The sequence below is a fragment of the Sediminivirga luteola genome, assembly GCF_014639315.1.
GTDB classification, from domain to species: Bacteria; Actinomycetota; Actinomycetes; order Actinomycetales; family Brevibacteriaceae; genus Sediminivirga; species Sediminivirga luteola.
This window is the reverse complement of record NZ_BMFY01000001.1, coordinates 284,545-398,058: the sequence shown is the minus strand read 5'-3', so window position 1 is coordinate 398,058 and position 113,514 is coordinate 284,545. Positions and strand designations below refer to the sequence as shown.

General features: G+C 70.5%; 106 protein-coding genes, 2 tRNA genes, 1 pseudogene and 1 riboswitch (2 of these 110 cut by a window edge). Of the genes and pseudogenes, 50 read left to right on the top strand and 59 right to left on the bottom strand.

All coding sequences use genetic code 11. The annotated features are described in order from the left end of the window. A protein-coding gene (locus IEW13_RS01830; RefSeq protein WP_188549198.1) for an AraC family transcriptional regulator crosses the window boundary here: on the bottom strand, positions 1-273 show its start. 528 nt of this gene lie to the left of the window's left edge; 273 of the gene's 801 nt are visible here — the first part of the coding sequence; it begins with the start codon at positions 271-273; its stop codon lies off the left edge, out of view. Between the two features lie 75 nt (positions 274-348). Here IEW13_RS01830 and IEW13_RS01825 point away from each other — a divergent pair, with 75 nt between their 5' ends. From IEW13_RS01825 to IEW13_RS01800, 6 genes are all read left to right on the top strand, one after another. Beyond that, positions 349-840, top strand: coding sequence for a VOC family protein (locus IEW13_RS01825; RefSeq protein ID WP_188549197.1), 492 nt, complete (start codon positions 349-351; stop codon positions 838-840). 107 nt (positions 841-947) lie between these two features. Further along, entirely contained in the window at positions 948-1,325 is a 378-nt protein-coding gene (locus tag IEW13_RS01820; protein WP_188549196.1) for a nuclear transport factor 2 family protein, read from the top strand. A gap of 123 nt (positions 1,326-1,448) precedes the next feature. Continuing rightward, the gene (locus IEW13_RS01815) at positions 1,449-3,200 is read left to right on the top strand and encodes a bifunctional 3'-5' exonuclease/DNA polymerase (RefSeq protein WP_373283528.1); all 1,752 of its coding nucleotides are present in this window, start codon (positions 1,449-1,451) and stop codon (positions 3,198-3,200) included. 318 nt (positions 3,201-3,518) lie between these two features. After that, positions 3,519-4,754 carry an MFS transporter gene (locus IEW13_RS01810; RefSeq protein ID WP_188549194.1) on the top strand — a complete coding sequence of 412 codons (1,236 nt, stop codon included), beginning with the start codon at positions 3,519-3,521 and terminating at the stop codon, positions 4,752-4,754. A gap of 1 nt (position 4,755) precedes the next feature. Beyond that, entirely contained in the window at positions 4,756-5,529 is a 774-nt protein-coding gene (locus tag IEW13_RS01805) for a MerR family transcriptional regulator (protein WP_188549193.1), read from the top strand. A 269-nt stretch (positions 5,530-5,798) separates the two neighbouring features. Further along, positions 5,799-6,455 carry a hypothetical protein gene (locus IEW13_RS01800; protein WP_188549192.1) on the top strand — a complete coding sequence of 219 codons (657 nt, stop codon included), beginning with the start codon at positions 5,799-5,801 and terminating at the stop codon, positions 6,453-6,455. A gap of 258 nt (positions 6,456-6,713) precedes the next feature. On the opposite strand, the gene IEW13_RS01795 is transcribed toward IEW13_RS01800, so the two are convergent. Then, positions 6,714-7,508, bottom strand: coding sequence for an NAD(P)H-dependent oxidoreductase (locus IEW13_RS01795; RefSeq protein WP_188549191.1), 795 nt, complete (start codon positions 7,506-7,508; stop codon positions 6,714-6,716). A 91-nt stretch (positions 7,509-7,599) separates the two neighbouring features. On the opposite strand from IEW13_RS01795, the gene IEW13_RS01790 reads away from it, so the two are divergent. Both IEW13_RS01790 and IEW13_RS01785 read left to right on the top strand, forming a co-directional pair. Then, entirely contained in the window at positions 7,600-8,556 is a 957-nt protein-coding gene (locus IEW13_RS01790; protein WP_188549190.1) for an AraC family transcriptional regulator, read from the top strand. Positions 8,557-9,070: 514 nt separating this feature from the next. Continuing rightward, a complete protein-coding gene (locus tag IEW13_RS01785) occupies positions 9,071-9,511 on the top strand; it encodes a VOC family protein (RefSeq protein ID WP_188549189.1) in 441 nt (146 codons plus the stop codon). A gap of 139 nt (positions 9,512-9,650) precedes the next feature. On the opposite strand, the gene IEW13_RS01780 is transcribed toward IEW13_RS01785, so the two are convergent. Both IEW13_RS01780 and hisD read right to left on the bottom strand, forming a co-directional pair. Then, the gene (locus IEW13_RS01780; protein WP_188549188.1) at positions 9,651-10,967 is read right to left on the bottom strand and encodes a GntP family permease; all 1,317 of its coding nucleotides are present in this window, start codon (positions 10,965-10,967) and stop codon (positions 9,651-9,653) included. 209 nt (positions 10,968-11,176) lie between these two features. After that, positions 11,177-12,502, bottom strand: a complete 1,326-nt coding sequence (hisD, locus tag IEW13_RS01775) for a histidinol dehydrogenase (RefSeq protein WP_188549187.1) — start codon at positions 12,500-12,502, stop codon at positions 11,177-11,179. A gap of 211 nt (positions 12,503-12,713) precedes the next feature. On the opposite strand from hisD, the gene IEW13_RS01770 reads away from it, so the two are divergent. Next, positions 12,714-13,709 carry a LacI family DNA-binding transcriptional regulator gene (locus tag IEW13_RS01770; protein WP_188549186.1) on the top strand — a complete coding sequence of 332 codons (996 nt, stop codon included), beginning with the start codon at positions 12,714-12,716 and terminating at the stop codon, positions 13,707-13,709. A gap of 18 nt (positions 13,710-13,727) precedes the next feature. Here the strand turns inward: IEW13_RS01770 and IEW13_RS01765 are convergent, their stop codons facing one another. The 6 genes from IEW13_RS01765 to IEW13_RS01740 form a co-directional block, all read right to left on the bottom strand. Then, complete coding sequence (locus IEW13_RS01765) at positions 13,728-14,435, bottom strand: IclR family transcriptional regulator (protein ID WP_188549185.1); 708 nt, start codon at positions 14,433-14,435, stop codon at positions 13,728-13,730. After that, positions 14,432-15,607 (bottom strand): CaiB/BaiF CoA transferase family protein, encoded by a 1,176-nt coding sequence (locus tag IEW13_RS01760; RefSeq protein ID WP_229744858.1) that lies wholly within the window; start codon positions 15,605-15,607, stop codon positions 14,432-14,434. The genes IEW13_RS01765 and IEW13_RS01760 overlap by 4 nt, the downstream gene beginning before the upstream one ends. Positions 15,608-15,623: 16 nt before the next feature. Next, entirely contained in the window at positions 15,624-16,904 is a 1,281-nt protein-coding gene (locus tag IEW13_RS01755) for a TRAP transporter large permease (RefSeq protein ID WP_188549184.1), read from the bottom strand. Next, positions 16,901-17,419 (bottom strand): TRAP transporter small permease, encoded by a 519-nt coding sequence (locus IEW13_RS01750; RefSeq protein WP_188549183.1) that lies wholly within the window; start codon positions 17,417-17,419, stop codon positions 16,901-16,903. Before IEW13_RS01750 ends, IEW13_RS01755 begins: the two co-directional genes overlap by 4 nt. Further along, entirely contained in the window at positions 17,419-18,534 is a 1,116-nt protein-coding gene (locus IEW13_RS01745; protein ID WP_229744857.1) for a TRAP transporter substrate-binding protein, read from the bottom strand. The genes IEW13_RS01750 and IEW13_RS01745 overlap by 1 nt, the downstream gene beginning before the upstream one ends. Before the next feature lie 133 nt (positions 18,535-18,667). Beyond that, complete coding sequence (locus tag IEW13_RS01740; protein ID WP_188549182.1) at positions 18,668-19,390, bottom strand: FadR/GntR family transcriptional regulator; 723 nt, start codon at positions 19,388-19,390, stop codon at positions 18,668-18,670. Positions 19,391-19,526: 136 nt separating this feature from the next. Between IEW13_RS01740 and IEW13_RS01735 the strand changes: the two genes are divergently transcribed. Beyond that, positions 19,527-20,693, top strand: a complete 1,167-nt coding sequence (locus IEW13_RS01735; protein WP_188549181.1) for an acyl-CoA dehydrogenase family protein — start codon at positions 19,527-19,529, stop codon at positions 20,691-20,693. A gap of 117 nt (positions 20,694-20,810) precedes the next feature. On the opposite strand, the gene IEW13_RS01730 is transcribed toward IEW13_RS01735, so the two are convergent. Beyond that, the gene (locus IEW13_RS01730) at positions 20,811-24,536 is read right to left on the bottom strand and encodes a phosphodiester glycosidase family protein (protein ID WP_188549180.1); all 3,726 of its coding nucleotides are present in this window, start codon (positions 24,534-24,536) and stop codon (positions 20,811-20,813) included. A gap of 550 nt (positions 24,537-25,086) precedes the next feature. Here IEW13_RS01730 and IEW13_RS01725 point away from each other — a divergent pair. The 4 genes from IEW13_RS01725 to IEW13_RS01710 all read left to right on the top strand — a co-directional run bounded on the left by IEW13_RS01725 (position 25,087) and on the right by IEW13_RS01710 (position 29,929). Beyond that, on the top strand, positions 25,087-26,547 hold the full coding sequence (locus IEW13_RS01725; RefSeq protein WP_188549179.1) for an NAD-dependent succinate-semialdehyde dehydrogenase: 1,461 nt from the start codon (positions 25,087-25,089) through the stop codon (positions 26,545-26,547). Between the two features lie 73 nt (positions 26,548-26,620). Next, entirely contained in the window at positions 26,621-27,097 is a 477-nt protein-coding gene (locus tag IEW13_RS01720) for an SRPBCC family protein (RefSeq protein ID WP_188549178.1), read from the top strand. A gap of 147 nt (positions 27,098-27,244) precedes the next feature. Then, positions 27,245-28,633, top strand: a complete 1,389-nt coding sequence (locus IEW13_RS01715) for a cystathionine beta-synthase (RefSeq protein ID WP_188549232.1) — start codon at positions 27,245-27,247, stop codon at positions 28,631-28,633. 150 nt (positions 28,634-28,783) lie between these two features. Next, positions 28,784-29,929, top strand: coding sequence for a cystathionine gamma-synthase (locus IEW13_RS01710; RefSeq protein WP_188549177.1), 1,146 nt, complete (start codon positions 28,784-28,786; stop codon positions 29,927-29,929). A 40-nt stretch (positions 29,930-29,969) separates the two neighbouring features. On the opposite strand, the gene IEW13_RS01705 is transcribed toward IEW13_RS01710, so the two are convergent. The 3 genes from IEW13_RS01705 to IEW13_RS01695 form a co-directional block, all read right to left on the bottom strand. Beyond that, positions 29,970-31,709 carry a serine hydrolase domain-containing protein gene (locus tag IEW13_RS01705; RefSeq protein WP_188549176.1) on the bottom strand — a complete coding sequence of 580 codons (1,740 nt, stop codon included), beginning with the start codon at positions 31,707-31,709 and terminating at the stop codon, positions 29,970-29,972. Positions 31,710-31,825: 116 nt separating this feature from the next. Then, positions 31,826-33,661, bottom strand: a complete 1,836-nt coding sequence (locus IEW13_RS17630; RefSeq protein ID WP_188549175.1) for a hypothetical protein — start codon at positions 33,659-33,661, stop codon at positions 31,826-31,828. A 258-nt stretch (positions 33,662-33,919) separates the two neighbouring features. Further along, the gene (locus IEW13_RS01695) at positions 33,920-35,053 is read right to left on the bottom strand and encodes a 3-hydroxyacyl-CoA dehydrogenase family protein (RefSeq protein ID WP_188549174.1); all 1,134 of its coding nucleotides are present in this window, start codon (positions 35,051-35,053) and stop codon (positions 33,920-33,922) included. Between the two features lie 267 nt (positions 35,054-35,320). Here IEW13_RS01695 and dctP point away from each other — a divergent pair, with 267 nt between their 5' ends. Genes dctP through kce form a run of 6 tightly spaced genes read left to right on the top strand, consistent with a single transcriptional unit; the run spans position 35,321 to position 41,273 of the window. Next, positions 35,321-36,397 (top strand): TRAP transporter substrate-binding protein DctP, encoded by a 1,077-nt coding sequence (gene dctP, locus IEW13_RS01690; RefSeq protein ID WP_229744854.1) that lies wholly within the window; start codon positions 35,321-35,323, stop codon positions 36,395-36,397. Continuing rightward, on the top strand, positions 36,390-36,980 hold the full coding sequence (locus IEW13_RS01685; protein WP_188549173.1) for a TRAP transporter small permease: 591 nt from the start codon (positions 36,390-36,392) through the stop codon (positions 36,978-36,980). The genes dctP and IEW13_RS01685 overlap by 8 nt, the downstream gene beginning before the upstream one ends. Then, positions 36,977-38,257: a TRAP transporter large permease gene (locus IEW13_RS01680; protein WP_188549172.1), complete on the top strand. Its 1,281-nt coding sequence runs from the start codon at positions 36,977-36,979 to the stop codon at positions 38,255-38,257. The genes IEW13_RS01685 and IEW13_RS01680 overlap by 4 nt, the downstream gene beginning before the upstream one ends. 2 nt (positions 38,258-38,259) lie before the next feature. Further along, positions 38,260-39,519 (top strand): LacI family DNA-binding transcriptional regulator, encoded by a 1,260-nt coding sequence (locus IEW13_RS01675; protein ID WP_229744853.1) that lies wholly within the window; start codon positions 38,260-38,262, stop codon positions 39,517-39,519. Continuing rightward, positions 39,516-40,319 carry an SDR family oxidoreductase gene (locus IEW13_RS01670; protein WP_188549171.1) on the top strand — a complete coding sequence of 268 codons (804 nt, stop codon included), beginning with the start codon at positions 39,516-39,518 and terminating at the stop codon, positions 40,317-40,319. The genes IEW13_RS01675 and IEW13_RS01670 overlap by 4 nt, the downstream gene beginning before the upstream one ends. Positions 40,320-40,346: 27 nt before the next feature. Beyond that, on the top strand, positions 40,347-41,273 hold the full coding sequence (kce, locus tag IEW13_RS01665) for a 3,5-dioxohexanoate:acetyl-CoA acetone transferase (RefSeq protein ID WP_188549170.1): 927 nt from the start codon (positions 40,347-40,349) through the stop codon (positions 41,271-41,273). A gap of 19 nt (positions 41,274-41,292) precedes the next feature. Here the strand turns inward: kce and IEW13_RS01660 are convergent, their stop codons facing one another. From IEW13_RS01660 to galU, 5 genes are read right to left on the bottom strand one after another with little or no spacing between them, the layout of a single operon-like run. Then, positions 41,293-41,934 (bottom strand): GNAT family N-acetyltransferase, encoded by a 642-nt coding sequence (locus IEW13_RS01660; RefSeq protein ID WP_188549169.1) that lies wholly within the window; start codon positions 41,932-41,934, stop codon positions 41,293-41,295. Next, positions 41,931-42,656: a MogA/MoaB family molybdenum cofactor biosynthesis protein gene (locus IEW13_RS01655; protein WP_188549168.1), complete on the bottom strand. Its 726-nt coding sequence runs from the start codon at positions 42,654-42,656 to the stop codon at positions 41,931-41,933. The genes IEW13_RS01660 and IEW13_RS01655 overlap by 4 nt, the downstream gene beginning before the upstream one ends. Next, entirely contained in the window at positions 42,643-43,245 is a 603-nt protein-coding gene (gene moaC, locus IEW13_RS01650) for a cyclic pyranopterin monophosphate synthase MoaC (protein ID WP_188549167.1), read from the bottom strand. Before moaC ends, IEW13_RS01655 begins: the two co-directional genes overlap by 14 nt. Further along, positions 43,242-44,582: a molybdopterin molybdotransferase MoeA gene (locus IEW13_RS01645; protein WP_188549166.1), complete on the bottom strand. Its 1,341-nt coding sequence runs from the start codon at positions 44,580-44,582 to the stop codon at positions 43,242-43,244. Before IEW13_RS01645 ends, moaC begins: the two co-directional genes overlap by 4 nt. 36 nt (positions 44,583-44,618) lie before the next feature. After that, positions 44,619-45,521, bottom strand: a complete 903-nt coding sequence (gene galU, locus IEW13_RS01640) for a UTP--glucose-1-phosphate uridylyltransferase GalU (RefSeq protein ID WP_188549165.1) — start codon at positions 45,519-45,521, stop codon at positions 44,619-44,621. Between the two features lie 37 nt (positions 45,522-45,558). Between galU and IEW13_RS01635 the strand changes: the two genes are divergently transcribed. Further along, a complete protein-coding gene (locus IEW13_RS01635) occupies positions 45,559-46,329 on the top strand; it encodes a 5-formyltetrahydrofolate cyclo-ligase (protein ID WP_188549164.1) in 771 nt (256 codons plus the stop codon). A gap of 238 nt (positions 46,330-46,567) precedes the next feature. Beyond that, positions 46,568-46,708, top strand: a pseudogene (locus IEW13_RS17725) (FmdB family zinc ribbon protein); the annotation flags it as partial. 14 nt (positions 46,709-46,722) lie between these two features. Here the strand turns inward: IEW13_RS17725 and IEW13_RS17720 are convergent. Beyond that, positions 46,723-46,986, bottom strand: coding sequence for a hypothetical protein (locus IEW13_RS17720; protein WP_308420787.1), 264 nt, complete (start codon positions 46,984-46,986; stop codon positions 46,723-46,725). Between the two features lie 223 nt (positions 46,987-47,209). On the opposite strand from IEW13_RS17720, the gene IEW13_RS01625 reads away from it, so the two are divergent. Both IEW13_RS01625 and mscL read left to right on the top strand, forming a co-directional pair. Further along, positions 47,210-47,896 (top strand): SAF domain-containing protein, encoded by a 687-nt coding sequence (locus IEW13_RS01625; RefSeq protein WP_188549162.1) that lies wholly within the window; start codon positions 47,210-47,212, stop codon positions 47,894-47,896. A 67-nt stretch (positions 47,897-47,963) separates the two neighbouring features. Beyond that, positions 47,964-48,434, top strand: a complete 471-nt coding sequence (gene mscL, locus IEW13_RS01620; protein WP_188549161.1) for a large conductance mechanosensitive channel protein MscL — start codon at positions 47,964-47,966, stop codon at positions 48,432-48,434. Positions 48,435-48,679: 245 nt separating this feature from the next. Here mscL and IEW13_RS01615 read toward each other — a convergent pair whose 3' ends face one another. Further along, positions 48,680-48,916, bottom strand: coding sequence for a hypothetical protein (locus IEW13_RS01615; protein ID WP_188549160.1), 237 nt, complete (start codon positions 48,914-48,916; stop codon positions 48,680-48,682). After that, on the bottom strand, positions 48,900-53,102 hold the full coding sequence (locus tag IEW13_RS01610) for a PDDEXK-like endonuclease domain-containing protein (RefSeq protein WP_188549159.1): 4,203 nt from the start codon (positions 53,100-53,102) through the stop codon (positions 48,900-48,902). The genes IEW13_RS01615 and IEW13_RS01610 overlap by 17 nt, the downstream gene beginning before the upstream one ends. Positions 53,103-53,382: 280 nt before the next feature. Between IEW13_RS01610 and IEW13_RS01605 the strand changes: the two genes are divergently transcribed. Together IEW13_RS01605 and IEW13_RS01600 are read left to right on the top strand one after the other, a co-directional pair. Further along, entirely contained in the window at positions 53,383-53,718 is a 336-nt protein-coding gene (locus IEW13_RS01605; protein WP_188549158.1) for an ArsR/SmtB family transcription factor, read from the top strand. Then, positions 53,711-54,199, top strand: a complete 489-nt coding sequence (locus IEW13_RS01600; protein WP_188549157.1) for an SRPBCC domain-containing protein — start codon at positions 53,711-53,713, stop codon at positions 54,197-54,199. The genes IEW13_RS01605 and IEW13_RS01600 overlap by 8 nt, the downstream gene beginning before the upstream one ends. A 107-nt stretch (positions 54,200-54,306) precedes the next feature. Here IEW13_RS01600 and IEW13_RS01595 read toward each other — a convergent pair whose 3' ends face one another. The 5 genes from IEW13_RS01595 to IEW13_RS01575 are packed head-to-tail and all read right to left on the bottom strand — an operon-like array spanning position 54,307 to position 59,427. Then, the gene (locus IEW13_RS01595; RefSeq protein WP_188549156.1) at positions 54,307-55,341 is read right to left on the bottom strand and encodes a ketopantoate reductase family protein; all 1,035 of its coding nucleotides are present in this window, start codon (positions 55,339-55,341) and stop codon (positions 54,307-54,309) included. Beyond that, complete coding sequence (locus IEW13_RS01590) at positions 55,342-56,136, bottom strand: SDR family NAD(P)-dependent oxidoreductase (protein ID WP_188549155.1); 795 nt, start codon at positions 56,134-56,136, stop codon at positions 55,342-55,344. It lies immediately after the preceding gene. After that, positions 56,133-57,431, bottom strand: a complete 1,299-nt coding sequence (locus IEW13_RS01585; protein ID WP_188549154.1) for an MFS transporter — start codon at positions 57,429-57,431, stop codon at positions 56,133-56,135. Before IEW13_RS01585 ends, IEW13_RS01590 begins: the two co-directional genes overlap by 4 nt. A gap of 11 nt (positions 57,432-57,442) precedes the next feature. Beyond that, on the bottom strand, positions 57,443-58,360 hold the full coding sequence (locus IEW13_RS01580) for a polysaccharide deacetylase family protein (RefSeq protein WP_229744852.1): 918 nt from the start codon (positions 58,358-58,360) through the stop codon (positions 57,443-57,445). Between the two features lie 2 nt (positions 58,361-58,362). Continuing rightward, positions 58,363-59,427 (bottom strand): Lrp/AsnC family transcriptional regulator, encoded by a 1,065-nt coding sequence (locus IEW13_RS01575; RefSeq protein ID WP_188549152.1) that lies wholly within the window; start codon positions 59,425-59,427, stop codon positions 58,363-58,365. A gap of 399 nt (positions 59,428-59,826) precedes the next feature. Between IEW13_RS01575 and IEW13_RS01570 the strand changes: the two genes are divergently transcribed. Further along, positions 59,827-59,899: transfer RNA gene (locus IEW13_RS01570), tRNA-Arg, on the top strand. A gap of 14 nt (positions 59,900-59,913) precedes the next feature. On the opposite strand, the gene IEW13_RS01565 is transcribed toward IEW13_RS01570, so the two are convergent. Next, positions 59,914-60,510, bottom strand: coding sequence for a hypothetical protein (locus IEW13_RS01565; RefSeq protein WP_188549151.1), 597 nt, complete (start codon positions 60,508-60,510; stop codon positions 59,914-59,916). A 116-nt stretch (positions 60,511-60,626) separates the two neighbouring features. Here IEW13_RS01565 and IEW13_RS01560 point away from each other — a divergent pair. The 5 genes from IEW13_RS01560 to IEW13_RS01540 all read left to right on the top strand — a co-directional run bounded on the left by IEW13_RS01560 (position 60,627) and on the right by IEW13_RS01540 (position 63,585). After that, a tRNA-Arg gene (locus IEW13_RS01560) sits at positions 60,627-60,699 on the top strand. Between the two features lie 46 nt (positions 60,700-60,745). Beyond that, on the top strand, positions 60,746-61,372 hold the full coding sequence (locus tag IEW13_RS01555) for an alpha/beta fold hydrolase (protein WP_188549150.1): 627 nt from the start codon (positions 60,746-60,748) through the stop codon (positions 61,370-61,372). A gap of 139 nt (positions 61,373-61,511) precedes the next feature. Further along, on the top strand, positions 61,512-62,270 hold the full coding sequence (locus IEW13_RS01550; protein WP_188549149.1) for a DeoR/GlpR family DNA-binding transcription regulator: 759 nt from the start codon (positions 61,512-61,514) through the stop codon (positions 62,268-62,270). Continuing rightward, the gene (locus IEW13_RS01545) at positions 62,267-62,407 is read left to right on the top strand and encodes a hypothetical protein (RefSeq protein ID WP_188549148.1); all 141 of its coding nucleotides are present in this window, start codon (positions 62,267-62,269) and stop codon (positions 62,405-62,407) included. The genes IEW13_RS01550 and IEW13_RS01545 overlap by 4 nt, the downstream gene beginning before the upstream one ends. Beyond that, a complete protein-coding gene (locus IEW13_RS01540) occupies positions 62,407-63,585 on the top strand; it encodes an MFS transporter (RefSeq protein WP_188549147.1) in 1,179 nt (392 codons plus the stop codon). Before IEW13_RS01545 ends, IEW13_RS01540 begins: the two co-directional genes overlap by 1 nt. A gap of 151 nt (positions 63,586-63,736) precedes the next feature. Here IEW13_RS01540 and IEW13_RS01535 read toward each other — a convergent pair whose 3' ends face one another. Together IEW13_RS01535 and IEW13_RS01530 are read right to left on the bottom strand one after the other, a co-directional pair. Further along, positions 63,737-64,381: a DNA-3-methyladenine glycosylase gene (locus IEW13_RS01535; RefSeq protein ID WP_188549146.1), complete on the bottom strand. Its 645-nt coding sequence runs from the start codon at positions 64,379-64,381 to the stop codon at positions 63,737-63,739. 4 nt (positions 64,382-64,385) lie between these two features. Next, positions 64,386-65,417, bottom strand: coding sequence for a universal stress protein (locus IEW13_RS01530; protein ID WP_188549145.1), 1,032 nt, complete (start codon positions 65,415-65,417; stop codon positions 64,386-64,388). Between the two features lie 219 nt (positions 65,418-65,636). Between IEW13_RS01530 and IEW13_RS01525 the strand changes: the two genes are divergently transcribed. Beyond that, positions 65,637-65,909 carry a GlsB/YeaQ/YmgE family stress response membrane protein gene (locus IEW13_RS01525; RefSeq protein WP_188549144.1) on the top strand — a complete coding sequence of 91 codons (273 nt, stop codon included), beginning with the start codon at positions 65,637-65,639 and terminating at the stop codon, positions 65,907-65,909. Positions 65,910-66,120: 211 nt separating this feature from the next. Here IEW13_RS01525 and IEW13_RS01520 read toward each other — a convergent pair whose 3' ends face one another. From IEW13_RS01520 to pdxH, 5 genes are all read right to left on the bottom strand, one after another. Next, entirely contained in the window at positions 66,121-66,621 is a 501-nt protein-coding gene (locus IEW13_RS01520; RefSeq protein WP_188549143.1) for an HNH endonuclease, read from the bottom strand. Between the two features lie 355 nt (positions 66,622-66,976). Continuing rightward, a complete protein-coding gene (locus tag IEW13_RS17280) occupies positions 66,977-67,621 on the bottom strand; it encodes a C40 family peptidase (protein ID WP_229744851.1) in 645 nt (214 codons plus the stop codon). 75 nt (positions 67,622-67,696) lie between these two features. Next, positions 67,697-68,464, bottom strand: coding sequence for a C40 family peptidase (locus tag IEW13_RS01510; protein ID WP_229744850.1), 768 nt, complete (start codon positions 68,462-68,464; stop codon positions 67,697-67,699). 17 nt (positions 68,465-68,481) lie between these two features. Next, positions 68,482-68,653: riboswitch (cyclic di-AMP (ydaO/yuaA leader) on the bottom strand. Positions 68,654-68,817: 164 nt separating this feature from the next. Beyond that, the gene (locus IEW13_RS01505; RefSeq protein WP_188549141.1) at positions 68,818-69,522 is read right to left on the bottom strand and encodes a metal-dependent transcriptional regulator; all 705 of its coding nucleotides are present in this window, start codon (positions 69,520-69,522) and stop codon (positions 68,818-68,820) included. A 140-nt stretch (positions 69,523-69,662) separates the two neighbouring features. Next, complete coding sequence (gene pdxH, locus IEW13_RS01500; protein ID WP_188549140.1) at positions 69,663-70,337, bottom strand: pyridoxamine 5'-phosphate oxidase; 675 nt, start codon at positions 70,335-70,337, stop codon at positions 69,663-69,665. Between the two features lie 120 nt (positions 70,338-70,457). Between pdxH and serC the strand changes: the two genes are divergently transcribed. Further along, a complete protein-coding gene (gene serC / locus IEW13_RS01495; RefSeq protein WP_188549139.1) occupies positions 70,458-71,585 on the top strand; it encodes a phosphoserine transaminase in 1,128 nt (375 codons plus the stop codon). A gap of 39 nt (positions 71,586-71,624) precedes the next feature. Here serC and IEW13_RS01490 read toward each other — a convergent pair whose 3' ends face one another. From IEW13_RS01490 to IEW13_RS01475, 4 genes are all read right to left on the bottom strand, one after another. Further along, positions 71,625-72,128: a DUF456 domain-containing protein gene (locus IEW13_RS01490; protein ID WP_188549138.1), complete on the bottom strand. Its 504-nt coding sequence runs from the start codon at positions 72,126-72,128 to the stop codon at positions 71,625-71,627. A gap of 57 nt (positions 72,129-72,185) precedes the next feature. Continuing rightward, positions 72,186-72,959, bottom strand: a complete 774-nt coding sequence (locus tag IEW13_RS01485; RefSeq protein WP_188549235.1) for a DUF3027 domain-containing protein — start codon at positions 72,957-72,959, stop codon at positions 72,186-72,188. A 16-nt stretch (positions 72,960-72,975) separates the two neighbouring features. Further along, positions 72,976-73,356 carry a cold-shock protein gene (locus IEW13_RS01480; RefSeq protein WP_188549137.1) on the bottom strand — a complete coding sequence of 127 codons (381 nt, stop codon included), beginning with the start codon at positions 73,354-73,356 and terminating at the stop codon, positions 72,976-72,978. Positions 73,357-73,502: 146 nt separating this feature from the next. After that, positions 73,503-73,808, bottom strand: a complete 306-nt coding sequence (locus IEW13_RS01475; protein ID WP_188549136.1) for a hypothetical protein — start codon at positions 73,806-73,808, stop codon at positions 73,503-73,505. 87 nt (positions 73,809-73,895) lie between these two features. On the opposite strand from IEW13_RS01475, the gene IEW13_RS01470 reads away from it, so the two are divergent. Beyond that, positions 73,896-75,941 (top strand): helicase-associated domain-containing protein, encoded by a 2,046-nt coding sequence (locus IEW13_RS01470; RefSeq protein WP_188549135.1) that lies wholly within the window; start codon positions 73,896-73,898, stop codon positions 75,939-75,941. 194 nt (positions 75,942-76,135) lie between these two features. Here IEW13_RS01470 and IEW13_RS01465 read toward each other — a convergent pair whose 3' ends face one another. The 5 genes from IEW13_RS01465 to IEW13_RS01445 all read right to left on the bottom strand — a co-directional run bounded on the left by IEW13_RS01465 (position 76,136) and on the right by IEW13_RS01445 (position 82,353). Then, entirely contained in the window at positions 76,136-77,098 is a 963-nt protein-coding gene (locus IEW13_RS01465) for a PfkB family carbohydrate kinase (protein WP_188549134.1), read from the bottom strand. Beyond that, positions 77,095-78,522 carry a purine-cytosine permease family protein gene (locus IEW13_RS01460; protein ID WP_188549133.1) on the bottom strand — a complete coding sequence of 476 codons (1,428 nt, stop codon included), beginning with the start codon at positions 78,520-78,522 and terminating at the stop codon, positions 77,095-77,097. The genes IEW13_RS01465 and IEW13_RS01460 overlap by 4 nt, the downstream gene beginning before the upstream one ends. A 95-nt stretch (positions 78,523-78,617) precedes the next feature. Beyond that, the gene (locus tag IEW13_RS01455; RefSeq protein WP_188549132.1) at positions 78,618-79,622 is read right to left on the bottom strand and encodes an ADP-ribosylglycohydrolase family protein; all 1,005 of its coding nucleotides are present in this window, start codon (positions 79,620-79,622) and stop codon (positions 78,618-78,620) included. Next, on the bottom strand, positions 79,619-80,353 hold the full coding sequence (locus IEW13_RS01450) for a GntR family transcriptional regulator (protein ID WP_188549131.1): 735 nt from the start codon (positions 80,351-80,353) through the stop codon (positions 79,619-79,621). The genes IEW13_RS01455 and IEW13_RS01450 overlap by 4 nt, the downstream gene beginning before the upstream one ends. Before the next feature lie 344 nt (positions 80,354-80,697). Next, entirely contained in the window at positions 80,698-82,353 is a 1,656-nt protein-coding gene (locus IEW13_RS01445; RefSeq protein WP_229744849.1) for a DNA repair helicase XPB, read from the bottom strand. A 179-nt stretch (positions 82,354-82,532) separates the two neighbouring features. Here IEW13_RS01445 and IEW13_RS01440 point away from each other — a divergent pair, with 179 nt between their 5' ends. The 11 genes from IEW13_RS01440 to IEW13_RS01390 all read left to right on the top strand — a co-directional run bounded on the left by IEW13_RS01440 (position 82,533) and on the right by IEW13_RS01390 (position 92,650). Next, positions 82,533-83,282, top strand: coding sequence for a response regulator transcription factor (locus IEW13_RS01440; RefSeq protein ID WP_188549129.1), 750 nt, complete (start codon positions 82,533-82,535; stop codon positions 83,280-83,282). 63 nt (positions 83,283-83,345) lie between these two features. After that, positions 83,346-85,061 (top strand): sensor histidine kinase, encoded by a 1,716-nt coding sequence (locus tag IEW13_RS01435; RefSeq protein WP_229744848.1) that lies wholly within the window; start codon positions 83,346-83,348, stop codon positions 85,059-85,061. A gap of 1,172 nt (positions 85,062-86,233) precedes the next feature. Continuing rightward, positions 86,234-87,310 (top strand): S1C family serine protease, encoded by a 1,077-nt coding sequence (locus IEW13_RS01430; RefSeq protein ID WP_188549128.1) that lies wholly within the window; start codon positions 86,234-86,236, stop codon positions 87,308-87,310. Between the two features lie 186 nt (positions 87,311-87,496). Beyond that, on the top strand, positions 87,497-87,868 hold the full coding sequence (locus IEW13_RS01425; RefSeq protein WP_188549127.1) for an iron chaperone: 372 nt from the start codon (positions 87,497-87,499) through the stop codon (positions 87,866-87,868). Between the two features lie 268 nt (positions 87,869-88,136). Beyond that, positions 88,137-88,427 (top strand): WXG100 family type VII secretion target, encoded by a 291-nt coding sequence (locus IEW13_RS01420; protein ID WP_188549126.1) that lies wholly within the window; start codon positions 88,137-88,139, stop codon positions 88,425-88,427. Positions 88,428-88,658: 231 nt separating this feature from the next. Beyond that, positions 88,659-89,411, top strand: a complete 753-nt coding sequence (locus IEW13_RS01415) for a PspA/IM30 family protein (protein WP_188549125.1) — start codon at positions 88,659-88,661, stop codon at positions 89,409-89,411. After that, positions 89,408-89,689: a PspA-associated protein PspAA gene (gene pspAA / locus IEW13_RS01410; protein WP_188549124.1), complete on the top strand. Its 282-nt coding sequence runs from the start codon at positions 89,408-89,410 to the stop codon at positions 89,687-89,689. Before IEW13_RS01415 ends, pspAA begins: the two co-directional genes overlap by 4 nt. A gap of 19 nt (positions 89,690-89,708) precedes the next feature. Next, complete coding sequence (gene htpX / locus IEW13_RS01405; protein ID WP_188549123.1) at positions 89,709-90,620, top strand: zinc metalloprotease HtpX; 912 nt, start codon at positions 89,709-89,711, stop codon at positions 90,618-90,620. Between the two features lie 18 nt (positions 90,621-90,638). Next, positions 90,639-91,241, top strand: a complete 603-nt coding sequence (gene pspAB, locus IEW13_RS01400) for a PspA-associated protein PspAB (RefSeq protein ID WP_188549122.1) — start codon at positions 90,639-90,641, stop codon at positions 91,239-91,241. Between the two features lie 9 nt (positions 91,242-91,250). After that, positions 91,251-92,381: a GTP 3',8-cyclase MoaA gene (moaA, locus tag IEW13_RS01395; RefSeq protein ID WP_188549121.1), complete on the top strand. Its 1,131-nt coding sequence runs from the start codon at positions 91,251-91,253 to the stop codon at positions 92,379-92,381. A gap of 2 nt (positions 92,382-92,383) precedes the next feature. Further along, complete coding sequence (locus IEW13_RS01390) at positions 92,384-92,650, top strand: MoaD/ThiS family protein (RefSeq protein ID WP_188549120.1); 267 nt, start codon at positions 92,384-92,386, stop codon at positions 92,648-92,650. A gap of 95 nt (positions 92,651-92,745) precedes the next feature. Here IEW13_RS01390 and IEW13_RS01385 read toward each other — a convergent pair whose 3' ends face one another. The 4 genes from IEW13_RS01385 to IEW13_RS01370 form a co-directional block, all read right to left on the bottom strand. Then, complete coding sequence (locus tag IEW13_RS01385; RefSeq protein WP_188549119.1) at positions 92,746-93,579, bottom strand: DUF6885 family protein; 834 nt, start codon at positions 93,577-93,579, stop codon at positions 92,746-92,748. Positions 93,580-93,585: 6 nt separating this feature from the next. Continuing rightward, entirely contained in the window at positions 93,586-95,001 is a 1,416-nt protein-coding gene (locus IEW13_RS01380; RefSeq protein WP_188549118.1) for a type I glutamate--ammonia ligase, read from the bottom strand. 134 nt (positions 95,002-95,135) lie between these two features. After that, positions 95,136-95,615 carry a molybdenum cofactor biosynthesis protein MoaE gene (locus tag IEW13_RS01375; protein ID WP_188549117.1) on the bottom strand — a complete coding sequence of 160 codons (480 nt, stop codon included), beginning with the start codon at positions 95,613-95,615 and terminating at the stop codon, positions 95,136-95,138. Between the two features lie 113 nt (positions 95,616-95,728). Next, positions 95,729-96,547 (bottom strand): hypothetical protein, encoded by an 819-nt coding sequence (locus IEW13_RS01370; RefSeq protein WP_188549116.1) that lies wholly within the window; start codon positions 96,545-96,547, stop codon positions 95,729-95,731. A gap of 237 nt (positions 96,548-96,784) precedes the next feature. On the opposite strand from IEW13_RS01370, the gene IEW13_RS01365 reads away from it, so the two are divergent. Further along, positions 96,785-97,534 carry a sulfite exporter TauE/SafE family protein gene (locus tag IEW13_RS01365; protein ID WP_188549115.1) on the top strand — a complete coding sequence of 250 codons (750 nt, stop codon included), beginning with the start codon at positions 96,785-96,787 and terminating at the stop codon, positions 97,532-97,534. A gap of 258 nt (positions 97,535-97,792) precedes the next feature. On the opposite strand, the gene groL is transcribed toward IEW13_RS01365, so the two are convergent. The 5 genes from groL to mmsB form a co-directional block, all read right to left on the bottom strand. Next, entirely contained in the window at positions 97,793-99,421 is a 1,629-nt protein-coding gene (gene groL, locus IEW13_RS01360) for a chaperonin GroEL (RefSeq protein ID WP_188549114.1), read from the bottom strand. Between the two features lie 336 nt (positions 99,422-99,757). Beyond that, positions 99,758-100,390 carry a LytR C-terminal domain-containing protein gene (locus tag IEW13_RS01355; protein ID WP_188549113.1) on the bottom strand — a complete coding sequence of 211 codons (633 nt, stop codon included), beginning with the start codon at positions 100,388-100,390 and terminating at the stop codon, positions 99,758-99,760. An 11-nt stretch (positions 100,391-100,401) separates the two neighbouring features. Beyond that, positions 100,402-100,704: a DUF3263 domain-containing protein gene (locus tag IEW13_RS01350; protein ID WP_188549112.1), complete on the bottom strand. Its 303-nt coding sequence runs from the start codon at positions 100,702-100,704 to the stop codon at positions 100,402-100,404. A gap of 454 nt (positions 100,705-101,158) precedes the next feature. After that, positions 101,159-102,631, bottom strand: a complete 1,473-nt coding sequence (locus IEW13_RS01345; RefSeq protein WP_188549111.1) for an aldehyde dehydrogenase family protein — start codon at positions 102,629-102,631, stop codon at positions 101,159-101,161. Between the two features lie 259 nt (positions 102,632-102,890). Further along, complete coding sequence (gene mmsB / locus IEW13_RS01340) at positions 102,891-103,787, bottom strand: 3-hydroxyisobutyrate dehydrogenase (protein ID WP_188549110.1); 897 nt, start codon at positions 103,785-103,787, stop codon at positions 102,891-102,893. A 182-nt stretch (positions 103,788-103,969) separates the two neighbouring features. Between mmsB and IEW13_RS01335 the strand changes: the two genes are divergently transcribed. Further along, positions 103,970-104,695, top strand: coding sequence for a uracil-DNA glycosylase (locus tag IEW13_RS01335; protein ID WP_188549109.1), 726 nt, complete (start codon positions 103,970-103,972; stop codon positions 104,693-104,695). On the opposite strand, the gene IEW13_RS01330 is transcribed toward IEW13_RS01335, so the two are convergent. Together IEW13_RS01330 and IEW13_RS01325 are read right to left on the bottom strand one after the other, a co-directional pair. Beyond that, entirely contained in the window at positions 104,642-106,312 is a 1,671-nt protein-coding gene (locus IEW13_RS01330; protein WP_188549108.1) for a threonine/serine exporter family protein, read from the bottom strand. The genes IEW13_RS01335 and IEW13_RS01330 overlap by 54 nt on opposite strands. A gap of 21 nt (positions 106,313-106,333) precedes the next feature. Further along, complete coding sequence (locus IEW13_RS01325) at positions 106,334-107,596, bottom strand: amidohydrolase (protein WP_188549107.1); 1,263 nt, start codon at positions 107,594-107,596, stop codon at positions 106,334-106,336. Positions 107,597-107,735: 139 nt separating this feature from the next. Between IEW13_RS01325 and IEW13_RS01320 the strand changes: the two genes are divergently transcribed. Then, the gene (locus tag IEW13_RS01320) at positions 107,736-108,623 is read left to right on the top strand and encodes an SGNH/GDSL hydrolase family protein (RefSeq protein WP_188549106.1); all 888 of its coding nucleotides are present in this window, start codon (positions 107,736-107,738) and stop codon (positions 108,621-108,623) included. Here IEW13_RS01320 and IEW13_RS01315 read toward each other — a convergent pair. Then, complete coding sequence (locus IEW13_RS01315; RefSeq protein WP_188549105.1) at positions 108,581-109,270, bottom strand: metal-dependent transcriptional regulator; 690 nt, start codon at positions 109,268-109,270, stop codon at positions 108,581-108,583. The two genes, IEW13_RS01320 and IEW13_RS01315, sit on opposite strands and share 43 nt — an antisense overlap. Before the next feature lie 124 nt (positions 109,271-109,394). Here IEW13_RS01315 and IEW13_RS01310 point away from each other — a divergent pair, with 124 nt between their 5' ends. Then, positions 109,395-110,342: a sugar-binding transcriptional regulator gene (locus IEW13_RS01310; protein ID WP_188549104.1), complete on the top strand. Its 948-nt coding sequence runs from the start codon at positions 109,395-109,397 to the stop codon at positions 110,340-110,342. Positions 110,343-110,690: 348 nt separating this feature from the next. On the opposite strand, the gene IEW13_RS01305 is transcribed toward IEW13_RS01310, so the two are convergent. The 3 genes in view from IEW13_RS01305 to IEW13_RS01295 are tightly spaced (at most 1 nt apart) and all read right to left on the bottom strand, a layout consistent with a single transcriptional unit that may run on beyond the window. Continuing rightward, complete coding sequence (locus IEW13_RS01305; RefSeq protein WP_188549103.1) at positions 110,691-112,022, bottom strand: dihydrolipoamide acetyltransferase family protein; 1,332 nt, start codon at positions 112,020-112,022, stop codon at positions 110,691-110,693. Position 112,023: 1 nt separating this feature from the next. Further along, positions 112,024-113,007, bottom strand: coding sequence for an alpha-ketoacid dehydrogenase subunit beta (locus IEW13_RS01300; RefSeq protein WP_188549102.1), 984 nt, complete (start codon positions 113,005-113,007; stop codon positions 112,024-112,026). Further along, positions 113,004-113,514: the 3' portion of a thiamine pyrophosphate-dependent dehydrogenase E1 component subunit alpha gene (locus tag IEW13_RS01295; protein ID WP_188549101.1), read on the bottom strand. The gene runs 476 nt beyond the window's last position; only the last 511 of its 987 coding nucleotides appear in the window; its start codon lies off the right edge, out of view; its stop codon occupies positions 113,004-113,006. Before IEW13_RS01295 ends, IEW13_RS01300 begins: the two co-directional genes overlap by 4 nt.

Here is a 113,514-nt window from a genome sequence, read left to right as displayed (position 1 = left end):
CGCTCCCACCGCCCAGCCTTTCCCGGTCAGATCACGGTGGGACGCGCGCGTCGTCGGCCCCGAGATTCCGGTCACGGTGTCCTCGACAACGAGATTGCACGCTGGGAACCCGATCAAGTGCTGGCGTGAGGTGCGTCCGGGCTCGATGTCCCACTCGGGAATCCAGAACCAGCGCACGAACACCGCGAGATCGCCGGTGGCAGGCTCACGGTGGAAGGTCGGGAGGCTGGCCGGGTACAGCACCCCGCGTGACGTTGCCGGATTCGCGGTCACCTTGCCCACTCTACCGAGCGGAGATGGCGCGAATCTTCAAGCGCAGGCGGTTTCGATGGCCGTACGTTTGGGCGTATGACAACAGCAGCGCACGGTGAACACACCGACCACGGCACGCCCAGGGGTGCCAGCAGCATCACGCCGTTCCTCGCGATCCCGAACGCCCGTGAAGCGATCAGCTTCTACCGAGACGTGTTCGGCGCTCGCGTGGTCGACGTGACCGAGATGGGTGGCATCGTGGTTCATGCCGTCCTCGACTTCGGGCACGGGCTCCTCCAGATCGGCGAACCCGTTCCCGACTATCACCTCGTCGCCCCTCCGGCCAGGGAGGACGACTGCTACTCGCTCGGCCTGTACGTCTCCGATGTCGATGCGGTCGTTGCCTCAGCCGAAGCCGCCGGAGCAATCATCCGCGAGCCGATCGCCGATTTCGTTTCTGGTGACCGTTACGCAAGTATCCGAGACCCCTTCGGCATTCGCTGGTCGGTCATGACCCGGGTGGAGGACATCTCAGAGGACGAGAGCGCACGCCGCGTCGCCGAATGGGCGGCCGCTCAAGAGGCATAGGTCATAGTGCGGTCCGGACATGGCTGCCGCCCACACCACCCTGCGACACATCGACCGCTGTGACGTCACTCTCCCGGTCGCAGAGCCGGCAAGCCGAAAGGGATCCCATGGAGATCAAGCTCCCCACCGACTGCGGCAACGCGCCCCGCGTGGGCATCGTCGGAGATTTCGCGGTGAACTGGGCCAGGGGAGATACCGCGGCCGTCTCCGAGCGGCTTGCCGACGACGCGGCCTGGACAGTCGTAGGAGGCGAGACCCGCATCGGCCCTGATGCTGCCCAAGAGGTCGGCCCACCGTTCTCGCCCGAGCGCCTGGAGGTCGTCTCGGTCGTCACCCACGGCCGGCTCGCGTCCTGCGACGGCTACCTGGAGGCAGGAGGAAGACGGCTCGACTTCAGCCACGCGATCCGTTTCACCAGCACCTCGAAGACCGCGAAGATCGCCGAGCTGAGAAGCTACTGCATCGAGTTAGAAAGCGACGATTAGGACAAGCGCCACGATAGTGCCGAGTAACACGGGCGCAGCACCAGGCAGGTGGCCCATTTCCACGGCTCCGGCTGACACCAGGCCCAGCCAGCCGTCGCCGGAAGTTCGGGCTAGCGTTGTCACGTGAGTGCGAATTCCGATCCTCCGGCCCGCTGGTGCGTGCTTGGTCATACCGCCGCCAGACGTGTCGCTGCGGTCATGCTGAACGCACTCGGCGACACCATCGACAGGATCGAACTGGACGCCGATGCGCTCCCGGAGTTCGTGTCGGCACAGGAATCGGCAGTGAGCCCCAGATGGGTGTGGAGCGACGCCCCTTCCTGGTACCCGCCGCTCCTGGCCGCCGGAGTCAGAGTCGACCGCTGCCACGACCTGCGCCTGTGCCACGCGATCCTGTGTCGCGCAGAGCTGGTGGCTGATCGCGCGGCGCTCGTCGAGGCTTCCCACTGGGATGCCGCGCCGGGCACTGCGGAGCCGAAAGCACCCGGCACATCGGCACTGTTCGAGATCGAGAACGCCGCCGGGCACATGACGGCCGAGGTGCCGCACGATGTCGATGAGGCGCTACGGGAGTTCGGACGTCAACGCGCCGCGGTCACAGCCAGCGCCAGCTCCGGCCGCCTGCAACTGCTGCTCGCGGCCGAGTCAGCCGGTGCTCTCGCCGCGGTCGAAATGGGTACAGCGGGAGTGCCGTGGGACGAAGAGGAACACAGCCGGATACTGACGGAAACCCTCGGCCCGAAACCGGCCCCCGGGCAGAAGCCCGCGAGAATGGCGGAACTCGCCCATGAGGTGCGTCGTGCGTTGAACGAACACGACACAAGCCTCGACTCACCCCCGAAACTGCTGCGGTCGCTGCGCCGGGCGGGTATCAACGTGCAATCGACGTCGCGCTGGGAGCTCGAAGATCAGGAGCACCCCGTGATCGAGCCGCTGCTGCAATACAAGCGGCTGGCGAGACTTCACTCAGCCAACGGCTGGGCCTGGCTCACCGAATGGGTGAACGACGGCAGGTACCACCCCGTGTACGTCCCCGGTGGAGTCGTCACCGGCCGGTGGGCATCGAGCGGCGGGGGCGCCCTGCAATTGCCTCGCGTGCTCCGGCCCGCGTTGCGCGCCGACCCCGGATGGCTGCTCGTCTCCGCCGATGTGGCTCAGCTGGAGCCCCGCGTGCTGGCAGCGATGGCCGGCGATACGGCGATGGCGGCGGCCGGACGCGGTAAGGACCTGTATTCGGGCATCGTGCAAAGGGGCATCGTCGCGACCCGGCAGGAGGCGAAGATCGCCGTGCTCGGCGCGCTCTACGGATCGACCACGGGGGACAGCGGTCGTCTCGTACCGCAGCTGCGACGCATCTTCCCCGCCGCGATGGCGGTCGTCGACCGGGCCGCGAGCACAGGCGAGCGGGGAGGCATCGTCTCCACCTGGCTGGGCCGCTCGTCGCCGCCGCCGGGTCCCGAGTGGCATCGCGCGCAGGACCGCGCGAGCCAGCCCGGTGCGGGCGACGCGGAAGAACGCCGCGCTCGCAGCTCGGCCAGAAGCTTCGGCCGGTTCACGCGCAACTTCGTCGTGCAGGGAACCGCCGCCGAATGGGCGCTGGCCTGGATCGCGGAGCTGCGGCTCCGCCTGGCCCGCATGGCTCCCGTCCTGGATACCCCGCCCGCTCGCGCATCCGGCCCCGCATTCGAGCGGCGCCCGCACCTGGTCTTCTTCCTGCACGACGAAGTCATCGTGCACGCTCCGGCCGAACATGCTGAGGAAGCCGCTGAAGCGGTGCGGGCATCTGCCGTCTCCGCCGGAAAGCTGCTCTTCGGGGATGCACCCGTCGACTTTCCACTCGATGTGCGGATCGCCGAACGCGCGGTCAAGGGGTAGGACTAGCGGCCGCCGATCCGCTCGGCCGGTTCAGGCCCCCGCCACGCCCGCACCACCCGCGCCGGACACAGCGCCGCTTCCTGCTTGGCAGCTCGGCTACCGGCAGAAGAGCTGCCAGGCTTCAATGAGAAAAGCAGAAGGCAAGAAGAACGAATACGCGACTTCGTCGGCAGCCCGCGGGGCCGAGAACCTTCGGCAGCGGACGCGCCGGAGCTGAGATGGCTCAGCGCGCGGAACATCGCCTTCGATCTTCATGCGCCATCCAGCACCGGTGCTCGGATTGACTCCGTCGTTACGTCATAGTTCTCAATGGAGGCTATGCGTAGAGTCGTCGTCTTTTATCTCGCCTCCATCACGCTGGCCGTGCTGGGCCAGTCAATTGCCGCGATCGCGCTGCCGCTGATCGTACTGACCACCACCGGCAGCGTCCTGGGCACCGGAGCGGTCGCGGCAGCCACCGCCATCCCGGGGCTGCTGGCTGGACTATTCATGGGAGTGGTGCTGGACCGGATCAACCGGCGCACCGCCTCGATCATGTGCGATCTGATCTCCGCCGCCTCGATCGCCGCCTTGCCGATCATCGACCTCATCACCGGATTGAACATCGGCTGGTTCATGCTGTTCGGCGCGTTGTCCACGCTCGGAGACGGACCCGGCATCACCGCGCGGGAAACCATCCTCCCGGCGATCGTCCGGCACGGAGGCGTCTCCGCCGAGCGACTCATGGGCCTGCGCGAGACCATGACCACGATCGCGCTGCTGATCGGCCCTGCCGCAGCAGGGACGCTGATGGGGTTCTTCGAGGGGACCACCGTGCTGTGGATCACCGCCGGAACGTCACTGGCCGCGGCGATGATGACGCTGATGCTTCCAGCCGTGGTGGGCCGTTCCGCGCTTGCAGAGACCGAAACCACCAAGCTGGCAGGCACCGGATGGTCGCAACTCAAGGACGGGTGGAGGGTGCTGCTGAAGAGCCGCTTCCTGGTCGGGATGACTCTGCTGATGCTGGTGTCGCTGATCACCGTCGCCTCACTGCAGGGGCTGCTCCTGCCGGTGTACTTCACCGCAGAGGGCTCCCCCGAGCTGCTCGGATTCGTCCTCACTTCCCTGGCAGCGGGTTCCCTGCTCGGTGGCCTGGTCTACACCGTGGCCGGCCGCAGAGGCCGCCGGCGCCTATGGTTCACGCTCGGCATCTGCGGCAACGCGCTGGGCTTCGCCATCGCGGCGACGCTGGCGGAGATCTGGGTGGTCTTCCTCGGCGCTTTCGTCCTGGGATTCTTCAACGCTCTGTTCGGCGCGCTGATCTCGGTGCTGAACATCGAACGCATCCCGGAGGACATGCGAGGGAGGATCCTGGGAACCCAGAACGCCCTGATCCCCGCAGCTGCCCCCGCTGGCATCGCCGGGGCCGCCGTGATGGTGGAGTTCATGAGCCTGGAGACCGCCGCGCTGATCTTCCTGGGACTGTGGGTGGTCTTCGTGGCCTACGGTCTGTCCGCCTCAGCGTTCCGTAACCTGGAGAAGTCCCCGCCCGAGGCGGCTGAGGAGGCATGAGATGCGCAGCGCCGAGATCGCTCGTCTGGCCGGCGTCACCGTGCGCACCCTGCGCCACTACCACCAGGTCGGACTGCTCGCTGAACCGCCACGGACGTCCAACGGCTACCGCGACTACGCCATCCAAGACCTGGTCCGGCTGCTGCGCATCAGACAGCTGGCTGCGCTCGGCGTGCCTCTGGAGCAGATGCCCGCAATGCTCGACGGTGACGAGCGCGAAGAACAGAATGCGGCGCAGCTGCTGGAAGAACTGGACCGGGAGCTGGCCCAGCAGATCGAACGCCTCAGTGCGCAACGGGATCTGATCGCCAGGCTGCGCAGCCACGGGGCCTCACCAGACGTGCCACCCGATCTGGCTCCCTTCCACGCGCTCTTCACCATAGCGGGATATCCCCGGCGCATGGCGCAGATCGACCGGGACCAGGTTGTGCTGCTCAGCCACTTCTCCGGCGAGCCCGGCAGGGCCTACCTCGCAGCCCTCTACGAGCAGCTGAGCCAGCGGCCTGAGCTGATCGCGGCCGCGACGGTCTTCACCCAGCGCTTTGATTCCCTTGACGAGACCAGCAGCGATGAGCAGATCGCCCTCCTCGTCGACGACTTCGCCGCTGCGTTCGGCGAGGCCATCTCGGCTCTGCTCCCAGGCGATCACCACCTGGACGAGGCGGCAGAGCTGATCGAAGAGTACGGGGCCCAGGCGTACAACGCCCAGCAGCAGAAGGCCCTCGGCCTGCTGACCCAGCGCCTGAGCGCCGGCGGCGCTCCGGATCGCTCCTGATGCGCGAGCCGACCCTTGAGGACCTCTGCGCTCACACCGGACAAGGAGAGACGTCGCGCCACGATGTGCGCAGATGGCTGGACCGGCAGAGGCGCACTCGCGCACGTGAACGGACGGTGAACAGAAGGTCAACTGTTCGTCGCGAGGGTTGAACGTCGTTATCAAAACGTGATGATGATGGTGGTGCCCGATCACGCACGGCCGAGCCGTCCGATCGACAGGAGTTCCGGACATTCGGCCCGCCGCGCACAAGCCACGGAGGCACCACCGTGACCGATCAGCACATCACCCTCGACCCCGACGCCATCCCCGCCACCACAGCCCAGTCTGGCGCCACCACCCGCCGGGGCCTGTTCCGCCGGGCCGGGCTCGTCGGCGCCGCCGCCGTCGCCGGCTTCGCCGCGCCCGCCGTCATCGGCACCGCGTTCCCGCAGCCCGCTCATGCCTGGGTGTCCGGCTGGAACTACCGGATCTCCCGGCAGGAAGTCCTCAATCGCGCCTTCTCCTGGGTCAACAATCCACGCGCCTACAGCATGACGAGCTCGTCCATGGGACCGGAGCAGATGTCGAGCGTCCTGTGGCGCCAGGACTGCTCAGGCTTCGTATCGATGGCCCTGGGCATCCGCCACAGCGACAACCCGACCGGGCTGACCACCGAGACGCTGCACCCCGACGGCGGCTACGGCATCAGTTCCTCCGTGGCCGCCAGCTCCCTGCTGCCTGGTGACTTCCTGGTCAGGAAGAACGCGGATTCGGCCAATGACATCGGACACGTCGTCCTCTTCAACGGCTGGGCCTCGGACACCACCTATTACGCGGTCGAGCAGATGTACCCCGACGGCACGGTCTCACGGACGCGGACCTACTCGGCCGATATCAACGCCTATTACCGCCCGTTCCGCTACGTCAACATCTACGGCAGCTGACACTCCCACCCCTCGGCAGGACTCCGGACTCCCCCACGGCCGGCCACTGCACCACGGCCGGCGACGCCTCGGGCGGCAGCGGCACATCGCCGCTGCCGCCCGATGCCGTCACCACGAGCCGGCCACCGGTTCAGATGATCACCCTGAGGCGATCACCCGCCCGATGACGAGTCCCAGCGCGGCGACCGCAGACGACGGCACCGGTCCGCCAGCCGAACTGCTCCCAGCACCGCCGGATCACCCGGCGCCACTGTGCGCTCACTCTTCCCGCAGGTGGATGCCCAGGTCGGTGCGGCCGGGCAGCAGATCCTCCCTGAGCGCCCTGGTGCCGCGGTACTCCCCGTCGCGCAGCCGCCGGTACGGCAGGGGCGCTTCCGCATCAAGACCCTCAAGGCGCTGCAGGAGCCGGTCGGTCTCGCGCTCGACGCCGGTGTCACCGAGGCCATCGGCGTCGTGCACGACGTGGAGCCGCGGTACGTCGATGCCGACGTACCAGAGCGTGCCGTGGGTAAGCGGGAAGAGCACCGAGTCGATGTCCCCGCTGATCCCGCGAGGGCCGATGGAGCCGGCGTCTTCCCCCGCGGTCACGACGACCAGCGCCTTACGTCCCCTCAGGCCGCCGTCGCCGTAGCGGCGGGGCACGCCCCGCTCCGGATCGAGGTCGCCGTAGGCGAAGCCGTTCGTCAGGACCCGGTCGAACCAGCCTTTCAGGATCGCCGGCGGCCCGTACCACCACAGCGGGAACTGCAGGATCAGCAGTTCGGCGGCGGCGAGCCGGCCCTGCTCGCGCCGGACGTCCTCGGGGATCTCGCCTTTGCGGTAGGCCTCCCCGGCGAGTTCCACGATGCTGCCCGGGTCGGGCGCGGCCCTGCCCAGATCGCGTTCGGCCAGGACGGGATCGAATCCTTCCCCGTACAGATCCGAGACCGTCACGTCGTACCGCTTCGACAGCGCCGCGGCACCGGCATCGAGGAGGTGCCCGTTGAGGGACGTGCGGCGAGGGTGGGCGTAGATCCAGAGAGCGCGTCCCGGTTCGGGTGTGTGAGTGATCATGTCTCCATTCCAGCAGGGCACCTAAGACGTGTGAACGTCCAGAACGCTCGCCTCGATACGTGATCGTCTACCGATCGTCTACTCTGGCCGGGTGGACACGCTGACCGAGGTACTCGACGACATCCGCTCGGCCGGGGCACTGCTCGGCAAGAACCTGCTCAGTCCGCCGTGGGCCATCAGCGTCCGGGACAGGGCGTCGATGACCCTGGTCGTCATGGTGCGCGGAGACGGCTGGATCGTCTCCGGCGAGGGTGCGGCGACACGTCTGCGCAGCCGCGATCTGGCGGTGGTCACGGGAGCGGCGCCGTTCACCGTCACGAGCGAGGCAGACGCCGTGCCGGCCCCCTGCTACGTCGTCGGCGAGGCCGGTGTCTGCACCGACGCGGCGGGAACGCCGCTGCCGGAGGAGAGCATCGGGCTGGGCGTGCGAACCTGCGGCACGGCCCCCGACGGGGAGCATGCCCTGCTCACGGGGTCCTACGCCGCGGCCGGCCGCATCGCTGACCGGCTCCTGAACGCGCTCCCTCCGGTCCTCGTCGTGCCACGCGAGGCAGTGCGTTCAGCGCCGCTGGGGCTCCTGGAGGCGGAGATCGACCGGGAGGCTCCCGGCCAGCAGGCGGTCCTGGACCGGCTCCTGGACCTGGTGCTGATCGGGACGTTGCGTGACTGGTTCGATCTGCCCGGAGTCCGCGCTCCGCAGTGGTACCACGCAGCCGGCGACCCCATCATCGGCCCGGCCCTGAAAGCGATCCACGAGGACCCCGCCAGGCCGTGGACGGTAGGCGGCCTGGCGCGGCGGGCGCAGGTCTCCCGCGCCACTTTCGCGCGCAGATTCGCCGAGCTGATGGGAGAGCCACCCATCTCCTATCTGACCGGCTGGCGGCTGTGCCTGGCCGCAGACCTCCTGCAGGCCGGTGATGACACGGTCGAGGCCATCGCCCGGCAGGTAGGGTACGCGAACGCCTATGCCCTCAGCGCAGCGTTCACGCGTGAATACGGCATCCGTCCCCGCGACTACCGGCGCACCGCGGGCGATCCGGCCGCCTGAGGAAAGCGACGGCGGGGGAGCGCTTAAGCCGCGCGCGCATCGGTGTGGGAGAAGCCCTCGCCTTCCCGAAGGCCCGGAAGGCGTGCCGGAAAGCATGCCCTTCAGGCTCTCAAGCGAGCCCGGCAATGAGCACCGGCGTATACGACGATCATCATGCCGGAAGGGTCGCCAGGTAACGTTCAAGCGCTTCCTGAATCGCCCCATCTGGGTATTGCCACTACGGCCTGCGGCTATATCCGGAGTGCGTACGCGGCAGAAATGCCCCTTCCCAAGGGCGGGCCGTCCGGGCGAGGATGGAGGCGACGGCTCGACGAGCACATCGACGTTCGCCCCGCCGCCGCATGACGCGTCCGCCCCCCGCCTCACGCGGGTCTCTCCCCCCGGCGCCGGCATCTCCCGGCCCCGGCACCGCACCCGGCACGCCTACTCCTCTTCCTTCTCCCGGCTCTGACGGACCTGCCCGTTCCGCCTGGCAGGCGCCGCGAGGGAATCCACCACCGACGAAAGGCACATCATGGCCATCGGAATGACCCCGTATCTGCAGTTCCCCGGCACCGCGCGCGAAGCACTGGAGCTGTACCACTCCGTCTTCGGCGGCGAGCTGGGCTTCATGACCTACGCGGAAGGCATGGGCGAGGACGGGGAGGGCCGCGACCGCATCATGCACGGCTCCCTGTACATCGACCGCGGCATTCACCTCATGGCGGCCGACCTCCCCGAGGGCATGCCCGGCAACGGGCTGGGGACCGTCGCTCTGAGCGTCAGCGAGGCCAACGCCCGGGAAAACGGCACCATTGAGGACTGGTGGGCCAAGCTGAGCCCGCACGCCGAGGTCACGATGCCCCTGGAGACGGCTCCGTGGGGCGACAAGTTCGGCATGCTCAAGGACACGTTCGGCGTGGAATGGATGTTCAACACCGCCGAGGGCGACTCCGGAAGCTCAGCGACGCCCTGAGAAGCCCTGGAACGACACGGTGGCCGCACCTTCCCGAAAAACCCGGGAGAGTGCGGCCACCGTGCGAAGCCGCCCAAGGCGAGCCTTCAGCGGGCATCTGCGTCGAGCGTGCGACGCCCGCGGGACGGGCGCCCGCGGATCACATGCCCAGGCTGAACAGGGTCACGGCCAGGACGGCGCCCAGCAGCGGTGTCACCACGGTCACGGCGAAGCAGGCCGCATAGGCGGACTTGTGCGTCTCGCCGCAGATGACGCGGATGGTCGTGACGATGTACCCGCCGTGCGGCAGCGAGTCCAGGGCGCCGGAGGACAGCGCGGCGACGCGGTGCAGCGCCTCCGGGTCCACGCCCTGTGCCAGATAGCCCGGTGCGATCTCCGGCAGCACGATCGTCATGCCGCCCGAGGACGAACCGGTCAGGCCGACGATGATCAGCACCGCGATGCTGGCGCCGATGAGCGGCTCATTGCCGCCGATGGAGGTCATGAACTCCACGGCGTCGCTGAATGCCGGGGTGGTCCTGGCGATGGTGCCGAAGCCCACGACCGCGGCGGTGTTGGCGATGGCCAGCAGCGCACCGGTGGTGCCGGCGGCCGCGGTGTCCCAGAACTTCTCCAGGAACCGGCGGTTCAGCAGCCAGGCGGTGATGATGCCGCCGGACAGGGCGACGATGAGCGCCGAGGTGCCCCAGGCGTCGTGGAAGATAAAGGACAGCGCCAGCACCACGGCCAGCGGCAGCATGGACAGGAACGGGTTCGGCGTCTCCCGGTCCACCTGCACCGGATCGCCGGGACGGGATTCGAAGCGCTCGCCGTTGGCGACGGCACGGGCGATCATCCAGCGCAGCCACACGTAGCCGAAGACCATCATGAACAGCGCCACGATGATGCTCACCTGCCAGCCGGCGAACGGCGAGGTGTCCAGGAACTGGATGGGGATCCAGTTCTGGATCTCCGGGGAGCCGGCGGAGGTCATGGTGAACGTGACTGAGCCGAAGGCCAGCGCCGCCGGGATGAAGCGGCGGGGGAAGTCGGCGAGCTTGAACAGGGCCAGGGCGATCGGGAAGACCGTGAAGCCCACGATGAACAGGCTCACGCCGCCGTAGGTCAGCAGGGCGCAGGCACCGACGACGGAGACCAGGGTGAACTTGGCGCCCAGCCGTTCCATCATCCACTTGGAGACGGCCTCGGCGGCCCGGCTGTCCTCCATCACCTTTCCGAAGATGGAGCCCAGCAGGAACATCAGGAACCAGGAGGCCACGAAGCCGGAGAAGCCCTCCATATAGGTCCCGACGAAACTGGCTTCCCCTTCCTCCACCATCTGGGGGAAGAGCGGGAGGCCGCTGATCACCGCGAGGACCAGGGCGCACAGCGGGGCGGCGATCAACAGGTTCATGCCGCGCATCACGAGGATGATGAGCAGCAGCAGGCTCCCCAGGAGCCCGAGAGTGGCGAGCATCGACGTACCTCTTCGTACTGTGGAGGGGCGGGGCGGTCATCGGCGGGCGCTCGGCCGGCGAGACCTGGCGGCCGCGAGGCGGCGCCGGTTGACGTGGGAGTGCACTCAGGCGAGTGCGGTCGCGGCTTCCGGCCGCGATGAGGGGGCGGAGCAAGCTCCCGCGCGACGGTCCCGGCAGCACGGCTGCCGCCGGGACCGTCGCGGAGATGTCAGTACTGGTCGCTCCAGTCCAGGGTGGCCTGGCCGTACTTGGCAGCGCGCACATCGCCGGAGCGGGCGTGCCCCTCGAAGCTCTCGGCACGGGCCGCGCGGCCGGTCAGCTCTCCGAAGAAGGCGCTCGACTCGGTGTTCGTGATCTCCTGGTAGGTCACGGTGCGCAGGAACTTCCCCACCCACAGCCCGCCGGTGTAGCGGGCCGCGCCACGGGTGGGCAGCACATGGTTCGTGCCGATCGACTTGTCGCCGTAGGACACGCAGGTACCCTCGCCGAGGAACAGCGCACCGTAGTTGTGCATCTTCTCCAGCGCCTCGCGCGGCTCGGCGGTGAGGATCTGCACGTGTTCGAAGGCGTACTCGTCCGCCAGGGCGTAGGCGTCGTCGAGCGTGTCCACCACGTGGATCTCACCCCAGTCCCGCCAGGCAGGCTCAGCGAAATCCTTGGTCGGCATCTCCGGCAGCAGGGCGTCGATGTGCGCCTGGGTCTGCTCGGCCACCTCCCGGCTGGTGGTGATGAGGACCGCCGGGGAATCCGGGCCGTGCTCGGCCTGGGAGAGCAGGTCGACCGCGGTGATGAACGGGTCAGCCTCCTCATCGGCGACGATGAGCACCTCGGTGGGGCCGGCGAAGAGGTCGATGCCGACCTCGCCGTACAGCTGGCGCTTGGCCTCGGCGACGAAGGCGTTGCCGGGCCCGGCGAGCATATTGACCGGCCGGATGCTCTCGGTGCCGATCGCCATGGCGCCGATGGCCTGGATGCCGCCGAGCAGGTAGATCTCGTCGGCGCCGGCCAGATGCATCGCGGCGATGGTCGCGTCGGGCATCTCACCGCGGATGAGCGGCGTGCAGGCGGCCACGCGCTGCACGCCGGCGACCTTGGCGGTGAGGATGGTCATATGCGCGCTGGCCAGCAGCGGGTACTTGCCGCCGGGGATGTAGGCGCCCACATCGGTGATGGGAACGTTCTTCTGTCCCAGGTGGACACCGGGCAGAGTCTCGATCTCGAAGTCCTTCAGCGAGTCGAGCTGCGCCTCGGCCATCCGGCGCACCTGCGCCTGGACGTACTTGATGTCCTCGATGGTCTGCTCGGGGACGCGGGCGATGGCCTCGTCGACCTGCTCCTGCGTGAGCAGGTAGGAGTCCGCATCGTACTTGTCGAACTTGTTGGAGTACTCGCGCACGGCGGCGTCGCCGCGCTGGCGGATGTCCTCGAGGGCGGCCGCGACCGTCTCCCGGACGTCCTGGGCGCTGCCCTTCTGGGTGTGACGCTTCTCGGGCGCCTTGATCGTCGTGTACCGGATTGAGGTGTCCTCGATCATGTCCACACTTTCGTCGTTGCGTCGTTACAACCTCGGGTCAGCGCAAATGTATACGTATGCAGCAGCACCGCGCAACACCGCGCCACCCGGAGAACGCCCCTCTCGGCCACGCGGCGCACGCCGGGTCCGCAGTCGCCGCGGCACATCCTGGGAGTCCCGGCAAGCGCCGCGGGATAGGCTTGACCGGTGTAAGCGAGGAGGAAGGACAGACGTGGTCACCAGCAGAGACGTTGCGCGCCTGGCCGGCGTCTCCCAGGCGACCGTCTCACGCGTGCTGAACTCCCGCGGCCCCATCGCCGAGCCCACCCGGCAGCGGGTGATGCGGGCGGTCGACGAACTCGGCTACGTCAAGCACTCTGGCGCCACGGCGATGCGCACCCGGCGCACCGGCACCGTCGGCATCGTGGTGGCGGAGATGTCCAATCCGTTCTTCCAGGAGATCTTCGACGAACTGGTCTTCCAGTTCGCCCAGAAGGGCCTGCGCACGATGGTGTGGCACGCGCACACGCACGCCGAGGACGCCGTCGCCGCCATCCGGGACCGCGCCATCGACGGCGTGGTGTTCTCCGCGCTCTCCGAGGGCTCACCCCAGATGCAGGCAGCGATGCAGGCCGGCCGGCCGATGCTGCTGGTCAACCGCGTCACGGACTCGCTCAACTACGACTGCGTCGTCAGCGACAACCTCGGCGGCGGCCGGCTGGTCGCCGACTACCTCGCCCAGGCCGGGCGCAGCGAGGCGGTCATCATCGCAGGTGACCGCACCACGAGCACGGGCCGGGACCGGCGGGCCGGGTTCCTGGAGGCGATGGCCGGGCACGGCGTTCCCGTGCCGGAGAGTCACCGGTATGAGGCGGACTACATCGCCGAGCGGGCGGCCGAGTGCGTGCGGCGCCACGTGCGGCGGCACGGCGTCCCCCAGGCGTTCTTCTGCTCCAATGACGCCATGGCCATCGCGGCCATGAATGCCCTGCGGGAACTCGGCGTCCGGGTGCCGGAGGACACCTGGGTGATCGGCTACGACGACGTGGCCGCCGCCGGCTGGCCCGTGGTCGGCCTGACCACCGTCTCCCAGTCCAGCAGGGAGATGGCTCGCCAAGGCGCGGAACTGCTGTTGCGACGGCTCGAGGAGCCCGGCTCACCGTGGCAGCGGCGGGTATTCGAACCGCGCCTCGTGGTGCGCGCCTCCACGGCCCACCACCGGGCCTGAGCGCTGCAGCGAGCAGAGTCAGGCCAGGCCGGCGTCGGCGAGGGTGGTCAGGGCGATCTCCCCGAAGTACTCGAGCTTGTCGTTCACGCGGGGCCCGGGCCCGGCGATGGAGAGGGCTGCCGCAATCTTGCCCTCGATCCTGGCTCCCACGGCTGCGGCGCCCACCTCCGGTACCGTCTCGCCGCGGTTGTAGGCAACGCCTGAGGCCACGATGGCCTCCCGTTCGGCCAGGTACGCGTCCATCACCTCGGCGGGAAACCGTTCGGCGATGGTGGCGTCGGATTGCCGGGGCGCCAGCGCCAGGAACAGCTTTCCGCCGCTGGTGGGCAACAACGGCCGGCGAACCCGCAGTTTAGGCACGTAGCAGACCTCATAGACGGAGGGCGTGGTGTGCACGTAGATCACCGAGTCGGCCACCCGCACCACGATCGTCACGGTCTCCCCGGTGCGGACGGCGATCTCCTCGCAGACGTCCTTCAGCAGCAGGACCACTGAGGACTCAGCCGGGCCGAGCACGGCATGCAACCCGTTGCCGAGCACGTATCCCTGCGGTGTCTCCTCCAGGTACCCTTCCGCCACCAGGCCGCGGGCGAAGCCGTGCACGGTGCTCTTGGGCGTCTCCAGCTGATTCGTCAACGCGGACAGCGAGACCGGCCGCCCGTCAGCGCGCGCGACCGCTTCGAGCACGCCGACGATGCGGTGAACGGTCCGGTGCTCGTGGGTCACGCCGGTTCCGTCCTGGCCGCGCGGCGCAGCAGCGCCAGCACCTCCTCGCGGTCGCCGTCGAGGGGCGCGAGGTCCCGTACCGGGGCCCGTTCCCGTCCGTGGAAGGTGACCGGGCTGCCGACGTGCACGTACTCGCCTTCGGTGGGGTGGGTGGTTCTCGTGAGCATGGGTCGGCCTGCCAGATACGGGTCGTCCACCAAGTCGTCCATCTGATTGACCCGCTGCACCGGGATCCGGCGCGCGCGGCACTCCTCCTCGATCCGCTCACAGGACCGGGAAGCGGCGTAGGAGGCGATGACTTCCTCATAACGTGCCGCGTTGGCACTGCGCAGCGCGGTGGTGCGCAGCTGCGGATGGGTCAGCAGATCGGGCCGGTCCAGCAGTTCGCAGAAGGCGCGCCAGTTGACGTCGGTGTACGGCATCACGCACACCCATCCATCGGTGGCGCGGTGCGGGCGGTGGTCGGGGGTGAGCACCCTGGACCAGCCGACCGGGCCGCGCTGGGGAAGGTACGAAGCGCCGCCGAGATGCTCCACCATGGTGAAGCCCGCCATCGTGTCGACCATCGGCACGTCCACCCAGGTGCCCGCTCCGCTGACCGTGCGGTCGTGCAGGGCTGCCAGTGCGGCGTTCGCCATCATCATGCCGCACACTTTATCCGCGACGACGTAGGGCGAGTACCCGGGCTCGCCGTCGCGGAGCCGGTACGTATCGCTCAATCCGGAAGCCGCCTGCACGATGTCGTCATAGGCGGGCGCATCGCCGAGGGAGCTGTCGGAGGAGAAGCCCTGGCCCGTGCACAGGACAGCCCCGGGATTGATCTGCCGTACGGTCTCCCAGTCGATGCCCAGTCGCTCCCGGCTTGCCGGAAGCAGATTGGTCAGCACGACATCGGCCCAGGCCAGCAGCTCACGCAGCACGGACTTGCCATCGGGTTCGCGGGCGTCGAGCTCGATGCTCCGCTTACCGGCGTTGAGGTTGAGCGAGAGGGCGCTCATCCCGGCCTCGTTGTTGAGGCCGATCCGTCGTCCGATGTCCCCGCCCGGGGGCTCCGCCTTGATGACCGTGGCTCCCATGTCGCGGAGGATTTTCCCCGCGAAAGGCGCCATGATGACGGTCCCGATCTCCAGTACGTTCACATCGGCCAGGGGCGGCCGCAACGGTTCCGACACTGGGCTCCTTCCTGCGCTACTGCATGAGGCCGGGGATCCACAGGGCGATCTCCGGGAAGACGAACACGAGGACGACGACGATGAGCATCGCGGCGATGAACGGAACAGCGCCGAGGAACACGGTCTCCAGCCGGATGCCGCTGGCGCGTGCCGTGACGAACGAGTTGAGGCCCAGCGGCGGCGTGATCAGGCCGATCTCCGCCGCCAGGATGATCAGCACGCCGAACCAGACCGGATCATAGCCGAGCGCCTCGACCACCGGCAGGGTCACCGGCACCGTCAGGGCGATGATGGCCATCTGATCCATGAAGAAGCCCAGCAGCAGATAGAGCAGGACGATCAGGGCCATGATGAGCGCGGACGGAACCTCAAGGGCGGAGACCGCGTCGACGATGGCCGGCGTCATCCGGCTCTCGGCCAGGAAGTGCCCGAACACGTAGGCGGCGAAGATGATCGCCAGGATCATTCCGCTGCTGACCACGGAGCCCAGGATCGCCGCGCGCAGCCGATCGAGTGTCAGGCGCCGTCGCCAGATCATCAGGATCAGCCCGCCGAGGCAACCCATCGCGGCGGCTTCCGTGGGAGTGGTGACACCGAAGAAGACGGTGCCGACCACGAGCGCGAAGAGCAGCAGCACCGGGGCCAGGCCGAGCACGGCGCGCAGCTTCTGCGCCAGCGGCGAACGGTGGGCGCCGGGGGCGTGACCGCGCAGCGCCATGACGTAGACCGTCAGTCCAAGCGCGGTCGCCATCAGAAGTCCCGGCAGGAGCCCGGCCATGAAGGTCTCGCCGATGCTGGTCTCCGCCGTGACGGCGTAGAACACCAGGAGGATGGACGGCGGGATCATCGCCGCCAGGGTGCCGGCACTGGCGACGGTGCCGGTTGCCAGACGCTGTGAGTAGCCCTCCTCGACCATCGTCCGGGTGGAAGTGTGGGCGAGGGTGGCCGCGGCGGCCGTGGATGAGCCGGATACCGACGCGAACCCGGCCCCGGCGACGACCGCGGCGATGCCGGTGCCGCCGCGCACGCGTCCCACCAGGGTGCGAGCGGAATCGAACACGGCTCCCAGCGCACCGCTCTCCAGGACAAGGTGCGCCATCAGGATGAACAGCGGGATCGCGGAGAGCGAGAAGCTGCCGACCGCGCTGGTCGGGATGACGGCGAATACGCCGACGACGTTGCTCAGGCCGCCCAGCAGGCCGAGGCCCAGGATGGAGGCGGCCATGATGGAGAACGCCACCGGGACCCGGAGCAGGATCAGGGCCAGCAGGACGATCGAGACGATGAGGACGATCACGGGGTCACCTCCTCGTCACGGATGAAGCGGCCGGCGTCGACGAGCACCACCGCGAGGAGCGCCAGGGCGCCGAGCGGCTGGATGCCCTGCCACACCCAGGTGGGCACCGCCACGTCGCTCGAGCCCGGCGGAGGGACGTCGCCGAGCCTGAAGGACTCCCAGGCCTCCCTGCCGCCGGCGATCACCAGCAGGGCGGCGGCGACCACGATGAGCACCACGGTCAGCACCCGGGCGAAGCGCCGGACGGACGGCGCAAGCCGTTCGTAGACCAGATCGGCGGTCACGTGCCCGCCGTGCACATAGAGCCACGGCAGGGAGAAGAACACCGCCGCCGGCATCAGCAGCCGCTCGACCGCGCTGACGTTCCAGCCGAGGGGGTAGGAGAACACGTATCTGAGCATCGCCTCGGCGAGCATCACCACGACCAGCAGCACGATGGCGGCGCCGGCCAGGATCGCGCCGCCCTTCGCCGTGGCCGTGACGAAGGGCACGGGCCGGTTGTTCCGCTGCGTCATCAGGCCGTCCCTTCTTCCTGGTCCGCGTCGCGCTCATGCGTCTGGAGCGCGCGTTCGAACTCCTGCAGCACCGCGCTGCCCGGCTTGCCGACCCGGTCGAGCTCCGAGGCCCATCGCTCGCGCACCGGCTGCAGCATCTCGGCGAACTCCTCGGCCTGCTGCTCGTCGAAGCGGACGAATTCGACGCCGTCCTCGGCCATGACCTCCCGAGCGGCCGGACCCTCGTGCTCGATGCCCTCGCACAGTCTCTCGTTCGCCCGCTGTGCCGCCTCCTGAACGCGCTGCTGCTGCACCTGCGTCAGGGATTCCCAGGTCGACTCCGACATCACATACGGGATCGCGAAGGCACCGGCGTTCAGGCCCTCGGTCGAGTACGCGAGCACCTCCTGCAACCGGTAGGGCAGGACGCTGGCGGGCGGGAAGGAGACCCCGTCCACCGTCCGGCGGGAGAGCGCCTCGTAGGCGTCGCTGGCGGGCATGCTCACGGGGGCGGCGCCTAGGGCGGCGATGTTGCCGTCCATCGCGCCGCCGGAGGAACGGATCGTCAGCCCGCGCAGATCCGCGGGCTGCTCGACGGGACGGCCGACGGTCATGATCTCGTAGCCGGGCAACACCGCGACCCACAGCGGCCGCAGACCGCGCGGTTCGTACTCCTCCTCGTAGAGGATCCCGCCCGGAGAGAGCAGCTCCTGCAGGCTGCGCGCGGCGACGCAGGAGTTCTCGAACAGGCCCGGCAGATCCGTCACGCTGGACAGCGGCAGCTGATCGGCCAGATAAGCCGGGGCCGCCGGGGTGATGTCGAGCGATCCGGCGCGGTTGAGGGAGAGGACCTCCCGCGGTCCGCCCATCTGCCCCGAGGGGTAGTACTCCACGCTGATGGGCTCGTCCGCTGCCTCCTGGATCTCCTCGATGAAACCGAGCACGCCGTACTCGGCGAACATATGCGTCGGCGCGTAGTTGTCCGCGAGCTTCAGCACGGTGGCGTCGGCGACGAGCGGCGTCGTGCAACCGCTCGCGGCGAGCAAGGCCGATGCCGCAAGCGCCAGGAGAGTGCGTCCCGGTCGGCGACGGTGCCTGCCGGGAGAACGGCGCGTACGGAAGACGGGCTCCGGCATATCAATACCCCCATTGGTATTTCCGGATTTATGTACGTGAATACGAACACCCTAGAGGTTCGCCAAGATCCGGTCAACGCCTGCCAGGGGTCGCGGCCGGCTGCGGGCACCGACGGCGCGGACCACCGCGCCGTCAGTCCCGCCCGGCGGGCGCGACCCCGTGCTGTGGCCGCCTGCCACGCTCATAAGGCGACTCGATCAGCTCGGCGTGGGCCAGCAGATGCTTGCGCATCGCGGCGGCAGCCTGCACCGGGTCGCGGCGCCTGAGCGCGAACAGGATCGCCTCGTGCGCACGCACCGTCTCATGCATCCGCGCCCGGGTGACGACGGCAGGATCGTCGGTGAGTTCATGGATGGGGGCGTCGAGCCCCTTGAGCAGGCCGGCGAGCACGGAGTTCCCGCTGGCCTCGGCGATCAGCCGGTGGAATGCGGAGTTGTCCGCCAGGAACTCCCGCAGGTCCGCGGCGCGGGCCATGCGCGATTGCAGCCTGTCCAGCCGTGCGAGGGCATCCTCGCCGATGCGCTCGGCCGCGAGCCGCGCGCAGACCGGTTCCAGATGGGCGCGCGCTTCCGCCAGATCCGCCGCGTCCAGGCCCGCCGAGCCCACCGCCAGGCGGATGCTCGCGGCGACCGACTCGGCATCCGGCCGGGTCACGAAGGTCCCTCCCCCGCGGCCGACCCGCCGCCGGACGAAGCCTTCGGCCGCGAGCAGGCTGAGCGCGCCGCGGACCGTCGTGCGGCTGACCCGCTCGTGCTCCGCCAGCTGCCGTTCCGGCGGCAACGGCACCCCCTGGGCGAGCTCGCCGCGCATGATGCGCGCCTTGATCCGCTCGGCGAGATCCTGCGCTGCCGTCATCGTCTCCTCCGTACCGCCGAACCGTGTCGCCGTCACCTCTGACCCCGGCGGGCATCAGTTTCCCTCGCCGGGCTGACATCGGCGCACCCTCATCGTATATTGGTACCACCTTTACTGTCGTCAAGGAGGAGGACGGGTGGACTTCACGCTCACCGAGGATCAGCGCACAGTCCAGGAGGCGGCTCGCGATATCGTCTCCACGTTCGACGACGAATACTGGGCGCAGAAGGACGCAGACAAGGAATTCCCGATCGAGTTCTACTCCCTGCTGGCGGAGAAGGGCTGGCTGGGCATCACGACGCCCGAGGAGTTCGGCGGGCAAGGACTGGGGATCACCGAGGCCACTCTCCTGCTGGAGGAGATCGCCGCCGGGGGTGGCGCGATGAACGCTGCCAGCGCCGTGCACATGACCATCTTCGGAATGCACCCGGTGATCGTGCACGGCTCACGGGAGCTGCAGGAGGAGAATCTGCCACGCGTCGCCTCCGGCGACCTCCATGTGTGCTTCGGCGTCACCGAGCCCGACGCAGGGCTCGACACCACCCGGATCTCGACGTTCGCCACCCGTCGCGGGGACGACTACGTCATCTCCGGCCGGAAGGTCTGGATCTCCAAGGCGATCGAGTCCGACAAGATCCTCCTGCTGGCGCGCACCACCAGACGCGAGGAGGTGAGCAAGCCCACCGACGGGCTGACGCTGTTCTTCACGGACCTGGACCGGGACCGAGTGGACATCCGGCCGATCAGGAAGATCGGACGGAACGCGGTGTCCTCGAACGAACTCCTCATCGACGGACTCGTGGTGCCGGCCGCTCACCGTGTCGGTGAGGAGGGGCAGGGATTCCGCTACCTGCTCGACGGCCTCAACCCCGAACGGATGCTGATCGCCGCCGAGGCACTCGGCATCGGGCGCGCCGCCCTGGACAAGGCGGTGAGATACGCCCGCGAGCGCGAGGTGTTCGACCGGCCCATCGGCATGAACCAGGGCATCCAGTTCCCGCTGGCGGATTCCCTGGCCAAACTGGACGCCGCCGAGCTCATGCTCCGCAAAGCCACGTGGTCCTACGATCAGGGCCTGCCCTGCGGTCGTGAGGCGAACACCGCGAAGTACCTGTGCGCCGAGGCGGGGGTGGACGCCGCCGACCGCGCACTGCAGACCCACGGGGGCATGGGGTACTCCGAGGAGTACCACGTCGGCCGGTACCTGCGGGAAGTGCGGCTGATGAAGATCGCCCCCGTCAGCCAGGAAATGGTGCTGAACTACCTGGGTGCCCGGGTGCTGGGCCTGCCACGGAGCTACTGAACCCGCGAGCCGCGCAACCCCGCCGAGCCCCGGAGTACCCCGGCGGGCCGTGAAGGGGGAGATTCCTCCACGGCCCGCCCTGGGTTGCCTGGGGGCGCCCTGTGGTCCGGGACGCGTTCATTCCCTCCCGCGATGCCGCGCCGCGCCCAAGGCGGCGGCGCCGGCCAGCAGCAGGGCCACGGCCCCGGCCAGCCAGGCACCCACCTCGGACCCGGTCCGCGGCAGCGCACCGCCAGGACCGGCCGCCGGGTCATTGTCCGGACGGCGGTCCGGCTCACCGCCGGGCTGTCCGCCCGCGCCGCCGGGGTCGTCCGGCCCGCCTGGCGCAGGCGCGTCCGGCTCCGTGGGCTCGGGCGCACCCGGCTCACCCGGTCCCGGCTCCGTCGGTGCGGGCTCAGTGGGCGCGGGCTCCGTCGGCGCGGGCTCGGTAGGTTCCGGCTCGCTCGGCTCTTCGGCCGCGACCGTCACCGGGAGCTCCGCGGTGCGGCCGTTCACCGTCACGGTGAGCACGCCCTCCCCCGGAGCGACCGCCGTCAGCGTACCGGTGGCGGGGTTGTACCGCAGGGGCGAGTCGTCGGCGTTCTCCAGCGCGAGGGCCGTCAGCGCCTGTCCCGCACCGCCATCGTCGACCGCGATGCCCTCACCGCCCCACTGGGCCGAGACGGGCCAGGCCACCGGAACCTCCCGGGTGCCGTCCTGCACCAGCGTCGCCAGCACATCGGCCTGCTCGCCCACACCGAGTTCCGCCGGCCCGTCGAGGCGCAGCTCCTCCACCCGCGGATTCACCTCCGCGCGCATCCACGCCAGCCGGGACTGCGGCGCATCCGGCAGGCGTCCCACATCACCGGCCGCGGGATTGATCCCGAGCATCATCCACCCGGTGAAGCCGCCGCGCTCGGGCGTCCAGCTGGGGCTCTTGCCCGAGTTCCCGGCGATCGCGTAGCTCACGCCCTCCGCGCTGGAAGCGTGGAACACCCCGGCGTGACCGGCGATGAATGCGGTCGACAGGCCAGTCTCGGCCCGCACCTCGGCCAGCAGCCTCTCGAATGCCGCGGCCTCCTCCCGGTCGCTGAACTGACTCGCCTGGTCCGGTTTCGGATCGCGGGTCGGGTGATGGGCGAACACCACCGCGCCGGTGACGGAGGCATCCTCGGCCGCCTGGCGCAGTTCCTCCTCCAGCATGCGCAACTGGTCCATGCCCCCGCCGCGCAGGGAGCCGGTTGAGGTGTCCAGCGTGATCACCCGGGTCCGGTCCACCGTGCGGACCTGATGGGTCGGACCGAACTCCTGCTCGAAGTTCTCGATCGGACCGCCCATGATCTCGTGGTTGCCCGGCACGTAGATCCACGGGACCGCGTCGCCGATCTCCTCGTCGATGACCTGCCGGGCCAGCGCGAAGTCCTCCGGGGAGGCCTCGTCCACCAGATCGCCGTTGATGATGAGCAGATCCGGGTCCTGGGCGACCATCTCCCGGAAGGTCTCGCGGGCGGCCTGGACGATGTCGCTCTCCGGAGCGCGGGCGACGAACTGCGCGTCCGACATGATCGCGATGCGCAGCGGGCGGTCCGCCACGGTTCCGTCGGTCACGACGAAGGGGTCGTGCACGGGCGCCTGCGCCGGCGCGTCGACGTCGCTGGAGACCACCACCGAGACCGGACCGATGACGACCTCGCCCTGGTACCGGGCGTCCGGGCGGGTCTCCATCATGCGGATCCGTTCCAGCGTGAGCGGGTAGGCGGTGCCGGCCGGGACGGGGAAGCTGATCTTCTGCCATCCTTCCCAGGTGACCGTGGGGCCGTCCAGATTCGAGACCACGCCCTCGCCGGAGCGCACCTGCAGGCGCGGCCATTCGCCGTTTCCGGCGCCGTGCATCCACATGCTGACCTCCCGCGGCTGCCCCGGGAGCTCGACGGGCTCGGTGGCGATGGCATAACCGCCGCGGGTGCCGGACTGCTCGGTGAAGTCGTAGTGCAGGCGCAGGCCGGGCGTGCCCGGCTCGGGACCCTCGGCCGGCTCGATGCCGCCGGTGGCCCGGTCCGAGCCGAAGGTCCAGTTCTCCGTCCCTCCGGCGAAGTCGATGACCTCGCGCTCCTCGAAGCCCGCGGTCACCGCGATCTGCACCCGGTGCCCGGCGATGTCGAGGTTCACCGTGCCGGCGCCCTCATCGCTCTCGGCGGTGATCCGCAGGGCGTCCAGTCCCTCGGCCTCGACGGTGAAGCCCTCAGGTGCGGTGACCTCGGCATCGGCGACCTCGATCGGCGCCTCCCGGCCGTCGGCGTCGTAGCCCGAGAGCCGCACCAGCTCGGAATCCCCGGCCGAGTCCAGGGCGAGGGTGTTCCTGGAGGCCCGCACATGGTCTAACCGCCCGAGCACCTCGATGAGCGTGGACGCCCGCAGATCGCCTGCGGCGTACTCCACCCCGGCCTCGGTGCGGTGCACGCCGCGCACGACGGCCCGCTCCCCGTCGGCCGAGGCGAGGTCGAGTCCCTCGTCCTGGATGCTGAACTCGCCCGGCGCCGGGACCGGCGCGTAGGAGCCGTCCAGGCCGGTGGCCCGCACGGTCCGGTGCAGGCCGGGGAACACCCGGCCGGCATGCTCGTGGTCGCTCACGGGCGCCACCTGCAGGTCCTGCAGCTCGCCCTGCTCGGCGGTGGTGCGGAAGACCAGGGCGTTGGGCACCGGCCGCTCGCCACCATCGGACGGGGTATTGCGCAGCGTCGCCCGGTCCTGCCCGGCAGACCTGGCGACCATCGCGGTCGAACCGCCCCCGTCCAGGTTCACCGCGTGCTCGGCGCCCATGTCGATCAGCAGCTGCGCCAGCTCCGGCAGGGACATGCCGCGGCCGAAGTGTGCCCGCCCGTCCAGCGCGAGGACGAACAGCTCCGTTCCGTCCGGGCCCACGCCCACCGCGGTACGCGGGTGGACGGCCTCATCCTGGGCGACGATCGCGCCATCGGCGACCAGCACCTCGTTGCCGGTCAGTGCGACGTCCGCCGGGACCGAGGTGGCCAGGTCGACTTCCACGGCGGCACCGGGCTCGAGCTCCGCCAGCAGGACGCCGCCGGCCTCGCGGCCCAGCAGGACGAAACCGTCCTCGGGAATGTCCGCCGGCGCACCGTCACCGGTCACCTCCACGACCTCCGTCACGGCGCCGCCGCTGACGGTGACGCGCACCGCATCCACAGCGATCTCGTCCGGGCCGCCCACGGGACGGTCCAGCGTGTATTCGCCCCAGCCGGGGGTGTAGACGCCGATGCCGCCGGCGGGCAGCCGTGGAGTGTTCACGCCGTGCGCCTCGTGCTGTGCGCCGGCCGCGGTGAACGTCGCCTCGGCGCTGATGGCGCTGATCGCCGCGCGCCCGCCGGAGACGGTCAGCGCCGGGTGCGCGGCGTCCGAGGCGTTGAGCAGTCCGCCGGCGCCGATGGCGGTGCCCTGCGCGGCATTGGAATAGTTGATGTCGAAGAAGTCGCCGTTCACCCCGGCGACGGCCCCGGCACGCTCCACGTGTTCGGACACCGTCGCGGTGCGGGTGACGGCGCCGGAGTTCACGACGTCCACTTCAAGGGTCTCCTCGCTCAGATCCGCGCGCAGCACCGAGCCGGCGGTCCACCCGGCCTCCTCCAGACGGGAGAACCGGGTCACGTCCAGGCCCGGGGCGACCCGGTCGGTCTCCGCGCTGGCGAAGACGCCATCGGAGACCAGGTCCATGGCGGCCGTGTCGACGCCGGCCGCGGCCGCAGCCCTGCCGCCGGCGGGAACGAGCAGGGGGAACGCCAGCAGCACCGCCAGCACGGGGGTCAGCAGCGCGCGGAGCACGGCGCGGCACCGGGGAGCATCCATCATGAGATCGTCCTTGGGGAGGGGCTGAGGGGAAAACGACCGTGCCGACTCTTCCGGCTCGCGGTGACCCGCAATGAAGACGCGGGTGACGGCGCCGTGACGAACAGATGAACGTGTCGCGGGGGCTGTCCGGCGCCGTGACCCTCGAATCACGCGGGCCGTTCCGGCCGCTCGCGCGGTTCCGGCAGCCGCAGCGTGCCAACTGCTCGCGCGGTGCGGAAACCGGCCACACCCCCGATACGGAAACCGCAGCGGCTCACGCGTGATCCGTCGTCGGCGCCGGTCCGTTCCGGCGGAACCGGCAGGCGGAAAACCCCTCCCGCGGTGCGGGAAGCCGGCTGCTCCCCCTAGACTGGCTGAGGTGAGGACTGAGAGGTTCCGCCGCTCGGCGCCGCCGGCCGGGAATCTCCCGGGACGCCCGGGCGTTCGCCGTCCAGTGGCCGGCATCGCCGCCGGACGCCGCGGCGGAACGTTCGAGAAGGACCGCTCCGCAAGCCGCCGAGGAGACATCGGCGCCGCATATATCGAGGCTGTACATATCTAGGAGGACACCATGGTGGACGTTGCCCCGCTGCTCGCCAAGCTCAACACCGGGCTCTTCATCGACGGCGAATGGCGCGAGGCGGAAGGCGGCAAGACCGTCGACGTGGTCAACCCGGCCACCGAAGAGGTCATCGCCACCGTCGCCGACGGTTCCGCCCAGGACGCCCAGGACGCCATTGAGGCCGCCGGCCGCGCCCAGGAGTCGTGGGGCCGCACCGCGCCCCGCGAACGCGCGGAGATCCTGCGCCGCGCCTACGAGCTGATCATGGAGCGCCAGGACGACATCGCTGCGATCATGACCGCGGAGATGGGCAAGTCCCTCACCGAGGCCAAGGGCGAGGTCGACTACGGCGCCGAGTTCTTCCGCTGGTTCTCCGAGGAGGCCGCCCGCATCGGCGGCGACTTCTCCATCTCCCCGGACGGCAAGTCGCGCGTCACCGTCTCCCACGAGCCGATCGGTCCGGCCATCCTCATCACCCCGTGGAACTTCCCGCTGGCGATGGGCACCCGCAAGATCGGCCCGGCCGTGGCCGCCGGATGCACCATGGTGTTCAAGCCCGCCAAGCTCACCCCGTTGACCTCGCTCGCCCTGGTCGAGGTGCTGATCGAGGCGGGGCTTCCCGCCGGCGTGCTCAACGTCGTCACCTCCGAGTCCGCGTCTCGCGTGGTGAGCCCGTGGATCGAGTCCGGGATCGCCCGGAAGATCACCTTCACCGGCTCCACCGAGGTCGGCGTGAAGCTGCTGGAGCAGGCCGCGCAGCAGGTCCTCAAGCCTTCCATGGAGCTCGGCGGCAACGCCCCGCTCATCGTGGCCGAGGACGCGGACCTGGACAAGGCCGTGGCCGGTGCGCTGGCGGCGAAGATGCGCAACATCGGCGAGGCCTGCACCTCCGCCAACCGGATCTTCGTGCACAGCTCGCTGGTGGACGAGTTCGCCCGCCGCATGGCCGAGAAGATGGGCGCGATGAAGATCGGCAACGGCCTGGAGGAGGGCACCGAGGTCGGTCCGCTGGTGGACCCGAAGCAGCTGGCCAAGGTGACCGAGCTCGTCGACGACGCCGTGTCCAAGGGCGCGACCGTGCTCACCGGCGGCAAGCAGGTCGAGGGCACCGGCTACTTCTACGAGCCGACCGTGCTGACGAACATCAGCGACGACGCCGAGATCACCACCACGGAGATCTTCGGCCCGGTCGCGGCGATCTACTCCTTCGACACCGATGAGGAGGCCATCGCCCGCGCCAATGACACCGATCTGGGCCTGGCCGGCTACATCTTCACCGAGAACGTCGGCCGCGCCAACTGGCTGTCCGAGCGTCTGCAGGTCGGCATGATCGGCCTCAACACCGGCATCGTCTCCAACCCCGGTGCGCCGTTCGGTGGCGTCAAGCTCTCCGGCCTCGGCCGCGAGGGCGGCCGGGTGGGTATCGAGGAGTTCCTCGAGACCAAGTTCGTGCTCACGCCGCGCGACTGACATCACACCTCGACGGGCCCTGCCAGCGCCACCCGCGCCGGCAGGGCCCGTTGCCATCTGCGAGGGGAGTCGCATGTTCCAGCAGGACCGGCCGTTCCGGTTCACCTCGGTGTGGACCGTGCCCGCACCGCCCGAACGGGTCTGGGAAATCCTGTCGGACGCCGATTCCTGGCCCTCCTGGTGGCCGGGCGTCTCCACCGCCAGAACGGTGCGCACGGCCGGGGACCAGGACGATCCGACCGGCACCCGCGTCGTGCTGACCGTCCGCAGCCCGCTCGGCTACCGCCTGCGCTTCCGGATCGAACTGACCGGAGCCGAGCGGCCCCGCCGGGCGTCGATGTCGGTCTCCGGCGATCTGCACGGCACCGGCCGCTGGGAGGCCCGGCCCGATCCGGCGCGGCAGGGCCGCACCCGCATCGTCCTGCTGTGGCACGTCGGCTCCCGCCGCCGTCTGGTCCGGGCCACCGGGCGCCTGGCCCGAGGTGCCCACCGTCTCGTCATGACGGCCGGCGAGCGCGGTCTACGACGGAGGCTGCGTACGCGCGGCTGAGCACCTGGGCCACGGCCCCGGCCCCCGCGCTCCGGTCGCTGCCCGGCTCGGGCACGGGCGCGCGCATGTCCGACCGTCTATGCTGGGAGGGTGCCTGAGTTGAACACGACCGAATCCCAGCATCGGCGCCTGCTGCAGCCTGACGGCATGCACTACGCCCAGAACATCCTCGACCTCATCGGCGACACCCCGCTGGTGAAGCTGAACCGGGTCACGGTGGGCATCGACGCCACCGTGCTGGTGAAGGTCGAGTACCTCAACCCCGGCGGCTCCGCCAAGGACCGGATCGCGGTGCGCATCATCGACGCCGCCGAGAAGGCCGGCCTGCTGAAGCCCGGCGGCACCATCGTCGAGCCCACCTCCGGCAACACCGGCGTGGGACTGGCGCTGGTGGCCCAGCAGCGCGGCTACCGCTGCGTGTTCGTCTGCCCGGACAAGGTGGGCGAGGACAAGATCAACGTGCTCAAGGCCTACGGCGCCGAGGTCGTGATGACCCCCACCTCCGTGGCGCCGGACTCCCCCGAGTCGTACTACTCCGTCTCCGACCGCCTGGTGGAGGAGATCCCGGGGGCCTTCAAGCCGGACCAGTACTCCAACCCGAACGGCCCGGCCTCCCACTACGCCAGCACCGGCCCGGAGATCTGGGCCGACACCGCCGGCAAGGTCACGCACTTCGTCGCGGGAGTCGGCACCGGCGGCACCATCACCGGCACCGGCCGCTACCTCAAGGAGGTCTCCGGCGGCCGGGTGCAGGTCATCGGCGCCGATCCGGAGGGCTCGGTCTACTCCGGCGGCACCGGCCGGCCCTACCTGACCGAGGGCGTGGGTGAGGACATGTGGCCCGACGCCTACGATCCTTCCGTGCCCGATGAGATCCTCTCCGCGACCGACGCCGAGTCCTTCGAGGTCACCCGGCGCCTCGCCCGTGAAGAGGGCCTGCTGCTCGGCGGCTCCTCGGGACTGGCGGTGGCCTGCGCACTGAAGAAGGCCCGCACCCTCACCGCCGATGACGTGGTCGTGGTGCTCCTGCCCGATGGCGGCCGCGGCTACCTGGGCAAGATCTTCAACGACGACTGGATGAAGTCCTACGGCTTCCTGCCCTCCGCATGCTCCCCGGACGAGCCGGGGCACGAGGTGCGCGTCTCCGACATCATCGCGCCCAAGCCGGACAACAGCATCTACTACGTCCGCAAGGAGGCCACCATCGGGGAGGCCATCGCGGAGATGAACACCTACGGCGTGGACCAGCTCGTGGTGCTCCAGGCCGAGCCGCCGGTCGTGATCGGCGAGGTCGCCGGCGCCATCGACGAACGCCGCCTCACCGAGGCGCTGTTCGCCGGCGACGCCAAGACCAGCGATCCCATCTCGGAGCTGAACCTGGAACCGCTGCCACTCATCGGCGCCAAGCAGTGCCTGCGCGAGGCCCGGGACAAGCTCTCCGAGGCCAACGCCCTGCTGGTGATCGACGACGCCACCCCGGTGGGCGTGCTCACCCGGCACGATCTGCTCACCTACGGGCTCGGCCGCGAGTCCTGACCGGCCTATTCCCGCGGCACGAGCGAGTCGCGGGAATAGGGCGCGCGGCCCGGACGCTGCCGATGGTGAGGAGACGGTGCGTTCTGCCTCCCCACGGACAGCGATCCCGTTCCCGCCCGCTGCCTGCGATGTTCGCCCACTAGGAGAAGAATGACTCTGCGTTTCAACACTCGCGCGATCCACGCGGGCCAGGAGCCCGATCCGATCACGGGAGCCGTCATCCCGCCGATCTACCAGACCTCCACCTTCGCGCAGGACGGCATCGGGCAGCTGCGCAGCGGCTACGAGTACTCGCGTAGCGCCAACCCGAGCCGCACCGCGCTGCAGGAGAACCTGGCGGCGCTGGAGGGCGGCACGCACGGTTTCTCCTTCGCCTCCGGCTTGGCCGCGGAGGACACCCTGGTGCGCGCGCTGCTGCGGCCCGGCGACCGGCTGCTGGTCAGCAGTGACGCCTACGGCGGGACGCATCGCCTGTTCGGGCAGGTGCACACCGAGTGGGGACTGGAGGTCGTGCCCACCGACTTCGCCGATGTCGATGCGCTGCGGGACTCGCTGGCGCAGAGCCCGGCGGCGATGATCTGGGTGGAGACGCCGACGAACCCGCTCATGTCCGTGGTGGACATCGCCGCGGTCGCCACAGTGGCGCGAGAGCACGGCGCCTTCCTGGTGGTGGACAACACGTTCGCGTCCCCCTATCTGCAGCAGCCGCTGAGCCTGGGCGCCGATGCCGTGGTCCATTCCACGACCAAGTACATCGGCGGCCATTCGGATGTGGTCGGCGGGGCGATCGTCCTGGACGACGACGAGGCCGCGCAGAAGATCGCCTACCTGCAGAACGCGGCCGGCGCGGTCTCCGGGCCGTTCGACGCCTGGCTGACGCTGCGGGGGATCAAGACCCTGGGCGTGCGGATGGACCGGCACAGCAGCAATGCCGCGCAGATCGCCGAGTACCTGGTCTCGCACCCGGCGGTCGAGCGCGTCTACTACCCCGGCCTGCCCGACCACCCCGGGCACGAGATCGCCGCCAAGCAGATGAAGTCGTTCGGCGGCATGCTCTCGGTGGCGCTGCGCGGCGGCGCCGCCGCGGCGCTCAAGCTCGCCGAATCCACCGAACTGTTCACCCTGGCGGAGTCCCTGGGCGGTGTGGAATCCCTCATCGGATACCCCACCGAGATGACGCACGCCGCGCTGAAGGGCACTCCGATGGAGGTGCCGGACAACATCATCCGCATCAGCGTGGGCATCGAGGACGTCGAGGACCTGCAGGAGGACCTGGGCAAAGCGCTCGCCAACTGAGCGAGCCCTTGGCGCCCCGTCGCTGGGGCCGGCGGATCGGTCAGATCCGGGAGATCAGCAGGCCCCAGAGTGACATCGCTGCCAGGCCGGCGGAGAACAGCAAGGAGACGGGGAACACCGCCAGATGCAGTCCCCGTACCCGGGCGGCTTCGACGGGCGCGGCGCGAAAACGCCACGCCGCCAGCACGAGGCCGGCCACCACGGCGCCGCATGCCGCTCCCCAGACCGGGGCCGGCAGCAGGGACCAGTCCCCCATGCGCTGCGCGGCGAGCATCCAGGCGACGGCGCCCGCCGGCAGGCTGATGAGCCGCAGCCGGTCCATCCTCCGCTGGGTGATGAGGGTCCGGCCGCGCAGCACGAGCCCGCCCAGCAGGAGCGGCGGCAGCACCAGCATCAGGAGGGTCAGCCCGGCTCCGGCGAACTGCTGCGTGGCGGCGAGCACCGCCGCGGCGATCCGTTCCTCGTCCGCGCCGGCATCGGCGCCGCCTTCCGGGGCGAGTCCCAGCAGGCCGATGCCCGCCTCCGTGGCGGTGAGGGTGCCTGCGTTGCCCATCACGACCACCGCGTCGTCCTCACCGAGGGCCAGCATCGTCTGCGTCCCGTAGGTGGCACCGTTGTGCATCGTGACCGTGCCGCTGCCGGCGTCTTCGACGATGTGCCAGCCCAGGCCGAGGTGCACGGCGGCACCGTCCCGCACCAGTCCTTCGAGGCCGCTGCCGGGCACATCGGGCCGGACGACGCCCAAGCTGCCGAGGCCCGGTGCCTCTCCCGTGGCGACGCCCTGTGCCAGCCGGACCATATCGGCCGGGGTGCTCCACGTTCCCACTCCGGCCGGGGCGTAGGCGGGGTTCAGCCAGGGCTGCGCGCGGGCGCCCGGCTGCAGATGCGGCGGCGCCGCTCCCGGGGGAACCTCCGTCGTGGCGATGAGGGTGTCGTGCATGCCCAGGGGGTCCAGGATGCGTTCCCGCACGAGCTCCGGGAACGGTGTGCCGGCCTCTTCCGCGAGGGCCGCGCCGAGCACCGCGTAGCCGAGATTGGAGTACCGGTACTCGCCCGGCTGCTGGACGCTGGTGGTGCGGAGTGCCTCCAGCGGCTCGGGCGTCGCGCGGTAGGGATCGCTGCCGGCGGCCAGTGGCAGCACCCACTGGCCGAGCACGTTCGGCCCGGCCGGCACGGACGTCAGTCCCGCGGTGTGCGTGGCCAGGTCTGCGAGCGTCGCCGAGGCGAGCGCAGGGTCCTCGATGCCGAGTTCCGGGAACACCTCGCCGAGGGTCCGCTCGGGTGCCGTCTCGCCGCGTTCGCTCATCTCGGCGAGCGTCATGGCGGTGATCACCTTGAAGATCGAGCCGGTCTCGAAGGGTGTCTCCGCGCCCACGGCGACATCCTCGCCGGCACTGCGGGTACCGCCGAACGCCCACTGCACATCGTCCGGCGCGGTCCGCGGGAAGCGCGCCACCGCGACGGCCTGGGCGGAGCGGCCGTCGATGACCGCGGAGGCCTCCTGCACGAGGACGGGGTCTCCGCCGAGCGCCGCCGGCGGCTGCGGCCGGTGCGGCGCCAGCACGGAGGCGAGTACCGCGACGAGCAGGCCCACCACCGCGGCGGTCGCCCAGATCGCCTGATCCGGGCGGCGCGGCCGTGCAGGACTACCCGGCGCGGGGTGAGGCGCAGAGGCATGTGGCGCATCTCTACCCGGCACGCCGTCGCGCGGATCGTCTTTGCGCGGAGCGGTCCCGTGGCGCGCGGGGGTGCTCGGCGATCTGGGGGTCTCGGCGTTCATACCGCCACGCTAAGCCTCAGGGCGCCTTGGCGGCAGTGCCGGTTTTCACGTCCTGCCGGGAGCGGCGTCACCGCAGTGCGGTGACAAATGTCAGCAGGTCTTGCGATCCGGGCGGTTCAGGCCCGGCGGCGCTGGAGGACGCTGTCCAGGTCCTGAGCGGACTTGACCGCCTTGTTCACGTGCGCCTCCTGCGGGTTCCCCCGGCCCGGCTTCGTCGCGGTGCGGCCGTGTGCCAGGAGCGGGTCGACCTCCGGCCGGTGGCCCGGCTGGGAGGCGAACTCCATCGCGAGCGCTTCGGCCAGGCCCGCATCGGCGGCGCCCCGTTCCCCGGCGGGCGCGGCGGGAGCACCGACGTAGGTGGGAGCGGGAAGCCGGCGAGGAGTCCAGGTGCCCGTCGCGTCGCGGCCGCCCTGGTCCTCCTGCAGCAGCTCGTCGAAGCTGACGGCCTCAGCCGGCTCCGGCACGTCGTCGCCCTGGCCGCCGCGGGTCCCGCCCGGCGTGGCACCGGTGCGGCCCTGAGCGGCTCCGTCCCGAGCGGTGGTCGTGCGGTCCTCGTGGCGCGCAGAGACACGGCGGTCCTCGTGCTCACCGTCCAGGGTGGGGACGACATCGGTGAGTGTCTCGGAGGAGAACCTGGAAGAAGAGGTCCCGGGCGACGCTGGGGTCGTTCCGGCGGCGGGAGTCCGCCTGGATGCCGAACGCACGGCCTTCCGGAGGGCGTCCCGGTCCAGGACGACGGCCTCCTGTGCACGGTCGGCGTGGTTCTGGGTGCTGCCGGTCGCCGTAGCAGGGGAGGCGGTACGGGCATCGCCGGTGCCGGTCTGGCGGGCGCGGCGCGCCTGCGCCAGGCGGTCCCCGGCGGTTCTCTTCGAGGCGGCCTTCGCCGGCGTCGCGGCTCCGGTGCCCGTCCCGGCTCCGCCAGACGAACGGGATTCGCGCGGCGCCCGGTTCTGCTCGGTGGCGGTATGGGCGGTGTCCTCGGCGCGGGACGCGGCCGCGCTCTTCCCCGTGGCGCTCTGCCCGGCAGCACCGTCCGCGGGGGCGGAGCGCCGGGTGTTGAGCATCCGCACACCGAAGAGCGCGAGCACCGTCACCAGCGCTGCGGCGGCGGGAACCTCCCAGCCCACGACGGAGAAGGCGGCGAGCACCGCGAGCACCAAAACGACCGGAACGCCCAGCAGCACGGTCATGCCCAGGACCGGCAGCAGCGGTGAACGCCGCCTCGCCGGCACGGGCGCCGCAGCGGGACGGGCTGCCTGGCCACGGACCGGGCGCTGCGCCACATGGTCACGGGCCGGGCGGCGCGGCGCGGCGCCCGCGCTCCTCGCGGATGCCGGCGTACCAGTCTGTCTCGGCGCGCGCCGGTCGCCGGCGGCGTTGCGGGGAAGGCGCGGGGCGGGCGAGAGTCTCCGGCCGGCCGGGGTGGAGTGCTGGGAGGAAGGCATGGCGGTGCGCTCCGTAGCGTTGACGATATGGGTGACCGGGTGCGCCTCGCCCGCGGCGAGCGGCAGCACCTGGCGATGTGCGAGTCCGGCGGCGTCCTCGCCGGCGGCCCGGGCGGCCGGGGAGAGCAGTTCCCTGACCCGCTCCCGCTCTTCCTGAGCGCCCCCGCGCAGTACGCGCAGCCGGGGCGCGGCCGCATGATCCGCGCCTGCGGCATTCTCGTCGGGGGCGGCTCCCTGGCGCTCAGGGGCTGCGTGGGCGGATGCGCTCGCCCGAGCACTGGCAAGCGGCTCGGCCCGCTGCGCCGGCATGGCACTGGCACGCGGCAGCAGGGGCGCGGTGGAACGAGTCCCGGTGGATGGAGCCTCGGCGCTGATGTCCCGCAGGTCGCCTGGAACGCGATCGACGTCCGCGCGTTCCTGGATCTCCGCGTGGCGGGCGAGCAGCTGAGGCAGCGTGACGACGAAGATGAGCCCGAGGGCCAGCGCGATCACAATGCTCGTATCCACGTCTCAACCTTAGAGGCGAGCCGTTCGGGAAGCCGGGACCTGATAGGCGTGTCAGCGTAAAAATCCCGCGGTCAGCACGCACGCCGGCCCGCCTCCATACAGCAGGCCTCCTTGCTTCGCGCACTGCCGCGCCCAGCACACGCGGCCAGCCGGCCGGTTCCCGGTCGCCGGTTCACGCGAAATGGTTGCCCGTGAATCCCGATCAACCCGACCATTTCGGCCAGATCGACGATGGCTGCCGTTGGCGGCGTACGGAGGTCACTCGCCGCGGAGCGCCGGGCCGGGCGAGCCGGGACGCTCCAGCAGCCTGGTCAGCTCGATGAAGTAGCGGTCGCGCGCGAGCGCCACTTCCTTCGGGTCGCGGCCGGCCAGTGGCGTGAAGCCGGCACCGGACTTCAGCCCGAGCCGGCCGTCGGCGACCAGCTCGCGCAGCGCCTCGGGCACTGCGAAGCGTTCACCGTAGGCGTCTTTCTGCAGGCCCACTGAGGCCTGATAGACGTCCAGCCCGGCGATGTCGGCGACTTCGAAGGGACCGAACGCGGCGAGCCGGTAGCCGAACGAGTGCCGCACCACCTCGTCCACCTCGACCGCGCTGGCCACGCCCTCGGCGACGAGCCTGGCCGCCTCGCAGAACATGACGTGCTGCAGCCGGTTCGCCACGAAACCGGTGACGTCGCCGACGACGGTGGGCACTTTGCCGACCTGGGTGTGGAACCGGCGCAGCCGCTCCACGGTCTCCGGGCCGGTGTGCGGTGAAGGGACGATCTCGACACCGGGGACGAAGGGGGCCGGGTTCATCCAGTGCGTCCCGGCGAACCGGCCCGGGTCGCGGAGCGCGCCGGCCAGTTCGGCGATCCGGATGGACGAGGTGTTCGTGCCGATGACGGCGTCCGGCGCGGCGCAGCGGTCGATCTCGCCCAGCACCGCATGTTTGAGCTGGGGCGATTCCGGTACCGCCTCGATGACCACCTGCGCCGCGGGCAGGTCCGCCTCCAGGGAAGAGCCGGGCACCAGGTTCTCCGCCACCGCGCGCGCCTCATCCGCCGCGACCAGCCCGTCCTCGGCCAGCCGCGCGAACTCCGCAGCGAGTTCCTGGATCCGTGCGGCGGTGCGCTCGGCGTCCGCGTCGAAGACCCGGCACTGAACGCCGGCGCGGGCGATGGAGGCGGCGATGCCGCCGCCCATATAGCCCAGGCCGACGACGGCCGCGACTGACACCGGCGGGTCGTCCGGGGGCGATGCGTGAGCGGGCCGCCGCGCCGGCTGGGGCGAGGAACGCGTCACCGCATCTGCTGAGTGCGCCGTCTTCCCCGGCGCTGCCGACGGGTCTGCCGAGTGGCAGGAGGGCGATTGCGGGGAGCCGGTCCGGGACGCGTCGTTGCGATCGGTCATGCCGCCGATGCTAATCGCGGCAGCCGGCGTTAAGGACCCTTAAGCCAGCCGCCCCGGCCTGCCGGTCAAGGCGCCGCCTCACGAAGAGGTCTTCAACTTAATGTTGCTGAACGCTCAGGTGCTTTCTACGTTGAAGGCCACCGCCACGCTCACAACGGAGTGAACATGCGCACTACGCACCATGACCATCGGCGGCCGGGACCACCCGGCACGCCTCCACCACGAGGAATCTCCCGCAGACGCGCCCTGGGTCTTGCGGTGGCAGGCATGGCCTCCACCCTCACCCTGGGCGGCTTGAGCGGCTGCGGCACCGTCCTGCCCAAGGACGACGACTACACCGGCATCATCGACTTCAGCCTGGCGCTCGGCGAAGGCTCCCACCATCACCTGGGCGGAGTCGCCTTCGCGGAGAAGCTGAGCGAGCTGACGGATGATCGCATCGGCGTCCGGTTCCATTACAACAACGCGCTCGGCGGCGAGCGCGAGGTGGTCGAGGGCATGTCCATCAACGCGATCCAGATGGGCATCACCTCCACCGGCCCGATGGGCGGGTTCGTCCCCTCGTTCATGCTCTTCGACATGCCGTACATCTTCCGCGACCTGGCGCACGTCTATCACACCCTGGACGGGGAGATCGGCGACGAGCTGGCCCAGGAATTCGAGGAGATCACCGGCGTGAAGATCCTCGGCTGGGCGGAGAACGGCTTCCGCTACCTGACCAACTCGCAGCGGCCGGTCGTCACCCCGGACGACCTCGCCGGAATGCGCCACCGCACGCAGGAGAGCGAGGCGCAGCTGGACACCTGGGGCACGTTCGGCGCGAATGCGCTGCCGATGGCCTGGCCCGAGGTCTACACGGGCCTGCAGCAGGGCGTCATCGACTCCCAGGAGAACCCGATCGCCACCATCGTCGACGTGCGGTTCTACGAGGTGCAGAGCCACCTGAGCCTGTCCCAGCACGTCTACTCCCCCGCGCCGATCATGATCTCGCAGAGCTACTTCGAGAGCTTCTCCCCAGCGGATCAGGAGGCGATCCTGGAAGCCGGCCTGTATGCGACGGGCCAGCAGCGCATCGCCAGCATCGAGGCCGAGGAAGAAGGCCTGCAGACGCTGCAGGACAACGGCGTGGAAGTCTCCGAGATCGACCGCGACGCCTTTGAGGAAGCCGCCCAGCCCGTGCTGGACCGGTGGCGGGAGCGGATCCCCCGGGACCTGGTCCAGCGGGTCCTCGACGAAGCCGATGCGGTACCCCCGGCCGAGGGCATGGACGCCCTGGCCGCCGGCAGCGCCGGAGCTCCGGAACCGGGGACCGCCTCCGATGAGAGCGAGGCCGACGATGACTAAATCCGCCCGCGCCATCGTGGCCTTCATGGAGCCGGTCAACATGGTGCTCCGCTGGGTCCTGGCGGCTCTGCTGGGGAGCATGTGCGTGCTGATCGGCTGGCAGGTCTTCGCCCGGTTCGTCGTCGGCGACGCCCTGCACTTCTCCGAGGAGATCTCGCGCTTCGTCATGGTCTGGCTCGTCCTGCTGGGCGCCGCCTACGCCATCAAGGACAACCGGATGATCCGGGTGGACGCGCTGGAACGCCTGATGACGGGACGATCCCGCGCCGCGGTGATGCTGACCGCCTGGATCGTCTCCATCTTCTTCTACCTGCTCCTGATCGTCTTCGGCACCTCCATCGCCACCGCGGTGTCCTACCAGCTGGCACCGGCCACCGGGATCAGCATGAGTTGGGCGATCGCCGCGCTGCCGGTGGCCGGGGCGCTGATGATGCTCAACACCCTCCATGCCATGAGCAAGTTCCACCTCGGCATCGAGATGAAGAGCGAGGCGGAGGCCGCCGCGGAGCAGATCACGGAGCTCGGGAAGCCGGCCGATTCCCCGGACGGACCCGGCCCGGAGGAAGGGGGTGATCGCCGATGATGATCCTCCTCGTCGTCATCGCGCTCGTCCTGCTCGGCATCGGCGTGCCCATCGCCGTGGCCATCGCCCTGGGCACCACCGCCGCCATCGGCGCATCCGGGGTCTTCGGCCTCCAGGTCGTCCCTCAGCAGATGTTCAACGCGCTGAACTCCTTCCCGCTCATGGCGATCCCGTTCTTCATCCTGGCCGGGCATCTGATGCAGGCCGGCGGGATCTCCGAGCGCCTGGTCCGGTTCGGCAATGCGCTCATCGGGCACCGCACGGGCGGGCTGGCGATGACCGCCGTCATCGCCTCGATGTTCTTCGCCGCGATCTCCGGATCGGGAGCGGCCACGGTCGCAGCCATCGGCGCCATCCTGGTCCCGGCGATGCTCGCCAAGGGATACGACCGCGGCTTCACCGGCGCGAACCAGGCGGTGGCCGGCTCGCTCGGCGTCATCATCCCGCCGAGCATCCCGCTGATCCTCTACGCGGTGGCCGCGAACGTCTCCGCCGGCGATATGTTCATCGCCAGCATTCTGCCGGGCCTGGTGCTGACCACCTCGCTGCTGCTCTTCGCCTACGCGGTGTCCAAGAAGCGCGGCTACGTCGGCACGGCGAAGACCACCGCCGGGGAGGTCTTCACCTCCTTCCGGAAGTCGATCCTGGCGCTGTTGATGCCGGTGATCGTGCTCGGCGGCATCTACGGCGGCATCTTCACCCCGACCGAGGCAGCCGTCGTCGCGGTGTTCTACGCGGCCGCGCTGGGCGCGGTCTACCGGCAGATCACACCGCGGAAGCTGATGAAAGCCCTGACCGACTCCGCCGTGACCAGCGGAACGATCATGGTCATCATCTCCACCGCCGGCCTGTTCGCCTTCTTCATCAACGTGCTGGGCTTCCCGACGCAGGTGGTGGAGACGCTGACCGCGATGAACCTCGGGGTCATCGGCTTCCTGATCATGGCGAACCTGCTGCTGCTCGTCGCCGGCATGTTCATCGAGGCCGCCGCGGCCATCCTGATCTTCGTGCCGATCCTGCTGCCGATGGCCACCGCCGTGGGCATCGACCCGGTCCACTTCGGCGTCATCATGGTGGTGAACCTCGCGGTCGGGCTGGTTACCCCGCCCGTGGGCCTGAACCTGTTCGTCGCCTCCGACATCGCGCGGGTGAACCTCATGACGCTCTCCAAGGCCGTCGTCCCGTTCCTGGGCGTCCTGGCCCTGAACATCGTCCTGGTCACCGCCCTGCCCCAGCTGTCGCTGTGGCTGCCGGGCATGCTGGGCGGAGGCGGGTGAGAATGGAGTCACAGACCGTCGCGAAGGAGCGCACCGCCATGAGCCAGGCGAAGGACGATGCCCGCACGGCCTCCGGGCGCCCCGAGCAGGTCCGGCGGCCCGCCCGGGTCTCGGCCGCGGCAGTGGCCCGGGCAGCGGGGGTCTCCCCCGCCGCGGTGAGCTACGTGATGAACGGCCGCGGCGGGGTCTCCGCCGAAACCCGGCGGCACATCGTCAACGTTGCCAACACGCTGGGCTACCGGCCGCACCGCGAGACCGCCTCCCGGACGCGTCAGCTCACCCGCGTGATCGGGCTGATCGTCCCGAACATCGTCAACCCGATGTACACCCGCTGGGCACAGGACGTCATCACCGTCACCGCCCGGGAGGGCTTCGAGGTGTTCGTCACCACGACGCAGGACGATCCGGACACCCTCGCGCAGTGCGCCTCCACCCTGGCCGCGCGGAACGTGGACGGGGTCATCCTCGTGGCGGCGCTGCGCGAGGACGCCCGGGCGGTGCGCACGCTGCGCCAGCGCGGCATCCCCTACGTCTACCTGTCCCGCCGGCTCGATCACGTGCCCGGTGACTTCGTCGGCATCCACGACGGAGCGGCCGCCGCGCAGCTGATGCGCCACCTCCTGGAGCACGGATACACGGACATCGCGACGGTCATCGGGCCCAGGTTCTCCAGCGCCTCGCTGCAGCGCGAGCAGTCCTTCATCCAGACCGCCGAGGCGGCGGGTGTGACCATCGGCGGGAACCGGAAGATCAGCACCATGCTCAACGCCGACGGCGGCCGAGCCGCTGCCCGGCACCTGCTCCAGGACGGGAACCCGCCGCGGGCGATCGCCTGCGGCTCGGACGAGATCGCCATCGGCATCATGGACCATCTGCTGGCCCGCGGCCTGCGCGTGCCGGAGGACGTCGCCATCGTCAGTTGCGACGGTCTTCCGCACTCGCGTTCGGCGATGATCGGGCTGACCACGGCGGTGCAGCCGACCGCGGCCATGTCCGCCCGGACCGTCGAGCTGCTGCTGGACCAGATCACCACGCCGCGGCGCACCTGCACGGCGACCGTGTTCGAGCACGAGTTGCACATCGGCCGCTCCTGCGGCTGCCGGCCCTCCGCCGGCGCCGGGAGCGAGCCGGCGCCGGCTGGGAGCCACACCGCGGCACGCTCCCGGACCCGCCCTGCGGCACCCGCCCAGACCCACGCTGCGAGCATCGCAGAGGACTCGCCACCAGGACCCAGCACCCATCCGAAAGGCACCGTGACGTGACCGACACCCCCTCATCCGCCCCTGCGCGCAATCTCACCGATTTCACCGGCCGGCGCGTCCTGATCACCGCCGGCGCGGCGGGCATCGGCCGCGCCATCGCCGGGCGGTTCCGCGAACTCGGCGCCCGCGTGCTGGTCAGCGACATCGACGAGGGCGCGGTTGAGGCCGCCCGCCGGGACGGGTTGACCGCGGTGGTCTCCGACAGCGCCTCGGAGGAGCAGACGGCCGCGCTGATGGACGCTGCCGGCGCCGAGCTGGGCGGGCTGGACGTGCTGGTCAACAACGCCGGCATCGCCGGGCCGACCGGCCCGATCGAGACGCTGGACTCCGAGGCGTGGCGGCGTACCTTCGACGTCAACATCCACAGCCAGTTCTACGCGGTCAAGCACGGCCTGGCCCTGCTGCGCCGCAGCGAGAACGCCAGCATCGTGAACCTGTCCTCGGCCGCCGGGCGGCTGGGCATGGCCGGCCGGAGTCCCTATTCGTCCTCGAAGTGGGCGGTGATCGGCCTCACCAAGACCCTGGCCATCGAGCTCGGCGCCGAGGGCATCCGGGTCAACGCCATCTGCCCGGGAGCGGTGAACGGACCGCGCATCGACGGCGTGATCGAGGCCAAGGCGCAGATGCTCGGCCGCGACGTCGGCGAGGTGGCCCGGCTGTACCGGGCCCAGTCGTCCCTGGGACGCCTCATCGAGCCGGACGACATCGCCGATGCGGCCGTGTTCCTGGCCAGCCCCCTGGCCGCCAGCATCACCGGTCAGGCGCTCGCCGTGGACGGCAACACCGAGAAGCTCTACTGACCCCCAAGACCGACGAAGGAGCCTGCCATGCCGCGCAAGGTCATCATCACCTCCGCCGTCACCGGCGCCATCCACACGCCCTCCATGTCACCGCACCTGCCGGTGAGCCCGACCGAGATCGCCGAGGCCGCCATCGGCGCCGCGGAGGCCGGCGCGGCAGTGGTGCACATGCACGCCAGGCACCCCGTCGATGGGCGCCCCTCCCAGGACCCGGAGCATTTCGTGCCGATCCTGGAGCAGATCAAGGCGCACACCACCGCGGTGGTGAACATCACCACCGGCGGGTCGCCGCATATGACGGTCGAGGAGCGGATGCGGCCGGTCTCGGAGTTCAAGCCCGAACTGGCCAGCCTCAACATGGGCTCGATGAACTTCGGCCTGTACCCCATGCTGCAGCGCTTCACCGAGTTCGAGCACGACTGGGAACGGCAGCACCTGGAGGGTTCGCGGGACCTGGTGTTCAAGAACACCTTCGCTGACATCGAGACGATCCTGGGGATCGGCAACGGCAACGGAACCCGCTTCGAGTTCGAGTGTTACGACATCTCGCATCTGAACAACCTGGCGCACTTCCACGGCCGGGGCCTGGCGAAGGGGCCGCTGTTCGTGCAGTCGGTGTTCGGGCTGCTCGGCGGCATCGGCGCCCATCCGGAGGATCTGATGCACATGCGCCGCACGGCGGATCGGCTACTGGGTGACGACTACCAGTGGTCCATCCTGGGAGCCGGGCGGAATCAGCTGCCGCTGGCCACCATCGGCGCGGCGATGGGATCCCATGTACGGGTCGGGCTGGAGGACTCGCTGTGGATCGGTCCCGGTGAGCTGGCGGAGTCCAATGCGCAGCAGGTCACGAGGATCCGTACCATCCTGGAGGCGCTCGGGCTGGAGATCGCCGCGCCGGACGAGGCACGCGAGATCCTCCAGCTCAAGGGCGCCGCGAACGTCGGCTTCTGAGGCCGCTGCCACGGGGACGCTAGTCGTCGAGGTCGTCCCCCGGATGCGCGGCATCGTCGTGTGCCTGCTGGGCCTGCAAGGTGTGCAGCCACAGGGCGGTGAGTCCCTCGGGGATGTCCTCGGCCACGAGGGCGAAGGTGCGGTGGTCGCGCCACTTCCCGTCGATGTGCATGTAGCGCTCGCGCAGCCCCTCGTCCCGGAAACCGAGCTTCTCCACCACCCGCAGGCTCGCCTCGTTCTCGGGCCGGATGTTGATCTCCACGCGGTGCAGTCCCATGTCCAGCAGCAGGTGATCGGTCAGCAGCGCGACGGCCAGGGGCGTGATCCCGCGGCCGGCCATGCGGCGGTCGATCCAGTAGCCGATGGCGGCGCTGCGCAGCGCACCCCACTGGATGCCGTGCGCGGTGACCTGACCGCAGAACCGCCCGCCGACGAGGACCGCCATCGGCAGCGCCTCGCCTCGTCGCTCCTGCCGCCGGTAGTACCGCAGCAGTTCCTGGAAGCTGGGGGCGACGTCTGCGGCATCGGGATTCGTCGCATCCCAGGGCCGGAGCCAGTCGCGGTTGTGCCGGCGCACTTCCCGGTAGGCGCGGCCGTCACGGCGTTCCAGCGGCCGTAGCAGGACCTCGCCGTGCACGAGTTCGGGGCCACGCGGGCTCACGAACGGCCTTCGCCCGGATCGTCACCCGGCTCATCGGCCCGTTCGTCGCCGTCGCGGCCCGGGCGCGGGAGTTCCACCACCGTGGCGTCCCCCTCGCCGCCGGCGCGCGGGCGATCCGGTGGCGGCGCGGTCCAGGCGGCCGGCATCTCCAGGATCTCCTCGGCTTCGCGGCGGCTCAGCGCTCGGGCCGGGTGGCGCCGACGGGCCCTGGCCGGGGCGCCCAGCTGCGCCAGGGCATGCGGGACGATGTCGCCGAGCACGTCGAGGGCGCCGGCGACCGCCCCGGGTGAGCCCGGCAGGTTGATCACCAGACTGCGCCCGATGGTCCCGGCCAGACCCCGGGACAGCACCGCCGTGGGCACCCCGGCCTCGGTGCCGCGTCGGCGCAGCAGCTCCGGGATTCCCGGGATCTGCCGGTCCAGCAGGGACGCGGTCTCCTCCGGGGTGCGGTCGTCGGGCGTCACGCCCGTGCCGCCGGTGGTGATGATGAGATCGAAGTGCTCCGCCGCCCAGGCGATGGTCCGCCCGACGGGGGCTCCGTCGGCGATGACGATCGGGTCCTCCGCGTCCAGGCCCCAGGAGCGCAGCGCCCGGGCGATGGTGGGGCCGGTGGTGTCGCGGGCCCGCCCATCCGCGGCGGAGGAGGACACGACCAGGACGATCGCGGTGCGCGAGGAGCCGTCGCCGCCCGCGGCATGTGCGCGTCGCTCAACGCCGGTCACGGCTGTATTCCCCCGATCGGCCACCGCTCTTGTGGTCAATGCGAACGTACTCAATCCACGCCGAGCGGTCAACGGCCTTGATCATGTCGATCAGGGACAACGCCGCGACGCTCGCCCCGGTGAGGGCCTCCATCTCGATGCCGGTGCGGTCGGCGGTCCGGACGGTCACGCTGATGTCCACGCCTTGAGTACCGGGCACCAGCGCCACGTCGACGCCATGCACCGCGATGGGATGGGCCAGCGGCACCAGGTCGGGTGTCTTCTTGACCGCCTGGATGCCCGCCAGCCGGGCCACCGCGAGGGCATCGCCTTTGGGAAGCTCGCCGGCGCTCAGGAGCTCCAGCGCCTCGGCGCTCATCCGCACGCGCGCCCCGGCCGTGGCGGTCCGGGCGGTGACGGGCTTTGCGGTGATGTCGACCATCCGGGCATGGCCGGACTCGTCCAGATGCGGGAGCGCGCCAGCCTCCCGGGGAGTGCCCTGCGGCTGAGGGCCGGGCGCAGGCTGAGGGTCAGCGGGTTCCCGCGGCGGGACGACGGGCTCGGCTGGCAGGGCGCCGTCGCGGGCGCGGCGAGATTCGTCCTGGTTCATCCTCGATCCTCCAGTTCCCAGCATTCCAGACGGTCACCCGGCGCCACCGCCGTGACCTCAGGCGGCACGAGGGCCAAGGCGTCCGCGGAGGCCAGATGCGCCACCAGGTGAGAGCCGGGGCCCCCGAGCCGGTACACCGCGTCGTCGTGGAGCCGCACCCTGGCGAACTGCAGTTTCCCCGCCGGGGAGCCGAAACCCTCCGCCGCGGGAAGGCTGCGCAGACGCCGCCGGAAGGCCCGGCCGTGCAGGGCGGCCAGTGCCGGACGGACGAAGGCCTCGAACGACACCGCCGCGGAGACCGGGTTGCCCGGCAGAGCGAGCACCAGGGCCTCACGGCCGGCGTCGTTCCTGCCGTGGCTGCCGTCTCCGCGGTGATCGCTGCCATCCTCCGGGTCATCGGCGCCGGCGGGCTGGGCCACCGGGACGAGCCCGGCGCCCTGGGGGCCACCGGGCTGCATCGCCACCGAGCCGAACCACATGCCGTCGCGCTGCCGCAGCACCGCCTTGGTCTCGTCGAAGGCGCCCGCGGAGACGCCCCCGCTGGTGAGCAGCACATCGGCGTGGCCGGTCAGCTCGTCGACGGCGCCGGCCACCGCGGCCGGGGTGTCGTGCACCGCAGCGACGACAGGACCGGCCTCGACGTCACCGGTGCCGGCGGCCAGCGCCGCGAGCATGGCGGAGTTGGACTCCCAGATCTGCCCGGCGGCGCGCGGGCTGCCGGGCGGGACGAGTTCGGAACCGGTGGAGAGCACCGCCAGCCGGGGCCGGCGCCGCACCTGGACCTGCGCCAGTCCCAGGGAGCCGAGCGTGCCCACGTGACGCGCGCTCAGGCGCTCTCCCGCACGGACGAGGGTCGCGCCGGCGGGCACGTCGTCACCGCGCGGCCGGACATACGTGCCGGCCGCCAGGCTCCCGTCAGGGTCGCGGTGCTCCGCCGGCACGTCCCGGACCGTCACGTGCTCTGGCAGCGGAACGGGGCCGGCGGGCACATCGGTCCATTCGACCGGGACCACGGCGGCGGCGCCTTCGGGCACGGCGGCACCGGTCATGATCCGCGCCGCCGTGCCCGGCGGCAACGGTCCGTCCAGGGCTTGACCGGCCGGGATATCACCGATCACCGGCAGCGTGGAACCGCACGTCACGCCCGGCCCCACCGCGAAGCCGTCCATCTGGGAGTTGGCGAACAGCGGCAGGTCCTCCGGAGCCGTGATCTCCGTGGCGCTCACCCGGCCGTAGGCGGACGTCAGCGGCACGGTCTCCTGCCCTAGCGCGGCCGCGAGTCGGGCGCTCAGGCCCAGCACCCGCTTCAGATGCGCATCATAGGAGACTCTGGTCATCGCCCGTCCCGGATCGTATGCCCTCGAGGATGTCGCTCAGGCGTCCAGGTCCCCCGCGAACTCCTTGATCCAGTCGCGCAGGTCGGCGCCCAGGTCCTCGCGCTGCGCCGCCAGCTGGACGACCGCCTTGATGTAATCCAACTTGTCACCGGTGTCGTAGCGCTTGCCGCGCAGCACGACCCCGTAGACGCCGCCGGAGTCCGGATCGGTCGCGATGGACTGCAGAGCGTCCGTCAGCTGGATCTCGTTGCCGCGGCCGGGCTCGGTGCGTTCGAGCACGTCGAACACCTCGGGGTTGAGGACGTACCGGCCGATGATGGCGAGGTTCGACGGAGCCTCCGCGGGGTCCGGCTTCTCCACCAGGCCGGTGATCTTCACGATCCCGTCGTCGCCGGTGCGCTCCACGGCCGCGCAGCCGTAGAGGTTGATGCTCTCCCGGGGCACCTCCATGAGCGCCACCACAGAGCCGCCGGTCTGCTCCAGGGCGCGGATCATCTCCGGCAGGATCGGATTGGCCTCGTCGATGAGATCATCGCCCAGCAGCACGGCGAACGGCTCGCGGCCGACGTGCTTGGCACCTTTGAGCACGGCGTGGCCCAGACCGAGGGGATCGCCCTGGCGGACATAGTGGATATCGGCCAGGTCGGTGGAGTGCTGGACCGCGGCCAGCTTCTCCATATCGCCCTTCTTCCGCAGGGCCGCCTCCAGGCCGACGACGCGGTCGAAGTGGTCCTCCAGCGGGCGCTTGTTCCGGCCGGTGATCATGACGATGTCGTCGATCCCCGCCTGCACGGCCTCTTCCACCACGTACTGGATCGCCGGCTTGTCGACGACGGGCAGCATCTCTTTGGGGGTGGCCTTGGTCGCCGGGAGGAAACGGGTGCCGAGTCCGGCCACCGGGATCACGGCTTTGCGCACGGTTCTCTTCGGTTCGGTCATGTGCTCACTCTACTGGGCGTAGCAGTAGACTCCGGGCATGACCTCACTGGACGGCAAAGCGGCCCTGCGCTCGCGCATCCGCGCGGACAGGCGCCTGCTGGACGTCGAGACCCGCCGGGAACGCGCAAGCCGGCTTGCCGGCGTGCTGGCTTCCCTGCTGCCGTGCCGGGGACTGGCGGCATATGCGCCGATGCCGCACGAACCGGACATCGTCCCGCTGCTGCAGGCCGCGCACCGGGCGGGCGTCCCGGTCTGGCTCCCGGTGGCGCGGGGAAGGAACGCGCTGCGATGGGGCCGCTGGGATCCAGACGAGCTGGACCTGCTGGCGCCGGGCACGGGCTCGTTCGGCATCGCCGAGCCGGCCGAGGCGTCGTTGAACAGCCAGGATCTGCTGCATACCGTCGATGTGATCCTGATCCCGGCGCTGGCGCTCAGTTCCGGCGGGCTCCGGCTCGGGCAGGGCGGCGGCTACTACGACCGCAGTTTCGGCCCGCAGGGGGAAGCACCGGCGATCCCGCCCGCTGCAGCCGGCGCGGGAGGTCCCGGCGCCGCGGCGACGGATGTGACGGCTTCTGCACGCCCGGCGGCTGAGGCGGCGGACGAGGCCACGGGCATCGGCGGCGGACCCGACCAGAAGGCCACTGCGCCGGATCGCGCGCGCTGGGCGCATGGCGGGCACCCCGGACGCCCGTTGCTGGCCGGGGTGGTCTATGAGGAAGAGGTCCTCCCGGCGGACAGCATCCCCGCCGCCGGACACGATCTGCGCGTCCACGCCGTCGCCACTCCGGCAGGTCTGCGTTGCATCTGAATCGCCCCAGCCGATGCGGCGGGCCCGGCCGGTCCGCACCCGCCGCAACCGCAGCCGAGGCGGGGTCATTCCTCCGGCAGTGGGCGATGGCGGCGCAGCCGGCCGGCACGGTTATAATCAGCGGCGGCGCATGTACGCCGCGTCCGGCGATCCGCCGGCCGGCAAGCGCCGAAGAATGACACCCGCCCCGCATGCCAGGCGTGCGGTGCCCTAGCCCTTTAGTCCCGAGGAGACCGCCGTGCCCACGTACTCGTACCGTTGCACCGAGTGCGATCACGCTTTCGACATCCGCCAGAGCTTCAGCGATGAGGCGCTCACCGCCTGCCCGGAATGCGGCGGGCGGCTGCGCAAGAACTTCGGCAGCGTGGGCGTGGTGTTCAAGGGGTCCGGTTTCTACCGCACCGACTCGCGCGATTCCGGCTCTTCGTCCAGCGTGCCCTCGGGGGCCTCGTCGAGCGACCCTGCCGGCTCCGGCTCGAAGGACTCCGCCCCGAAGAGCTCCTCATCGAAGGAGTCCTCCTCCAGCGCAGCTACGGCCAGCAGCGCACCGGCGTCCTCCTCCACGTCCTCGGACGCCGCCGCCAGCTGAGCGGCCCCGGCCGTCTGCACCATCCGCAGTGCCAGAGGAATGACCCCGCCGGTGGCCCGGTCGCACATGGGGCCGCCAGGCACAAGCGGGCCTGCATCGGCTGCGGTTGCGGGTGCAAACCGGCGGCGCCTGGGCTGCCAGGCACAGAGCGCCCGGACCAAGGCAGCTGCAACACCTAAGGTCACAGACCGATGCGTCTCGCGGTCACAGGGTGGTGCCCGCTTCAGGTGCCGTCCACAGCCGCCGATGGTTCCGGCCGTACCGGCCGGTGTGGCCCCTACTGTGGCGGGCATGTCCTCTCTGCTCTCCGCTCTCGGCGGCCTCGCCGGCCGACTCAGATCGCGCTTCCCGGCCGTGCCGCCTCGTCTGCGGCGTCCTGCCGCCGCGGCGCTGCTGGCCCTGGCAACCGTGCTGCTGGCCCATGCCCTGGTGCCCGGCGGCGGCACCGTCGCCATCGCCGTCGCCGCCCGGGACCTGCCACCGGGAGCTGAGCTCCGGGCCGGCGACCTTGCCATGGCCGAGTACCCACCGGGCCTTGTTCCGGCGGGCGCGGTCGAAGATGCCGACGTCGCGGTCGGCCGCGTGCTCGCGGCGCCGATGAATGCCGGCGCGCCGCTCACGGCCGCGGCCTTGCTCGGAGCCGCCTCCTCGGGCGGGGCCGAGGGCAGCATGCTGATGCCGCTGCGCTTCGCGGATCCGTCCGCGTCCGTGCTGCTACAGCCGGGCAGCAGGATCCGGGTGTTCGCCGCACCCCTGGAAGGACTCGGCGGAGACGCCGAGCTGCTGCTGGAGAGCGCCTGGGTGGCCTCCGTCTCACGGGAGGACGTGGCCGCTCTCGCTGCCGGCGGCGGCACCGTCGTGACCGTCGCGGTCAGTCCGGAAGAGGCGTCCGTCCTGGCCTCCGCGAGCGGTTCTCCGCTGAGTTTCGCACTCATCGGAGACGGAAGCCACACCGGAGAGATGCTGTCCGGCCCCTGATGGGGGCCTGCTTTCTATAGACTTGCCGCGTACCGTGTTTGTGCAGTAAACGGCTTAAGGAGCCACCATGCTGAGTGGATTCAGAGACTTCATTCTCCGCGGCAATGTGATCGAGCTGGCCACCGCGGTGATCGTGGGCGCGGCTTTCACCAATGTCGTCACCGCCATCTCCGACCGGGTGATCAATCCGCTCATCGCGGCCGTCGGATCACCTGACACGCCGGCGCTGCAGTGGACGATCAGGCCCGGGCTTGAGGCCACCACCGTGGATGTGGGCGCCGTCATCACCGCGCTGATCAACTTCCTGATCGTTGCCGGGGTGGTCTACTTCATCATCATCGCCCCGATGAACAAGCTCAACGATCTGCGTGGCAAGACCGATGAGACCCCTCCGACCATGGAGGAACTGCTCACCGAGATCCGGGATCTGCTGCAGGCCCAGAACGCCGGCCAGGCCGGGACACCCGGCACCCCGGGCGTGACCGGCACCGTAGACGGCCAGGGCGGCACCGAGGCCGGCGGCGCACCTCGCCACTGAAGCCGCCGTACCGGCGGGCGCGGGCTTCTTCGTCCGCGCGGCCGCAGTTCGCTTGAGAAGCGACGCACGAGCGGCACCCCAGGGACAAAGCGGAAGGTCCGGGAGACCACGGTCTCCCGGACCTTCTTGCTGTCCCGTGCCTTGTTCCGCGTGCTCCCGCTCTGCTGCAACACCTGCGGCGGGAACGCCGTCTGCCGGGCCCGGTTCACTCGGCGCCCGCCCGACGGCACTCACACCCGGCGGCCTCACCAGTGGGGCGGGCGTTCGCGCATGATCCGCTCGTCATCGCCGTCGTCTTCGCCGTCACCGGCGTCCTGAGAGCGGTTCGCCAGCAGCCTGCGATAGGCCTCCCTCGCGCGGGCGGCGGCGCGTGCCGCCTCCGGGTCGTGGCTCCCGACGCTGTTCCCTGTCCCGGCGGCCTCCTGCCCGGCGGACTCCGGCTCGGACCGGTGCGCGGGGTCCGGCTCAGGCGTCCCCGTCACCGCGTCCGCCCGCATCGGCGTGCCCGGCATGGCTGCCCGCCTGGGCGTCCGCGGTCCCGGGGGTTTCCGGCTCCAGGCCGGCGGCACGACGCCGGTACCGGCGCACGGCCTCGTCCAGGGCGTGCTCCACCACCGGGGTGCGGGCCTTCTGCGCCAGGGCCTGTCGGAGCTGCTCGCGCAGTTCCTCGTCGTCACGGACGACATCGTCGGACTGGATCCAGTCGACCATCGCATCGACATCGGCCGGATCGCACTTGTGGATGGGGATGCCCACCCTCATGCGGGGCCGGGTGCCGCGGCGGTTGAGGACCTGCGCGGCCGTACGGGAGGCATCGAGCACCGCCTTGGGCGAGAGTTCCTCGACCGTCTCACGCCAGACCGAGAAGATCCGGTCCGCCTCCGCCTGGGGTTCGACGAACGCGTCCGTGCTCCATACCCGCACATGCCGCCACCCGCGCCGGGCCAGTTGCTCGGGCCGGCGGCGTTCCCGCTCGCGGACGCTCCCGATGCTGACGTAGTTCAGGCCGTCGCTCTCCACCGCGACGATCATCCCGTGCTCCTCGCCGAGCGAGTTCGCCACCGCCAGGTCGATGCCGGCGTAGTTCTCCTGGGCCACGACGCCCTTGCGCAGCAGCCGCTCGGCGATGTCGTACAGCAGCGGGTCGCGTGGATCGCCCGGCTGGGCGGGCTCGGCGGTGATCCCGCCCGCGGCGGCCTCTTTGAGGATCGCCGGCAGCAGCGCGGCGCCGTGGCTGAGCCGGCTGATGTCCAGATCGTCGGGGTCGATGCTGGAGACCACCGTGAGCTTGCGGCGCGCCCTGGTGATCGCGGCGGCCAGATAGCGCTCGCTGCCGGGCTGGGAGAGCGGCCCGAGCTTGTGGATCACCCGGCCGTGCCGGGTGCGGCCGTAGCCGAGCGAGAAGATCACCGCATCGCGCGCCATGCCGTGGATCCGCTCGCAGTGCGTCACGACGAAGGGCTCCTTGCGGCCCGCGGTGAAGAACGAGGCCACATACGGGTAGTCGCGGATCGCGTTGCGGATGGCCACGGCGATCCGCTGCGCGTGGGCCTGGGAGACGGTGATGACCGCCAGGGACTGGCGGGTGTTCTGGCGTGCGTGGCGCATGACCAGCTGCACCACCCGGTCCACTTCCGCCTCCGGGCTCTCCACCTGACCGGTCGAGGTGCCCGGGACGCCGATGCCCTCCGCCACATAGGAGAACTCCAGGCCGCTGCCGTCGCCGGTGAAGGCGTAGGGCAGCGTCGCGATCTGGCTGTCGTAGAAGTGCCGGTTGGCGAAGTCCACCAGGCCCGGCGGGGAGACGCGGTAGCTGGTCCGGAGCCGCCGGGTGGGCAGGAACTCCGAGAGCTCGCCGTAGAGGCTCGGCTCGGTCGTCGGCGGCGCTTCGGCGAAGTAGTCACGGCGCCGCTCGGCACCGACCCGGAACTCCCCCGGTCCCAGCAGCCGGTCGTCGCCGAGCGCGATGACCTGCCGGGCGCGGGCCAGCGCCGGCAGCGCCTCGGCCACCGAGATCCGCCCGGCATCGGCGACGATGACGGTGTCGAAGAACGGTCCGGGCGGCAGCTGGGCCGCCACGTGCAGCGGGCTCATCATCCACACCGGCGCCAGCACACCGGTCACCTCGGGTGCCTCGGCAACGAGTTCGCGCAAGTCCGGGTCGCCGGACAGCAGCGCCGCCTTGAGCCGCTTCGCCTGATCCGGGCGGGTGGCGATGACCTCGCGCCACATGCGGGACAGGCGCCAGAGCAGCCGGTTGTGCCCCTGCTCGATGACGGCGGCGTCGGCCAGGCGGAACTCGCCGGCGATCTTGTGCATGTGGTCCCCGTCGTGACCGCCGACGGCGGAGTCGCTGCGCGCCATCGCCTGCAGCACGGAGGCCCACCAGGCCAGATCGAACTCGTCGGCGACCAGTTCGTGCGGCACGCGCCGTTCCCGCAGGTCCTCCATCAGCTCGGACAGTCCCGCGCCGCGCAGTCTGCGATCGAGCTCGAACCGGGCGGGCAATTCGTCGAGCGCCCCCTGCTCCTCGCCGAGGGCCTGCAGGCGGGCTTGGAGCTCCTCGACCTGCATATGGGCCAGATCGCCGCCGTCGGGGGTGGTCTCCAGCACCGGCTCCAGGCGATTGAGCTTGGCCGCCAGGGCGGTGTACCGCGCGTGCGCCTCGGCCAGCCCCTTCGGCAACCGTGGCACACCCGGCTTCTCCGCCAGGGCGAGCCAGGCGGTCTTCTCCTTCTTGACCTGCACCAGCGCCTCGTGCAGCTCCGGCACATGCGCTCCGGGCCGGACGTACTCGCGTGCGACCTTCTTCAGCCGGGAGCGTTCCGAGCGTTTCATCTCCACGCCGGACTCGGCGCGTTCACGCGGGTTCGCGGTGGCGTGGATGAGGTCGTCCAGGGAGTGCTCGTAGACCTCGGAGGAGAAGCTGTCCAGGCTCCGCCGGATCCGCATCAGGGTCTCCAGCGCGGTGCCCCATTCGGCCACGGTGCGGGCGGGCCCGAACCCGGCCTCGCGCAGCAGCCCCGGCATCGTCTCCATCAGCGGCGGCAAGTAGTCCGCGGCGGCTTCCCGCGCGGTGCGGGAGGCGTCCTCGGCCTCCTCGGCGGTGGAGATCCGGGCACCGAACCAGACGGTGTCGGAGGAGTCCATCGTGAAGGCGCCGAGCCGAGAGAACTCCAGCAGATCCGCCTTGAGCTCCTGGAGTTCCTCCTTGGTCTTGGTGAGCAGCTCCTCCGAGAGCCGCACGGAAGTCTCCGGGCTGGGCTGGACGCTGGTGAGCCGGGCCAGGTGCTGCATGGTGTCGAAGACGGACACGCCCCAGGGGTCCCAGACGCGGTGCAGGGCATCGGCGTGGGAGGCGAGTTCGGCGCGCAGCTGGCCGTGCCGTTCGGCGAGCCGTTCGACGTCCGGCCACTCGGTCCGCTCGTTGACGGCGATCCTGGAGATCAGACGCCGGCGCAGCTGGGCCCGGGTCAGCCGGGAGTCCAGGGCGAAGTCCTCCAGACCGGCCTCTGCCAGGCGTGCGGCGTAGGCGTCCAGGGCGTCGGAGTCCTGCGCCAGGAAGAGCACCCGGTTGCCGTCGTGGGCCAGGGCTGCCGTGGCAGCCACGGCCAGTTGGGTGGCGCCGGTGCCCGGCGGGGTGTCCACGACCATCGACTCGCCCTGGCGGGCGCGGTCGATCACGTGCTGCTGATCGCCATCGACGTCCACCACGAGGAGTTCTTCCCGGGGGTCACGGTCCTGCAGCGGACGGGGCGCGGGGACCGCGGCCGCGGCGGCGAAGTCGTCCGCGAAGCCCGCCTCGGGGTCCTCGTCCCCGGCCGCGAGCGCGGTGCTCAACGCGACGCTGCCGGCACCGGTGGGCCGGTAGTCCAGCGGCTGCCATGCCCGGCGGCCCTGGGACGAGGGCTCGACTTCGTCGCTGTAGTAGCGTGCCCGCGCCTGCTCATCGCCGGCCAGGCCGGCGATGATGGGGTGTTCCAGGGGAACGGGGTCCTGGAGCATCGGGCCGCGCAGGTCCGCGAAGGTGGACACGACCAGTCGCGGCAGCACCAGGAAGCCCGGCACCGGCTTGGTCAGGGCCCGCAGCCGGTCGAAGACGGGGTTGGGGTCGAAGCCCTGCCGGGCGCGGGCCAGTTCCGTCCATTCCCGCACGGGCACCTCGATGCCGTGCTGGCTGGAGAGGTGCCGCACCAGGGCCGGGTTGACGACCACCTCGTCGGCGAGTTTGAGTTCGAAGTCGTCGCCGCGCTGTCCGCGTGGCACCAGCGCCACACGGCGCAGCAGCACGGGCGCGGAGAGGTCTCCGCCGCGTTCCTGCTCGGGCTGGGACCAGGAGGCGATGCCGATCGCCAGATGGGCGGCGTCCAGGGCACGCTCGGCGATGAGCTGCTCGGCCTTGGACTGGATCGCCCGGGCCCGGCGGCGCGCCTCCGCGAGGGCTTCGTGGTCGCGGACCAGGCTGGACAGGCGGGTGGCGCGTCCGGCCAGCAGCTGCGCCAGACCGGAGGGGTGGGCGCCGGACAGATCGATGCTTCCGTCATGCGTCTCACGGAAATTGAGCATGGTGTCGCGCCCGCCGATGGCCGCCGCCCGTTCCTTCCAGGCTGCGAGGACCTCTGCCACCCCGGCGGGAGTACCGGAAGCGTCCGAGTTCTGTGCGCTCACTGCATCGAGTACCTCTCCTTGCGGATACACACTGCGACACTACCGAATCCGGGCCCGCGAACCGGGGAGCCCGCACCGGTGAATGCGCAGATTTTCACGCAGCGGCACAGGGTTCACGGCGGGGTCAGACGGGCGCGCTCCGCCCCGGACGACCACGGCAGCATCGTCACATCCTTGGCGTGCACAGGTTCCCGCGCCTGCCCCGATGTCCACAGCCGACCGCGGCACCGGACCACTACGTCCATTGACACGTGACTATTTGGTCACCTATTGTTGAGGCATGCCCGACGACGACCTGGTCTTCAAAGCCCTGGCCGACGGCACGCGCAGGCTCCTGCTGGACGCGCTGTTCGAACGGGACGGCCGTTCGCTCAGCGAGCTGGAGGAAGTCGTCACGGGGCATACCGAGATGTCGCGGTTCGGAGTCGCCAAGCACCTGCGTGTGCTCGAGCAGGCCGATCTCGTCATCTCCCGCAAAGCGGGACGGGAGAAGCACCACTACCTCAATCCCGTGCCCATCCGGATGATCCACGACCGGTGGATCGACAAGTACACCGAGGGGCGCATCAGGGCGCTCATCGACGTGAAAGAGCGAGCGGAGAAGGACGATGGCTGATTCGAGCACACAGGTCTTCGGCATCTACATCGATGCCCCGGCGGCGAAGGTATGGGAGGCGATCGTCTCATCCGAGTACACGACGAAGTACGGGTACGGCGGTGCGCTGGAGATCGATCTTGCGCCCGGGGGCGCATTCCGGCACCTGACGACCGATGAGATGAAGCAGATGGGGATGGGCGACGTCGCCGTCACCGGCACGGTCGTCGAGGCCGATCCGCCCCGCAAGCTGGTCCTGGACTGGGCAGCCGTCTGGCATGACGAGCCGCCGTCTCGCCTGACCTGGGACATCGCTGAAGGGCCCTCCGGCCTGACCCGGGTGACCCTCACTCACGAACTTCCCGAGTCCCCCAAGACGGCCGCCGATGTGGCCGGCAACGGCGATGCGGAGAACGGCGGCGGAGGCTGGCCATGGGAGCTCTCCAGCCTCAAGACGCTGCTGGAGACCGGCCGTCCGATGACCACCGCCGGGGGACGCTGAGCTCGCCGCCCGTCTCGCCGGCCGGAGATCCCGGACACGCCGGCGAGCACGGCAGCGGCCGGGCAGACGCTTGTCTGCCCGGCCGCTGCCGCTGTCCCTCACACCATTCAGGCAGCCAGTTCGTCCAGTAGGTGCGGGCCCATCTGCGCTTCGCCGCGTTCGAGCGACTGGATCAGCCGCACGAGCCTGGCCAGGACCGGCGTCTGGATGCCGCGCTCCGCTGCGAGATCCAGCACGGTGCCGTACTGATGCGGGATCTCCGTCGGACGCCGTCGCACGGCCAGATCGCGCCAGATGCCGGAGCGCTTCTTGGCCTGGCCGTCCAGCCACTCCACCAGCCGGCTGACGGAGGCCTCGTGGGCGGCCGGATCGGCACCCTCGGCGTAGAGCTCGGGTTCGAAGGCGTCGAACGGCTCCAGCTGCACGCCTTCCGTGACGGCCACGGCGAAGACCTCCCTGGCCAGGCGCGTCATCACGTCCCGATGCCGGTCCACCAGCACCGACATGTCCTCGTCCTGCAGGGCGGTTGCGGTCAGCATCGCACCGAACGCAAGCTTCGCCCAGAGGAATCCCCGCACGTTCCCTGTGACGATGGGCTCGCCCCAGTGCCACAGGTCCTCAGCGAGCGCGCGCACCCGCTCGCTGGCCTCATCGCCGCGCGCAGATGCGGCGCCGGCTCCGCCGTAGTCCCCCAGGGCGATGGTGCCCGCGCCGCCGTCCTTGACGACCCCGGGACCGGTCACATCGGCGAACAGATCCACGAATGCCTCCACCGTGCGCTCCGCGCCGATGCGCGCCGCGATCGCCGGTTCGTTCAGGCCGTTCTGCATGGAGGCCACATAGCCGTCCGCGGCAAGCCGGGGCGCGATCCAGCCCATCGCCGCCTCGGTCGCCTGGCTCTTCACCGCCAGCAGGACCGCGCCGAGCACTGCCGGCCCCTCGTCCGGGATGGAGGCGGCGATCTTCTGGTTCAGGTTCCCCTGCGGCGTCTCGATGGTGAGACCGCGCGCATTGATCGCCTGCACGTGCCCGGCGTCGGCATCGACGATCCGCACTTCATGCCCGGCCGCTGCCAGGTGCACGGCGAGCGTACCGCCGATGGCGCCGCCCCCGACCACGGTGTAGTTCCGGCTGGTGCTCATCTACGCCTCCGTCTCCGTTCTCGGGGAATCCCAGTGCAGGGGCAGGTTCAGGGCGCCGGCGGCGGCACCTCCGTCCACCCGCAGCACCTCCCCGGTGATCCATTCCGCTTCCGGCCCGGCCAGCCACAGGACCGCCCGGGCGATGTCCTCGGGCCTCCCGGTGCGACCGAGCGGGTTGACCGCCACTGTGGCGGCGTAGTCCTCCCGCAGCGGGTTGACGGTGCTGTCCACCTCGACGAAGCCCGGTGCCACGGCGTTGACGCGGATGCCGTGCTGACCGAGTTCGAGGGCCGCGGCCTTCGTCGCCATCTCCAGTGCCGCTTTCGAGGTGGTGTAGGGCGCCGCTCCCGGCCTGGCCCGCAGAGCGGCACCGGAGGAGATGTTGACGACGTTCGGCCTGGTCCCGGCGGCGACCGCGCGGCGGGCCAGTGCCACGGTCAGCAGCACGGGTGCACGCACGTTGACCGCCTGCACGGCGTCCCACAGCCCGGCGCCGAGTTCCAGCAGCGGCACGGCGGGATAGATCCCGGCGGCGTTGACCAGGACGTCCACCGGCGCGGCCTCCCAGGCCGCCTGCACGGCTTCCTCGGCGGCGCCGGCCTCCCTGAGGTCGAGCACCTGCGTGCCGACGGTCACGCCGCTGCCGGGAAGCCCGGTGAGTTCGGCCGCGGTCTGCTCCAGCCGACCGCCGTCGAAGTCCACCAGATGCAGCCGGTATCCGCGGGCGGCGAAGGCGCGGGCGATCTCCTTGCCGATGCCGCTGGCGGCACCGGTGACCAGGGCGTGGCCGCTCATGCGAGCTTCTTCCCCTTGGTCTCGGGCATGGTCAGGTAGACGACCAGCCCGATGGCGGCGGCGATGGCGCAGTAGATCCAGACTTTGTCACCGTGCCCGGCCTCGTTCATCCAGGTGATGATGTACGGCGCGGTACCGCCGAACGCGGCCACCGCCAGGGCGTAGGGCAGTCCGATGCCGGTGGCACGCACCTCCGGCGGGAACTGCTCGGCCATGATGACGGCGCAGTTGGCCGAGTAGCCCAGCAGCAGGGTGACGCCGATGAGCTCGATCACCAGGAAGCCCCAGAAGCTGTTGCCCATGAAGTTCAGCATCGGGAAGGACAGCAGCAGGAACCCGGCGGCGAAGGCGGACATGGTGGGCTTGCGGCCGACGATGTCCGAGAGGATGCCGGCGAAGGGCAGCAGCGCGATGAAGTATGCCATCGCGATGAAGTTCGCCGTCAGCGCCTGGTTCAGCGGCAGGCCAGTGGTCACGTGCGCGTAGGTCGGCAGATAGGAGACCCAGATGTAGTACAGCAGGGTGCCGGCGATGGTGATGCCGAAGACACGGGCGACGGCGGCCGGGTGCTTGGCGAAGATCTGGACGAAGGAGCTCATCCGGTCCGCTGCGGAGGCGGCCTCCCGCTCCTTCTTGGCGTTCTGGAAGGAGTCGGACTCCTCCACCGAGGCGCGCAGCCACAGCCCGAACAGACCCAGCGCCGCTCCGATGATGAAGGCGAGTCGCCAGCCCCAGCTGTCGAGCGCCTCGGAGTCGAGGGTCGAGGTGATCACGGCACCGATGCCGGAGGCGATGAGCACGCCGGCTCCGACCGAGACCTGCTGCCAGGAGCCGGCGAAGGCGCGCCGGCGGGGCGCGGCGGACTCGACCATGAAGGCCGATGCGGCGCCGAACTCACCGCCGGCGGAGAGCCCCTGCACCATCCGCGCCAGTACCAGGATGATGGGCGCCAGGATGCCGATGCTGGAGTAGTCCGGGGTCAGCCCGATCACGAGCGAGGCGCCGGCCATCAGCCCGATGGTCAGGGTCAGGCCCTTCTTGCGCCCGTGCTTGTCGGCGTAGGCGCCCAGGAGCGCCGCGCCGACCGGCCGCATGATGAAGCCCACGGCGAAGACGGCCAGCGTCGCCAGCAGGGCGGCGACGGGATCCTCGGAGGGGAAGAAGTGGACGGCGAACACCGAGGAGAAGGTGGTGTAGATCGCCCAGTCGACCCATTCGACGGTGTTGCCGATGCCTCCGGCGACGAGCGCTTTGCGGCCCTTCGGGGTGAGCTTGGTGGCCTGTTCGTGTGTCATCTCCGGTGTCGTCACCGTAATCCCCCTAGATCGAAGTTGCCGCGCAGGTGTTCTGCCAGCTGTGCGTGGGTGCCGAACCAGACATCGTCGAAGGAGCGGGCGTACTCCAGCAGCCTGGCCAGCATCGAGGTGCGCGAACGGTGCCCGATGATGTGCGGGTGCATGGTGAGGTCGAAGACCCCGCCCTCGGCGTAGGCGCCGTCGAACTCGTCCTTCCAGATCTGTTCCACGTCGCGCGGCGCCAGATGCGGCCGCAGCCCGCCGAAGCGCGACATCATGAAGTAGGGCGCGTCGTCCCGGATCCATTCGACGGGGATCTCGATGACGCCGGTGGGTTCGCCGTCCTCGATCAGCTCATAGGGCTCGTCATCGGCCATGAGAGAGGAATCGTAGGCGAAGCCGAGCTCGCGGATGACGCGCATGGTGGAGTCCGAGAAGTCCCATGAGGGGGTCCGGATGCCGGTGGGACGGCTGCCCGATTGAGATTCCAGCACTTCCACGGCCCGGCCGAGGAGGTCCAGCTCGGCCTCGTAGGACAGCAGGGTGTTCCGCTCGTGGATCCAGCCGTGCACCGCGACCTCGTGGCCGGCGTCGACGTATCCGGGCACCTCGTCGGTGCGCAGCAGCGCCGAGACCGCCGGGATGTAGAAGCTCGCGGGAACGTCGTACCGGCGCAGCACCTCCAGGATCCGCGGTACTCCGGCCCGGTTGCCGTACTGTCCCTGCGCCATCATCCCCGGGGACACCTCGCCGTCGCGCAGGTACGGCGTCTCGTGATCGGAGTCGAAGCTGATGAGCACCGCGCATCGCGCCCCCTGCGGCCACCGCCGCGCCGGGTCGTCGGCGACCAGGCGCCTGCCGGCCCGCACGCGGTCGACGTGCCCCTGCCATGTCTCCCTGGGCCAGGCCCAGGGCTCCAGCTCTGCCACGTTCATCTCTCCCTGTCCCGGCGCGCTGCGCCGTCTCCGAGCGCCGCCACGACGCCGATGGGTCCCTCCGGAGCGGCGTACGCTCCGTCGATGACCCGGGTCCAGACCCGCTTGGCGGTCGCCACCTGCAATGTCACGTCCACCGACCGCACGCCCGGCAGGGCGCCGAGCACCGTCGTGGTGTAGTCGTGGATGTCGGCGATGCCCGGCAGTGCCACCTGGCCCACGAGCCCGAAGCGTCCGGTCGTCGCCGAGAGGTACTTGGTCCCGGGGTGCGCGGCCAGCCGCGCTGCCGTCTCCTGGAGCGCTCCGGGAACGACGTCGAGCCAGACGAAGCACTCGGCGCGGTAGCCGAGGAGCTCGGGCTCCACCAGGACGCGGAAGTCGAGGAGTTCCTTGGCGCGCAGTGACTCGATGGCACCGGCGGCGGCCCGCTCTGAGCAGCCGACGGCCCCGGCCAGCACGCCCACCGGGATCCTCCCGTCGGTCATGAGGTGGCTCAGCACGCCCGCCTCGACCCGGGAGATGGTCACCGGGGACGGCAGGTCCCGCCCCGCGGCATCTTGCTGGCCGCCGGCCTGACCTGCTCTGTCCGGTGCCTCGTCGTGCCACGGAAGCCAGTCCTGCCCGGAACGGTAGGTGTGGGTGACGACGAAGCTCTCCGTGGTGATCGACGTGCCGTCCACCAGCTGCGTCATCAGCTGGACGAAATCGCCCATCTCGGGGACGACGAGTTCGGCCACGCAGTCCGCCGAGCCGGCCACGGCGGTGAGGAACCGCACATCGCTGCGCTGTCCCAGCGCGGCCATGAACGATTCGACCTCGCCCGGCACACCGCGGAAGCGGAGGATGACCGGTGTGCCGATGCCGAGGCGGCTGACGTCGGTGGCTCCGATCACGCGCACCAGGCCGGCGTCCGAGAGCGCCTCGAAGCGACGCCGGGCCGTGCTCGCGGAGCACGAGGTCCGTGCCGCCACGTTCTCCCAGGAGTCTCGGCCAGCGCCGTGCAGCGCCGCCACGATCTGCTGGTCCACAGGATCGAGGATCTCTCTTGTGCTCTTGACCACACGATGATGGTAATCGGTGCATTACGTCGTGTCCATGCTCAATATCTGACGCATATACGGCGGCTACGACTGAAACCGGAACTTTCGCGCGGCTTTGCATGGATCGTCACACCGAGACACCGTGGATGCCCCTGAACCGGCAGCGCGGCGCATAGCGCCTGGCGGCAACCGCCTCGAGGCTGCGCCACGGCCTTGCCCCGGCCAGCACCATCGCGCTGGCGACGCGACACGCAACCCTCGCAGCAGGCATGGGAGCTCGCGGTGTCGCTGTAGACCGAAACTTTGAAGGGTTGAACTTTGAAGGGTTGAACACAGAGGCGGCGGGTACAGCGCGCATCGGGAACCGAGGCGCGCGAACGAGATGCGGGCACATGCCGTAGACTGGTCCGCGTTTGAGTTGCCCCCGTAGCTCAGGGGATAGAGCACCGCTCTCCTAAAGCGGGTGTCGCAGGTTCGAATCCTGCCGGGGGCGCCGTGTGGCGGAGGTCACCACCGCTGTACGCTGCGCTCCACTGTGGTCCGGAACAGCTTGGCCACGCGGGCCGCCTCCTTCGTCAGCGGCAGGTCCTCAGCCCGGGTGTACCGGCCGGGCACGATCGCCTTCGAACCACGGCCCAGCAGCACCTCCTCTCCGCCGCGCAGACGGACGCTCACCTCAGAGACGTACTGCGGCACACCGAGCGCAATGATGCTCGCGTCCGATGGTTTGGTCCTCCTGGCGGTGCGCAGCAGCACGGTCTCCACGTCGGCGGGGGCGAAGCGGCGATCCTCGCGCACGAAGCCGAACCAGCGCCGGAGCTGGGTCTGGCAGATCTCTTCGGAATGCAGCACGGCACGTCCCGAGAGGTGCCACTTGCCGTTGAACCAGACGAAGAACACTCCGATGGCGGTGAACAGCAGCACGCTGAGCTGCGTCCCGGTGGCAGCCTCCCGGAGAGGGTACCCCTGAAGCGCACCGATCCCGGCGGGCGCCCAGACAAGCGCGGCAAAGAACGCGAAGAACCCTGCCGACATCGCCGGCCAGAACTCCGCAGTCGTGACCAGCTCCAGACTGTCCGGCGCTTTTCCCCTTCTGACCTGCACAGTCCCCAGACTATCGATTCAGCCTTTCAACTCCCTCGAGCCACAGCCCCCCAAGACCCCGTCCCAGTGCCAGGGGTGAGCCGCTACCATGAACAGGTGCTGCTTGCAGCGCCCCCGCCTCCGTAGCTCAGGGGATCGAGCACCGCTCTCCTAAAGCGGGTGCCGCAGTCCGAACCCTGCCGGGGCGCGAGGGCAGGAACGTCACAGCCGCCTGCCACCACCGACCGGGAGACCCATGCCCCGTCCGCGCTATCTCTTACAGGGCCTCGCTCAGGACACGAGTGACTGGGACCGGGTGCTCGCGCACCTGGATGAGTCGACGCCCGTGACCCTCATCGATGTCCTCACGCTGGGCTTCGACGGGACCGCCTTCTCCCTGCGCCGCACCGTGGCGGATCTCGACCGACGGATCACGGACCACGAGGCTGTGGTGTGCGGGCTGTCCTACGGCGCGGTCATCGCGGCCGCTCATGCCATCGATCACCAAGCCGGCAGGCACCGTTATGTGCTCGCCGGACTCCAGGTGAAAACAGGCCGCGGACCCGGGACTTTCCTGCGCACCGCCTACCCGCTAGTGCACCAGTTCGTGCAGATCAGCAGCGGACGCCGCTTGCACGTCCGGCGGGTACGGTCACAGCTGCGGATGTACGCCGGGCTCGACCTGCGCGATGATCTGCATCGGATCCAGAGTCCGGTCATGCTCGTCAACGGCAAGCTCGACCGGGTGCACTACAAACCCGTCGCCGATGCGCCCGAGCGGATCCCGGATGCACGGGCGGTGAATCTCCGCCTGGCTGGTCACGAATCGAACCGGAGCGCTCCTGGCCAGTTTGCCGAGGCCCTGATCGACTTCGCCGCCTGAGGGATCAGCAGCTCGGCCTGCGAGCACGCAGTGACCCGGTCGGCACGCGCAGCATCCCGTCAACGTCGCCGCATACCCAGCCGTGATCGTTCGATCACGCAGTTTGATTGTTCAGTCACGGCGTTCTATCGTTTGAGGAATGCGGACAAGCGAACGGCACCGACGGATCGTCGCCCACCTTGAGAAGTCCGACTTCGCCGCGGTGACGGAACTGGCGGAGGAACTCGGCGCTTCCGAGGCGACCCTCCGCCGTGACCTCGCCGAACTCGACTCCCAGGGACTCCTGCGGCGGGTGCACGGCGGCGCCCGGCGCCTCCAAGTACGCGGTTTCGGCGCGCAGTTCTCCTCGCGGGCATCCACGAACACCGAGGGAAAGCAACGAATCGCTCGCGCCGTGGCCGGGATGCTGGCCCCCGGGGAGGCGATCGTCCTGGACAGCGGCACCACCGCGGTGGAAGTGGCGCGGGCGATCACCGATCAGTCCCTCCGGGTGGTGCCCCTCTCCCTCCCGTCGCTCGAGGCAACGGCAAGCAGTACCAGTCTGACGGTCACCGTCCCCGGGGGCGAGCTGCGCCGGGACGAACGCTCCTTCACCGGCCCGCTCACCCAGCGGACGCTGGCGGACCTGCGCTTCGACACCGCGCTCATCGCCCCCTGCGCGGTCAGTCTGGAGAGCGGAGCCACGGCGTACGACACGGAGGACGCGGCCATCAAGCACGCTGCCATGCGGTCCGCCGAACGGCGGATCCTGCTGTGCGACAGCACCAAATGGGGACGCACCGCCTTCGCTGCGATCGCCGGTCTCGACGCATTCGACGTCCTGGTCACCGACCGCAGTCTGTCCCGCGAGGAACTCGGGCTCCTGACCGAGGCCGCCATCGACGTGGTCACGGCATGAGTACCGCAGCGCCGCCGGCGCAACGCCGCGCACGCACCGGCACGGTGCACGCTGCCGGCACCGTGACTGCTGTGTCCGGCACCAGCACCACCCTCCTCGCCGGTCAGGCCGGCGTCAGCGCCGGGAGGTTCCGCTGATGCGTTCCTCCCCCGCCCCTCGGCGCGCCCGCATCGCCGCTACGCTCGCCTTCGCCACCAACGGTGCGCTCCCCGCCTCCCTGCTGGCCCGCTATGCCGAGGTGAAGACGGAGCTCGGCGTCGATGCCGCCCTCTTCGGGCTCCTGGTGGCCGGCTACGCGGTGGGCGGCATGCTGGCACTGCACCTGCCGGGGGTGATCTCACGGCGGCTGGGCGTCACCCGGGCCGCGGTGCTCGGCACCGTCTGGATCGGCGCGGCATTCGTGCTGGCTGCGGCGGGTGCCGCAACCGGCCAGCCGTGGCTGTTCCTCCTCGGCCTGGTCCTCGCCGGTTGCGGGGACGCCGTCGTCGACGTCGCGCAGAACTCGCAGGGCATCCGCGTCCAGAAGGCCTACGGGCGCTCATTGCTGAACACGATGCACGCGGGGTGGAGCATCGGCGCGGCGATCGGCGGGGGTGTGGGGACTGCCGCGGCCATCGCCGGGCTTCCGCTGCTGGTGCACATGGGTCTCTGGGCGGCGTTCTGCATCCTGATGATGTCGCTGGCCGCCCGCGCGTTCCTCCGGGAGCCCCGCCCTGACGCGGCACCCGCGCCCGCACCCGGGAACGTACCGCCACCCCAGCCGCTGCGCGGACGCATGGTCCTGGTCCTCCTGCCTCTGGCGCTGATCGCCCTGGCCGGAGTCTCGGTGGAGGACATCGGGAACAACTGGTCGGCAATCCTCCTGGCCACCGAACGCGACCTCCCGGTGACGTCGGCCGGCATCGGCCTGAGCGTGCTGCTGGGAGCGCAGTTCATCGGCCGCCTGCTGGGAGACCGCCTGATCGACGTGCTCGGCGACCGGCGCGCCCTCGCGCTGAGCCTCACCGCCGTGATCGCGGGGCTCTCCTGCGCGGCATGGGCCCCGAATGCCGCGCTCACGCTGGCAGGTCTCGCCCTGGCCGGCCTGGGCAGCGCGATCACGGTGCCCATCGCCTTCGCCCGCGCGGATGCCGTACCCAGCCTGCCCGCGCATAGCGGGGTGACCTGGATCAGCTGGACGATGCGGACCGCCTCCATCGGGCTCAGTCCCGTGATCGGCGTCCTGAGCGCCGTCCTGTCCCTCCCGGTGGCATTGACGGCCGTGGTGATGCTCGCTGTCCTCGCGCTGCTGTTCTCACTGCCGCGCAGGACCTGAGCGGCCCGGCCGCCAGCGGCGGCCCAATGCGTGGCGTCGCCTCGACGACCAGCCGCTTTCACCCAGCCCGCCGTGCCGGACACGCCGTGCCGCGCATGCAGACGCACACGCACGCGGACATGCATGCAGCAGGACTGGGGTCACCCCTCTCTCAACGGCTCGCACCCGCACGGGGCTGCGCTGCCCGGTAGGCGGAGACGCTGGGCTCTCCCGGGAGCCAGAACCGCCACGGGACGTCCGCGGCCCGGGACACCCCGACCCGTGGCCCCTGCTGAACGTCCTCGGATGCGCTGGCAGGCGGCTGGAAGCTCCAGCCGGGCCCGAACAGATCGTCACCGTCGTTGTCCAGCGTGACGCCGAGCGCCTGCGCCACGCAGCCCGGTCCGCGCGCGAGCGCCGCATGCAGCATGGGAGCGCGTGTGCGCGAGGAGACGGTCCTGCGCCGCTCGCGCCGCTGCCGCGCCAGCGCCTCGCCGTGCACGACCTCGCCGGCGCGGATGAGCAGACCGGTGGGGGCGCCCTCCGGTCCGCACACCATGTTCAGGCTGTGGTGCATCCCGTAGATGAAGTAGCAGTACAGGTGACCGGGCGGGCCGAACATCGTCGCGTTCCGGGCCGTCCGCCCGCGGTAGGCGTGCGAGGCGGGATCGATCGTGCCGTCGTACGCCTCCACCTCGGTGAGGCGGATGGCCACGTCCCCGTCCGCCTCATGCCGGCGGAGCACTCCCCCGAGCACCCGGGGCGCCACCTCAAGGATGGGCCGCGCGAAGAACTCCCGTCCGATCTGCTCCGGCACTCCGCTAGCGCTCCTCCTGCAGGGGCTCCTCGTCCTCGCCGAGGAGTTCCGTCCCGATGCGCACCACGATGGTGGGGCACCGAGAGTGCGGCAGCACCGCCTGCGAGGTCGACCCCAGCAGCAGCCCTGCGAAGCCGCCCCGCCCCCGGGAACCCACTACGAGCACATCGGCGGTGTCGGAGGCGCGCACGAGCGCCTCCGAGGGAGATCCCTCGTAGAGATGCCAGGACACCCGCAGATCGGGGTAGCGCTCAGCCAGAGAGTAGCGGCAGGCGTCGAGCTTCTCCGCGCACTCGTTGAGGTAGCGCTCCAGATCGGAGGCGCTGGGCAGCCACTCCGGTCCCAGCACGGTGGTGGTCATGACCGCCAGGATGGCCAGCGGCTTGTTGTGACGCGAGGCGTAGGCCGCCGCGGTCCACAACGCCGGCGACTCCCGGCCGAGAGCGTCGACGCCGACGACCACAGCGCCGCTGTAGTCCCGTCCGGGACGTTCGTCCAGGCCACCGTCGTCCTCCGGAATCGCGACATCGCCCTCGTCCGTGCGCACGCATCGGGCCTGCGAGGGTTGCGGCGACCGGTGCGTACCGGGTCGCCAATCGGTCGGGATGACGGCGGTGGGACAGGCAGAGTGGGAGGGCAGCGCGATGGAGACGGTGCCAAGCAGACGTCCGGCGATGCCGCCCCTCCCCCGGGTGCCGACGACGGCCAGGCAGGCGCTCTTGGATTCCTCGATCAGGACCGAGGCCGGGTCCCCCACCTCGATCACCGCTTCCACGGGTACCCCCTCGGAGCGCACCCGTTCCGCGGCGGTCGTCAGGGTCTCCTCCACCGAGGCGCGGATCGCCTCGTCGTCGAAGGGGACGTAGGAGACGTCGATGGTCGCCGCCGCGACGCTCGGAATGGTGTAGGCGCTCAGCAGGCGGATGGGCCAGCCGCGTTCCTTCGCCTCCTGGATCGCCCAGTCCAGCGCGTTCTGGCTCGATTCGGAACCGTCGATCCCGACGAGGACGATCTTCTCAGCGGCCGCGGTGTTCATCTCTAGCCTCCCGCCTGACGATGGCTGTGGTCTCTCACAGTAGCCGACCGGACGGGTCCTCGGCAGGTTCCGCCGCATACCGGCGCTCCACTACTCGCATGCTGGTCCTGGTCCCCTCTGATCACGGCAAACGACCCCGGGTGGGCACCGGTGCCGCAGCTGTTGTTAGGCTGCTAAGTGCCAGAAGGTTCACTCGAATCCAGTGATGAGGTGAATGACATGGGTTTCCTGGCTTTTCTCCTGCTCGGTCTGATTGCCGGCGCCATCGCCAAGCTGATCCTCCCGGGTCGTCAAGGCGGCGGTATCCTCGCCACTCTCCTGCTGGGCGTCGTTGGGGCGCTCCTGGGCGGTTGGCTGGGCTCCATCATCTTCGACACCGGAGTCAACGAGTTCTTCTCGCTGAGCTCCTGGCTGCTCGCGATCGGTGGCTCCATCGTCGTGCTGCTCATCTGGGGTCTGATCACGGGCCGCAGCAAGCGCACCACGACCTGACGAATCCGTATCCGGCCCCCGGCGCTCTGGCGCCATAGCGGTGCAGCCGTGAGGCTTCCACCCGCGAAGCCCGGGCCCTGAGGGCTCATGCCGATGGCCGCGATCTCCCGTCGATGACGGAAGATCGCGGCCATCGTGTCGTTTCCGGGGCACCGTGGAGCGTGGCTTTCCACAGCCACGCCGTTCACCCGGCCGTCCGAGCGACCCGGGGTTATGCCACGCGGGCGTAGCTGAGGAATTCCGCCCACTGGGGCTCGTACTTCTCCGAGTCGGGGATGAACCACGTGCTCGTCCGCGGCTGCGCCGGGGTCACCCGCAGCCGCCATCCCATCTCCGCGGGCGTGTGATCACCTTTCCGGTTGTTGCACTCGCGGCAACAGGCGACCAGGTTCTCCCAGGTGTTCTGCCCACCGCGTGAGCGCGGCAGGACGTGGTCGATCGTATTCGCGTAGCCCCCGCAGTAGCCGCACCTGTGCCGGTCCCGCCGGAGGATGCCGCGGCGGGACACCGCCACGCGGCGGCGCCTGGGCGGCGTGACGTAGGTGGTGAGCACGATGACGCTGGGCGAGTTCATCTGCACCGTCTGCGCCCGGACCGGGACCGGCTCATCGGCGACCACGGTCGCCTTTCCCGAGAGCACGAGGACGATGGCGCGGCGGAACGAGACGACGGAGAGGGGCTCGTACCCGGCGTTCAGCACGAGTGTCTTCATCCTTCCGCCCCTGTGCTGCCGTGCCCGGTGGCGGCGTGCAGGCTGCTGCGCGCCGCCCTGCCCCCGCAGCCGGGAAACACGAAAGGCGCCGCGAAGTCGCGACGCCTTTGCACGGCAGTATGAGGCCGATCCGAGACTATGAGCTCGAACCAGCGCGGAGCAGCGGATATGCATATCCGCGGGAAGACATCCTCTGAGCGCATCGCCCACCCTCCGTGTCCTGCTGTGATTCCTAGCACAAGACTAGAACATCCAGCGCGGTTCCCCCGCATCCGACGGTGTACGCGCGGTGAACTTATGGTTCAGGCGTCATACGCCGTGGGCAGTTCCCGGGGAAGGATCCGGCGTGGCGGGGTCAGAGCACCCGCACGAAGGTGGTGTCGGAGCGGGAGAGGTCGTCGATCTTGACCACTGAGCCCGTGTGGGGCGAGTGGATCTTCTTGCCGTCGCCCAAGTAGATGCCCACATGCCCAGGCCGCCCCACCAGATCGCCCGGCTTGGCCTCTGCGGCGGAGACGCGCGAGCCGGCGTTCAGCTGAGCCGAGGAGGTCCGCGGCAGGTTCACGCCCACCTGCTGGTAGACGTAACTGGTGAACCCGGAGCAGTCGAAGCCACTCGGGCTGGTACCGCCCCACACATAGGGGACCCCGAGGTACTGCTTGGCGATCGAGATGAGCTCGGAGGCGTCGCCGGTCGCGGTGCTGCCCGCCTCCGCATCGACCGCCTCCGGGGAGGCGCTGCCGGCCGGTTCGGGGCGCTCTGCCTGCTCCGCGGCGACCTCGAAAACCGCGGCGGCCGCTGCGCCCTGCTCGGCGTCGACGGCGATGTATGCCGCATTGGCGACGGATACCTCGGCCGGGGGCGCGCTCTGCTCCGCGGGGACATCGTCGGCCGGCTCCTCGACCGGCGCCCCGCCCACGGCGACGAGCGCCCCGGCGGTGCCGGCCAGAACGGCAGTACGCCGCGCCACCGTGACCCGGCCCGCGTTGAGCGCCTCCACGAGCGGAGTGAGAGGCGTCCTGACGGGTCCGGCGGCGGCGCGGCGTGCGCTCTTGCGGCTGTGAACCATAAAGATTTAGAGCACCCGGATGTAGGTGACGCTACCCATCCAGGAGTGGCTGCGGTAGGAGGTGTTCGACCGCGGGGAGCCCGCGTCGTACATCATCCCGTTGCCCGCGTAGATGCCCACGTGGCCGGGGCGCCACACCAGGTCGCCCGGCTTGGCCTCGGCGGCGGAGACGACACGGCCGGCGTTGCGCTGAGCGCCGGAGGTACGCGGCAGGCTGACGCCGACCTGGTTGAACACGTACTGGGTGAAGCCGGAGCAGTCCCAGCCGGAGGGCGTGGTGCCGCCGGAGACGTACGGGACGCCGACGTACTGACGGGCGAGCGCGATGACCTGGGAGGCCTTGTCGCCATCGGGAAGGGCGACATCCTCGCCGGCGGAGGAGCCCGACTCGGAGGAGCTCTGTGAAGAAGATGAGGACGAGGAGGAGCCGGCGCCGTTGGTGGCCGGGGTCGCCTCAGGCTCGGGCTCGGGTTCCGGAGCGGCGGTGGCGCCCTCGACCGCGAGCCCACCGGCGAAGGAGGCAGCCTCGGTGTCGACGGCCGCGAAAGCGGCGTTGGGGACCTCGGCGCGGGTCTGGGATTCGGCGGCTGCGGCTTCTTCCGTGTCGGCGGTGGCGGGCTCCTGGCCCTCAGAGAGGCCGAGCGTGCCGACCAGGCCGAGCGAGGCGACTGCGACGGCGGCGCGGCGTCCGACGATGGCCCCGTTCGCGCCGAGCGCGTCCGTGAGGTCCGTCAGCGGCGTCCTGACCTTGGTGTCCGCAGCGTGACGGCTCATTTTCCTTCGTGACATGTAGGTAATCTCCATGGACCTGCGAGGTGAGCTGTCGGATTCGAGCTGGAGATGCTCGGCCCGCCTTGCGACGCGGTGTCCGCGTCCCTCAGAGGGCTTCACCCCAAGCCGGCTGATCGCCAGCGGTGAGTGGGTCCCCCGCCATCGCCTTGATGTGTTCCGCTCTGCCGTCTCCCAGAGGCGATGTTCGGTCCTGGGCTCCGGCAGCCCGCCGTTGTTCAGTGGGCCGTGACAACCGTAACCGATCTGAGATCGAATGTCACGCGAGGATCACGATTTCGCCGCGCCCCGCGTGACATTCTCGATATATTTCCTGGTCAGACGGGAAGAAAAGACTGTTACTTTTGCTTGATGAAAACGTGAACAGCGACGTCGTCGGGCAAGTCGAGCACCTGCTCGCCACCCTCGATCCCGGCACTGACATACGAGTCCAGCCGCTGCGCCGCGATCTCGGCGCCGGGGAGGATGCCGACCTCCTTGAACTGGGAGAGCAGCTCCGCGTCCACCTGGATGGGCTCGCCGAGCCAGGCCACCTCCAGCCCGGTGATGCCTTCCCGTGACCGGTCGGGGTTGCGGTTGCAGTAGCTCAGCAGGGAGATCACGGGTTCCTCCACGCTGGGCGCCCCGCCGATCTCATCCAGTCCCGGGATCGGGTTGCCGTAGGGGCTGGTGCTCGTCACGGGAAGGAGCTCGAGCAGCTTCTCCTCCACCTGCTGGCTCATCACATGCTCCCAGCGGCACGCTTCGTCGTGCAGCAGCTCCCATTCCAGCCCGATGACGTCGGACAGCAGCCTTTCGGCAAGACGGTGCTTGCGCATTACCTCCGTGGCGAGCTTGCGTCCGCGCTCGGTCAGCTGCAGGTGCCGGTCGGTCTCCACCACGAGCAGACCGTCGCGTTCCATCCGCGCCACGGTCTGGGAAACGGTGGGCCCGCTGTGGCCCAGACGCTCCGAGATCCGCGCGCGCAAGGGGACGATCGACTCTTCTTCGAGCTCGATGATGGCCTTGAGATACATCTCGGTGGTATCGACCAAGTCGTTCACGAGGGCTTCCTTTGCTGCAGGGAGAACCGGCCTCGTGGGGGCGATCCGGGGCCGGGAGAACTACCTCGCAATTATATCTGTGCGATGTTCGGCGGACCGTAATCTCGCCACTCGGTGACACCGCGGGCGGTAGCACCGGCTCAGGGCTGTCGCCGGAGCACTTCCCATCCGGCGGCGTCTTCCAGGGATGCCGGCGCCTCGCCGCGACGGCGGAAGACCAGGCGGTCGTGGAAGCGGCCGAGGCGGCCTGCCCAGAACTCGATCTCGCGCGGCTGCACGATGTAGCCGCCCCAGAACTCCGGCCTGGGGACGTCCCCGGCGCCGAACCGGCTCTCGACCTGCGCCAGTTGCGCATCGAGCTGCGCGCGCCCCTCGGCGGGCCGGGACTGCTGCGAGGCCCACGCCGTGAGCCGGCTGAACCGATCCCGGCTGGCGAAGTACGCATCGGAGCGTTCCGCCGGCGCCTTCACCGCCCGGCCGGAGACCCGTACCTGGCGTTGCAGGTGGTGCCAGGGGAAGACGAGTGCCACCCGGTCGTCGGTGGCGATGTCGGCGGCCTTGGCGGAGCCGTAGTTCGTATAGAAGCAGAACCCCTCGGCATCGAACCCCTTGAGCAGCACGATCCGCGCGCTCGGCCCTTCCTCTCCCGCCGTGGCCAGGACCATCGCGTTGGACTCGCCGCCAGCCTCCGCCGCATCGGCGTACCAGGCACGGAACTGCTCCGCGGGGGTCGGCCGTAGCTGCGATTCGCTCAGGCCGTCGCCGGTGTACTCGACTCTGCGCCCGGCGAACTCCGGGTCCACGTGCGTGCTCATGGCTCCAGCGTAGGACCGCGGGCAGGCTGGCGCGCAGTGCGGGGCGCCTCGCACCACGGGCCGTCCCCGCCGCGGGCTCGCGCACCGGTCCCCGGATCCGGGCTGCGTAGACTTGGGCGCGTGACTGAGCAGAGCATCCAGATTCCCGCAGACCTCCTCCCCGCCGACGGCCGCTTCGGTTCCGGTCCGGCCCGGGTCCGTGCCGCCCAGGTGGAACGCCTGGCCGAGGCCGGGCCGGCGCTGCTGGGCACTTCACACCGGCAGGCGCCCGTGAAGAACCTCGTCGGCCGGATCCGCACGGGTCTGGCCGAGCTGTTCAATCTGCCGGACGGCTACGAGGTCGTCCTGGGCAACGGCGGGTCCACCGTCTTCTGGGACGTGGCAGCCTTCGGACTGGTGCGCCGCAAAGCGGCCCACGCCGCGTTCGGCGAGTTCGGCGCGAAGTTCGCCGCCGCCACCGACGGTGCGCCGCATCTGGAGCCCAGCGACGTCCAGCGGTACGAGCCCGGTACCGGAGGCCTGCCGCAGGCGGTGGCCGGCGCCGATGTCTATGCCTGGCCGCACAACGAGACCTCGACCGGCGTGGCGGTCCCCGTCACCCGCATCACGGGTGCCGCCGAAGACGCCCTCATGGTGGTCGATGCCACCTCCGGCGCCGGCGGCCTGGAGGTGGACATCACCCAGGCGGACGTCTACTACTTCGCCCCGCAGAAGAACATGAGCGCCGACGGCGGCCTGTGGCTGGCGGTCATGTCACCCCGGGCGCTGGCCCGGGCTCAGGAGATCAAGGACTCCGGGCGGTGGATTCCCGCCTCGCTGGATCTGGTCACGGCCGTGGAGAACTCCCGGAAGAACCAGACCTACAACACGCCGGCGGTGGCGACCCTGCTGCTGCTGGCCGAGCAGATCGACTGGATCAACGGCAACGGCGGGCTCTCCTGGGCGGCCGAGCGCACCGCCGAGAGCGCCGCACTGCTATACGACTGGGCTGCCGGACGCGATGACGTCACGCCGTTCGTGGCGGATCCGGCGTTCCGCTCCGACGTAGTCGTCACCCTCGATTTCGATCCGGAGGTGGACGCGACGGCCCTGGCGCAGGTACTGCGGGAGAACGGCATCGTCGACGTGGAACCGTACCGGAAGCTCGGCCGCAACCAGCTCCGGGTGGCGACCTTCGTCTCCGTGGACCCGCAGGACGTGCGGCAGCTGATCGCCAGCATCGAGTATGTGCTGGGCACCCTCGTCTGACCCGTCAGGCAGCGCTGTCTGACTCGTCGCAGGCAGCGCTCAGGCGGCCTGGAGGAAATGCGTCGCCACGGAGACGGCGAAGGTCAGAGCGGACCCGACGGCGAGGATGAACTCGACGAGGATCCCGATGCCGAGCGCCTTGATCGCGGCGATGCTGGACTCCCAGGCCCGCCGGGCGTCACGGAGGCGGGCGTACTCGGCGGCGTAGAGCCCGGCCAGGAAGCCGACGGCGAGCCCGAGCACGGGAATCACGAAGAAGCCGATCACGGCGCCGACGGCGCTCCACAGGATGGAACTGTTGGGGACGGCGCGCTCCTTGAGACGCCGGCCGGTGAGGACCCAGCTGATGGTCATACCGGCGGTGGAGAACACGGCGATCACCGCGAAAGCGATCCATCCGGCGGGACCGCCGGCGACGATGGCCCAGGCCAGCCCCGCGATGAGGATCAGGATGCTACCGGGAAGCACCGGCACGATGATTCCCAGGCAGCCGACCAGGATGGCCAGGCCGCACAGGATGGCAGCGATCACGGCAGCGCTCATGGCACCACCCTATCGGGTGCTCGCCAGCGTGCGGCGCCGGGCGCCGGGCACGACCGTTCAGCGCAGGGAGGTGGGCTCCAGTCCGCGCCCGAGATCGTCGATCATGGGCTGCGCGGGTTCCCGGGTCTCGTGGACCACGTCCGTCTCGGAATGCGCGCCACAGCCGGCGTCGAGGGAGACGACCTTCCCGTCGTGCGGGGACCACTCCGAGGCGCAGATGCCGAACTGCTGGCGCAGGCCGCCGGCAATCGGGAGCAGGTACCCGCAGGATCCGCAGTTCTTCTCCGCGTGCCGGGAGTACTCCCCCCGGGGACCCCGCTCGCTGTCCTGCCAGCGCTCCGCGGCCCGCCGCAGGCCTTCCGGCGAGAGCACCCGTTCCCGGCCGAGCCCGAGTTCGAAGAACGCGAGCCGGTCGATGTCGGTGACGTCCTCGTAATCCTCCTGGCCGGCACCGGTCTGCTCGTATCCTGGCTGCAGCGCCGGATCCGCGTCGAGCCGGGGCAGCGTGTCTTCTGGGCGCAGGTCGCCCGGTTCCAGGCGCTTCTCCCACGGCACCCACGGCGGGGAGATGAGCGCATCGTCGCCGGGCAGCAGCGCGGTCTCGCAGACCGTGGCCTTCTTACTGCGGGGCACCCTCGCCAGGACCGCCACCCAGGACCATCCGCGGTATCCCGGGGCGGTGCAGGCGAAATAGTGACTGACCAGACGCTGCCCCTCGGCGCGGACGCCCTGGTGCTCGCCGATCTCGCTGGCGGGGGCGATCTCCTCGATCGCCTGACGGGCCAGCACGGTGGCCTCAGCCAGCACGGCGTCGGGCTTCGCGGCTTTCACGTAACGGGATCCTCCTTCAGCCTTCCAGGTCATCGGCGATGGCGCGCAGCAGCGCGGCGATCTTCTTGCCGTGTGCACGGTCAGGATACCGCCCCTGGCGCAGGCTGTTGCTCTCCTGATCCAGGAGGTTGATGACATCCTGCACCATCGAGGACAGCTCGGTGGCGGAACGGCGCTTCCGGCGGGCCGGCTTGGCCGGTTCCAGAAGGCGCGCCTTGAGCACCTGCGTGCCCTTGCGTCCGGCGACGATGTCATAGTCCAGACGAGTGCCCGGCTTGAGTTCCGTCACGCCGTCCGGCAGCGCCGAGGCGTGCAGGAACGCCTGCTCGCCGTCGTCACCCGTGACGAAACCGAAGCCCTTCTCCACATCGAAGAACTTCACTTTTCCGGTCGGCATGGTCTCTCCTTACTCTGCGTGCGTCGGGTGCACCTGCGGGATCACAAGGGATGGGAACAGTCAGCTGGCGGCAAGCCTTGAGGGGTCCGGGCCAGGCCGGGAATCTGCCTTCCGCGTGCCAGGGGCGGGGCCGGCGAGAGGTCCTTCTAGAACTTCCTGCGGCGGCCGATCGCTCTGATGACGATCGCGATCAGGAGGGCGAAAGCCAGCGGGAAGCCCACCATCGCCGTCCAGGTCAGCACGGCCGGCGCCGGCGGCGCGAAGAGGCCGATGAGGATCACTCCCGCCAGTGCCAGGGAGGCGGCCACCGTCAGGACGACCGCTGCTGCGGTCAGCGTCCTGTCCACCGGTGAGTCGGCCGCCTGCTGCCCGTGCGCGGACGCAGCGGCGTTGCTGCCGGGCGCGCTGGTGCCGCCGGGCTGACCGGTGCCGGCGTCTGCGGGAATGGACATGCCCCGAGTATATCGCCCGCGCCGGACGCCGGCACCGCCACCCGGGACGGGCGCACCCGGCGCCGGCCCGCCTCGTACTATGGAGCGATGGCACCTTCCCGCCCCGCTCGCGCGCAGACCTTCACCGCATGGCTGTCCGGGCTGGACGCCGGCCAGGTGGCCGCCATGGCGATGCGGCGTCCGGACACCCTGCACCCGCTGCCGCGCGACCTGCGCGCCTTCACCGCGCGAGCGTCGTCCCGTGCGAGCGTCGCCAGGGCGGTGGACCATCTGAACGCCCCGGAACTCACCTGCCTCCTCCGGCTCGCCGAAGCCGCCGAGGACCCGCTCGGCTCCGTGCCGGCAGAGCCGGGCCCCGCGCTTGATGCGCTCATCCTCCTCGGTCTCGTCTGGCCGGCGCATCCCGGGAGCGGCCCTGCCGGACTGAGTGGGGCAGACGGCGAGGCCCCGGCGCACGACGGGCCGCCGCTGGCGGTGCGCCTGCAACCGGAGATCTTCCGGGTGCTGCGCGCCGAGGAGACCGACGCCCAGGCCGCCCTCTCCGGGCTCGGTGACGTCGGCGGGCACGATGATCTCAGCGGGCAGCCGGGCCCGGCCGGACCACCCGGATTCACCCCGGCCCCGCTGCCGGCTGACCGCGCCGCGCATCTGGTCGCCGGCACCGTCACCTCGACGATCGGTCTCATCATCGCGCTGCTGGACGCCATCGACGCAGATCCGCCGCGCCGGCTGCGCTCGGGCGGCATGGGACGCCGGGACGCGCAGCGCCTGGCGCAGACTCTCGACACCGACCAGGCGGAGCTGGCCTTCGCGGTCGAGCTGGCGTACGGCGCGGCACTGATCGGTGAAGACGAGGAGCACTGGCTGCCCACCCGCCGGGCGGGCGAGTTCTCCGCTCTGGCGGTCCCCGAGCAGTGGGCCAAGCTGATGCAGAGCTGGTGGGCTTCTCTCCGGCAGCCGGCCGGGAACGACGACGTCGCCTTGCTGGCCCCCGGGAGCGAGCGGGCCGGGCTGCCGGGACTGCGGGCGGAGGTGCTGCGCGAACTCACCGAAGTGCCCGAGGGCACGGTGGTTCCCCGCGCGGAGCTGGCCGCCCGGCTCCGCTGGCGGCGTCCGCTCGGATTCGCCCGGCGGGAGAGCCTGCTGCCGGGCGTCATCGACGGGGCCATCCGCCTGGGCCTGGCGACCCGGCCGCTGCGCGGCGACGCGATCGGCTGCTCGCCGGCGGGGCGCCGGTGGAGTGCCGGGGAGCGCAACGGCGCCCGCGAGGAGATGGCGGCGCTGTTGCCGGCCCACACGCACGAGGTCCTGCTGCAGGCGGATCTGACGGCGATCGTGCCGGGAGTGCCGGCCCCTGAGCTGCGCGGATTCCTCACTTCCGTCGCCACCCCGCGCGGGCGGGGCCAGGGGCAGATCTTCCGGTTCACGCCCGAGAGCGTGACGGCGGGGATGCATCGCGGCCTGACGGCCCAGACGATCCTGGAGCGCTTGCGCGAGTGGTCGCCCACCGGCATCCCCCAGCCGCTGGAGTACCTCATCGCCGATGCCGACCGTCGCTTCGGCCGGATCCGGGTGGGCCGCGCCCGCGGTTACGTCCGGACGGAGGAACCGGACGAACTGGAACGGATCCTGGCCCAGCAGCCGATCGGCCTGGGCCTCCAGCGGATCGCGCCGACCGTCGCGATCTCAGCCGTCACGCCGGTCGCGCTGATCCAGGCGCTGGAGGAGATCGGGGTCAGGGCGGTCGCTGAGCAGGACGGCGTCCCGGTCGTCACCACGGAGCCGCCGCCCCGGGCGCCCGAGCCCTCGGCCCCGGCCATCTCCTCCGGGCCGCGCGCGCTGCCCGGGGAAGCCGTGCGCGCCGCCGCCGAACGCTGGCTGGCGGAGCCCGCCGAGGAGCCGCAGGAAGGCGCCGCGAGCGCTCCCGAGTCCCTGGCCGGGCGGCTGCAGGACGCCGCCTCCGCCGGCCGTGCGGTGATCGTGACCGCGGCCGACTCCCGCGGCGGCGCGCACCAGTTGCACATCGTGCCGCTGTCGGTGCACGGCGGGCGCATCCGGGCCCGGCGGGTCGCCGATGACGCCGAGATCACGCTGGTGCTCCACCGGGTCCAGGCGGTCCGCCCGGCAGGATGAGCGCCTGCCGTCGCGGCAGCCTGCCGTGCAGTGCGCTCCGAGCGTTACTCCAGCCGTGCTGCCCGTGATCAGCGGCGCGCGACGGAGTTCCCTCGGGAATGACCGGGTGCCCTCGTACGGCCACGCCCGGCGTGGCGCCGAAAGGTGGGATGCCCGCGCCGATGCTCGGGCGGGCCGATCTCAGTGTCTACGTCTTACGACGGGGTGTTCTCGCGCAGCAAGGCGTCGATCTCCTCCGCTGTGGGGCTCGTCGCCGGTCCCAGGCGGGTCACCGCGAGCGCCGCCGCCGCATTGGCCCGGCGGACGGCGGACGGCAGGCTCAGCCCGCCCAGCAGGCCCGCCGCCAGGACGCCGGTGTGGGCGTCTCCGGCGCCGGTGGTGTCGACCGCGCGGACCGGGAATCCGGGCACATGCACGGGAGCGGTCCCAGGCCGCACGATCCAGCAGCCACGGCTTCCGTCCCGGGCCAGGACGGCCCCGCCTGCACGCAGCCGCGGTAGTACGCCTTGCGCGGCTCGTTCCACCGTTTCCCGGCGGTCCCCGGCCAGGATGCCGATCTCACGGGCGTTGGCACTGAGCAGATCGGTACGGGCCAGCACCGCGTCGAGCACCGCGACCGGCAGCTGAGCCACCAGGGGCGAGGGGTCCAGGATGACGCGGGCGGCCTCCGGGACCGAGGACAGCCATGCGCTCACGGCGGCGGCGTTGCGCGGATGCGCGAGGCTGTATCCGGAGACGCCGATCACGTCGCCATCGCCCACCGTGAGCGCCGTCAGATCGGATTCGTCGAGGTATGCCTCGGCACCGCTGTGGGTGACGAAGGTGCGTTCGGCGTTCCGGTCGACGAGCACGATGCAGTACCCGCTGTCAGCATCCGTGCGGGGCGGGTGGGCGCATGGGATGCCCTCGTGCTGCAGCGCCTCGGCGACGATCGTCCCGAACACCCCGGTACCGTAGTGCCCGCAGTAGAGCACCTCGGCGCCGTCCCGGCGGGCCGCGGCGAGGATGTTGAAGCCGCCTCCGGCCAGCAGCTGGGATGAGCCGGCCAGGACGTCGCCGCCGGGCTCGGGCAGCGCGTCGACGGTGAGGACCACATCGGCGATCACATTGCCGGTGTACAGCAGCCGGCCGCCGTGTTCCCTGGGCCCGGCGCTCATCGGCCGCTCCGCTGCACCGTCGGCGCGGCGGTGTCAGCCCGGTCCCGGGCGGGCGCGCCTCCCATCAGGAGGTAGAGGCCGAAGGCGGCGGCGAAGGTGACGAGCCAGGCGATGCCGGCTTGATCGGCGGCGCGGGTGCCGTAACCGGCCGCGATCGCGACGGCCCAGGCCAGGAGGGCGCGCCATTCGAAGCCGCCGCGGTACCAGTACCGGCTGGAGGCGGTCATGTCGAGCAGGCCCGCGGCCTGGTAGTGGCGCCGGTGCACCATATCGGCCAGGAACACGCCGAGCCAGGCGGTCAGCGGGATGGCCAGCAGGGAGATGAACGCGATGAAGGGGTCGTAGAAGCTGTCGGCGATGAGCATGAAGTAGATCGCGCCCAGGAACGTCACGATCACGTCGACGGTCACGGCGTAGACCCGTCGCACGCGCAGGCCCAGGGTGATCGTCGTCAGGCCGGCCGAGTACACCGAGAGGTGATTGGAGAGCAGCAGGCCGCCGAAGGCCGCGATCAGGTAGGGCGCCGCCATCTCCGGCGGCAGCAGTTCGCGGATGGCGGCCACCGGGTCGGTGGCCGAGGCGAGCGAGTCGTCGCTGGCTGTCAGCAGGGATCCCAGGCCGATGAGGAGGATCAGCGGGATGCCCGCGCCGGCGGCGCTGGAGGCGATGAGGTGCGCGGCCTTGACGGAAGTGCGCTGGTAGCGGGCCATATCGGCGCCGGCCGCGGCCCAGCCGATGCCGGTGCCCGCGGCGATGGTCGCGATGCCCAGGATGACGGCACTGAGGGGCCCGGCCGGCATCGCGCCGACGGTCTGCCAGTCCACGTTGACGATCAGGAAACCGCCCACCACGAGGTTGAGCGCGCCGAAGATCCAGGTCGCCCAGCGCTGGATGACGAGGATCGCGGCGTGCCCGAGTCCCGAGACCAGGAGGGTGCACAGCACGAAGATGCCGATGCCGAGCAGCGTGAGCAGGGGCGCTTCCTTGGCGGCGATGGCGCTGCCGGTGAAGATCGAGAACAGGGAGAGCAGGACGAAGGCGCCGGTGGTGGTGTTGACCGTCTCCCAGCCCAGCCGGGAGATGAGCGTGACGAAGGTGGGCGCCGCGTTGCCGCGCACTCCGAAGACCGCCCGGGAGAGGGTCATGCTCGGAGCGCCTCCCCGGCGGCCGGCCACGGAGACGATGCCGACGATGGCGAAGGAGCCCACCGAGCCGATCACCGCCGCCAGGAGCGCCTGCCAGACGTTGAGGCCGAGCACCACCAGGGTGGCGCCGAGCGGTATGCCCAGGATGGAGATGTTGGCGGCGAACCAGACCCAGAAGAGCTGGAAGGGGTTGCCGGTCCGCTGGTCCGCGGGGACGGGTTCGATGCCGCGCTGTTCGATCGCGGTGAGCGACCCGTTCGGCGGTGTGGTCTCGTTCATGGTGCTCCAGACGTCGTTGTGTGAAGGTGCGTCGTTTCGGTGCGCGGGTTCCGGCGGTGCCGTGCGGTGGTGCGCGCCCGGCATGCTGTACCGCTTCAGGACCCCCGCGCGGTGCGCAGCTCCAGCAGGGAGGCGGCGATGCCGGGCAGGGAGAGTTCGTTGAGCTCGGTGACGCGCGCGACGGCATCGGCGGGCCATGCCCCGAGCCCGTGTACGGCGCCGAGCACGGCCCCGGCGATGGCGGCGACGGTGTCGGTGTCGCCGCCGTAGCTCGCCGCCTCGCAGAGCGTGCGCCACGGGTCCGTGGAGGTGGCGGCCATGGCGAGGGCGGCCACCACGGATTCCTGGGCGGCGACCGAGGTGCCGATGACGCCGATGACGAAGGCGGCGCGGTCTTCCGGTTCCGGCCGGCGACGCAGTTCCTCCGCCGCCCACCGGGTGCGTTCCGAGATCTTCCCGCCCGCGGCCCAGGGCGTGGTCGCCTCGGCGAGCGCGGCGGCGTCGATGGCGCGGCGGAGCGCCTCCTCGGGGTTCGCGCCGTCGATGCCGGTGCTCACGGCGGCCCCCACGGCGGCTGCCGCGGCCAGGCCGATGCTGGTGTTGTGGGTGATGCTGGAGGCGCTTCGCACCGCGTCCAGGAACGCCTCGGCCGGGTCTGCCGGGAAGGCGATCCCGACCGGGGCGATGCGCATCGCCGCACCGTTGGTGGTGCCGAACCGGCCGGTCTCCTCGGGGGATTCGCCGGCTTGCAGACGTTCCAGCGCGGCTTTGGTGGAGGGCCCGAGCAAGTCGAGGGAGCCGGTCGCCGCCATGTGCTGCTCCCAGGCGAGAAGGCGCTCGGCGAGGCTGCGGGCGGGGATGTCACCGCGGTGCTCCAGCAGCAGTTCCGCCAGCAGGATGGCCTGCTCGGTGTCGTCGGTGATCCGCCCGGCGGGCATTCCCGCGGCGATCTGCTGATGGGGTCCGGCCGGGAGCAGGCGGTCGACGACGCCGTAGTCCCGGCGGATCGTCTCGGCGGAAAGGGACTGGGTGGGCATGCCCAGCGCATCGCCGAGGGCGAGGCCCTGCAGGCTGGCGAGTGCGCGATCGTGGCGGGTCACGGCGTGGGCCTTTCGAAGGTGAGGTGGATGCGGAAGTGCTGGGGGTCGAGGAGGCTGACGACCTTCTCCACGAGACGGCCGTCGTCGTCGCGGGTGATCCGGGAGCTGTGCAGCACCTGGTCACCGGCCGCGCGCTCCAGCAGGGCGGCGTCGTCGACGCTGAGCGCGGCCACGCTCACCCACTGTTCGCCGCGGGCCGGCTGCATCCCGGCGGCGGACAGGGTGGCGGTGAGCGAGTCGTTGATCAGGCCCCGCCGCGGCACCTGACGGATGTCGCCGAGGGCGGGCACGCGGCTGCGTTCCAGGGAGACGGGTGCGCCTGCTTCCAGGCGCCGCAACCGGTCCAGGGCGAGGAACTCGGTGCCGGGCGTGTCCAGGGTGGCGGCCAGATCGGGGTCGTCGACGATCTCCATCCGCAGGACGGTGACGCTGGTGCGCGCCCCGGAATCGGTCAGCGCACGCCCCCAGCCGAGCTGCTGGTCGATGGCCTGCCCGTCGAAGGTCACGGTGGAGCCGACACCCGTGCGGGTGGAGATGAGGGATTCCCGGCCGAGCTGGGCCAGGACCCGGCGGATGGTGCCGCGGCTGACGTCGAACTGCTGCGCCAGGGCGTCCTCGCCCGGGAGGAGGGCGCCGTGGTGATAGGCGCCGGAGAGGATGGCGCGCCGGAGCGTGTCGGCGATGACCGCGCTCTTGCCCGCGTGCCGGGGCGCCACCGGTGGCGTGTCCATGCGAAGACTGTACCTGTCTAGAACCTGTACACACAAGAGTGCGCTGCACCGCCCGCCAGATCATCCGGATCAGCCGGTCCGGCACAGGCGTGCCTGCAGCGCGGGGCCCGCAAGGCGACCCCTAGCACAGCCCGGAGTCCGCCGGCCGGCACGGCCGCGCATCACCGGGGCAGTGAGCCGGCCACGCAAGCCGGGCCGGTCCGCGAGGCTCCTGCCGCTCGAATCGCCACCGCTGTTTCGAGTTCCCAGGAGTTCCCCACGGCAGATCACGGGTGGGTTCTCCTCGCAGCGGCCGGTCAACTCGGCTGGCCGGCCTGGCCCCAGGGGACGGCCCTGTGGGCCGGTCAGTCGCGCAGGAGGCCCGGTTGCAGATCGGCGGCGTCGACGATGGTGTACGCATAGCCTTGCTCAGCCAGGAAACGCTGCCGGCGAGCGGCGAAGTCCTGGTCCACCGTGTCCCGGGCGACGATGGTGTAGAAGTACGCCGTACGGCCATCGGCCTTGGGCCGGAGGACGCGCCCGAGTCGCTGCGCCTCCTCCTGCCGCGAGCCGAAGGAGCCGGAGATCTGGATGGAGACCGAGGCCTCGGGCAGGTCGACGGAGAAATTGGCCACCTTGGAGACCACGAGCGCCGGGACCTCCCCGCGCCGGAACCCCTCGAACAGGCGCTCGCGCTCCGAGACCGGCGTCTGCCCGGTGACGACGGGAGCGCCGATGCGTTCGCCCGTCTCCTCCAGCTGATCCAGGTACTGGCCGATGACGAGGGTCTGCTCCCCCGGATGCGCCGCCATGATCCGCTCGACCGTGTCCAGCTTCTCCGGGGAGCACGCCGCCAACCGGTACTGATCCTCGGCCTCCGCGGTCGCGTAGGCCATCCGCTCGCCACGGCTCAGGGTCACCCGCACCTCGGCACAGCGGGCCGGGGCGATGTAGCCCTGTGCCTCGATGTCCTTCCAGGGGGTGTCGAACCGTTTGGGGCCGATGAGGGAGAACACCTCGTCCTCCCGGCCGTCCTCGCGGACCAGGGTCGCGGTCAGCCCCAGGCGACGGCGGGCCTGGAGGTCCGCCGTCATCCGGAACACGGGCGCCGGCAGCAGATGCACCTCGTCGTAGACGACGAGGCCCCAGTCCCGGGCATCAAGCAGCTCCAGGTGCAGGTAGGCCTTCTTACGGCGCGTGGTCAGCACCTGGTAGGTGGCGATGGTCACCGGCCGGATCTCCTTGACCGCGCCGGAGTACTCGCCGATCTCATCCTCGGTCAGGCTCGTGCGGCGCAGCAGCTCGGCCCGCCACTGCCTGGCCGAGACCGTGTTGGTGACCAGGATCAGGGCGGTGGTCTGAAGCCGGGCCAGGGTGCCCGCGGCCACGAGGGTCTTACCGGCGCCGCAGGGCAGGACGACCACGCCGGAGCCGCCGTCGAGGAAGCTGCCCACGGCTTCCTCCTGGTACGGGCGCAGGCGCCATTCGTCCTGCCCTGCCAGGGCGATCGGATGGGCCTCGCCGTCCACGTGCCCGGCCAGGTCCTCGGCGGGCCAGCCGATCTTGACGAGTGCCTGCTTGAGCGCGCCGCGTTCGCTGGGATGGACGGCGATGGTGTTCTCGTCGATCCGGGCGCCCAGCATGCCCTGGGTGCGCGCGGCCCCGGCGACCTCCGTGAGCACAGCGGGCTCCTCGGAGTGCAGCACCAGGCCGTGCGCCGGATGGGGCAGGATCTGGAGCCGTCCGTACCGGTCCATCGTGTCCGCGATGTCGATCAGCAGCGCATGCGGGACCGGGTACTTCGAGTGCTCCATCAGGGCGTCGATGACGGTCTCCGCGTCATAACCGGCCGCCCGGGCGTTCCAGAGGCTCAGCGGGGTCAGGCGATAGGTGTGGATGTGCTCGGGCGCGCGCTCCAGCTCGGCGAACGGCGCGATGGCCATGCGCGCTTCCAGCGCGTCCTCATGGTCGACCTCGAGCAGCAGGGTCTTGTCGCTCTGCACGATGAGCGGACCGGTCACGGGCTCTCCTCTTCTTGCGGCTCTCTGCCAGCTGTGTCCAACCATGCCGCACCGGAGTGTATTCCTGCCGTGCGCTAGGCCGTCCCGATGTCACAGCCCGGCGGGTCCTTCAGCAGACGTCCGAAAATCGTCCAGTACACGTCCAGCAGACTTCCAGGATTGCGGTGCATCGTGGGGGCATGAACGCCACCAAGCAGAACACCGAGGCCGAGGCACGACTCCTGGTCGTGGACGACGAGCCGAACATCCGCGAACTCCTCTCCACCAGCCTGCGCTTCGCCGGGTTCGAGGTGGTCTCCGCCGGCACCGGCAACGAGGCACTGAAACTGGCTGAGGAAACCGACCCGGACCTCCTGGTCCTGGACGTCATGCTGCCCGATATGGACGGCTTCACCGTGACCCGCCGGCTCCGCACCGCCGAACGGCACATCCCGGTCGTCTTCCTGACCGCCCGCGACGACACCTCCGACAAGATCACCGGTCTGACGGTCGGCGGCGACGACTACGTCACCAAGCCCTTCAGCCTCGAAGAGGTCGTGGCCCGCATCCGCGCCGTGCTGCGCCGCACCCGGGGCGAGCAGGACGAGGACAACGCCGTGGTCGTCGTCGGCGATCTGGAGCTGGACGACGACACCCACGAGGTCCGCCGCGCCGGGGTGCTGATCGAGCTCTCCCCCACCGAGTTCAAGCTGCTGCGCTATCTGATGCTCAACGCCAACCGGGTGCTCTCCAAGGCGCAGATCCTCGACCACGTCTGGGAGTACGATTTCGGCGGTGACACCGGTATCGTCGAGTCCTATATCTCCTACCTCCGTCGCAAGGTGGACACCGCTCCCCCGACGGTGAGCGAGGAGGACAAGCACAAGTGGCAGCCGATGATCCAGACCAAGCGCGGCGTCGGCTACATGCTCCGCACCCCCGCGGAGTGAGAGCGCCGGGGCTGGGCACGATCATCCACGACCGTCCATGACCAAGTGATGAACAGGTAGCCGATGGCACGTCAGCGCGGATTCCTCGCGCGAAGCGCCTCCAGCGGGCAGAAGATGCTGCTGTGGGAGGAATGGTCGCTCACCCGGAAGCTGGTGAGCATCCTGGTGACCCTGATTCTGCTGGCGCTGCTGGGCACGAGCGCGTGGTCGCTGCAGAATCTGCGGCACAGCCTGATCGAGCGCACCGACGAGCGGCTGATCCAGACCTCCGAGGCCCTCGCCCTGACCGCCGCCGAGCAGGTCCTGCTGCCGAGCGGCCTGGCCAGCGCCGACGACGCCAATGCGGAGGAGCTGCTGCAGACCCTCCTGCCGGGTCAGTATTACGTTCAGTTCTTCCGCGCCGACGGCACCCCGGTCTCCGACCCCGTGTCCCCCGATCCGCACAACCGGCCGCTGCTGCCGCGCATCGATGCCTCTCTCGTGACCGCCCGCAACGGCGAGCCGTTCACGGTGGAGGGCACCGGGAGCAACTGGCGCGCCAGGGTGCTCACCGTGCAGAACACCGACTTCGTGGTGGCGATCGCGCTGCCCTTCGAACAGGACATCGACGGGATCACCGAGCGGGCGCGGAACACCATGATCGGCATCGGGATCATCGCGCTCGGACTGGCCGGCGGGGTGGGCTACATCATCGTCACGCACACTTTCCGCCCGCTGCGGGAGATCCAGGACACGGCCGCGCGCATCGCCGCCGGGGACCTCTCCCAGCGGGTGCGGCCCTATCCGCGCAACACCGAGATGGGTCGCCTGGCCGCCTCGCTGAACACCATGCTGGGGAAGATCGAACGGAACTTCGACGGTCAGAGCCGCTCGGAGCGGCGCATGCGCCAGTTCGTCGCCGACGCCAGCCACGAGCTGCGCACGCCGCTGGTGACGATCCGCGGATACGCCGAGCTCTACCGGCAGGGGGCGATCGCCAAGCCCGAGGACGTGTCCGCCGCGATGCGCCGGATCGAGGCTGAGGCGCTGCGGCTGGGCGCCCTGGTGGACGATCTGGTGGCGCTGGCGCGGCTGGACGAGCAGCAGGAGGTCAAGAAGTCGCTGGTGGACGCCTTCGAGATCGTCCGCGACGCCGCCGCCGACGCCGCCGCCCAGGCCCCCGAGCGCGATATCAGCCTGATGTCCCTGGACGGCGGTGAAGCGCAGCCGGTCGGCCCGGTGTACGGAGCCGAGAGCCAGCTGCGCCAGGTCATCGTGAACCTCAGCGGCAACGCCATCCGGCACACGCCGGCCGGCAGCCCCATCGAGTTCGCCATCGGCGAGATGCGCATCGCCGATCAGCAGCCGGCGCCAGCACCGGCGAGCACCGACGCCGCCCAGATGTCCACCGCCGAGCTGCGCGTACGGCGCAAGCAGACTGGTTCCCAGCCGCGCATCGTCCCGGACGTCGGCGCACGCCACGACGGCGCCAAGGCAAGCGGGCGGTACGTGTGCATCGAGATCAGGGACCACGGCGACGGCATCGCCGAGGAGGACATTCCCAGGATCTTCGAGCGGTTCACCCGCCTGGACAGCTCGCGGAACAGGGACACTGGTGGTTCGGGACTGGGTCTGTCCATCGTCCGGGCCATCGTCGAACGCCACGCCGGCGAGATCACCGTGCACCAGACGGAGGGAGGCGGCGCCACCTTCCGGGTGCTGCTCCCCGTGGCGGACTCCCCGCCCGCAGAGGCAGAGGACTCCGCTCAGCATCAGAAGAAGGAAGAAGGTAAGCCATGAGCCAGAACCCCTTCGAGCCCGGGGTGCCTCGCCCCGAGGACGAGCAGCGCCGCGGACCCGGTTCGCAGCCAGATCCCGCCGGGTCCTCCCCCGGGAGTCCGCATTCCGCCTCGTCTCAGTCCGGACCTCAGTCCGCCGGGTCGTCTCAGCCAGGGCAGTCTCAGCCCGACTCGTCTCAGCCGGGGTCGTCCCAGCCGGGGCCCCAGCAGTCCGGTGCGTTCCAGCCCGGATTTTCCCAGCCGGGATCCCGACAGCCCGGCGCAGCCCAGTCCGGCACGCCCCAGTCCGGCTCAGCGTCCTCAGGCTCGTCCCGACCCGGGTCGTCTCAACAACCCGGATCGCCTCAGCCCGTAACCCCGCAGTCCGCGTCCTCCCAGTCCGGCGCCGGGCAGTCCGGCGCCGGGCAGTCCAGTTCCGGGCAGGGAGCCCGTGACGGCGTGACAGGCTCTCAGGGCTCGCCGGGCTCTCAGGGCTCTCAGGGCTCTCAGGGCTCTCAGGGCTCTCAGGGCTCTCAGGGCTCTCAGGGCCAGCGTCAGCCCTTCTCCGCTTCCGCGTCCCCCGGCTCGGGGAGCGGGACCTCTCCCTTCGGCTCACAGCGCGCGTCCGCGCACCCGCCGCAGGGCAGCGCGCAGCGGGCCGTTCCCTCTCAGGGGCAGCCGGGCGGCTCCCAGCCCGGTACGCATAGCGGCTCCCAGCCCAGCACGCACAGCGGGCCGTACGGGTCTCAGCCCAGTGGGTACGGGCAGCCCGGATCGCCTGCGCGTTCCGCGGCGCCGGGGCCGCGGTACGGCAGCCAGCACACACCGGGTTACGTCAGCAGCCCGTCGGGCACCGGCCAGCCTGGATCCTCTCCGGCGGACCATACGCAGTCCGGCGCCGACCGGTTCGCCCCAGGCGCCCATACCGGGCAGCCCGGACACGGGACCCCCGGCGGGTCCGGCCCGGCGTCCTACGGCCAGGGCACGTCGCCGTCCTTCGCCGCGCCGTCGTTCTCACAGCCGGCTAGCTCCTCTCCGCCTCCGGCCGGGCCTGGCGGCGCCGGCACAGCCTACTCCGGTTCCGCCCCGGCCCCGGGATCCTCCGGCTCCTTCGGGGGACCCGGCGCCGAACCGCAGCCGGCGACGCGGGAGAAGCGGCGCGGGCCCGGCTGGCTCGCCCTCATCGTGGCGGTCGTGCTCACGGCACTCGTGACGGCCGGGGCGAGCATCGGCGTGGCCGCCCTGATGGACAGCACCGCGGAGCCGGAGACGACCCAGGCAGAGCAGGAGGCGCCGGTCGCCGTCGCCGACGCACCGGACTGGAGCGCCATCGCCGAGCAGGCCTCGCAGAGCGTCGTCGCGATCCAGGTGGGCGTCGACGGGCAGCTGCAGGGCCAGGGCTCCGGTTTCCTCTACGACGATCAGGGACACGTGGTCACCAACAGCCACGTCGTCGCCCCGGCCGACACCGCCGGGGGCGAGGTGCTGGTCGCTTTCAACGACGGCAGCACCGTGCCGGCCCAGATCACGGGCCGGGACCCGAACACCGACGTCGCGGTGCTCGAGCTCAGCCAGGTCCCCGACGGCTTCGCACCGCTGCCGGTGGGCGATTCCTCCGCCATCCGGGTGGGCGATCCGGTCATGGCCCTCGGCAACCCCCTGGGCCTGGCCGACACCGTCACCACCGGCATCGTCTCCGCGCTCAACCGCCCGGTCACCACCCAGAACCTGGGTGAGGACCCGAGCAGCGATGACATCGCGACGACCATCACCAACGCGATCCAGACCGATGCCGCCATCAACCCGGGTAACTCCGGCGGCCCGCTGATCAACAGCCAGGGCGAGGTGATCGGGGTGAACTCCTCGATCGCGAACCTGCAGCAGGGCGGTCCCAGCGGCGGCCAGGCCGGGTCGATCGGCATCGGCTTCGCCATCCCGATCACGAGCGCCGTGACCATCGCGGACCAGCTGATCGAGACCGGCACCGCCGAGCACCCGGCGCTGGGCATCACCCTGACGTCCTCGTCGGTGGAGTCCGGCGGCATCACCCGTGGCTCCGCGGAGGTCGGCCAGGTGGATCCCGGCTCCGCGGCCGAGCAGGGCGGGATCCAAGCGGGAGACCACATCATCGCGGTGGACGATGTCCAGATCAACAACGCCATCTCCCTGCAAGCCCTCATCCGTTCCCTGCGCATCGGGCAGGACGTGACCATCACGGTGGTCAGGGACGGTCAGGAGCAGCAGCTGAGCGTCACCCTGCAGGGCAGCTGACCGGGCCTTCCGGCTGGCTCGCCGCTTCCCTCCCCGCCATCCGCACACGGGTGACGGGGAGGGAAGCGCTTTGCGCGGAGCGGGGGACACTCATGTTCACAGCACCGGGGCTCGTCGAGTGCGGAAGCGCTTTCCGGGGAGCGGGAGACGCCCGGCGGTAGCGGGCGTCTCCGGTACCGTGGCGTCATGGGCAGACCGACATCGGTGGACGAGTACATCGAAGCGCTTGAAGGCCCGGCACAGAGCCGGATCGTGGAACTGCGCGCCCTCTGCCAGGAAAGCGCCCCGGACGCCGCCGAGGCGATCAAGTGGGGCTCACCTGCCTATGTCCACCCCTCCGGGACGATCCTGTTCGTCCTCAACGCGTTCAAGCACCACGCGAACATCGTCTTCACGCCCAGCACGCGGGAGACATTCGCGACGGAGCTGGCGGCATTCACCACCGGCAAGGGCAGCGTCGCGCTCCCCTATGCGGAGCCCCTGCCCGCCGATCTCCTGAGACGGATGATCCAGTACCGCGTCCGCGAGCACGTCGACCACGGCGTGATGTGGAGGTAGGCCTCCTGCCCTGCACCACTCCGCGGTCCTGTCCCGGTGCGCCCGGCACGGCGGTCTCCTCCCTCGCATCGGTTCCTCACGAGGTCGATTCCTCCAGCATCACGTCCGCCGGCGTCCACAGGTCAGGCGATCCGGCGGTCACAGCGAGCGGCTCGCCGGCGAGATCATCCACAATCCGCACCGCGCAGGCAGCAGCCGGCGGCCGGAACGGGCACGCTGGCCGGAGGCAAGCGCCGCCGGGGCGCTGGATGAGGAGAGGAGCACGAGGATGAGCAGTTTCCGGGTGGACGCGGAACGGGTGATGGAATCCTCCCGCGCGGTGGAGGCCTCCGCCGGTGCGGTCGCGGACGAGGTCCAGACCATGATGAGCAATCTGCGCGGCCTGCAGGACTCCTGGCAGGGCCAGGCGGCCGAGGGCTTCCAGTCAGTGGTCGACGAATGGCACGGGGTCCAGGAGCAGGTGCGCGAATCCCTGCAGGGCATCCGGGAGGCGCTCGCGGTCGCCGGCCGTCAGTACGCCGAGGTGGAGGACGCCAACAGTCGGATGTTCCGCTTCTGACCCGTCCTCTCCCCGCTGTCGGGGAGTGGCCGTACGCTCGGGCGGGCAGGCTCGCCCGCCGGAGTGCTACGAGCCGGCAGGCTTCAGGTTCGCTCGTAATCCAGGGCGATCCGTCGCGCTGCGCGGGCCCCGCGCGATAGGCTGATGGCAAAGGACCCAGGTACTGCCGGCAGCCGGGAATCGGACCGCGCTGCGCACGTCACGACTCTAGAGGAGCTGGTCGGAAGTCTCATGAGCATTTTCAAGCGCATCAAGATGATCTTCGGCGCCAAGGCCAACAAGGCGCTGGACCGGGCTGAGGATCCGAATCAGACTCTGGATTACTCCTACCAGAAGCAGCTGGAACTCTTGCAGAAGGTCCGCCGCGGAGTCGCGGACGTGGCCACGAGCCGCAAGCGGCTGGAACTGCAGATCGGCCAGCTGGAGCAGCAGCAGGACAAGCTGAACGCGCAGGCGCAGAAGGCCATGCAGGTGGGTCGCGAAGACCTCGCCCGCGAGGCGCTGACCCGCAAGTCCGGCCTGCAGCAGCAGATCAGCGACCTGCAGACCCAGCACGAGAGCCTGCAGAACGAAGAGCAGAAGCTGACGCTGGCCTCTCAGCGTCTGCAGGCGAAGGTCGATTCCTTCCGCACCCGCAAGGAGACGCTCAAGGCCACGTACAACGCCGCCGAGGCCCAGACCAAGATCGGCGAGGCCTTCAGCGGCATCTCCGAGGAGTTCGGCGACGTCGGCATGGCGGTCCAGCGCGCCGAGGACAAGACCGCGGAGCTTCAGGCGCGCGCCGGCGCCGTGGACGAGCTGCTCGCCTCAGGGGCGCTCGACGACGTCACCGGTTCCAGCCGGGACGACATCAGCGCAGAGCTGGACGCCCTCTCCTCGCAGAACGACGTGGAACTTGAGCTGCAGCGGCTGCGGGAGTCCCTCCCCTCCGGTCAGCAGCAGGCGCCCGGCCAGCTGGAAGAGGGGCAGGGCGAGAACCGATGATCGTGCGCATCCTCGGCGAGGGACAGTTCAACATCGCGGACATCGAGCAGGAGGCGCTGCAGCGGTTCGACGACGACATCGAGACCGCCGTGGCCTCAGGCGACGAGGAGCGAGTCCACAGCTCACTCGTGGCCCTGCGTGATTTCATTGTCACGCACGGAGAACCCGTCGCCGACGACTACCTCGGCCCCTCGGATGTCGTCGTGCCGTTCCCGGACGCTGATATCTCCGACATCCAGGGATTGTTGAACGAGGAAGGGCTGATACCGGACTTCTGATCGAGGAGGAGCTTGAACGATGAGCAGCACCCGCTTCATCAAGGACTACGGCTTGAGCAGCCGCATGTGGCTGGCGATCTTCCTCAACGGCGCCCTCTACGTGGTCCTCATCCTGGCCATCTGGTTCATCTTCGGCCAGACCACCGGCGGTGTCGTCATCGCGCTCCTGATCAGCGGAGTGGCCTTCTTCTTCCAGTGGTACAGCTCGGACGCGATCGCGATGCGGGCCATGGGCGCCCGCGAGGTCACGCCCGAACAGGCACCCGAGCTGCACATGCTCGTCGACCGGCTGTGCCAGCTGGCGGACATGAAGAAGCCGCGAGTCGCCATCGCCTACTCCGAGATCCCGAACGCCTTCGCGACGGGGCGCTCGCCCAACCATTCGGTGGTGTGCGTGACCTCGGGTCTGCTGAAGCAGCTGAGCCAGGAAGAGGTCGAGGCCGTGCTGGCCCATGAGCTCTCCCATGTGGCGCACCGCGATGTGACCGTCATGACGGTGGCCGGGGTGACCGGCGTCGTCGCCGGCCTCATGATGCGCTCGGCCATGTACTCCGGGATGGCCGGCGGCAACCGCAATAACAACGGCGCCATCGTGCTGCTGGCCATGACGCTCGTCGGCGTGGTCGTCTACGCGCTGTCCTTCCTGCTCATCCGGGTGCTCTCGCGGTACCGGGAGCTGGCGGCCGATCGCGCCGCGGCGTACCTCACCGGCAAGCCCAGCACCCTGTCCTCGGCGCTGGTGAAGATCTCCGGCGAGATCGGCCGGATCCCCAGCAAGGACCTGCGCCAGGCCGCGACCGTGAACCACCTCAACCTGGTTCCCGCGCTGGACGGGAAGAGCATCGGCGCCCTGTTCTCCACCCACCCGCCGCTGCAGAAGCGGCTGGACCAGCTCAGCCGCATCTCCGCCGACCTCTCCCGCCCCGCCTAAAGAAGAAAGAACGTCTTCGTGGGACTCCTCGACATCATCCTCGGACGCAGCAAGCCAAAGCAGGCGAACCTCGACCAGCTGTTCGGCTTCCCGTCCGCGGCCATCACCCTGCAGGCCGCCACCGATTTCCGGCCCACCGGCATCGGCGCCGTCGCGTTCCGGCAGGTGGAGGGTGCCGCGTTCACGAGCGTGGAGCAGGAGATCAAGGGGCTGCTCGGCGGAGACTCGGACATCGCCGTGCGGCAGGCCAACGACGGCTTCGGCTACACCTGGGAGGTCGTGCGCAGCAAGAGCCGGGACGCCTCGTCCCTGGTGACCAGCCTGCACGCGGTCAACAGCGCGCTGGAGGCGCAGGGTTTCGGCCCGATGCTGCTGTGCTCCACGATGTACCTGCGCGATTCCGCCGGCCAGGCGCTCGCCCTGGTGTACCTGTATAAGCGCGGGACGTTCTACCCCTTCGCCCCAGTTCCCGGTTCCCAGCAGCGCAACAGCGCCCTGGAGCTGCAGATCCGGGGCACCATCGCCGACGATCTCCGCATCGAAGACGACCTCTCCAAGTGGTCGCCTCTGTGGGGCGCCCCCGGGCTGGACGAGGCGCCTGCCCCGGACGAGGAGCACTGACGTGCCGCCATGAGCGTCGATCTGGGGCTGCCGACCTTCCGGCTCCGCGCGGACTCACCGTCCGCTCCCGGCCGGCCGGACCACCCCGGCCTGATCGACCGCTTCGGCCGCATCGCGACCGATCTGCGGGTCTCCCTGACGGACCGCTGCAACCTGCGCTGCACCTACTGCATGCCTGCCGAAGGCCTGGACTGGACGCCCAAAGCGGAACTGCTCACCGACGAGGAACTCCTGCGGCTACTGCGCATCGGCGTGGAACGACTCGGCATCCGCGAGGTGCGCTTCACCGGCGGGGAGCCGCTGCTGCGCCGCGGCCTGGAGACGGTCATCGCCGGGACCGCGGCACTGCGCACCCGCGGGCCGGCCGGCGAGGCGGGCGCACCCGTGGAGATCTCCCTGACGACCAACGCCATCGGCCTGGACCGGCGCGCCAGTGCCCTGGCTGCCGCGGGGCTGCGGCGGATCAACGTCTCCCTGGACACCCTGGACGAGGAGACCTTCCGCGGCATGACCCACCGGGACCGGCTACCGGACGTCCTGGCCGGCCTGCAGGCCGCACGTGCCGCAGGGCTGGACCCGGTCAAGATCAATGCCGTGCTCATGCCCGGCCAGAACGACCATCAGGCCGCCGATCTGCTCGAATGGGCCATCCGCGAGGGCTACCAGCTGCGGTTCATCGAGCAGATGCCCTTGGACGCCCAGCACGCCTGGACCCGGGACGGGATGATCACGGCGGCAGACATCCTCCGCCGGCTGGAGCGGCGCTTCCATCTGACCCCGGCCGATCCGTCCCAGCGGGGCTCGGCGCCGGCCGAACTCTGGCACGCCCAGTCCCGAGCCGACTCATGCCTGCGCGGCACGGTCGGCGTGATCGCCTCGGTCACGCGCAACTTCTGCGCCGCCTGCGACCGCACCCGGCTCACGGCGGATGGCCAGTTGCGCAACTGCCTCTTCGGCACCCAGGAAAGCGATCTGCGCGCCCTGCTGCGCGACCCTGGCCGCAGTGACGAGGACATCGCCGCCGCGTGGCGGGCGAACGCCTGGGCGAAGAAGGCCGGGCACGGTCAGGACACCCGTCCGGCCGGCGCCGATGACGGTTTCATCCGCCCGTCCCGGCCCATGAGCGCGATCGGAGGCTGACCATGGAGAACACCGTGCGGATCCGCTACTTCGCGGCCGCCCGCGAAGCGGCCGGCCGCCGCACCGAACAGGTCGCCGTACCGCCGGGCACGAGCCTGGAGGCGCTGCGGACGATCCTCGCCGGCCGGTATCCGGGGATGCGCGAACTGCTCGGCTCCTGCAGCTTTCTCCGCGACGGCATCGTGGTCGAGCCCGGCACCCCCCGCGCCGCCGAACCCCTCGGTCCGGGCGCGGAAGTGGACGTGCTGCCGCCCTTCGCCGGAGGCTGAGACCCGCCGCAACCTGCCCGTGCCTCGTCCCGATCCGGGCAACCCCACCGTGGCCGGTCCGGTCTCAATCCGCTCTGCCTCGTCCCGGCCCTGCCTCATTCTTCTCCGGGCGGCGGCTCCTCCCACCAGTCCGGGTGCAGGCCCAGCGCCCCGGCTTCCTCCCGGAGGGCACCGAGCGCCGCCGCGGACCCGACCGCCAGCAAGCCGCCGGGCGGTAGGCCGGGCCGGGTCAGCGCCGCCGCGAAGGCCTCGGCCGGTTGCAGGTGCTCCCACTCCGACCCGGCGTCCTCGGCGTCCAGCAGGCCGGTGAGCGGGTAGCTGTCATGCACCAGGACCGCAGTGGCCACGGGAGAGCAGACGAGGCCGCCGATCGCTGCGAAGTGCCCCACCTTCCACGGCGAGGGATGCATCGCGGCAGCGTCCCCCGTGCTGAAGTACACCTCCCAGGCCTGCCTTGCACCGAACCGGTACCGGGCGGTGGCGACATTGGCGAGCAGCAGTGCATCGTGCCGCGTCGCAGCGCGTACCGCGCCGACTACTTCGCCAGTGCTCCAGGATCCGGCCGAGCACAGCGGCAGCACGCCGGCATCGGCCGTCCCGGCGAACCGGCGGATGGCTCGCGCGAGCCCGCGGGCAGTGGTGCCCGCCTGTGCCGGCACCTCGGTGACCGGCAGCTCGCCCTCCGGGGGACGCGACGGCTGCCGCGGCGGCAGCGACTCAGCGCCGGCAAGACGCACTGCGCCCGCCGCGTCCGCCGCTTCCTCCTGGCTCCCGGGAACCTGAACCGGCACGCCGCGGCGCTGCAGCGCACGCAGCACGGCCAGGGTCCAGAACGGACCGCACAGGTCATCCTTCTGCGGCAGCTCCGGATGCGCCGCTGCTCGCAGCGCCGGATAGCCGGGCAGCAGTTCCCTCAGCGGCACCACCATCGGCCTTCAGTACAACCAGAGGTGACCGGCGACGATCTCGGCGTCCGTCAGCCCGTCCGCCCAGGCCACATCGGAGGCACGCACCGCCCGGAAGGCTTCGCGGTGCTCGGGGGTGAAGACGGCGCTCACGGCAGCGCTGTCGTCGATGGCGGCATCGGCGTCCTCCGGATCAGTCGGAAGGGCGCCGATGCCTCGCTCGGCCCGCTGCTCCTCGGTCCAGGTTCCGGGGTCCTCCGCCACGGGAGGAGGGGGCGCGGTGCCCTCCTCCAGACCGGAGAGTCCCGCCGAGATCAGCGCCGCCAGCAGCAGATAGGGATTGGCGGAGGCGTCGGAGGACTTGAACTCGATGTTCCACTGCCCCTCGCCCAGCAGGCCGCCGCCCTGGACAAGGCGCAGCGGCGCTTCCCGGTTCTCCACACCCCAGATGGTGTGGGCCCCGGCGAAGTAGCCCGGACGCAGCCGCAGCAGAGACGGCACGCTAGGAGCGCCCACCGCGGAAAGGGCCGGCAGATTCCGGTGGAGACCGGCCAGGAAGGCGGCACCGTCCCGGCCCAGCCCGTGCACATCGCTGCCGTCGCCGGCCGGCGTCAGCAGGTTCCGGCCGTCCCGCCACGGCGAGACATGGACATGCCAGCCGTTCCCGACGCCCTCGGCCGTCACGAGCGGGGCGAAGCTGACCCGGTAGCCGTGCCGGTGGGCGACGCCGTGGATGATCTGCCGGGCCAGCAGCTGCTCATCGGCGGCCCGCAACGGTTCCGCCGGCCTGAGGCTCACCTCCAGCTGGGCGAGGCCGTATTCGGCGTGCACCTGGTTGAGCTCCAGACCGGTCTCGGCGAAGGCCCGGAGCAGGTCGGCCTGGAAGTCTCCCAGCACGGTCAGCGCGTGCGGACTGTAGGCCGGCCCGCTGTGCGCCGGCGTGGAGCCGTCCGCGCGGAACAGGCTGAACTCGATCTCATAACCGAATCGCAGCTCGATGCCCTGCTGCTCCGCGCGTTCAACCTGCCGGCGCAGCGCCGCCCGCTGATCGTATTCGCTCACCTCGCCGCTGACCCGGAACTGGTCCACCGGCGCGTAGGCCAGGCCCGGAGCGCTTGCCACCGTGCGCAGGCCGGACAGGTCCGGGACGATACGGCGTTCCCCGCTGGCGGTGCTCAGGCCGCCATAGCTGTGGGTGATGGCGTCATGGGAGTCGAACACGGCGAACAGCACCGTGACCCCGACTCCTTCCTCCGCCACGCGGGGAAGCCGCTGAATCGGAACCGTGCGCGAACGCGGGATGCCGTTGTTGTCCGCCCAGTACAGGACGACGCCGCTGATGCCCTGTTCGCTCAGCTCCTCGGCCAGACGGCCCGCCTCCGTCAGACGACCCGTCACCTGATCGGCCGGGACTACACCAGCAAGGGCATCGAGATCGTTCGCCATGGTCTCCTCCTCGTGCGTCAACACTCCAGGTACAGACTAGACGGCGGCGCTGTGGCGGCCGTCACCCGCGGAAGCGGAACGTCATCTCACGGCAGGCGGATCCGGTGCGCTCGCCCTTTCGGGCAGAGTCCTTCTCAGGCGGCGCCGACCCATTCGGCCGTGCCGTCGGCGAACTGCTGGCGTTTCCACACCGGCAGCCGTGCTTTGACCTCGTCCACCAGGACGGCGCAGGCGGCGAAGGCCTCCTTGCGGTGCGCGGCGGACACGGCCACTGCGAAGGCAAGATCGCCGATCGCCAGCGCCCCCACCCGATGGCTCACGGCGAACGCCTCCACCGGAAGTTCCGCCGCCAGATCGGTGAGAAGCTCGCGGAGCAGCCGCTCCGCGGCCGGATGCGCCTCGTAGTCGAGCGCCACGACGGTGCGCCCGGCGTCGTGATCGCGTACCACGCCCTCGAACGTCACCACGGCCCCCGCGGCCTCGACGCGCACGGCCTCGCGCATGCGTGCCGGATCGATCGGGTCCGAAGTCACCTCCGCCAGAACCAGCCGGGCCGTGCCCGACGCCGGGGCGGAGTTCGCCGGGAACCCGCCGGGGGTGCTGTGCTCGGTCATCGGCGCCAGTGCCTTCCTGGAGTGAGCGTAACGGTCCTCATGGCTCTCCTGCCGCATCGTCCGGCGCCCTCGCGGTGGCAGCCCGCGCCAGGGACCCGGACGTGGGGCGTCCGCTAGAAGATGTCGCCGAGGTCGCCGAAACCGTCGAAGTCGCCGCCCATATCGCCACCGGCGTCGCCGAAACCGCCCTCGCCGAAGCCCCCGTCCCCGGCGCCCATGTCCCCGGCACCGGCGTCTGCGGCGCCGCCGTCCCAGCCCATGCCGAAGCCGTTGAACATCATCGCGCCCAGCAGCACGCCCGGCAGCAGCCCCGAGCCGGCGTAGGAGTTGAAGTAGCCCTGGTTGTACGGGGCGTAGGCGGGTCCGGCTTCCCAATAGGCACGACGCGAGACACCATCCGCGTCGCGGACCTTGCGCACGGCCGGTTCCGCCCCGCACTCGACCCGCTCGGCATCGGCGGCGCAGACCGGCACCGGACGCAGCTGACCGCCGGCGGGGGCCCAGTCGACGTCCTGCACCGAGGGGCCGTGCTGGGGGTTGAAGAAGCACGGCGGGCGGCGGGTGGGAAGCTCACGGCCCTCGACCCGGGCCTGAACGCAGCTTGCCGCGTACCGGCCGTCTTCCAGGGCCTCGGTGACGTGCTTGATGTCCTCCGGCTTGGAGACGGCATCCAGGATCTGCTTGGCGGTCTCGTAGGAGTCGAGCGCCCGCTGGTAATCCTGCCGGCCCGCTGCATCGAGTTCCGCGGTGGCGGTGACGACGTCCAGCTCCGAGAGCTCCTCGCCGAAGAGGGTGACATCCTCCTCCGCGGTCTGCTTCACGCGCTCGAGTTCCTCGCGCTGCCGCTCCCGCTCCAGGCCCCGGGAACGGACGAAGGAGATTCCCGCGAAGGCCGCGACTGCAAGAAGTAGGCACCAGAAGAGAACAACCATTGAATGAAAACCTCGAAGATCGGCTTGGCAGCCATAGTACCGGTTCGTTCCTCCGCTCCAGTGTCCTCCCTGAAGCTGGGTGACTGCTGTGTCCCGGGTCACCGCGACCCGTTGGCATCCCGCCTGCGGCACACGGGAAGCGGACCGGCGCGCATGGCGGCATGCTGCGGGCACGCCGATCCGGTCCTGGCCGGGGGGCGCGGAAAGATGCGCGGCCGGACGCTCTAGGCTTGGCTCATGGTCATCGTCGTCCTAGGGCTCCTCGCTGTGCTCGTCGGCGCCATGTCCCAGCGCCTGACAGGCATGGGATTCGCGCTGATCGTCGCTCCCTTCATGGTCCTTCTCTTCGGCCCCATCAGCGGCGTCATGCTGGTCAACCTCTGCGGCGCGGTCTCCGCCGCGATCGTCTGCGTGCAGACCTACCGGCACGCGGAGTGGCGGACGGCCTGGCGGCTGATGGCGTTCGCCGCCGTCGGCGTGGTGGCCGGGGCCTGGCTCGGCGCGGTCCTGGACGACGGGCTGATGCAGATCGTCATCGGCATCCTCATCATCATCGCGATGAGCGCCTCCCTGTTCACGCCGTGGCTGCGACGCGAGATCCACCGCACGCTCCCGGTGACCGGCGCGACCGGACTGACGGCCGGGTTCATGAACGCCGCCGCCGGAGTCGGCGGGCCGGCGATCAGCGTCTACGCGGTGCTCACCCGCTGGGAGCAGAAACGGTTCGCGGCGACGATGCAGCCGGTGCTCATCATGATGGGCATCTCGTCCCTGGCGTTCAAGCTGCTCTTCGAAGCCGATGCCTGGCCGCAGCTGCCCGGCCCCATGTGGCTCGGGATCGCCCTGTGCATCGGCGCCGGACAGCTGATCGGCGAGCGCCTGGCGCGGATCGTTCCGGTGCGGGTGGCACGCATCCTGATGATCACTCTCGCCTACGCCGGGGGGGTCGCCGCGCTCATCGGCGGCATCGTGCACGTCAGCGGCTGATCCAGGCCCGCATGGCGCAGCCTGTTCGTCGGTGGTTCGCCGCTGCGCCCGTACGTCGTCGCTGCCCATGGATGGGGAACCACGACGTACGGGCGCGGTGACGACGTAGCGGGGTCTGCGGGCCCCGGGGTGCTGCGGGCGCGGGGCACGGACTGCTCGTTCACGCCAGAACGCCCATGCCGTCGCGCCCGGGCACGACGAAGGGGCGGCACCGGTGAGGGTGCCGCCCCTTCGCACTAGCTGCGGTCAGGCTGGGATCTAGAAGCCCATGCCGCCCATGTCCGGCTCGCCGCCGGCCGGGGCCGCGGGGGCCTTCTCCGGCTTGTCGGCGACGACGGCCTCGGTCGTGAGGAACAGGCCCGCGATGGACGCGGCGTTCTCCAGGGCCGAACGGGTCACCTTGACCGGGTCGTTGACGCCGGCGGCCAGCAGATCCTCGTACTCGCCGGTCGCGGCGTTCAGGCCGTGACCGGGATCGAGGGAGCGGACCTTCTCGGCCACGACGCCCGGCTCCAGGCCGGAGTTGGTGGCGATCTGCTTCAGCGGCGCCTCGATGGCGACCTTGACGATGTTGGCGCCGGTCGCCTCGTCGCCGGAGAGCGAGAGCGTGTCGAACGCCTTCTGACCGGCCTGGATGAGAGCCACGCCACCACCGGCGACGATGCCCTCCTCGACGGCGGCCTTGGCGTTGCGCACCGCGTCCTCGATGCGGTGCTTGCGCTCCTTGAGCTCCACCTCGGTGGCGGCACCGGCCTTGATGACCGCCACGCCGCCGGCCAGCTTCGCCAGGCGCTCCTGCAGCTTCTCCCGGTCGTAGTCCGAGTCGGAGTTCTCGATCTCGGCCCGGATCTGCTGCACGCGGCCGGCGATCTCGTCGGCGTCGCCGGCACCCTCGACGATGGTGGTCTCGTCCTTGGTGACGACCACCTTGCGGGCGGTGCCGAGCAGGTCGAGCGTGACGTTGTCGAGCTTGAGACCAACCTCCTCGGAGATGACCTGGCCACCGGTGAGGATGGCGATGTCGGCGAGCATGGCCTTGCGGCGGTCACCGAAGCCGGGGGCCTTGACCGCGACGGACTTGAAGGTGCCGCGGATCTTGTTGACCACGAGCACGGCGAGGGCCTCGCCCTCGACGTCCTCGGCGATGATCAGCAGCGGCTTGCCCGACTGCTGGACCTTCTCCAGGGTCGGCAGGAGGTCCTTCACATTGGAGATCTTGGAGTTGACGATGAGGATGTAGGGATCCTCCAGCACCGTCTCCTGGCGCTCCGCATCGGTGACGAAGTAACCGGAGATGTAGCCCTTGTCGAAGCGCATGCCCTCGGTGAGCTCGAGCTCCAGACCGAAGGTGTTCGACTCCTCGACGGTGACGACGCCTTCCTTGCCGACCTTGTCGATCGCCTCGGCGATCAGCTCGCCGATGGCCGGGTCACCGGCGGAGATACCGGCGGTGGCGGCGATCTGCTCCTTGGTCTCGACGTCCTTGGCGGCGTTCAGCAGCTGCTCGGAGACGGCCTTGACGGCCTTCTCGATGCCGCGCTTGAGCGCCATCGGGTCGGCGCCGGCAGCCACATTGCGCAGGCCCTCCTTGACCAGGGCCTGGGCCAGGACGGTAGCGGTGGTGGTACCGTCACCGGCGACGTCGTCGGTCTTCTTAGCGACTTCCTTGACGAGCTCGGCGCCAATCTTCTCCCAGGGATCTTCGAGCTCGATCTCCTTGGCGATGGACACGCCATCGTTGGTGATGGTGGGGGCGCCCCACTTCTTCTCCAGGACCACATTGCGACCGCGAGGCCCGAGGGTGACCTTGACGGCGTCAGCGAGGGTGTTCAGTCCCCGCTCGAGTCCGCGTCGTGCGTCCTCATCGAACGAAATCATCTTTGCCATTTGGCTGCTGTCCTCCCGAGGTACGGGTGTTCTTCGTCAGCCACCGTCAGTGCCCGCGACGGACGAGCTGCACGTGGGCGATCCATGCCACGCCGGCGCACAGCCCTCACTGCCTCGGTGGTGTAGCACTCCGGCTTCACGAGTGCTAACTCTAGGTTTAGCACTCCCACCCTGCGAGTGCAAATATGAGCGGCGCCCGGCACGGGCCCATGAGACGTTCTTCGCCAGCAGCCGAAAAGCGCCCGCAACGGCGGCACGCCGCCATGAGACGCCGGGTGGAAAAAGCGGACAGAACCCGGAGGCGAGCGGGCGGGGCTGAGGAGGCCGAAGCAGTCGCTAGGGGCTGCCCAGGCCGCTTTCCGGCTCGTCGGCGCCCGTGCCGCCGCCGGGCGCGGTTCCTGTGCCCGGCGCGTCCGTACCCGTCTCACCGGGCTGAGTGCTCGCCAGGTCGGAGCAGACGACGAGCGTGACATCCCCGGAGAACTCCGCGGACTGCTCCACGTCCGGCGCTCCGGTCTCCTCGGCCAGGAGCTCGGCCTGCGCGCGGAACTCCTCGGCGGAGTAGTAAACCGTGGAGGTGCTGTCGGGGGTGCTGTAGTTCCCGGTCTCGACGACGTTCCAGTCGTTCTGGCCCAGCAGGTCGCTGTACGTGGCGGCCACGCCGCTGACCCCGGAGCCGTTGAGCACCGTCACCTCCGCGGTCTTCTCCACCGGGGCCTCGTTCTCCTCACCGGAGTCCTGCTGCTCCCCGCCCTCGGGGAGCTCGTCGTCGGAGACGCCGGACTCCTCCTGGGCCGCCGGGCCCAGATCCTCAGGGTTGCCGGCGGAGAGCCGGATGATGTTGACGACGCCGGCGATCAGCACGACGGCGATGATGGCGAGCACTGTGACGACGACGATGGGAGTCGCCCCCGTGCCGTCCCTGCGCTCACGGTGGGCTGCGCGGCGTTCGCCGGGGTTCTCAGGCATCGGCAGCCCCGTCAGGCCCGCTTGGCAAGGCGGCGGGCGGTGCGCTGCGCCTGACGCGCCTGGCGCATCCGGCGCAGGCGCTTGACGAGCATGGGGTCATGGGCCAGGGCACGCGGATCGTCCAGCAGGGAGTTGAGGATCTGAAAGTAACTGGTGGACGAGAGGCCGAACTTCTCGCGGATCGCCCGCTCCTTCTGACCGGCGTAGCGGTACCACTGCCGCTCGAAGGCGAGGATCTCCTGATCCCGCTCCGAGAGCTGCGCCTCGACGGCGTCAGGTACGGGTTCGTGCATCGCGTGGCTCACGGCTTCCATTCTACGGGCGAGTTACAGCGTTGTCATTCGCACACCCTGCCGGAGGAAGAACGCCGCAGCCCCCTGCCCGCGCCGGTCCGCCCCAGCGGACCCGATAGACCGCCGGCGGGCCAATTCCCACGGCTGTTTCGAGAATCCACGCCTCATCAGCGGAGGATTTCGGAAAACAGCCGTGGGGGTTCAGGTATCCGGGCGGCCACACCGGCGAGCCTGATCGCGGCGGGCGACCGCTGACGTCCGGCGGTCCAATTGTGCCTCGCCTAGGGACGGGCGGGACGTGCGGAGCCCCGCGTCCGGCGGTCCGATGGCATCTCACCCCGGGAGGTGCGGGAGGCGCGGGAGGCGCGGGAGGTGGGCGCACACCCTATGGCAGCGGGGCGGCGGCGTCACTTCATCGGGAGTGATAGGCGCCCCACCGCCTCCGACCTGCAGAGACGGTGGGGGTCCCGGACGTTCAGGAGAGCTTGACGTTGATCTGCTTGATCTGCGTGAAGCCTTCCAGCATGCCTTCGAGCGACACCTCGCGGCCGAAGCCGGAGGTCTTGTAGCCGCCATAGGCCTGGCCGACGACCTGGCCGCCGCCCTGGTTGATCTGCACCCAGCCGGACTGGATCCGGTGGGCGGCGTTCAGCGCCGCGTTGATGTCCTTGGAGAAGACGTAGGCGGCGAGGCCGTACTCGGAGTCGTTCGCCATCTCGATGACCTCGTCCTCGGTACGCCACGGCATGACCGACAGGACAGGACCGAAGATCTCCTCCTGGCTGGTCTTCCAGTCATTGCGGACCCTGGAGAAGACGACCGGCGCATGGTAGAAGCCCGGCTCGCCGACCTGGAGGGAATCGGAGCCGTCGTACGCCACCTCGACGCCGGACTGCGCCTTGCCCCAGGCGATGTAATCGGCGATCCGGTCGTACTGCTTCTGGTTGATCACGCAGCCGATGTCGCTGGACTCCTCGCGCGGATCGCCCACCTTCATCCCGGCGATCCGGTCCACCAGCTTGCCCAGGAAGTCTTCGTAGATGTCCTCGTGCAGGAACAGGCGCGAACCCATCGTGCAGGACTGGCCTTGGCGGGCGAAGCGGGTCGACAGGAGCACCTGATCCAGGGTGGCCTCGTCATTGGAGTCGGGGAAGATGATGTTGGGCGACTTGCCGCCGAGCTCCATCGACGAGTGCGCCAGCCGCGCGCCGGCCACCTCGGCGACGTGCTTGCCGACGGCGGTGGACCCGGTGAACGAGACCTTATCCACGCCCGGGTGCACCACGAGGGCCTCGCCGATGACGCTGCCCTTGCCGGTGACGACGTTCAGCACGCCCTCCGGCAGGAACTCGTTGACGATCTCCGCCATCAGCAGGATCGTCAGCGGCGCGTCCTCGGCGGCCTTCAGCACGAGCGTGTTGCCTGCGGCCAGGGCAGCCGGCGTCTTGAACCCGGCGATCATGAGCGGGGAGTTCCAGGGCAGGATGCCCGCCACGACGCCCAGGGGCTCACGCCGGGTGTACTGCAGCTGGCCATCGCCGGCCGGCAGGGTGACGCCCTTGACCTCACCGGCCACGCCGCCGAAGTAGCGGAACAGCTCGACCAGCATGCCCGCCTCGGGGCGCGCCTGCGTGGAGATCGCGTTCCCGGTGTCCACGGCGGTCAGGGCGGCAAGCTCCTCGGTGCGGGCAGCCAGCGCGTCGGCGGCCTTGTTCAGCAGCCGCTGGCGCTCCTTGAAGTGCAGGGCGGCCCAGGCGGGGAATGCCTTGCGGGCAGCGGCGACGGCACGGTCGGCGTCCTCCGGGCCGCCCTCGGGCACCGTGGCGATGACCGTGTTGCGGTTGATCGGGGTGATCACATCGGCGCGCTGGCCGGAGGCGGCCTCCACCCACTGGCCGCCGATGAGCATCTGCCATTCGGTCTTATCGATCTGCGGTGTCTCCGTCATGGGGAATCCTTCTGCTCGGCGTCGTTTCGCGACGTTCCTGCGTCGTCTGCGACGGTCCTGTGCTACGCGCGTCCCACTATAGGGGCTGGCGCCGTGCCAAGCGGTGGCGGCCCGGGTCCCGGGCGCCCGCGCTGCGGGCACTGCCGGCCAGCAGCGCCCGGGCTGTTTCGCGCCGGTGGAGCAACCCGGGGCCGCCCGGGGTTCCCGGCCCGGGGGCATCACGCTCCTTGCGGGAGCGGTCGCGGGCCCCCGGGGCGGGTCAGGTCTCCAGGGAACCGTCGACGACCCTGCGGACGATGGAGCAGTCTTTCCCGCCGAAACCGGCATCGGCCACCTGGTCCAGCAACTCCTGGACCCGCTCCCCGAAGGCGAGCGGGGTGCCGGTGTCCTGGCCCGCGGCGAGCGCCAGGGAGAGGTCCTTGCGCAGCAGGTCCGTGGTGAAGGTGGGCGCGAAGTCCCGGTTGGCCGGGGAGGACTCCACCACGCCCGGATAGGGGTACCAGGTACGCAGCGCCCAGTTGTCCCCGGATGAGGCGCGGGCGACGGAGAGGAACATCTCGTGATCCAGGCCGAGCCGGTCCGCCAGGACCGTGCCCTCGGCCGTGGCGATGAGGTTGATCGCGAGAATGAGGTTGTTGCAGATCTTGGTGGCCTGCCCGGTGGTGGGCCCGCCGGTATGCACGATGGTCCGGGCCATCGGCTCGATGAAGGGCCGGGCGCGCTCGACATCGGCGTCGGCGCCGCCGACCATGAACGTCAGGGTCCCAGCCTCGGCCCCGGCAGTGCCGCCGGAGACGGGGGCGTCCAGGAACGAGAAGCCCGCGGCGGCTGCCTCCTCGTGCAGGGTCTGCGCCGAGGCGACGTCGATGGTCGAGCAGTCGACCAGGAGCGTGCCCGGGGCGGCGTTGGCGAAGATGCCGTCCTCGCCGCGGTACGCCGCCAGGGCGTGCTCGCCGCGGGGCAGCATGGTGAACACGATCTCGGCGCCGGCGACCGCCTCGGCAGCCGAGGCCGCCGCGTTCACGCCGCGCTCCGCCGCGGCGGCGAGCGCCTGTGCCGACAGGTCGAAGCCCTTCACCTCGTGCCCGGCCCCGACGAGGTTGGCGGTCATCGGGCCTCCCATATTGCCCAGACCGATCCATCCGATAGTGCTCATCGCTCAACTCCTTTGTTGCGCACCGCGTGTTCCGCTGGTTTCCGCTTAAGTGCTCCACACTCTAGCGCCAGCCGCTCATCGCCGGCATCACCCCGCGGGGGTGCGCCGGCGGGCCCCGGCGGGCAGAGGCGGCATCGGCGGCGCCCGGCACGTTCCCGCGCGGGCGCATTACTGTGGTGTCCATGAGCGAGACGAACGGGGGAAACGGCGCCGCGGACGAAGCGCGGCGGCCGGATTGGAGACAGTCGATCGCGCCGGACTGGGCGGAGGTCCTCGAACCGCAGGCGGGCCGGATCGCCGCCCTCGGGGACTTCCTCCGGGCCGAGAACGCGAATGGTCACGGCTATCTGCCGGCGGGCAAGGACATCCTGCGGGCGTTCCGGCTCCCGCTCGCCCGCGTCCGCGTCCTCATCGTCGGTCAGGACCCGTATCCCACCCCGGGGCACCCCATCGGCCTGTCCTTCGCGGTGGACTCCCACGTCCGCCCGCTGCCGCGTTCCCTGGAGAACATCTACGCGGAGCTGCAGGCGGATCTGGGCATCCCGCGCGCCGAGCACGGCGATCTCTCGGCGTGGCAGGACCAGGGAGTCATGCTGCTCAACCGCGTGCTCACCGTCCGGCCCGGGCAACCGGCCTCCCACCGGGGCAAGGGCTGGGAGGAGGTCACCGAGACGGCGATCCGGGCACTGGCCGCCCGGGGCGGCCCGCTGGTGGCGATCCTGTGGGGCCGCGACGCCCAGCGGCTGGGCGGGCTGCTCGGGGACGTGCCCCGGATCGAGTCTGCCCATCCGAGCCCGCTGTCAGCCTCACGCGGGTTCTTCGGTTCGCGGCCGTTCTCCCGGGCCAACGAACTGCTAACTGCTCAGGGTGCGAGCCCGGTCTCCTGGGCTCTTCCGCCGCTTGCGTAGCGGCTGGGCCAGGAAGTTGCCGAACACGGCGCCCACGCCGATGGCGGCGTTGGCCAGCACCGCTGCCACCAGATTCGCTCCGGCGGTGGCGAGGGACGCCTCCCCGGTGACGAGTTCATAGGCGCCGGCGAAGATCGCCAGGCCCTGCAGCAGCGGGAAGATGCCGGGGATGATGAGCACGATCGGAGGCGCTCCCATCCGCAGCGCCAGCGGGCGGGCGACCAGGCCGACCACGGTCGAGGCCACCAGCGTGGTCAGGATGTTGCCGACCCGGAGTTCCGACATGGCGGTGAGCGCCAGGTACCCGAGGATGCCCACCAGCGCGGCCGGCAGCAGCAGCCGCTTGGACACCTGCTGCGCGACACCGCCGGCCGCGGCGACCACGCCGGAGCACAGCACGCCCACCAGCACCGTCAGGACCCCGGTCTCCCGGCCGCCGACGATGACCTCGATCTCGCGCATGCCGAAGGCCGCGCCGATCATCAGGCCCACCGCGACCCCGGAGATCAGCGCGCCGAAGATCATCATCACCTGGACCATCCGCCCGGCCGCGGTGAGCGGGAAGTTCGTCAGCGCGTCCTGCACCGCGGAGAGCAGCGTCATGGTGGGCAGCATCACGACGATCCCCGCGGCGACCATGTACTGCGGCCTGCTGATCAGCTCCAGCTGGAACGCCGTCATCGCCACCAGCATGCTCGCGCAGGTGGCCAGGAAGGCGATGAAGAAGAACGGCATCCCGGTCTTGGCCAGGATGCGCCCCATCCGGTCGGCGAAGATCGTGGTCAGCGCGCCCAGGGTCACGGAGACCCAGGAACCGCCGATCAGGATGATCAGGCCCGCGGCCAGGACGCCCCAGGCGAGGGAGACGATGCCGTTGCTGAACGGCTTGCGCTGCGCTTTGATGGCGTCCAGGCGGGCCTGGGCATCCTCGAACTCCAGGTGCCCGTCCACCAGATCGCTCACCAGGGCGTGCACCGCGCGCAACCGGGCGAAGTTCAGCGACTCGCCCCGGTTGATCCCCATCACGGTGATGGGGTGGCCGTCGGCGGTGGTGTGGTGGACGATGAGCGACTGGTAGGTCAGGTCGACCTGTGCCCGTTTGAGGCCGCACGCCGCGCAGGCGGCCGCGACGGTGCTCTCCACGTCCGCTGTGCCCGCACCCGCGCGGAGCATCATCTTGCCCAGTTCCACCGCGAAGTGGAGGATCTGCCGGGCCCGCTCGCCATCGGGTTCCTGCGCCTCCACCGGCCGCGAGTACGGCGTTCCGCGCAGCGTCTCCACCACCGGAAGCGGATCGGTGGCCGGTTCGTTGTTCACCACGAGCCGGGTCACGGCGCGACGGGCGATGCGCTCGGCGCGGCGGGTCTGCGCCGCCGCCGCGACGAGGGCCACGTTCTGCGCTCGCCCGGGCTGGGCCCCCGGACGCGGCGCGCCCTGCGCGCCCCTGCGGCGCCCGGACGGAGGCTTCCGGTTCGAGGCCTTCGCCGGCACGGCGGGGACCGGAACGGTGTCGGCCGCGCCATCGGCCACCACGTCCGGCCTGCCGGGCGCGACCGGCTCTCCGGGCACAGCGCCGCCCTGATAGGGGCGGGCGGATGCGGGCTCGTCCTGTGACACGTTCCTCTCCGAGGCGGGCGGTCAGCCGGCTTGCTGGGGTATGGGGGCGGGCGCGGCGGGGAACTCGGCGTAGACCGGGCGCCGGGCTTCCGCGTCCCACCGGTAGACGGGCGTCCCCGCGATGTACACCGCCAGCGCGCGCTGGCGCACGTCGAGGGGGTCGCCGCTCCAGAGTACGACATCGCCGTCGCGTCCCGGCGCGAGGGATCCGACCCGTTCCTGGAGCCCGAAGATGGTGGCCGGGTTGACGGTGAGCGCCTCCAGCGCGACGACGGGGTCCAGCCCCTCCTTGACCGCGATGGCGGCCTGGTAGACCAGGAAGTCGATGGGCACGACGGGGTGGTCGGTGGTCAGCGCCAGGGTCAGCCCGGCGCGGGCGAGGACACCGGCGTTGGCGATGGCGCGGCCCCGCAGTTCCGCCTTGCTGCGGCTGGTGAACAGCGGCCCGTAGATCACCGGGATGTCCCGTTCGGCCAGGTAGTCGGCCAGCAGGTGCGCCTCGGTGCCGTGGTTGAGCACGAGGCGGTAGCCGAACTCCTCGCTCAGCCGCACCGCCGTGGCGATGTCGTCGGCCCGGTGCGCATGCTGGTCCCAGGCCAGGCGGCCGGAGAGCACCTCCGCGAGCGCTTCCTTCACCAGGTCCCTGGGCAGATGGCGCCCCTCGGCGGCCGCGGCCTCCCGCTCGGCCAGGTAGTCCGCGGCCGCGGCGAAGGCCCGCCGCAGCTCCGCTGCCGTGCCCATCCGGGTCGAGGGACGCTGGGAGCGGTGCTCACCGAACCGCTTGGGATTCTCCCCGAGCGCGCTCTTGATCGACACGTCCTGGGAGACGAGCATCTCCTCGACGATCCGGCCCCAGGTCTTCACCGCCGCGGACCGGCCGCCGATGGGGTTGCCGGATCCCGGCTTCACGACGGCGGTGGTGATCCCGCCGCGCAGCGCATCGCGGAAACCCATGTCCTGCGGGGTGATGCCGTCGATGGCGCGCAGCATAGCGGCGTCGGCGTTCCACTGTTCATTGGCGTCGTTGCTGGCGGCGCCCTCCCCTTCCTCGTGCAAGCCGATGTGGGCGTGCGGCTCCACGAATCCCGGCAGTACCCACTGCCCAGACGCGTCCACCACCTCACAGCCCGGCGGCAGCGTGACCTCGGCACCGACGGCGGTGATCACGCCGTCCTGGACGAGCACGGTGCCCTCGTCCAGGGGTTCCCTCCGGTGGCCGTGCTCGTCCGCCACCGGGACGACGCGGCCGCCGACGATGGCAAGGGCACCGGATGTTCCGCTCATGACGTCCTCCTTCGGCTCGGGCGGGTGGCACCATGCTGTCACATCCGGCGGACAGCCGACCGCATGGCCGGTGCACGTCCGCTGATCGCAGCGCAGGCATCGGGTGGCGCTGTCAGGGCGCTGCAGTAGCCTGGGTTTCATGCTGGATGACTATCCGCCGCTTCCCGAGCGGATCACGAGCTACTGCGCCCTCGGCGACTCCTTCTCCGAGGGGCTCAACGACCCGGCCCCCGGGGACGACCCCGAACAGCTGGACCGGTTCAGGGGCTGGGCCGACCGGCTCGCCGAGCACCTAACCCAGAGCCCCATCGGAAGCCCCCGGCTGCGGTACGCCAATCTGGCCATCCGCGGCCGGCTGCTGGCGGCGATCGTCGACGAGCAGCTCCCCCGAGCCCTGGAACTCAAACCCGATCTGGTGTCCCTCATCGGCGGAGGCAATGACTGCATCCGCCCCAAGGCCGATGTGGACGCGCTCTCCTCCCTCCTGGAGGAGGCAGTGGCGACGCTGCGGAAGGCCGGCATCCGGGTGCTGCTGGGCACCGGCTTCGACACCAAGCACATGCCGGTGTTCAAAGCGGTGCGAGGCCGGATCGGGATCTACAACGCCAACATCTGGTCCATTGCCCAGCAGCACGGCGCCGACGTCCTCAATCTCTGGGCGATCCGTGAACTGCAGGGGGCGACGCACTGGTCTCAGGACCGGCTGCACCTGACCTCCAGCGGTCACGCCCTGGTCGCCGACGAGGCGCTCGCCGTGCTCGAAGGACGACCCCTGCCGAGTCACGGGCATCCGATCCCGCCGCGTCCGCCGCGTCCGGTCCGTCAGGCCGTGGCGGAGGAGAGCCGGTGGGTGCGCGAGCATCTGGCGCCGTGGGTGGGGCGCAGGATCCGCGGGGTCTCCTCCGGCGATTTCCGCCAGCCGAAGCTGCCGCAGCTGAGCTTCGTCGATCCGGCCGGCGCCGGTTCCCCGGCCGGAGACGGCGATCAGGACGCAGCCGGCTCCACCGGGCAGACCCAGACCGACTGAGCCGCCTGCCGGCCGAGCCCGATGGGCTCGTCCCTGCCGTCGACCCGCACCTGGGTCACCTCCGAGAACGGCGCGCTCTCGGCCACCAGCAGCACCGCGTCGACCACGACGCCGCGCTCGTGGAAGTACTGCAGCATCGCCGGGTCGTGATCGGCCACCCGCACCACGCGCACCCGCTCCCCCGGCGCGGCCGTGGCCAGGGCGGTCGCCTCGGGCTGTTCCACGACGCCGGCCGCGGACGGGATCGGATCGCCGTGCGGATCCCGCGTGGGCCGGCCCAGCAGGGCGTCGATGCGGTCGACCATGAGATCGGAGACGGCGTGCTCGAGCTGCTCGGCCTCATCGTGTACCTCGTCCCAGGTGTATCCGAGCACCTGGACCAGGAACGTCTCGATCAGCCGATGCCGGCGCACCATCGCCAGCGCGTGGCGTTCGCCGGCGGGAGTGAGCGCCACCGCCTTATAGGGTGAATGCTCGACCAGGCCCTGTTCGGCGAGCTTGCGCACCGCGTCCGAGACGGTGGACAGGCGCACGCCGGAGCGGGCGGCGATGCCGGTCGGGGTCACGGGTTCATCGGACCACTCGCTCAGGCTCCAGATGACCTTGAGATAGTTCTGCGCCGAGGGCGAGAGCTCGGAGACGGACATGCCTGTCACGCTACCAGCTGGCAGGCCAGGGTACCCTTCGTACGAGCCGGCTCAGCGCGAGCGCCCCGGCCGTACGTAGACTGTCCGGATGTGACCGATGTGGCCGTTCGAAGGAGAGGCAGGCATGCCGCAACCCCGTGACCAGGCGGTGCTCGTCGCGGCAGCCACCATGTACTACCTGGAGAACAGGTCCCAGGCGGAGATCGCCAGGACGCTGGGCGTCTCCCGGTCGAACGTCTCACGGATCCTGGCCGACGCCCGGCGGGCCGGGATCGTGGACATCAGGATCAACAATCCCTTCGGCCGCGTCCCTGAGATCGAGGACAGGCTCATCGCGCGGTACGGGCTGCGCGCGGCGCGGGTCGCCGGCCGCGGCACACCGGAGACGCAGCTGTCCCGGGTGGGCGCGCTGGGCGCCCAATGGCTGCTGGAGAACCTGCCGTCCGACGGCGCGGTGGCGCTGTCCTGGGGCGCCTCCGTGCAAGCGGTCGTGGATGCCGTCAGCACGTCCGCCGAGCACGGCGGCGTGGAGATCCTGCCGCTGGTCGGCGGGCTCTCCAGCGTCGACTCCGCCAGGGACGGCAATGTGCTCGTGCGGCTGCTGGCCACCAAGCTCGGCGCCCGCCATCGCCGGCTGTACGCTCCCGCCGTGGTCGAGTCCGTCGTCTCCCGCGATGCGCTGATGCGCGAGTCCGCCATCGCCTCCGTGCTGGAAGCCGCCAGCGGCGCGCAGTGCGCCGTCGTCGGCATCGGGCAGGTGGGGGCTGGCGCCTCCGCGGCGATCATCGACTCCATGCGCCTCGACCCGGACGAGCGGGCCGCGTTCGAGGCCTCGGGAGCCGTGGGCGACTGCTGCACGCGGTTCTTCGACCTGGAGGGGAAGGTCGTCGACTCGGCGGTGAACGAACGCGTGATCGCCGTCGAGCTCGACGCTCTGCGCACCATCCCCACCGTCGTCGGCGTGGCGGCCGGCGCGCGCAAAGCACAGGGGACCCTGGGCGCCCTGCGCGGAGGTCTCGTCGACGTCCTCATCACCGACCTCGACCTCGCCGAGCACCTGCTGGACGGCTGAGGTAAGGGGACCCCGGCGCGGCCGGGCGCCCAGCGGAGGCTGCAGCGGTGCCCGGGCTCCGGCGGCGGCCATGCGGCACACGCCGATGGCGCATGTGCCCGGCCGGGTCACGTCGTCGCTGCGCCTTCGTGCCGTCGCCGCACCTTTACGTCGCCGCTGCGCCCTTATGTCGTCGCCGCGCCCTTACGTCGTCGCCGCCCAGGCCTGGAGAGTGACGGTCTAAGAGCGCGGCGGCGATATAAGCACCTCGACCCCGCGCACCGAGCGGAGGTGCCCCAGGGGCCGGTGGCCGTGGCCGAGGCGAGGCCGATGCCGCGCCTCGGCCACCAGCGCACGCGCCGTCGGCGTTCATCTCAGCCGGACGGGATCGGAGAGCAGTGCCGCGAGCGTCTCAAGATAGCGGGCGGCGTCGGCGCCATCCGCCACCCGGTGATCGACGGTCAGGCCGACGGTGCAGCCCAGGCGGGGGCCGAAGGACCCGTCCGGGTGCACGACGAGGCGCTGCGCCACCGCCCCCACGGACAGCGCGGTGGCGTGCGGCGGCGTGAGCAGCGCCGTGAAGCGCTCGACGCCGAAGCCGCCGAGGTTCGACACCACCGTGGTCCCGCCGGCCAGGTCCTCCGGGCGCAGGCCGCCGTCGCGGGCCCGGGTCACCACGTCCCGCACCGCTGCGGAGACGTCTGCGATCGTGCGGTCCTGGGGGTCGCCGATGACGGGTGCGAGCAGGCCGGCAGGCGAGTCCACCGCGAGCGCCACCCCCACGCCCTCATCCGGCGCGGGGCCCGCCTCGCCCCAGTGCGCGCGCAGGCTGGGATGCTCCAGGAGCGCCAGCGCGTGCGCGCGGACCAGCAGAGCCGTCCAGCCGGCGCCAGCGAGGAGATCATGCCGCGCTCTCTCCGCACGGGAGAGGTCGAGTTCGGCGAACACCGTGAACTGGGGCACCGCCGCGGAGGCTGTCATCACCTCGGCCACGCGTCTGCGGGTGCGGGCCCGGCGGTCGTCCGTCCGGGACGCCGACGGCGGCGCCGCCACCGCTGCCTCGACATCGGCCAGGCGCACCGCGCCCCAAGGGCCGGTGGCCGTGACCGAGGCGAGGTCGATGCCGTGCCTGGCCGCCAGCGCACGCGCCGCCGGCACGGACGGGACCCGGCCGGCGGTTCCAGATGGAACCGTGGCTCCAGCCGCGACCGGAGACAGCGCAGCGGTCTCTGACGGCGCGGCGGACTCGCCCGCGGTCGCCGCCGAGTCATCAAAACTACGCGGCCCACCGGTTGCGGCAGGGATCGTCGCCGATCCTCCCGTTGCCTCAAGCCCGGCTGACCCCTTGGATGCCTCGGACTCGGCCGCGGTAACCGTCGACCCAGACGGGGCAACCCCCGGCTCGGCTGCCGGGACTTCCGGGCCGGGGACATCCAGGAGGCCGCCGAGGAGATCGTCAGCGTCGGTCGTGATGAACGCGAGGGTCTCACCCACCGGGAGGATGTCCCCGATCTCGGCCTCGATCCTGGCCAGCGTGCCGGAGTAGGGCGATTCGACCTCCATGTCCACCTTGTCGGTGGCCACCTCGCAGACCGGTTCGCCCTCGCGGATCTCGTCACCGGGGGCCTTCAGCCACGAAACGACGGTGCCCTCCTCCATCGTCATGGACATCTTCGGCATCGTCAGCGGCAGCTCGGGCATCTCACCACTCCCTCACCAGCGTCTGGGCAGCAGCGACGATGTCCTCCACCTGCGGCACCACGGCGCGTTCCAGCTGGGGTGCGTAGGGAATCGGCACATCGAGGCCGGTCAACCGGCGAATGGGCGCCTTCAGGTGCACGAACGCCTCGCCCTCCGACAACAGCGCCGCCACCTCGGACATGAAGCCCAGCGTCCGGACGGCCTCCTGCACCAGCAGTACCCGGCCGGTGGCGATGGCCTCCGCGGCGATGGTCTCCTCGTCCAGGGGCTTGAGCGTCCGCGGGTCCACGACCGTCGCCTCGATGCCCTCCTGCGCCAGTTGCTCCGCGGCTTCCAGCGACCGGCTGACCTGCACACCGGTGGCGACGATGGTCAGATCGGTCCCCCGCCGCGGCACCGCGGCCACGCCCAGCGGCGTCCGCTCGGCGCCCTCCCGCACCGGACCGCTGGTCCGGTAGAGGAGCTTGTGCTCCAGGACCACCACCGGGTTGGGATCGTCGATGGCTGCCAGCAGCAGGCCCTTGGCGTCATCGGCGGTGGCCGGCATGACCACTTTGAGGCCCGGCACATGCGTGAACCAGGCCTCCAGGCTCTGCGAGTGCTGGGCGGCGGCGCCGGTGCCCGACCCTCCAGGTGCGCGGATGACCAGCGGGACAGATACCGCCCCGCCGAGCATGAAGTGGATCTTCGCCGCCTGATTGGCGATCTGGTCCATCGCCTGCGCGCTGAAGTCGGAGAACTGGATCTCCACCACCGGCCGCATGCCGGTCATCGCCGCGCCGACGCCCATTCCGACGATGCCCAGTTCGCTGATCGTGGTGTCCCGGATCCTCTGCGCGCCCATGCGATGGATGAGGTCGCCGGTGACGCCGAAGGCGCCGCCGTAGGTGCCCACGTCCTCGCCCATCAGGAAGACCCGCTCGTCCTGTTCCATCGCGATGGCCAGTGCCGACCGCACCGCCTCGGCATACGTCATCTCGCTCATGCGTCCACCTCCGCGTAGACCGACTCCAGCAGATCGTCGGGCCGGGCGTCCGGGGCGGCGTGCGCCCGCTGGACGGCCGTCCGCAGTTCCGAGCGCACCTCCTGGCCGATCTGCTCGAGGTCCGTCGCGGTGAGCGTGCCGGCTTCCAGGACCGCGCGCTCGAATCGCACGATGGGGTCCTGCGCCCGCCACTCCTCGATCTCCTCCCGCGTGCGGTAGAGGTTCTTATCGGATTTCGAGTGCCCCCGCCAGCGGTACGTCGTGGCCACGACCAGGCTCGGCCCCTCTCCGGCGCGTGCCCGTCCGACCGCCTCGGCCGCGGCATCGTGCACCGCCTGAAGGTCGTTGCCGTCGACGGAGACGCCCGGGATCCCGTAACCGCGAGCGCGGTCGGAAAGGTCCGCGAGCCCGAACGCGCGGCGGCTGGACATGGACATCCCGTAGTGGTTGTCCTCGCACAGGAACACCACCGGGAGCCGCCACATGGCGGCCAGCACCACGGCCTCG

Coding starts and splice junctions, on each gene's coding strand:
- IEW13_RS01635 (WP_188549164.1), top strand. CDS start 45,559: ATGACCTCACTGGACGGCAAAGCGGCCCTGCGCTCGCGCATCCGCGCG.
- IEW13_RS01450 (WP_188549131.1), bottom strand. CDS start 80,353: ATGGACACGCCACCGGTGGCGCCCCGGCACGCGGGCAAGAGCGCGGTC.
- IEW13_RS01435 (WP_229744848.1), top strand. CDS start 83,346: ATGGCACGTCAGCGCGGATTCCTCGCGCGAAGCGCCTCCAGCGGGCAG.
- IEW13_RS01315 (WP_188549105.1), bottom strand. CDS start 109,270: ATGTCCGTCTCCGAGCTCTCGCCCTCGGCGCAGAACTATCTCAAGGTC.
- IEW13_RS01585 (WP_188549154.1), bottom strand. CDS start 57,431: ATGACACACGAACAGGCCACCAAGCTCACCCCGAAGGGCCGCAAAGCG.
- IEW13_RS01510 (WP_229744850.1), bottom strand. CDS start 68,464: ATGAGCCGTCACGCTGCGGACACCAAGGTCAGGACGCCGCTGACGGAC.
- IEW13_RS01820 (WP_188549196.1), top strand. CDS start 948: ATGGAGATCAAGCTCCCCACCGACTGCGGCAACGCGCCCCGCGTGGGC.
- IEW13_RS01550 (WP_188549149.1), top strand. CDS start 61,512: ATGCGGACAAGCGAACGGCACCGACGGATCGTCGCCCACCTTGAGAAG.
- IEW13_RS01605 (WP_188549158.1), top strand. CDS start 53,383: ATGCCCGACGACGACCTGGTCTTCAAAGCCCTGGCCGACGGCACGCGC.
- IEW13_RS01490 (WP_188549138.1), bottom strand. CDS start 72,128: ATGAGCGCTGCCGTGATCGCTGCCATCCTGTGCGGCCTGGCCATCCTG.
- IEW13_RS01530 (WP_188549145.1), bottom strand. CDS start 65,417: ATGAACACCGCGGCCGCTGAGAAGATCGTCCTCGTCGGGATCGACGGT.
- IEW13_RS01385 (WP_188549119.1), bottom strand. CDS start 93,579: ATGGTGGTGCCGCTGAGGGAACTGCTGCCCGGCTATCCGGCGCTGCGA.
- IEW13_RS01695 (WP_188549174.1), bottom strand. CDS start 35,053: ATGACCGATCGCAACGACGCGTCCCGGACCGGCTCCCCGCAATCGCCC.
- htpX (WP_188549123.1), top strand. CDS start 89,709: ATGAGCAGCACCCGCTTCATCAAGGACTACGGCTTGAGCAGCCGCATG.
- galU (WP_188549165.1), bottom strand. CDS start 45,521: ATGACCGAACCGAAGAGAACCGTGCGCAAAGCCGTGATCCCGGTGGCC.
- IEW13_RS01380 (WP_188549118.1), bottom strand. CDS start 95,001: ATGGCGAACGATCTCGATGCCCTTGCTGGTGTAGTCCCGGCCGATCAG.
- IEW13_RS01305 (WP_188549103.1), bottom strand. CDS start 112,022: ATGCCCGAGCTGCCGCTGACGATGCCGAAGATGTCCATGACGATGGAG.
- IEW13_RS01370 (WP_188549116.1), bottom strand. CDS start 96,547: ATGGTTGTTCTCTTCTGGTGCCTACTTCTTGCAGTCGCGGCCTTCGCG.
- IEW13_RS01525 (WP_188549144.1), top strand. CDS start 65,637: ATGGGTTTCCTGGCTTTTCTCCTGCTCGGTCTGATTGCCGGCGCCATC.
- IEW13_RS01625 (WP_188549162.1), top strand. CDS start 47,210: ATGTCCTCTCTGCTCTCCGCTCTCGGCGGCCTCGCCGGCCGACTCAGA.
- IEW13_RS01750 (WP_188549183.1), bottom strand. CDS start 17,419: ATGACGCAGCGGAACAACCGGCCCGTGCCCTTCGTCACGGCCACGGCG.
- IEW13_RS01320 (WP_188549106.1), top strand. CDS start 107,736: ATGCTGGATGACTATCCGCCGCTTCCCGAGCGGATCACGAGCTACTGC.
- hisD (WP_188549187.1), bottom strand. CDS start 12,502: ATGATCGAGGACACCTCAATCCGGTACACGACGATCAAGGCGCCCGAG.
- IEW13_RS01595 (WP_188549156.1), bottom strand. CDS start 55,341: ATGAGCACCAGCCGGAACTACACCGTGGTCGGGGGCGGCGCCATCGGC.
- IEW13_RS01680 (WP_188549172.1), top strand. CDS start 36,977: ATGATGATCCTCCTCGTCGTCATCGCGCTCGTCCTGCTCGGCATCGGC.
- IEW13_RS01725 (WP_188549179.1), top strand. CDS start 25,087: ATGGTGGACGTTGCCCCGCTGCTCGCCAAGCTCAACACCGGGCTCTTC.
- mmsB (WP_188549110.1), bottom strand. CDS start 103,787: ATGAGCACTATCGGATGGATCGGTCTGGGCAATATGGGAGGCCCGATG.
- IEW13_RS01785 (WP_188549189.1), top strand. CDS start 9,071: ATGGCCATCGGAATGACCCCGTATCTGCAGTTCCCCGGCACCGCGCGC.
- IEW13_RS01555 (WP_188549150.1), top strand. CDS start 60,746: ATGCCCCGTCCGCGCTATCTCTTACAGGGCCTCGCTCAGGACACGAGT.
- IEW13_RS01805 (WP_188549193.1), top strand. CDS start 4,756: ATGCGCAGCGCCGAGATCGCTCGTCTGGCCGGCGTCACCGTGCGCACC.
- dctP (WP_229744854.1), top strand. CDS start 35,321: ATGGCCTCCACCCTCACCCTGGGCGGCTTGAGCGGCTGCGGCACCGTC.
- IEW13_RS01685 (WP_188549173.1), top strand. CDS start 36,390: ATGACTAAATCCGCCCGCGCCATCGTGGCCTTCATGGAGCCGGTCAAC.
- IEW13_RS01520 (WP_188549143.1), bottom strand. CDS start 66,621: ATGAAGACACTCGTGCTGAACGCCGGGTACGAGCCCCTCTCCGTCGTC.
- IEW13_RS01710 (WP_188549177.1), top strand. CDS start 28,784: ATGACTCTGCGTTTCAACACTCGCGCGATCCACGCGGGCCAGGAGCCC.
- IEW13_RS01375 (WP_188549117.1), bottom strand. CDS start 95,615: ATGACCGAGCACAGCACCCCCGGCGGGTTCCCGGCGAACTCCGCCCCG.
- IEW13_RS01715 (WP_188549232.1), top strand. CDS start 27,245: ATGCACTACGCCCAGAACATCCTCGACCTCATCGGCGACACCCCGCTG.
- IEW13_RS01730 (WP_188549180.1), bottom strand. CDS start 24,536: ATGATGGATGCTCCCCGGTGCCGCGCCGTGCTCCGCGCGCTGCTGACC.
- IEW13_RS01365 (WP_188549115.1), top strand. CDS start 96,785: ATGGTCATCGTCGTCCTAGGGCTCCTCGCTGTGCTCGTCGGCGCCATG.
- IEW13_RS01470 (WP_188549135.1), top strand. CDS start 73,896: ATGGCACCTTCCCGCCCCGCTCGCGCGCAGACCTTCACCGCATGGCTG.
- IEW13_RS01425 (WP_188549127.1), top strand. CDS start 87,497: ATGGGCAGACCGACATCGGTGGACGAGTACATCGAAGCGCTTGAAGGC.
- IEW13_RS01540 (WP_188549147.1), top strand. CDS start 62,407: ATGCGTTCCTCCCCCGCCCCTCGGCGCGCCCGCATCGCCGCTACGCTC.
- IEW13_RS01390 (WP_188549120.1), top strand. CDS start 92,384: ATGGAGAACACCGTGCGGATCCGCTACTTCGCGGCCGCCCGCGAAGCG.
- IEW13_RS01465 (WP_188549134.1), bottom strand. CDS start 77,098: ATGAGCGCCGGGCCCAGGGAACACGGCGGCCGGCTGCTGTACACCGGC.
- IEW13_RS01645 (WP_188549166.1), bottom strand. CDS start 44,582: ATGACCAGAGTCTCCTATGATGCGCATCTGAAGCGGGTGCTGGGCCTG.
- IEW13_RS01440 (WP_188549129.1), top strand. CDS start 82,533: ATGAACGCCACCAAGCAGAACACCGAGGCCGAGGCACGACTCCTGGTC.
- IEW13_RS01355 (WP_188549113.1), bottom strand. CDS start 100,390: ATGCCTGAGAACCCCGGCGAACGCCGCGCAGCCCACCGTGAGCGCAGG.
- moaA (WP_188549121.1), top strand. CDS start 91,251: ATGAGCGTCGATCTGGGGCTGCCGACCTTCCGGCTCCGCGCGGACTCA.
- IEW13_RS17720 (WP_308420787.1), bottom strand. CDS start 46,986: ATGTGCGACCGGGCCACCGGCGGGGTCATTCCTCTGGCACTGCGGATG.
- IEW13_RS01310 (WP_188549104.1), top strand. CDS start 109,395: ATGCCGCAACCCCGTGACCAGGCGGTGCTCGTCGCGGCAGCCACCATG.
- kce (WP_188549170.1), top strand. CDS start 40,347: ATGCCGCGCAAGGTCATCATCACCTCCGCCGTCACCGGCGCCATCCAC.
- IEW13_RS01745 (WP_229744857.1), bottom strand. CDS start 18,534: ATGCCGGAGCCCGTCTTCCGTACGCGCCGTTCTCCCGGCAGGCACCGT.
- IEW13_RS01350 (WP_188549112.1), bottom strand. CDS start 100,704: ATGGAAGCCGTGAGCCACGCGATGCACGAACCCGTACCTGACGCCGTC.
- mscL (WP_188549161.1), top strand. CDS start 47,964: ATGCTGAGTGGATTCAGAGACTTCATTCTCCGCGGCAATGTGATCGAG.
- IEW13_RS01480 (WP_188549137.1), bottom strand. CDS start 73,356: ATGCCGACCGGAAAAGTGAAGTTCTTCGATGTGGAGAAGGGCTTCGGT.
- pspAA (WP_188549124.1), top strand. CDS start 89,408: ATGATCGTGCGCATCCTCGGCGAGGGACAGTTCAACATCGCGGACATC.
- IEW13_RS01345 (WP_188549111.1), bottom strand. CDS start 102,631: ATGACGGAGACACCGCAGATCGATAAGACCGAATGGCAGATGCTCATC.
- IEW13_RS01545 (WP_188549148.1), top strand. CDS start 62,267: ATGAGTACCGCAGCGCCGCCGGCGCAACGCCGCGCACGCACCGGCACG.
- IEW13_RS01795 (WP_188549191.1), bottom strand. CDS start 7,508: ATGATCACTCACACACCCGAACCGGGACGCGCTCTCTGGATCTACGCC.
- IEW13_RS01825 (WP_188549197.1), top strand. CDS start 349: ATGACAACAGCAGCGCACGGTGAACACACCGACCACGGCACGCCCAGG.
- IEW13_RS01415 (WP_188549125.1), top strand. CDS start 88,659: ATGAGCATTTTCAAGCGCATCAAGATGATCTTCGGCGCCAAGGCCAAC.
- pdxH (WP_188549140.1), bottom strand. CDS start 70,337: ATGAGCACGCACGTGGACCCGGAGTTCGCCGGGCGCAGAGTCGAGTAC.
- IEW13_RS01335 (WP_188549109.1), top strand. CDS start 103,970: ATGAGCGAGACGAACGGGGGAAACGGCGCCGCGGACGAAGCGCGGCGG.
- IEW13_RS01475 (WP_188549136.1), bottom strand. CDS start 73,808: ATGTCCATTCCCGCAGACGCCGGCACCGGTCAGCCCGGCGGCACCAGC.
- IEW13_RS01600 (WP_188549157.1), top strand. CDS start 53,711: ATGGCTGATTCGAGCACACAGGTCTTCGGCATCTACATCGATGCCCCG.
- IEW13_RS01720 (WP_188549178.1), top strand. CDS start 26,621: ATGTTCCAGCAGGACCGGCCGTTCCGGTTCACCTCGGTGTGGACCGTG.
- IEW13_RS01420 (WP_188549126.1), top strand. CDS start 88,137: ATGAGCAGTTTCCGGGTGGACGCGGAACGGGTGATGGAATCCTCCCGC.
- IEW13_RS01675 (WP_229744853.1), top strand. CDS start 38,260: ATGGAGTCACAGACCGTCGCGAAGGAGCGCACCGCCATGAGCCAGGCG.
- IEW13_RS01705 (WP_188549176.1), bottom strand. CDS start 31,709: ATGAACGCCGAGACCCCCAGATCGCCGAGCACCCCCGCGCGCCACGGG.
- IEW13_RS01780 (WP_188549188.1), bottom strand. CDS start 10,967: ATGCTCGCCACTCTCGGGCTCCTGGGGAGCCTGCTGCTGCTCATCATC.
- groL (WP_188549114.1), bottom strand. CDS start 99,421: ATGGCAAAGATGATTTCGTTCGATGAGGACGCACGACGCGGACTCGAG.
- IEW13_RS01300 (WP_188549102.1), bottom strand. CDS start 113,007: ATGAGCGAGATGACGTATGCCGAGGCGGTGCGGTCGGCACTGGCCATC.
- IEW13_RS01740 (WP_188549182.1), bottom strand. CDS start 19,390: ATGACGGCAGCGCAGGATCTCGCCGAGCGGATCAAGGCGCGCATCATG.
- moaC (WP_188549167.1), bottom strand. CDS start 43,245: ATGAACCAGGACGAATCTCGCCGCGCCCGCGACGGCGCCCTGCCAGCC.
- IEW13_RS01590 (WP_188549155.1), bottom strand. CDS start 56,136: ATGAGCGGCCACGCCCTGGTCACCGGTGCCGCCAGCGGCATCGGCAAG.
- IEW13_RS01325 (WP_188549107.1), bottom strand. CDS start 107,596: ATGAGCGGAACATCCGGTGCCCTTGCCATCGTCGGCGGCCGCGTCGTC.
- IEW13_RS01460 (WP_188549133.1), bottom strand. CDS start 78,522: ATGAACGAGACCACACCGCCGAACGGGTCGCTCACCGCGATCGAACAG.
- IEW13_RS01810 (WP_188549194.1), top strand. CDS start 3,519: ATGCGTAGAGTCGTCGTCTTTTATCTCGCCTCCATCACGCTGGCCGTG.